This window comes from Mycolicibacter engbaekii (assembly GCF_002101585.1).
GTDB lineage: Bacteria > Actinomycetota > Actinomycetes > Mycobacteriales > Mycobacteriaceae > Mycobacterium > Mycobacterium engbaekii.
In genome coordinates, this window is sequence record NZ_LQOT01000008.1 from 1 (window position 1) to 95,844 (window position 95,844).

At 70.5% G+C, this 95,844-nt stretch carries 41 protein-coding genes, 1 tRNA gene and 1 pseudogene; 29 read left to right on the forward strand and 14 right to left on the reverse strand.

Features of this window, described 5'->3' with window-relative positions:
- Window positions 1-77: 77 nt before the first annotated feature.
- Window positions 78-167: transfer RNA gene (locus AWC02_RS01050), tRNA-Ser, on the reverse strand.
- 24 nt (window positions 168-191) lie between these two features.
- Between AWC02_RS01050 and AWC02_RS01055 the strand changes: the two genes are divergently transcribed.
- Both AWC02_RS01055 and AWC02_RS01060 read left to right on the forward strand, forming a co-directional pair.
- Complete coding sequence (locus AWC02_RS01055; protein ID WP_085126437.1) at window positions 192-1,160, forward strand: NAD(P)H-quinone oxidoreductase; 969 nt, start codon at window positions 192-194, stop codon at window positions 1,158-1,160.
- A gap of 159 nt (window positions 1,161-1,319) precedes the next feature.
- Window positions 1,320-1,937: a GNAT family N-acetyltransferase gene (locus AWC02_RS01060; protein ID WP_237160274.1), complete on the forward strand. Its 618-nt coding sequence runs from the start codon at window positions 1,320-1,322 to the stop codon at window positions 1,935-1,937.
- Window positions 1,938-2,101: 164 nt separating this feature from the next.
- On the opposite strand, the gene AWC02_RS21745 is transcribed toward AWC02_RS01060, so the two are convergent.
- Window positions 2,102-3,775, reverse strand: a complete 1,674-nt coding sequence (locus AWC02_RS21745; RefSeq protein WP_165757813.1) for a hypothetical protein — start codon at window positions 3,773-3,775, stop codon at window positions 2,102-2,104.
- Here AWC02_RS21745 and AWC02_RS22770 point away from each other — a divergent pair.
- Window positions 3,710-10,684 (forward strand): beta strand repeat-containing protein, encoded by a 6,975-nt coding sequence (locus AWC02_RS22770; protein WP_165757814.1) that lies wholly within the window; start codon window positions 3,710-3,712, stop codon window positions 10,682-10,684. The genes AWC02_RS21745 and AWC02_RS22770 overlap by 66 nt on opposite strands.
- 724 nt (window positions 10,685-11,408) lie before the next feature.
- On the opposite strand, the gene AWC02_RS22775 is transcribed toward AWC02_RS22770, so the two are convergent.
- Entirely contained in the window at window positions 11,409-13,049 is a 1,641-nt protein-coding gene (locus AWC02_RS22775; RefSeq protein ID WP_165757815.1) for a hypothetical protein, read from the reverse strand.
- Here AWC02_RS22775 and AWC02_RS22780 point away from each other — a divergent pair.
- Window positions 12,930-20,303, forward strand: coding sequence for a beta strand repeat-containing protein (locus tag AWC02_RS22780; RefSeq protein WP_165757816.1), 7,374 nt, complete (start codon window positions 12,930-12,932; stop codon window positions 20,301-20,303). The genes AWC02_RS22775 and AWC02_RS22780 overlap by 120 nt on opposite strands.
- Before the next feature lie 561 nt (window positions 20,304-20,864).
- Here the strand turns inward: AWC02_RS22780 and AWC02_RS01130 are convergent.
- The 4 genes from AWC02_RS01130 to AWC02_RS01145 form a co-directional block, all read right to left on the reverse strand.
- Window positions 20,865-23,270 carry a hypothetical protein gene (locus tag AWC02_RS01130; RefSeq protein ID WP_085126441.1) on the reverse strand — a complete coding sequence of 802 codons (2,406 nt, stop codon included), beginning with the start codon at window positions 23,268-23,270 and terminating at the stop codon, window positions 20,865-20,867.
- 55 nt (window positions 23,271-23,325) lie between these two features.
- A complete protein-coding gene (locus AWC02_RS01135) occupies window positions 23,326-25,500 on the reverse strand; it encodes an autotransporter outer membrane beta-barrel domain-containing protein (protein WP_237160275.1) in 2,175 nt (724 codons plus the stop codon).
- A 575-nt stretch (window positions 25,501-26,075) separates the two neighbouring features.
- Window positions 26,076-27,929 carry a fatty acyl-AMP ligase gene (locus tag AWC02_RS01140; protein ID WP_237160276.1) on the reverse strand — a complete coding sequence of 618 codons (1,854 nt, stop codon included), beginning with the start codon at window positions 27,927-27,929 and terminating at the stop codon, window positions 26,076-26,078.
- A gap of 144 nt (window positions 27,930-28,073) precedes the next feature.
- Window positions 28,074-29,270 carry a cysteine desulfurase-like protein gene (locus tag AWC02_RS01145; RefSeq protein WP_085126443.1) on the reverse strand — a complete coding sequence of 399 codons (1,197 nt, stop codon included), beginning with the start codon at window positions 29,268-29,270 and terminating at the stop codon, window positions 28,074-28,076.
- A 127-nt stretch (window positions 29,271-29,397) separates the two neighbouring features.
- Here AWC02_RS01145 and AWC02_RS01150 point away from each other — a divergent pair, with 127 nt between their 5' ends.
- The 5 genes from AWC02_RS01150 to wzm are packed head-to-tail and all read left to right on the forward strand — an operon-like array spanning window position 29,398 to window position 34,443.
- Entirely contained in the window at window positions 29,398-31,344 is a 1,947-nt protein-coding gene (locus AWC02_RS01150) for a DUF6541 family protein (RefSeq protein ID WP_419179189.1), read from the forward strand.
- On the forward strand, window positions 31,325-31,870 hold the full coding sequence (locus tag AWC02_RS01155) for a bacterial proteasome activator family protein (protein WP_085126447.1): 546 nt from the start codon (window positions 31,325-31,327) through the stop codon (window positions 31,868-31,870). The genes AWC02_RS01150 and AWC02_RS01155 overlap by 20 nt, the downstream gene beginning before the upstream one ends.
- A gap of 19 nt (window positions 31,871-31,889) precedes the next feature.
- Window positions 31,890-32,699: a galactan export ABC transporter ATP-binding subunit Wzt/RfbE gene (gene wzt / locus AWC02_RS01160; RefSeq protein ID WP_085126449.1), complete on the forward strand. Its 810-nt coding sequence runs from the start codon at window positions 31,890-31,892 to the stop codon at window positions 32,697-32,699.
- The gene (gene glfT1, locus AWC02_RS01165; protein WP_085126451.1) at window positions 32,696-33,616 is read left to right on the forward strand and encodes a galactofuranosyltransferase GlfT1; all 921 of its coding nucleotides are present in this window, start codon (window positions 32,696-32,698) and stop codon (window positions 33,614-33,616) included. Before wzt ends, glfT1 begins: the two co-directional genes overlap by 4 nt.
- Window positions 33,613-34,443: a galactan export ABC transporter permease subunit Wzm/RfbD gene (gene wzm / locus AWC02_RS01170; protein ID WP_085126453.1), complete on the forward strand. Its 831-nt coding sequence runs from the start codon at window positions 33,613-33,615 to the stop codon at window positions 34,441-34,443. Before glfT1 ends, wzm begins: the two co-directional genes overlap by 4 nt.
- A 75-nt stretch (window positions 34,444-34,518) precedes the next feature.
- Here the strand turns inward: wzm and AWC02_RS01175 are convergent, their stop codons facing one another.
- Together AWC02_RS01175 and AWC02_RS21765 are read right to left on the reverse strand one after the other, a co-directional pair.
- Window positions 34,519-35,124, reverse strand: coding sequence for a hypothetical protein (locus tag AWC02_RS01175; RefSeq protein WP_085126455.1), 606 nt, complete (start codon window positions 35,122-35,124; stop codon window positions 34,519-34,521).
- Window positions 35,125-35,433: 309 nt separating this feature from the next.
- On the reverse strand, window positions 35,434-37,806 hold the full coding sequence (locus tag AWC02_RS21765; protein WP_165757817.1) for a PE family protein: 2,373 nt from the start codon (window positions 37,804-37,806) through the stop codon (window positions 35,434-35,436).
- 411 nt (window positions 37,807-38,217) lie between these two features.
- Between AWC02_RS21765 and AWC02_RS01185 the strand changes: the two genes are divergently transcribed.
- Window positions 38,218-38,628, forward strand: coding sequence for a GtrA family protein (locus tag AWC02_RS01185; protein ID WP_085126457.1), 411 nt, complete (start codon window positions 38,218-38,220; stop codon window positions 38,626-38,628).
- 90 nt (window positions 38,629-38,718) lie between these two features.
- On the opposite strand, the gene AWC02_RS22785 is transcribed toward AWC02_RS01185, so the two are convergent.
- Window positions 38,719-42,381, reverse strand: a complete 3,663-nt coding sequence (locus AWC02_RS22785; RefSeq protein WP_165757818.1) for a beta strand repeat-containing protein — start codon at window positions 42,379-42,381, stop codon at window positions 38,719-38,721.
- 53 nt (window positions 42,382-42,434) lie between these two features.
- On the opposite strand from AWC02_RS22785, the gene AWC02_RS22790 reads away from it, so the two are divergent.
- Complete coding sequence (locus AWC02_RS22790) at window positions 42,435-46,046, forward strand: hypothetical protein (RefSeq protein ID WP_165757819.1); 3,612 nt, start codon at window positions 42,435-42,437, stop codon at window positions 46,044-46,046.
- A gap of 719 nt (window positions 46,047-46,765) precedes the next feature.
- On the opposite strand, the gene AWC02_RS22795 is transcribed toward AWC02_RS22790, so the two are convergent.
- Window positions 46,766-59,854 carry a beta strand repeat-containing protein gene (locus AWC02_RS22795; protein WP_165757811.1) on the reverse strand — a complete coding sequence of 4,363 codons (13,089 nt, stop codon included), beginning with the start codon at window positions 59,852-59,854 and terminating at the stop codon, window positions 46,766-46,768.
- Here AWC02_RS22795 and AWC02_RS22800 point away from each other — a divergent pair.
- A complete protein-coding gene (locus tag AWC02_RS22800) occupies window positions 59,741-64,510 on the forward strand; it encodes a beta strand repeat-containing protein (RefSeq protein ID WP_165757812.1) in 4,770 nt (1,589 codons plus the stop codon). The two genes, AWC02_RS22795 and AWC02_RS22800, sit on opposite strands and share 114 nt — an antisense overlap.
- A 751-nt stretch (window positions 64,511-65,261) precedes the next feature.
- On the opposite strand, the gene AWC02_RS01250 is transcribed toward AWC02_RS22800, so the two are convergent.
- Window positions 65,262-65,810, reverse strand: coding sequence for a hypothetical protein (locus AWC02_RS01250; protein WP_237160277.1), 549 nt, complete (start codon window positions 65,808-65,810; stop codon window positions 65,262-65,264).
- 77 nt (window positions 65,811-65,887) lie between these two features.
- Here AWC02_RS01250 and AWC02_RS01255 point away from each other — a divergent pair, with 77 nt between their 5' ends.
- The 7 genes from AWC02_RS01255 to AWC02_RS01285 all read left to right on the forward strand — a co-directional run bounded on the left by AWC02_RS01255 (window position 65,888) and on the right by AWC02_RS01285 (window position 80,313).
- The gene (locus tag AWC02_RS01255; protein WP_085126465.1) at window positions 65,888-67,279 is read left to right on the forward strand and encodes a decaprenylphosphoryl-beta-D-ribose oxidase; all 1,392 of its coding nucleotides are present in this window, start codon (window positions 65,888-65,890) and stop codon (window positions 67,277-67,279) included.
- On the forward strand, window positions 67,280-68,044 hold the full coding sequence (locus tag AWC02_RS01260) for a decaprenylphospho-beta-D-erythro-pentofuranosid-2-ulose 2-reductase (protein WP_085126467.1): 765 nt from the start codon (window positions 67,280-67,282) through the stop codon (window positions 68,042-68,044).
- Window positions 68,044-69,909: a galactan 5-O-arabinofuranosyltransferase gene (locus AWC02_RS01265; RefSeq protein ID WP_085126469.1), complete on the forward strand. Its 1,866-nt coding sequence runs from the start codon at window positions 68,044-68,046 to the stop codon at window positions 69,907-69,909. The genes AWC02_RS01260 and AWC02_RS01265 overlap by 1 nt, the downstream gene beginning before the upstream one ends.
- Complete coding sequence (locus AWC02_RS01270) at window positions 69,906-73,142, forward strand: arabinosyltransferase domain-containing protein (RefSeq protein ID WP_237160278.1); 3,237 nt, start codon at window positions 69,906-69,908, stop codon at window positions 73,140-73,142. Before AWC02_RS01265 ends, AWC02_RS01270 begins: the two co-directional genes overlap by 4 nt.
- 201 nt (window positions 73,143-73,343) lie before the next feature.
- Entirely contained in the window at window positions 73,344-73,664 is a 321-nt protein-coding gene (locus AWC02_RS01275; protein ID WP_085126473.1) for a hypothetical protein, read from the forward strand.
- 185 nt (window positions 73,665-73,849) lie between these two features.
- Window positions 73,850-77,137, forward strand: a complete 3,288-nt coding sequence (locus AWC02_RS01280; protein ID WP_085126476.1) for an arabinosyltransferase domain-containing protein — start codon at window positions 73,850-73,852, stop codon at window positions 77,135-77,137.
- On the forward strand, window positions 77,134-80,313 hold the full coding sequence (locus AWC02_RS01285) for an arabinosyltransferase domain-containing protein (RefSeq protein ID WP_085126478.1): 3,180 nt from the start codon (window positions 77,134-77,136) through the stop codon (window positions 80,311-80,313). The genes AWC02_RS01280 and AWC02_RS01285 overlap by 4 nt, the downstream gene beginning before the upstream one ends.
- 35 nt (window positions 80,314-80,348) lie before the next feature.
- On the opposite strand, the gene AWC02_RS01290 is transcribed toward AWC02_RS01285, so the two are convergent.
- Together AWC02_RS01290 and AWC02_RS01295 are read right to left on the reverse strand one after the other, a co-directional pair.
- Window positions 80,349-81,719 (reverse strand): MFS transporter, encoded by a 1,371-nt coding sequence (locus tag AWC02_RS01290; protein ID WP_085126480.1) that lies wholly within the window; start codon window positions 81,717-81,719, stop codon window positions 80,349-80,351.
- Window positions 81,720-81,980: 261 nt separating this feature from the next.
- Window positions 81,981-83,264: a PE-PPE domain-containing protein gene (locus AWC02_RS01295; RefSeq protein ID WP_085126482.1), complete on the reverse strand. Its 1,284-nt coding sequence runs from the start codon at window positions 83,262-83,264 to the stop codon at window positions 81,981-81,983.
- A 380-nt stretch (window positions 83,265-83,644) separates the two neighbouring features.
- Here AWC02_RS01295 and eccB point away from each other — a divergent pair, with 380 nt between their 5' ends.
- The 10 genes and pseudogenes from eccB to AWC02_RS01345 all read left to right on the forward strand — a co-directional run.
- The gene (eccB, locus tag AWC02_RS01300; RefSeq protein WP_085126484.1) at window positions 83,645-85,144 is read left to right on the forward strand and encodes a type VII secretion protein EccB; all 1,500 of its coding nucleotides are present in this window, start codon (window positions 83,645-83,647) and stop codon (window positions 85,142-85,144) included.
- Window positions 85,145-85,147: 3 nt separating this feature from the next.
- Complete coding sequence (gene eccCa / locus AWC02_RS01305) at window positions 85,148-89,359, forward strand: type VII secretion protein EccCa (protein ID WP_085126486.1); 4,212 nt, start codon at window positions 85,148-85,150, stop codon at window positions 89,357-89,359.
- Window positions 89,360-89,461: 102 nt separating this feature from the next.
- Complete coding sequence (locus tag AWC02_RS01310; RefSeq protein WP_085126488.1) at window positions 89,462-89,764, forward strand: PE domain-containing protein; 303 nt, start codon at window positions 89,462-89,464, stop codon at window positions 89,762-89,764.
- A 3-nt stretch (window positions 89,765-89,767) separates the two neighbouring features.
- The gene (locus tag AWC02_RS01315; protein WP_085126490.1) at window positions 89,768-90,949 is read left to right on the forward strand and encodes a PPE domain-containing protein; all 1,182 of its coding nucleotides are present in this window, start codon (window positions 89,768-89,770) and stop codon (window positions 90,947-90,949) included.
- Between the two features lie 116 nt (window positions 90,950-91,065).
- The gene (locus AWC02_RS01320; protein WP_085126492.1) at window positions 91,066-91,383 is read left to right on the forward strand and encodes a WXG100 family type VII secretion target; all 318 of its coding nucleotides are present in this window, start codon (window positions 91,066-91,068) and stop codon (window positions 91,381-91,383) included.
- Window positions 91,384-91,422: 39 nt separating this feature from the next.
- Window positions 91,423-91,716 (forward strand): WXG100 family type VII secretion target, encoded by a 294-nt coding sequence (locus AWC02_RS01325; RefSeq protein ID WP_085126494.1) that lies wholly within the window; start codon window positions 91,423-91,425, stop codon window positions 91,714-91,716.
- A 94-nt stretch (window positions 91,717-91,810) separates the two neighbouring features.
- Window positions 91,811-92,659: an ESX secretion-associated protein EspG gene (locus AWC02_RS01330; RefSeq protein ID WP_085126496.1), complete on the forward strand. Its 849-nt coding sequence runs from the start codon at window positions 91,811-91,813 to the stop codon at window positions 92,657-92,659.
- A gap of 88 nt (window positions 92,660-92,747) precedes the next feature.
- Window positions 92,748-93,764 carry a MinD/ParA family ATP-binding protein gene (locus tag AWC02_RS01335; protein WP_109560813.1) on the forward strand — a complete coding sequence of 339 codons (1,017 nt, stop codon included), beginning with the start codon at window positions 92,748-92,750 and terminating at the stop codon, window positions 93,762-93,764.
- Window positions 93,765-93,769: 5 nt separating this feature from the next.
- Complete coding sequence (gene eccD, locus AWC02_RS01340; protein WP_085126500.1) at window positions 93,770-95,368, forward strand: type VII secretion integral membrane protein EccD; 1,599 nt, start codon at window positions 93,770-93,772, stop codon at window positions 95,366-95,368.
- Between the two features lie 38 nt (window positions 95,369-95,406).
- Window positions 95,407-95,844: pseudogene (locus tag AWC02_RS01345) on the forward strand (type VII secretion-associated serine protease); the annotation flags it as partial.

The following is a 95,844-nucleotide window of genomic DNA, read 5'->3' on the forward strand; positions in this document are numbered from 1 at the left end:
AAAACCCCGGCAAAAGCCGGGGCAATCCGTAACCGATGACGCGACTCATGTGTAACCCATGACCCGACTCACCACAATGGCGGTGGCGGAGGGATTTGAACCCCCGGACGGTGTTAGCCGTCTCTCGCTTTCAAGGCGAGTGCATTAGGCCGCTCTGCCACGCCACCGTGGGAGATCGTACCCTGGCCATCATGCGTGCGATCATCGCCGAATCACCCACGGAACTGGACTGGCGAGAAGTGCCCGACGTCGCGGCCGCACCGGGCGAGGTTCTGATCCGGGTCGCGGCCGCCGGGGTGAACCGGGCCGACCTGTTACAGGCCGCCGGCCGGTATCCCCCGCCGCCGGGGGCCAGCGACATCATCGGCCTGGAGGTGTCGGGGGTCGTCGCCGCGGTGGGTGACGGTGTGACGGAATGGGTGGCCGGCCAAGGTGTTTGCGCACTGCTGGCCGGCGGAGGCTACGCCGAATACGTCGCGGTACCGGCGCAACAGGTACTGCCGGTCCCCACCGGTGTGGATTTGGTGGATGCCGCCGCACTACCCGAGGTGGCCTGCACGGTGTGGTCGAATCTCGTGCTGACCGCCGGGTTGTCCGAGGGACAGTTGCTGCTGGTGCACGGGGGCGCCAGCGGCGTGGGCAGCCACGCCATCCAGATCGCTCGGCAGCTCGGCGCCTGGGTGGCCGTGACGGCCGGATCGGCGGCAAAGTTGGAGTTCTGCCGGGAGCTGGGCGCCGAGATCACCATCAACTACCGCGACGAGGACTTCGTCGCGCGGGTCCGCGAGGCCGGCGGTGCCGACGTGATCCTGGACATCATGGGCGCGGCCTATCTGGACCGCAACGTCGACGCGCTGGCCGACGACGGTCAGCTGGTGGTGATCGGGATGCAGGGCGGGGTCAAGGGCGAACTCAACCTGGGCAAGTTGATATCCAAGCGGGCCCGGGTCATCGGCACCGCCCTGCGGGGGCGCCCGGTCGATGGCCCGCACGGCAAAGGCGCGGTGGTGGCCGCGGTCACCGACAAGGTGTGGCCCATGCTCGGCGACGGGAGGGTCCGGCCGGTGATCGGCGCCCGAATGCCGATCACACAGGCCGGTGCGGCGCACCACCTGCTGTCCTCCGGTGAGGTCACCGGCAAAGTGGTGCTGACCCTGTAGGGGTTCGGCATATCAACGCTGACACCGGCGGTGTCCACGTAGCATTATCGATGCACCGATCGGCGACGGCGTTGCCGTCCACGGATTTCCAGGAGGACTTCACATGGTTACCGAAACCGGATTGGCAACAACGGATTCGGGTGCAGTATGAGTTCACGCATGCCACGGCAGCGGTGGGACTTGAGCGACGAGCTGCTCGCCGTCCCGCCACCTCCGCTGCCGAAGTTCCCCGATCCCTACACCGTTCGTTTCGCGGACCAGCCCGGTGACGCCGAGTTGATCTCCGAGTGGATGAACCGGCCGCACCTGGCCGAGACGTGGGGCTACGCCTATCCGGCCGACCAATGGCGCCGCCACCTGGAGATCCAGTTCGAGGGCAACTACTCACGGCCGTACGTGTTCAACATGCACGGAACACCTATGGGCTACATGGAACTGTTCCGGGTCGCACAAGACGATCTGGCCACCATCTATGACGCCCACCCCTACGACGTGGGCCTGCACGCCGCCATCGCCGAGATCAACATGGTGGAGCGCGGGCACGGCGCGATCATGTTCCGCGGCTTCGTGGAGAGCGTTTTCGAGATCGAACCGGAGTGCCGGCGCATCATCGGGGACACCAATGCGGGTGACGGCTCGTATGGCCGCCGGTTCTGGGAACGCCGTGGCGGGGTCTTCCTCGGCGAGCACTACATGGCCAAGTGGGATCAGAACATCGCACTGTTTGCCTGGCCGCGGACCCCCGAAGACATGCCGGGAGATCGCAATCCAGCCTAGCTGCAGCGAAAAGGGCGGTGACAGAACCTCTGTCACCGCCTTTTTGCTGCCTGGCCCGCGCCGCTGAACAACGCCGTCGCCCTACGTACGAATCCCCGGACCCGACAGTTGTCGGACCGGGGATTCGTACGTGCGTTGCCGGTATTACCCGGACTGGCAGCTCACTACGGGGCGCCGACACCGCCGACGCCGCCGGCGCCGCCCTTGCCCACGGTGCTGCTGCCGCTGGTGGCCTTAGTGCCGGCCACACCGGCAGTACCGTCGGTCCCGGTGACCCCGTCGCCGTTCGTGCCGCCGGTACCACCCCTGCCGCCGTTACCGCCGCTGCCCGCCCAGTTGGACTTGCTGGGCTTGGAGGCACCGTTGACACCGTTGCCACCGTTGCCGCCCATGCCACCGGAACCGCCCGGCCCCCGGGTGCCGTCGGCGTTGAGGCCACCCTGGCCACCGGTGCCGCCCTGGCCGCCGACGCCACCGTCGCCGCCCGTACCGCCACCGCCGGTGCCCTGACCTGCCAGGCCGTTGTACCCGGCGCCACCGGCGCCACCGGTACCACCGTTGCCGGCCAGACCGCCCGTTCCGCCCTTACCGCCGACGCCTGCCGCGCCCTGGCCACCGGACTGACCGTCACCCAAGGCGACGCCGCCGGCGCCACCCAGGCCGGCCGCGCCGCCTTCGCCGCCGTCGCCACCCTGGCCACCGGTACCACCGGTACCACCGGTACGACCGGGCAGACCGAGGGCACCGGCGCCACCGGCGCCACCCGTGCCACCGTTGCCGCCCTTGCCGCCACCGCCGCCGATCCCGCCGTTGCCGCCGAGGCCACCCTGACCACCGTCACCGGAGACGGTGCCACCGGCACCACCGACACCGCCGACACCGCCGGCTCCGCCGGAAAATCCGGTAGCGCCCTTGGCTCCGGTGCCACCGATGCCACCGGGCATCGAGTTGCCGTTGATGTCCTTGCTGACGGCACCGGTCGCGCCGTTCGCCCCGACCGAGGTGTTGTTCCCGGCGTTGCCACCGTTGCCGGCGGTACCGCCGTTGCCGCCGGTGCCGTGCTGGGCAGCCGCGCCGCCGTTGCCGCCGTTACCGCCGGCAGCGCCGGCACCGTTGACGGCGTTGGTACCGGAGGTGCCGTTGGCGCCATTACCGCCGTTACCGCCAACACCGCCGTTGCCGTACTCGCCGTATGCGTTACCGCCCGTGCCGCCGTTGCCGCCGGCCTGGGCCAGGCCGCTGCCCAGCACCACGCCGTTGCCGCCCTTACCGCCGGTACCACCGGTGGCGACGTTGCCGCTGTTGCCCGCGGCACCGTTGTCGGCCTGGGTCACGCCGTCGCCGCCAAGGCCACCGGCACCGGCCGCGCCGCCGGCACCCGCGGTGCTGCTGCTGTTACCGCCGTTGCCGCCGGTACCGGCCACCAGGCCGGAGCCGCCGCCCGCACCGTCGCCGCCGCGGCCGCCAACACCGGCGTTACCGCCGGCGCCACCGTCGCCACCGACACCACCGAGGCCATCCGCTCCGGCGTTGCCGAGCGTCGCCGCACCACCGGTACCGCCGTTGCCGCCCGCGCCACCGGCGCCACCGTGACCTGCGGTTCCGGTCGCGTCCCCACCGACACCACCGTTGGCGCCGGTGCCCGCAGTGGCGTGCGCACCATCCGCGCCGTTGGCCGCGTGGCCACCTGCGCCACCGTGTCCGCCGACGCCGCCGTTACCACCGAGACCGCCGTCGCCGGCGATGGCGCCACCGGCGCCACCCTGGCCGCCGTGACCGCCCGCGGTGCCGTCCGTACCGTGCGTGCCGTTGCCGTCGATGTCGGTGCTGCCGGCCACTCCGTCGGCTCCGGCACCGCCGTCACCGCCGGCGCCACCCCGACCGATCGTGGTGGCCGCGCCGCCGTTACCGCCGTTGCCGCCGATCTGACCGGCCGCGGCGTTACCGCCGGTGCCGCCGTTACCGCCGTTGCCGCCGAGGATCGCGCCGTCCAGGCCGTTGCTGGCCGCGAGGCCGTCGCCGCCCAGACCACCGGCCCCACCGAGACCGGCTGTGCCCGCGTTGCCACCGGCGCCACCGTTACCGCCAGCCCCGGCGATCGCCTCGATGCCGCCGCCGGCACCGTGACCGCCGTTGCCACCGTTGGCCCCGTTGCCGGTGTTACCGCCGGCACCACCGGCGCCACCGAGACCAGCCAGGCCGGTGTCGCCGTTGGTCGCGGTACCGCCGGCGCCGCCGGCACCACCGTTACCGCCCGCGCCACCGTTGCCGTTGGTGCTGGTGGCGTCGGCACCGTCGCCGCCGTTGCCGCCGCTACCGGCTGTCGCGTCGGCACCGTGCGCCGCGTTCGCACCGGCACCACCGTGGCCGCCGGATCCACCGGCACCACCGAGACCACCGGCGCCACCGTTGCCCGCGGTGGTGCCACCGGCGCCACCCTGGCCGCCGCTGCCGCCGTTGCCGCCCGCGGTACCCGCGGTGCCGTCGCCGTTTCCGTCGGTGATCCCGTCGACGCCGGCCGTACCGGCACCACCGTTGCCGCCTGCGCCACCGGTGCCGATCGCTCCGGCCGCGCCACCGTTACCGCCGATGCCACCGTCCTGGGCGATGTCGCCCGGCTGCAGAACACCGTTACCGCCGTTACCGCCGGCGCCACCGTCGCCGCCGGCACCGTTGGTGCCCTCCAGGCCGCTGGCCGCCTGCCCGCTGAGGCCGAGACCACCGGCACCACCGGCACCACCGACGCTGCGGTCGCCACCGGTGCCACCGTTACCACCGTTACCGGCGGTCAGGCCGCTGCCACCGTCGGCACCTGCGCCACCGGCACCACCGTTACCGGCGTTCCCGGCGTTACCACCGGCGCCACCGACACCGCCGGCACCATTGGTGGCGTCACCGCCGATGCCACCGGCGCCACCGGCGGCTGCGTTACCGCCCTGACCGCCGTGGGTCCCGTTGCCGTCCAGGTCGACGACGCCGTTGCCACCGTTGCCGCCGCTACCGCCCGTGCCGCCGGCGCCACCGACGCCACCGTCACCGAAGGTGGTGCCGCCCGCGCCGCCGTGACCGCCGGCACCGCCGACGCCACCGTTACCGCCGGTTCCGCCGTCCAGCGGTCCCTTACCGTCGCCGGGGCCACCGAGTGCGCCGCTGCCGCCGTTACCGCCGGCGCCACCAGCGCCACCGGTTCCGATCGCGCCCGCCGCGCCACCGTTGCCGCCGAGGCCACCGGCCTGGCCGGTCACGCCGTCGGCGAGCAGCCCGCCGTGGCCGCCGGCGCCGCCGTTGCCGCCGTTGCCGCCGCCGCCGTCGGCGCCCAGCGAACCGTCGGCGCGGTAGGTGACGCCGTCGCCGCTCAGGCCGCCCTTGCCGGCCGCACCACCGACACCGCGGTCACCACCGGCACCACCGTGGCCGCCGTTTCCGGCGGCGTCGCCGGCACCGCCGCCGGCACCCGCACCGCCGTGGCCGCCGTTGCCCGCCTGGCCGGACGCACCGCCGTTGCCGCCCAGGCCGCCGCTGCCGTCGAGGCCCGCGGCGCCGTTGGTCGCGGTGCCACCCTTGCCGCCGTTACCGCCCGAGCCACCGGCACCACCGTTACCGCCGTTACCGCCGTCGGTCCCGTCGCCACCGTTGCCGCCGCTGCCGGCGATTGCGTCGTCACCCGCGATGCCCTGGATACCGGCACCACCGGCACCACCGGTACCGCCGGCGCCACCGACACCACCGAGCCCGCCGTTGCCGGAGATGGTGCCGCCCTTACCGCCGTTGCCGGCATGACCACCGGCCGCACCGTTGCCGCCGTTGCCGCCGTGCGCGGTCGCGACCGATCCGACCGCACCGTTGGCTCCGGCACCGCCGTTGCCGCCCGCACCACCGGTACCGATGGTTCCCGCATCGCCGCCATGGCCGCCGTGGCCACCGAGCTGTGCGGTCCCGTCGCCCAGGAGCAGGCCGTTGCCGCCCTTACCGCCGGCGCCGCCGTTGCCGCCCGTGGCAGCCGTGCCGGCGCTTCCGGCAGCCGCCTGGGCGGTGTGCGAGGCGTTCCAGCCGCCGACACCCGCCGTGCCGGCCGCACCGCGATCACCGCCGTTACCGCCGTTACCACCGTTACCCGCAGCAGCGCCCAGGCCACCGCCGGTGCCGTCGGCACCACGCCCGCCGTTGCCCGCGTTGCCCGCGTTACCGGCGTTGCCACCCGCGCCACCGGCACCTTCGGCGCCAGCCGCGCCGTTGGCCGCGGTTCCACCGGCGCCACCGGTACCACCGGCGCCACCGTTACCGCCGATGCCGCCGTTACCGCCGTCGGTGCCGTCGCCGCCGGACGCACCGCTGCCGATCGTGACCACCGCCGCGCTGGTGCCCTCGGCGCCGTGACCTGCGTTTCCACCGGCTCCACCGACGCCACCGACACCGCCGGCACCACCGTTGCCGGAGGCCGAACCGCCCTGGCCGCCGATACCACCGGTGCCACCGACGCCACCGTGGGTGCCGTTGGTGCCGTGGCCGTCGTTGCCGGTGACACCGGCCGCGCCCGCCGCGCCAGCACCGCCGGCGCCGCCCGCACCACCGTTACCGTTCGTTGCCGCGTTGCCGCCCAGACCACCGGTACCGCCGCCCTGGCCGATGTCGCTGAGGCCGATCACGCCGAGGCCGGCACCACCGTTACCGCCCGCGCCACCGTCGGAGCCCAGGCCCGCCACACCGGCAGCGCCCGCGGCACCGTCGCCGTCCGAGCCGAGACCACCGAGGCCCGCGGTGCCCGCAGCGGCACCATCGGCACCGTTACCGCCCGCGCCACCGTTACCCGCGTTGGTGCCGCCGCCGCCACCGAGGCCGACACCACCGACGCCACCGGCACCGCCGGCACCACCGTCACCGGCGTTACCACCGACGCCACCGACACCGGCAGTCGCCGCGCCGCCCTGGCCGCCGCTACCGCCCGCGCCACCGGCCGCGGCGTTGCCACCGTTTCCGCCGTTGCCGTCCGCGATCGTCGCGTCCGCGCCCGCGCCACCGGCACCACCCTTGCCACCGGCGCCACCGTTACCGCCGGCGCCACCGTTGCCGGAGGTGGTGCCACCGAGACCACCGGTGCCACCGTTGCCGCCGACGCCACCGATGTAGCCATCGGTGCCGTGGCCGTCACCTGCGGTGATGCCATCCACAGTCGCACCGACACCACCGGCACCACCGGCGCCACCGTTGCCGACCGCAGCCGCGTTGCCACCGGTACCACCGTTGCCGCCGCCCTGGCCGACAGTGCCGAACAGACCGCTACCGTCGCCACCCTGGCCACCGGCACCGCCGTCGCTGGCGACACCGTCTTCGCGAGCAGATCCATTGGCCCCGTTGGTGGTGCCGGTACCGCCGACACCCGCCTGGCCGGCGACGCCGCCGAGGGCACCGTCACCGCCGTTACCGCCGTTGCCCGCGGTCGCGGCACCGCCGCCACCGAGGCCCTTGCCACCGTTGCCGGCGACGCCGCCATTGCCGCCGACGCCGGCGTTACCGCCGTCGCCGCCGGCGCCGTTGGTGGCGGTACCACCTTGACCGCCGTTACCGCCGGCACCACCGACCCCGGCGTTACCGCCGTTGCCGCCGTGCCCGTCAGCCACCGTGGCGTCGGCACCGGTGCCGCCGGCACCGCCCTGGCCGCCCATGCCGCCGAAGCCACCCGCACCGCCGTTGCCCGAAGTGCTACCACCGGCACCACCGACACCGCCGTCACCACCGATACCGCCCACCGCACCGTCGGTGCCGTGGCCGTCGTTCCCGGTGATGCCGTCGACAGTCGCACCGGTTCCACCGGTGCCGCCCGCGCCGCCGTTGCCGACCGCTCCGGCGTTACCGCCGTTACCGCCGGCGCCACCGCCCTGACCGATGTTGGAAGCGCCGATCAGGCCGAGGCCGTCGCCACCACGCCCGCCGTCGGCACCGTCGCTGTTGGTGCCGTCGGTGCCGGCCTCACCCGCGGCGCCACCGGTCACACCAATGCCACCGACGCCCGCCTTGCCGGCTGCGCCACCGACGGCGCCGTCGCCACCATCGCCACCAGCACCGGCGTTGGCGCCACCGCCGCCGCCACCGCCCTGGCCACCGACCGCCGCCGTACCGGCGTTACCGCCGGAGCCCGCTGCACCACCCGCACCACCGGTCCCGGTGGCCGAGACACCGCCGGCACCACCGTTACCACCCGCGCCGCCGGCGCCGGCATGCCCGCCGTTGCCGCCCGCGCCGTCCAAGAGGTAGGCGTCATCGGCGGCACCACCGTTGCCACCGTGACCACCGGCACCACCGGCACCACCGGCACCACCGTTGCCGGAGTTGGCGCCACCGGCACCACCGACACCACCGTTGCCGCCGATCGCACCGACACCACCAGCGGTGCCGTCGATGATGACCGTCGTCCCGTGCGCACCCGATGCGCCAATACCGCCGGCACCACCGGCACCACCGTCGCCGTCGTTTCCGGCGGCGCCACCGGCACCACCGTTGCCGCCGTTCTGGGCCACGATGCCGCCGAGCAGCTCGCCGTCACCGCCCTTACCGCCCACGCCGCCGTTGCCGCCGGTGCCGGCTGCGCCGAGCTCACCGGTGGCAGCCTGAGCGGTGTTGTCCGCGTTCCAGCCGCCGGCGCCACCGGCACCCGCGGTGCCGCGGTTACCGCCCTGGCCACCCGCGCCACCGGATCCGGCGGTCGCGTTGTTGCCGCCGCCGGCGCCCGCACCACCGTTACCACCGTTACCGGCGTTGCCGGCGGCGCCACCGGTGCCGCCCGCGCCACCGTCGCCCTGGAGGCCGGCCGCACCCGCGGCCGCGGTGCCACCGGCACCACCCTGGCCACCGACACCACCGACGCCACCGTTGCCGCCGTGTCCGCCGTCCACGCCGTCGGTACCGTTGCCGCCGCTGCCGGGCGCCGCGTCGGTGCCGTTCTCGCCGTCGAAGCCCTGACCGCCGACGCCGCCGCTGCCGCCTACGCCGCCAACACCACCGTTGCCGCCGTTGCCGGAGAGGGCGCCACCGGCGCCACCGGTACCACCGGCGCCACCAGCGGCACCGGTGCCACCGGTGGTGCCATTGCCGTACATGTCCGTAGTGCCACTGAGCCCGGTCGCGCCCTGGCCGCCCGCACCACCGTTACCGCCGTTGCCGTGGTCGCCGGCGTTACCGCCGTTGCCGCCGTTACCGCCGGCCTGCACCGTGTTGTCGCCCAAGATCTGGCCGAAGCCACCCGCGCCGCCGTCGCCACCGTTACCCGCAGCACCGTCGAGGCCCTGCACGCCGGATGCGGCCTGGCCCGACCCGCTGGAGCCACCGGCACCGGCGGCGCCACCGACACCGGCCGTCGAGCTGGAGTTACCGCCCTGGCCGCCGGAACCGGCAACCGCGGCCGATCCGCCGCCGGCACCGGCACCACCGGCGCCACCGTTTCCGGCCGCGCCACCGACGCCACCGTCGCCACCGACACCACCGGCACCGTGCGCACCGGCCAGACCCTTCGCCGATGTACCACCAGCGCCACCGTCGCCACCAAGACCACCGGCACCACCGTTGCCCGCGGTACCGGTCGCGTCGCCACCGTTGCCGCCGTCGGCGCCACTGCCCGCCACCGCGTCAGCACCCGCGGCACCGTCGGCCGCCGCACCACCGGCACCACCCGCGGCGCCGGCACCACCGACGCCACCAGCGCCACCGTTACCGCCCATCCAACCGGCTGCACCACCGGCCCCACCGGCGCCACCGTTACCACCGGCCTGACCATCGGTGCCGTCCTCGCCGACGGTCACACCGGCTGCACCGGCGGCACCCGCTCCACCGTTACCACCGGCGCCACCATCGCCGAGGTTGCCCGCGTCACCACCGCGACCACCGGCACCACCGTTACCACCGGCCACCACCGCGTCGGCACCGTCGCCACCGCGGCCACCGTTACCACCGGTCGCTGCCGCGCCCGCGACACCACCGGCGCCGCCCGCGTTGCCGGCCACACCGGCGTCGCCACCACGGCCACCGGCACCACCGTCGAGGTTGGCGCCGTCACCGTCCGCACCATTGCCGCCGTTACCACCGATGCCGGCAGCACCACCATTGCCGCCGATACCCGCGGAACCGGCCAGACCGTTGGAACCGATCCAACCGCCGGCACCACCGGCGCCCGCGGCACCCGCGGCACCACCGTTACCGCCGTTGCCACCGTCACCGGCGTCGCCACCGTCTTCACCGGCGAGCACACCGTCAATACCGGCACCGCCGTTACCACCGGCACCACCGTTACCACCGGCGCCTCCAGAACCGCCCTTGCCACCGGAACCGATCAGCCACGAACCCCGACCACCGGCACCACCGTTACCACCGGCACCACCGTTGTCACCGGCCAACCCATCCAGCCCGGCCAAACCAGCCACACCGGCCGCACCCAGCGCGCCGTCACCACCGACACCACCATTGCCACCGACGCCGTAGAACAGGCCGATACCGGCACCACCGGCACCACCCTCGCCACCGGCACCACCGTTGATGCCGGCGCCACCGGCACCACCGTCACCGCCGATACCCATCAACCAACCGCCGGCACCACCAGCACCGCCGTCGCCGCCGTCAAAACCGTCACCACCGGCACCACCATTGCCGAACATGCCCGCCGAACCACCGACACCACCAATGCCGTCAGCCGACGTGCCGGCGGCACCACCGTCACCGAACCACAGACCACCGGAACCACCAGCGGCGTCGGCCAATGAGCCGCCGTCGATGCCGTCTTCACCGTTACCGATCAGCATCTGACCGAAACCGAACAGGTTGATAAACGAGTTGACCTGCTCACCGATCGGGCTCAGGATCCACGCCTGCCCCAACTCATACAGCGGCGTGTAGAACAGCGAACCGAACCAGTCGTCAGCAGCCGCACCACCGGGCAGGTCCGCCACCGACGCATCAAACGACAGCCCCAGGTTCGACAGCAGCGGCTCCCACGAGTCCGCGTCGAACAACGTCTCCCACGCCGACGCCTGACTCAGATCGCCAAGCGCGAGCGCCAGGTCATCACCGAGCAGATCCACCACCCAGTCAAACTCATCGGCCTGCGCCGCAGGAGCGGCAGCCAACGGCGCCATCCCGAACGTCAGAAACGCCCCAACCGCACTACCGGCCGCCGCTGCCGTCCGGCTGTGCCGTCGGCCCTCTGCGCCAGTGAAACCACGACGCCCTGTGCGGTGCTGCTTACCAGTCATGCGGGACTCCCTATTCTGCGACGAACCCATGTCGGTGATGCTTTCTCGGATCAAGTTTTTGGTGTTGTCGGTACCGAGGCTTCAGCACCGGGGGGACTAAGTCGGTGGTCGGTCACAACCTCACGCGGCGCACCGCAGCCGGTAGGCAGGGGGCCAGGCAGCACCGTCGGCGAACGCATCGCCGACGGGGCTGCACTCCACGGGCGCCCGGAGGCCGGTGGGCAGGATCGGATCATCATCCGACGCCGCCCGCAGTGCCGGCACCGCCCGCTCCACCCGTACCGCCGGTGCGGTTGCCGCTGCCGCCCGGGGGGTTGCCGGGAGTGCCGACTGCGCCCGGGGCGGGGACCACGCCGCCACCGCTGGTTCCGCCCTGGCCGCCGGTACCGCCTTGGCCGCCGGTGCCGCCCGGGAAGGCGGTGCTGGAGCCGGTGGCGTTACCGCCGGTACCACCGGTGCCGCCCTTACCTCCCGCGCCACCGTTGCCGTTGTTGCCGTTGGTGCCGGCGGTACCCGCCGTGCCGTTGCCGTTGTTGAGGGCACCCGCGGCGCCGCCTTGACCACCGGAACCGCCGTGACCGCCGTTACCGCCGTTACCGCCGACACCGCCGTCGCCACCGACGACCGAGGTGGAGTTACCCGTCGCGCCGGTACCGCCCTTACCGCCGTTACCACCGTTGGAGCCGTTGGCGCCGTTACCGCCGTTACCGCCGGAGCCGGCGTTACCCGAGTTGCTGCCGCTGGCGCCACCGGCACCACCCGCACCGCCGGATCCGCCGTCCTTACCGTCGCCGCCGTTACCGCCGGCGGTCCCAGGCAGACCCGAGCCGCTTGCCGGCCGGGTTCCGGTGGAACCGGCGGAGCCGTTGGTGTTACCGGCGCCGCCGTTACCGCCGTTACCGCCCTTTCCGCCGTTGCCGTCGAGCAGGGCGCTGCCGCCGTTACCACCCGCGCCACCGGACTGGCCGTGGTTCGAGGCGTTGCCGTTGGCACCGTTGGCGCCGTTGCCGCCGTTACCGCCGTGGCCCGCGGCACCGGCCGAACCGGCCGTGCCGTTGGCCGCCTGCACGGTGTTGCCACCGTTCCAGCCGCCGGTACCGCCGGTACCGGCCGTGCCGGCGTTGCTGTAGCTGTTGCCGCCGTTACCGCCGGCGCCCGCGACAGTGCCGGCACCCACGGTGAGCGTGGCACCGTTACCGCCGTTGCCACCGCTACCGGCGTTGCCGGCGTTACCGCCCCTGGCGCCGGCGCCGCCGACACCGTTGGCGCCCGCGGAGCCGTTGCCCGCGGTGCCACCGATACCGCCGTTACCGCCGTTACCGCCGATACCGCCGTTGCCGCCGTGGCCGGTCGCATCGCCACCGTCGCCGCCGGCCGCGCCGGTGCCCGCCGTCGCATTCGCGCCGTTGGCACCGTTGGCTGCGTGCCCGCCGTTACCGCCGATGCCACCGGCGCCACCGGAACCGCCCGCACCGCCGTTGCCGGAGGTCAGACCGCCCTTGCCACCGGCGCCACCCGAGCCGCCGTGGCCGCCGCTGACACCGTTGGTGCCGGCACCGGACCCGTCGGTGGTTCCGTTGCTGCCAGCCGCGCCCGCACCACCGTTACCACCGGCGCCACCGGTGCCCACCGCGCCGGCGCCACCGCCGGCACCGCCGTCACCGCCGGACTGGGCGATACCGCTGCCGAGCATGACGCCCGCACCACCGTGGCCACCGTTACCACCGTTGCCGGTGGCGACATTGCCCGCCGCGCCGTGCGCACCGCCGGCTGCGATCTGTCCGTTGGCGCCCGCGCCACCGGCACCGCCGGCCGCACCGACACCGGCGAAACCACCGCGACCACCGGCACCACCGTCGCCGGCGACGTTGTTCACGCCGCCGCCGGCACCGTTGCCACCGTTACCGCCGCGACCGGCGTCACCACCGGCACCGCCGTCGCCGCCCCTGCCGCCGACACCAGCCGCGCCCTGGGCACCGTTGGTGGCGGTGCCGCCGAGCGCTCCGGCTCCACCCTGGCCGCCGACGCCACCGTTGCCGCTGACGCCCGCGTCGGTGCCGTCGGCGCCGTTGAGGCCGCTGCCCGCCGCTGCGTGCGCGCCGTCGATGCCGTTGGCCACACCACCGGTACCACCGGCACCGCCGTTACCGCCGCGCCCACCGGCGCCACCGTTACCGAGCTGAGTACCACCGGCGCCGCCGACGCCACCGTTACCGCCGGTACCGCCACCGATGCCGTTGGTGCCGTTGCCGTTGCCGTCGACGATCCCGTTGGCACCGATCGCTCCGGCGCCACCGTTACCGCCGGCGCCACCGTTGCCGATGATGCCGGCCGCGCCACCCTTACCGCCGTGGCCACCGGCCTGCGAAGAACCGTCGCCGAGGACCTGGCCGGCCCCACCGTTGCCGCCGGCCCCGCCGTCGCCGCCACTGCCCGCGGCGCCGCTGTTGCCGTTGGCGGCCTGACCGGCCTGACCGACGCCGCCCGCGCCGCCGGTACCGGCGACACCGAGTCGGTTGCCACCCGTGCCACCGTTACCGCCGTTGCCGGCCACGGCGTTGTTGCCGCCGCCGCCGCCGACACCACCGGCGCCACCGTTGCCCGCGTTCCCCGCGTTGCCACCGTTGCCGCCGACACCCGCGGTACCGGCGACAGCGTTGCCGCCCAGACCGCCGGCCGCACCGTCGGCCGAGTGGCCACCGTTGCCACCGTTACCGCCGTTACCGCCGCGGCCACCGCTACCGCCCGCGCCACCGTCACCGGCCAGCGAGCCGCCGGCGCCACCGTTGCCGCCCTGGCCGCCCACCGCGCCCGAACCGCCGTTGGTCCCGTTGCCGTCGCCGCCGGTGACTCCGGCCGCGCCGTCCGCGCCGCTACCGCCGTTACCGCCCGCGCCGCCGTTACCGACATTGCCGCCGTTACCGCCGTTACCGGCCTTGCCGCCGGCCTGGCCGGTGCCGAGCGCCCCGTTGCCGCCGTTACCGCCGGCGCCGCCGTTGCCGCCATGGGCCGCGGCCGCGCCGTCGGCGCCGTCCGCACGCTGTGTGCCGTCGGCGTTGAAGCCGCCCGTGCCGCCCGTCCCGGCAAGGCCGATGTCGCCGCCGTTACCGCCGTTGCCGCCGGTCCCGGCGATCGGGTTCACGCCACCACCGGCACCGTGACCACCGCGGCCGCCGTCGGCACCCGTGCCGGCGTTGCCGCCGCTGCCGCCCACCGATCCCAGGCCGTTGGCACCGGCCACACCGTTGGTCGCGGCGCCGCCGAGACCACCGTTACCGCCGTTACCGCCGTCGCCGCCGTGGCCGCCGTTGCCGCCGTTGCCACCGTTGCTGCCGACACCCCCGCTACCGGATGGGGCGTCGAGGCCGGCCTTGCCGACGAAGCCGTTGCCGCCGTTACCACCGGTGCCCGCCACGCCGGCGCCACCGCCGGCACCGCCGTTACCCGAGATCGAGCCACCGGCACCACCGGCACCGCCGTCACCGGCGTTTCCGCCGGACTGACCGTTGGCGCCGTGGATCACGCCGAGCGCCGTACCGTTCGCACCGTTGCCGCCGATGCTGCCCGAACCACCCGCGCCACCGGCGCCACCGTTTCCGATGGTTCCGGCGTTACCGCCGGCGCCGCCGGCACCGCCGTGCTGCGGGTTGCCACTGGGCAGGACCGCTCCGTTGCCGCCGCGACCACCGGCGCCGCCGTTGCCGCCCGAACCGATGCCACCGTTACCGCCGTTGACGGCCTGCTGGCCGGCGCCGCTCAGCCCGCCCTTGCCACCGAAGCCGAACTGGCCGCGGTCGCCGCCGTCGCCGCCGTCACCGCCCTTGCCGGCGATGGCGTTCAGGCCGCCACCGGCACCGTTGGCACCGGTACCGCCGTTACCGGCGTTACCCGCGGCGCCACCCTGGCCGCCGACACCGCCGGCGCCGACCAAGCCCTGAGCACCGTCGACCGCGATGCCTCCGATACCACCGACGCCACCGTCGCCGCCCAGGCCACCGTTGCCGCCGCTGCCGCCGTGGCCACCGTTTCCGCCGTCGAGGCCGCTGCCGAACGCCACCGCAGCGGCATTCGCGCCGTCGGCGCCGTAGCCGCCGCGACCACCGGCACCGCCGGCGCCACCGGCGCCACCGTTGCCCGCGTCGCCGGAGATGCTGCCGCCGGCACCACCGTTACCACCGTTACCGCCGAGGCCACCGACACCGCCGTGGGTGCCGTCGCCGCCGTTGCCCAAGCCGTCCACGGTGCCGTCGGTTCCGGCCTTGCCGGTCGAACCGGTTCCACCCGCACCGCCGGCGCCACCGTTGCCCACCGGGCCGGCCGCGCCACCGTGGCCACCGTCGCCACCCTCTTGCGGCGTGCCGTCGCCGTGGACCAGGCCCACACCGCCGGCCCCACCGTTACCGCCGTTGCCGCCGATCGCCGCGGCGCCCGCCGAACCACCGGCGGCCTGCTCGGTCCCGGTGCCGTTGAAGCCGCCCGCACCCGCGTTCGCACCGGCCTCACCGCGGATACCGCCCTGGCCACCGTCACCACCGTTACCGGCCTTGACGCCTGCCCCGCCGCCGGCGCCGGCACCACCGGCACCACCGTTACCGGCGTTGCCCGCGTCACCGGCGTTACCGCCGACACCACCGAGGCCGGCAGCACCAACGATGCCGTTGGTGACGGCGCCGCCGAGGCCGCCGTTGCCGCCGGTACCACCGTTACCGCCCTTGCCGCCGTTACCGCCGTCGCCACCGTCGGTGCCGTTACCGCCGGTGCCCGCGCCGGCGTCGGTCCCGGCGGTTCCGTCGGCGCCGTGACCACCGTGGCCGCCGTGACCGGCCGCGCCACCGTTACCACCGGCGCCACCGTTACCGGAGATCAAGCCGCCCACGCCGCCGGCACCACCGACACCGCCGGCACCGCCGTCGGCGCCATCGGTGCCGTTGCCGTCGCCTGCGGTGATGCCGTCGACCGTCGCGCCGGCGCCACCGTGTCCACCGGCACCGCCGTCGCCGACCAGGCCGCCGCCGCCACCGGTACCACCGGCGCCACCGCCCTGCCCGGTGTTGGTAACGCCGATCAGACCGACACCGGCGCCACCGTTACCACCGGCACCGCCGTCGCTGTCGAGACCGACACTGCCGGCAGCACCATGGGCACCGTTGAGGATCCCGGCGCCACCGATTCCGATGTCGCCCGCGGCAGCGCCTTCAGCGCCCTCGCCGCCGTTGCCGCCCGCACCAGCGTTGGCGGCACCGCCGCCACCGAGGCCGGAACCACCGGCGCCCGCGAGGCCCGCGTCGCCACCGTCGCCGGCGTCGCCGCCGTTACCGCCGGTTCCGGCGACGGCGACGCCACCGTAGCCACCGGCACCGCCCTGGCCGCCCGAGCCGGCGTTGCCACCGTTGCCGCCGGCCGCGTCGGCGACCGTCGCGTCCGCACCCGCGCCACCGGCGCCGCCCTTGCCACCGGCGCCACCGGCGCCGCCGGCGCCACCGTTACCCGCGTCAGATCCACCAGCGCCGCCGGTACCACCCGCGCCGCCCTTGCCGCCCAGCGCACCGTTCGTGCCGTGGCCGTCGCCGCCCGTGATGCCGTCCACCGTGGCGCCCGCGCCACCGTTACCACCGACACCGCCGTTGCCGACAAGACCGCCGCTACCGCCGTTGCCGCCGGCGCCACCGCCCTGGGCGGTGTTGGTCACGCCGATCAAGCCGACACCGGCACCACCCTGGCCACCGGCTCCACCGTCACTGGCCGCACCGGCGCTGCCCGCGGCGCCCTGGTCGCCGGCCTCATCACCGGAGCCACCGGCACCCGCAACACCTGCGTGGCCACCCGACGCGCCCGCGCCACCGTTACCGCCGGCACCGGCGTTCGTGGCACCGCCACCGCCCAGACCGGCACCACCGGCGCCCGCGATTCCCGCGTTACCACCGTTACCGGCGTCACCGCCGGCGCCGCCCACGCCGTTGACGGCCAAACCGCCGAGGCCGCCGTTACCGCCCTTACCTCCCGCACCGGCGTCGCCACCGTTGCCGCCCGCGGTGTCGGCAACGGTCGCGTCCGCTCCGGCACCACCGGCACCGCCGTCGCCACCATGACCGCCAGCACCGCCGGCGCCACCGTTACCCGAGGTCGAACCACCCAGGCCGCCGGCGCCACCCTTGCCGCCGGTACCGCCGAGGAAGCCGGCCGTGCCGTTGCCGTCGCCGTCGGTGATACCGGCAACCGTCGCGCCGATACCACCGGCACCGCCGGTACCGCCGTTACCGACCGCTGCCGCGTTTCCACCGGCACCGCCGACACCACCGGCCTGACCGGTCAGACCGTCGCTGGCCAGACCGACACCGGCGCCACCGGCGCCACCGTTGCCACCGTCGCTGCTCAGACCGGCCAAGCCGGCGCCACCGTTGGCACCGGTCTCGATCCCGATGCCGCCGGCACCGGCCTTACCGCCGGCACCGCCGTCGGCGCCGTTACCACCGACACCACCGGCTCCGGCTGCGTCCTGGCCGTTGCCGCCCAGGCCCGCGCCACCGGCAGCGGCCAGACCGGCCGCACCACCGTTACCGGCGTCGCCGCCCACGCCACCGGTGCCATTCGTCGCGGTACCACCGGTACCACCCGCGCCACCGGCGCCACCGGCACCGGCGCTGCCGCCGTTGCCACCGTCGGCCCCGGCCGCCGTCGCGTCGGCCGCCGCACCACCGTCGCCGCCGATACCACCCTGGCCACCGACACCACCGGTGCCACCGTCACCGGAGTTGGTGCCACCGGCACCACCGGCACCACCCTTGCCGCCGGCACCGGCGTTGCCGCCGGTGGTGCCGTGACCGCTGAGGTCGGTGAATCCGTCCGTTCCGTCCGCACCGCGTCCGCCGGCACCACCGGTACCGCCGTTGCCGTCGATGGCCGCGTCGCCACCGGCGCCACCGGCGCCACCGGCCTGACCGGTCAGGCCGTCGCTGGCCAGTCCAGCGCCGTCACCACCGGCGCCACCGGCGCCACCGTCGCTGCTCGCACCGGCGTTACCGGCGCTGCCGTCCGCGGCACCGTCGGTGCCCAGACCCGCGGCGCCGGCTGCACCGCCGACACCACCGCCGCCGCCCTTACCACCGGCGCCCGCGGCATCGAGGCCGCCGCCGCCCAAGCCCTTACCACCGGCCCCGGCCGCACCGGCCGCACCGCCGTCGCCGGCAGCGCCACCATCGCCGCCGACACCACCGGTGGCACTGACGCCACCGGCCCCACCGTCACCGCCGACACCACCGGCACCGGCGTCGCCACCGGTACCGCCTGTTCCGCCGGCGACCGTCGCGTCCGCGCCCGCGCCACCGTTACCGCCCGTACCACCGACACCGCCGGCGCCGCCTACGCCGCCAATGCCGGCAAGCGTTCCGCCGGTCCCGCCGGTGCCGCCATTGCCGCCGGCCCCACCGGTGCCACCGGTGGTGCCGTTGCCGCTGAGATCGGTCTCACCGTTGGCGCCGGTCGCGCCCTTACCGCCGGCGCCACCCGCGCCGCCGTCGCCGTAGAGGTCGGCGTTGCCGCCGTTGCCGCCGCTACCGCCGGCCTGGACGGTGCCATCGCCCAAGAGCTCACCGTCACCACCGACACCACCGGCGCCGCCGTTACCGGCGGCCCCTTCGGCGCCTGCTGCACCGGAAGCGGCCAGCAGCCCGCCACTGGAGCCACCAGCACCACCAACGCCACCAAGGCCGGCCACCGAGGTCGAGTTCCCGCCGTTACCGCCGGAACCCGCCACCGCGGAAAGTCCGCCGCCGGCACCGGCACCACCGGTGCCACCGACACCAGCGGCGCCACCGGCGCCTCCATCGCCACCGACACCACCGGCACCGTGCGCACCGGCCAGACCCTTCGCCGACGCACCACCAGCGCCGCCATCGCCACCAACACCACCGGCACCACCGTTGCCCGCGGTACCGGTCGCGTCGCCACCGTCACCACCGTTGTCGCCGCTGCCCGCCACCGCGTTCTGACCCGCGGTACCGTCGGCCGCCGCACCGCCGACACCGCCAGTTCCGCCGGCACCACCAATACCACCGGCGCCACCGTTACCGGCGTCGGAACCGCCCGCACCACCGGCACCACCGGCGCCACCGTTACCACCGGCCTGACCATCGGTGCCATCAACACCCACCGTCGCGCCCGCCACACCGACTGCACCCGCGCCACCGTTACCGCCGGCGCCACCGTTGCCGAGGTTGCCCGCGTCACCGCCGCGACCTCCCACACCACCGTTGCCGCCAGCAATCAACGCGTCAGCACCGTCGCCACCGCGGCCACCGTTACCACCCGCGGTCGCCGCCGCGCCCGCAGCACCCGCGGTACCACCACCGGCGCCACCAGCACCGGCCGCACCCGCGGCACCGGCGTCGCCACCACGGCCACCGGCACCACCGTCGAGGTTCGCTGCGTCGCCGTCAGCACCGGCACCACCGTTACCACCGATACCGGCAGCACCACCATTGCCGCCGTTACCACCGATACCGGCCAGACCGTTGGAACCGATCCAACCGCCGGCACCACCGGCGCCCGCGGCGCCACCAGCGCCACCGGCGCCACCAGCGCCACCGTTGCCGGCGTCGCCACCGTCTTCACCGGCGAGCACACCGTCAATACCGGCACCACCGTTACCACCGGCACCACCGTTACCACCGACACCACCGGCGCCGCCCTTACCGCCGGAACCGATCAGCCACGAACCCCGACCACCGGCACCACCGTTACCACCGGCACCACCGTTGTCACCGGCCAACCCATCCAGCCCGGCCAAACCAGCGACACCGGCCGCACCCAGCGCGCCGTCACCACCGACACCACCGTTACCACCGACGCCGTAGAACAGGCCCAGGCCCGCACCACCGGCGCCACCAAGGCCACCATCACCACCAGCAATGCCGGCGCCACCGGCACCACCGTCACCGCCGATACCCATCAACCAACCGCCGGCACCACCAGCACCGCCGTCGCCGCCGTCAAAACCGTCACCACCGGCACCACCATTGCCGAACATGCCCGCCGAACCACCGACACCACCAATGCCGTCAGCCGACGTGCCGGCGGCACCACCGTCACCGAACCACAGACCACCGGAACCACCAGCGGCGTCGGCCAATGAGCCGCCGTCGATGCCGTCTTCACCGTTACCGATCAGCATCTGACCGAAACCGAACAGGTTGATAAACGAGTTGACCTGCTCACCGATCGGGCTCAGGATCCACGCCTGCCCCAACTCATACAGCGGCGTGTAGAACAGCGAACCGAACCAGTCGTCAGCAGCCGCACCACCGGGCAGGTCCGCCACCGAGGCATCAAACGACAGTCCCAGGTTCGACAGCAACGGCTCCCACGAGTCCGCGTCGAACAAGGTCTCCCACGACGAGGCCTGACTCAGGTCCGCGAACGCGAGCGCCAGGTCATCACCGAGCAGGTCCACCACCCAGTCCAGCTCATCGGCCTGCGCCGCAGGAGCCGCAGCCAACGGCGCCATCCCGAAGGTCAAAAACGCCCCAACCGCACTACCGGCTCCCAGCAACCGGCGGCCACGCCGACCCTGCTGACCGTTGCCCGAAGTGTTACGCCCTACCGCCATTTGGGATTTCCTATCTGTGTGGCCCACAGTTGTGCTCGTTCTGTCTGTCATTTAGTTCTGGTGCAGCAGCTCGCCCGCTGAGCAGAGTCAGCCGGTGAAGCCCAACGCCGCGGCGATCTGCTGCGGGATGTCGTTGAGCCACTCAGCGGCCACTCCGAAGAAGGTGCCGTTGATGCTCAGCAGGCCTAGGTCTGCGAGGCCCAAGCCCTCGACCAGCCCGTTGATGTCCAGGCTGCCGAGGCCGAGGTCGGTGAGCAGCGAGTTGATCGTGGCGTCACCGAGTCCGAGGTTGGCCACGATGGTGTCCAGGTCATAGGTGTCCAGGCCGAGCCAGCCCAGCAGGGTGCCCAGGGTCGGGTCGCCGAGCACACTGGTCATCAGGTCGGTGATGAAGTCGTCGAGGTAAACCTCGTCGAGGCCCAGGCCGCCCAGGATGCTGCCGATCGACACTCCGCCCAGCAGGCTCTCGATGACCTCGTCGAGGGTCCGGGTGTCGAACCCGAGGTCGGCGAGCAACCCGGCGATCGAGATGCTGCTCAACCCGAAGCGGTCGATGAACATGTCGATGCTGATGTTGTTCAGGCCCAGGTTGTTCAGCGTCGCCTGGAGGTAGATGTTGTCCAACCCGAGGCTGTCGATCAGGTTGTACAGGCCGAGGCTGCCCATGCCCCAGTCCTCGAACAGCTGCAGAACCGTGGTGTCGGTCAGTCCCAGGCCGGCGACAGCGCTCTCCATGAGCTCGGTGAGCGTCGGGTCGAAGCCCCACGCGGTGAAGAAGTCCTCGAGGGTCACGTTGCCGGTCATGTCGCCCAGCTGCTCGAACAGGTACTCCACCGAGAAGTTGCCGATGCCCATGGCGTTCATCATCTGGACAACGGTGACGTCGTACATGTTCATGTTCTGCACGGTCTCGCCGACGGTGTTGGGACCCAACACCGCGCCCAGGGTCGGGTTGCCGGCCTTTTCGAGCAGCGATGCCATGTCGGGGGCGAGCACACCCAGCGGGGTGTCGTACAAGGTCGCCGCCCCGCCCTGGCCCGGCAGGGTCTTCAACAAGTCCCCGATGATGACATCGGTGATCGGGGTGTCGGGGTCGTAACCGATGGTGTTCTCACCGATCGGCATGGCCTCCATCAAGTCACCGAGAGTCTGGTCGCCGAAGTCGCCCAACAGGCTGTCCAAGGTGGAGCCGGGCGGCATCATGCCGGCCATCAGTTCCATCAGCGGGGTGGAGCCGGTGATGTCCGGCCCGAGGAATCCGTCGTTGATCAGGTCGACCAGCGTCTGGTCGCCGTACTCGCCCAACATTCCGGCGAGCGCGCCGATGGTGATGTTGCCGAGGCCCATCTGCTCGAAGAAGTCGGTCAGCGGGACATCGGGCATCGAGTCCTTGATCAGTCCGCCGACAGTCCAGCTCGGGTCGACCAGGCTGGCCAGCGACTCGTTGCCCTGAGCGCCGAGCAGATCCTTGATGAGCCCGCCCACGGTCTGGTTGTCGCCACCGACCAGGTCCAGGATCATCTCGGACAGCGTGGGGTTGCCGATCCCCACTTCCGGGGAGTTCAGCAGGGCGATCAGCAGGCTCGCGACCGAGTCGTCCGCAGTGAAGCCGCCCAGGTCTTCGAGCAGCTGAGCGATCGTCGGGTTGCCGATGCCGGCCTCGTTGAACACCCCGATCAGCAGTTCGGACAGCGACTGCGTGCCGATCCCGAACTCGTTGAGCACATCCACCGGCGTCATGTGGCCGAAGCCCGACTGGTCGAGCAGGTCGATGATCAGGGTCTCGATCGGGACGTCGCCGATTCCGGCGTCGGAGAGCATCTGGGTGATGGTCAGGTCACCGAAGCCCGAGGCTTCCACCACGCTGCCGATGGTGAAGTTGGCGTCGATCGGCTGTCCCGGAGTCAGGATGCCGTTGAACAGCGGGACGCTGGCGTCGCCGAAGGTCAGACCGGAGCTGCCGTTGAGGAAGGCGTCCAGCAGGGTCGCCGGCGCACCGATCAGCGCGGACAGCGCAGCCATCGGGTCGCTCCAGTCGAAGACCTGGCGGAGCACGTCCCCCATGGCTTCGAAAAGTGTGACCCACGGACCGATGCCCGCCAGCAGCGAGTTCATCCAGATCGGCAACCCGACACTGACGTCGAAGGGGAACGGCAACGCCTGCACGTTGATGGACGGCATCTGGTTGGTGAAGATGTTGATGACATCCGGGATGCCGGAGATCGCCTGGTCGGGGTGGGTGAAGATGTGCTGCAGCAGACCCCACATGTCGACGGAGTTCTGATTCAGCGCCTGCAGGTTGGCGATGGTGTTCTCGAACAGGTCGGTGTAGGGCGAGAAGAAGCCCGACGTCAGCGCCACGCTCTGCTGCTGGGCGATCGCGATCTGGTGCTGCAGCTGCGGCAGGGTCGCGGCCACCGAAGGCACCGCGACCAGCCCCACCCCGGCAACAGCCATACCGCTGGTGACGTACGGACGAAGTGTTTGCTGCATGACGCCCTCCCGGACTGAAGTTCCGAAGCTTCTCTGTCGATCAACCAGCTGCCGATTAACCACTGAGCACCGCCGTGATCTGGTCACCCAGGCCGTCGAGCCAGTAGGAGATCGAACCGAAGAATTCGCCGATCTGGGCGTTGATGACGGTGATGTCGCCCAGCCCCAGGGATGCCAGGAGTTCGTCGACGGTCTGAAGACCGAAGTCGCCGAGCAGCGCACTGACCGTGGCCGGCCCGAACAGCGAGTCGATCAGCTCGTTGAGGGTTTGGTCGCCCAGGCCCAGGTCGATCATCCAGTCGCTGATCGTCGAGGTGCCGAAGAACTGGTCGAACAGGTCGCTGAGCGACTGGCCGCCGATACCGAACTCGTCGAGCATCTCGTTGACGGTCTGCGGGCCCAGCGCCTGGCGGATGATGTCGTCGAGCTGCATGCTGCCCAGGCCGGCGTCGTCGAGCGCGTTGGCCACGGTCTGGTCGCCGAAGGTCTGGTCGAGCAGCTGGCTCAGGGTCTGGTCACCGATACCGGCTTCGCTCAGCATGTCGGCGATCGTCTGGTCGGCAGGCACCATCTGGTTGACCAGCTCGGCGAAGGTGGTGGTGCCCAACGGCCCCAGCAGGTTCGCGAGCGGCTCGTCGGGCAAACCGCCCAGCACCAGGTCCGCCAGGGTCAGGTCGGCCATGCCCGCGTCGGTGAGCATCTGACCCAGCGTCATCGCGAAGTTCGTCTGGATCATGTCGGCGATCGTCATCTCGCCGGTGTCGCCCAGCATCGAGATCAGCGGGTCGTTCAGCTGGTCACCCAGGACGCTGGCGACGGTGGTACTGGCCAAGGCGTTGGCCAGCAGGTCGTCACCACCCTTGTCCAGCGGGGTCATGCCGGTGGCAACCAGCATGTCGTTGATCGTGAGGTTGCCGACGATGGGGGCCAGGTTGCCCATGATCGTGCCCACCGACAGGTTGGTGATGCCCAACAGGTCGGTGACGTCCTGGACGGTGACCGCGCCGAACCCTGCGTAGCCCATGAGGTCGGCCACGGTGGCGTTCCCGGACGAGCCGAGGATGCTGATGATCAGCTGCGACATGTCGGCGTCGGCGAGGCCGGCCTGACTGAGCAGGTCCATCATCGTCTGGTTGCCCAGACCAAGGCCGCTGAGCAGGTTGTTGACGAACTCGTGGGTGGTCGTGTCACCCATGCCCATCGCGTCGAGCATGGTGGCCGGGGTCGAGCCGGAAAGGCCCAGCGCCTCGAGGGCGGTCTGCAGCAGGCCGTTGAGCGTCAGATCGTCGGCACCGAGCGTGCCGAGCAGCTCGTTGACGGTCGGGTCCCCGATGCCCAGCGCCTCGAGCACGTCCAAGCCGAGGTCCGCCAGCTTGAGGTCGGCCAGACCGATGTCACCGGCGAGATCGACAACGGTCGGGTTGTCGAAGCCCAGTGCCTTGGTGAAGTCGATCGCGATGTCGGCGATCTGCACGTCGCCGATGCCGATCTGGTCCATGATGTCGGCGATGGTGGGGTTGCCGATTCCCACCGCGTCGAAGACGGTGCTCAGCACGTTGGCGACCTGGAGGTCGCCGAGCCCGAGGGCGTCGATCACGTCGACCGGGGTCTGGTCACCCAGGCCGACGCTGTCGAGCAGCCCGGTCAGCATGTCCGACACGACCAGCGTGCCGATGCCGGTCTGGTCAAGCAGGCTGGCGATGGTCTGGTCGCCGATGCCGAGGTTGTCGGCCAGTTCCTCGCCGGTCAGGTCGATGATCAGGTTCTGGCCGGGAACCAGGATGCCGTTGAACGCCGGAATGCCGATGCCGATCACGTCGATCGTGCTGGTGCCGTTGAGCCACGCGTCGAGCAGGCGGGGGACGGCGGTGAAGATGGCCGCGAACGGGTCGAGCAGGTCATTGGGGTTGAAGATCTGGTTGAGGATGTCCTGCAGCGCGTCGTTGACCGTGACCAGCGGGCCGATGAGGCCCATGCCGATGGTCAGGAACGGCGAGAGCAGCACCTCGAGCGGGTCGGAACCGCTGATCGAGGGCATGATCGACGTCAGGAACTCGAATACCTCGGGCAACCGCGTCAGCGAGCTGGGGTCACTGAAGATCTGCTGGAGCAGGTTGACCCAGCCGTTGTCCGCGCCCATCGCCACCAGGTTGGTGGCGGTGTTGTTGAACAGGTCGACCCATGGCCCGAAGAAGTCTGCCGTGAGCTTCACCGGGAGTTGTTCAACCACTTGAAGAGCCTGCCGAGGCTCAGCTTGGGGCCGCAGCACCGCCGCGGGAACGGCCCCGTTTACCGCGATCAACGCGGCACCCGCGATGGCGACACCGGGGGTGACGTACGGGCGAAGCGCCAGCTGCATCATGCTCTCCTACGGACACTGACTACGGACGTTGCTTAAACTTACATGAGTTTTCCCGTTTGTCGAACGGGAATTTTAGTAAGGAAAAACGTCATGAAAACTCCGCAAACCCCACGTATGGCGATAGAAAACGGGGGGTTCGGGGGCCTATAAGTGCAGTTCACGTAGGTGTGGGCAGCAGCCAGGCTCGGTTTCGCGGGCTGACTTAACACCCTGTAATGGGTCTGGCCGATCGCTAAGGTAGGGCGCCGCCGGGACTCAAATGCGGCCGATGACGTTCCCTCACCTGGCCGGCGAGGCGGCAAGGCGGCCTTTGAGCTACTGGCCCGGTGTCGTCAGCGGGGCACATCGGCCATACATGCGGCGCCGCCCAACCTAGTCGTTCACCGCGGTGATGACGGAGCGGCCCGGCCCCTCAAGACTGCGCATTCGCCGTCCGCGCCCGGTTAATCCTGCTTGCCCAGGTGGTTTGCGACCAACCGCCCCAGGGTGGCGACCAGGGCCTTCTGGATCGCCGGGGTCTGGCTCTTGGGCAGCGGCGTCTGCCAGTGCGCCATCGCCGCCAGTTCCCCGGCGACGTACTGGTCACGACACGCGCTGCGCTGGATCTTGCCGCTGGTGGTGGTCGGAATCCGCATCGGCTTGAGCAGCATCACGGCCTGCGCCTGCACACCATGGTGGGTGCTGATCGCGGTCCGGATCGCGCCGATCAGCTCATTGAGGTCCACCCCTTCGGCGTGGTGGTGCTGCATCTCCTGGACCACCACCATGTATTCCGGGGCGTAACGCTCGGTGGGCAACAGGAACACCGCGCCGCGACTGGGCAGCAGCGCCGGGTGGCAGGCCTGCACGGTCAACTCGATGTCGTTCGGGTAGTGGCTGTAGCCGCCGATGGTCATCAGGTCCTTGCAGCGGCCGGTGACGAACAGTTCACCGTCCCGGAAAAACCCCAAGTCGCCGCTGCGCAGATACGGGCCCTTGCCGGTGTCGGCCAGCCGCGCCTGGAAGGCGTGCTCGGTCTCCTCCGGCCGCGCCCAGTAGCCCACGCCGACGCTCGGTCCCGCCACCCAGATCTCGCCCACCTCTTCAGGACCGCGGACCAGCCGCGTCTCAGGATCGACGATCAGGGTTTCCTGCGTCTCCGCCTTGGCGCCGCAGCCCACCAGCGGTACGGCCCCGGTCGCGTCGTCACCGACCTCGACGACCCGTTCCTCACCCAGCGCGGACCGGTCGAAGTGCCGCACCACCGGTAGCGCCGAGTCCGACATGCCCGTCACGCCCAGGGTTGCTTCGGCCAGTCCGTAGGCGGGAATGAAGGCCTCGGGCCGGAAGCCGGCCGGTGCGAACGCCTCGGTGAAGGACCGAAGTGTCTCCGCGCTGATGGGCCCGGCGCCGACGACCGCGATGGACAGGCTGGACAGGTCGAGGGCGGCGCGCTGCTGGGGGGTACTGCGTTTGACGCAGGCTTCGTAGGCGAAGTTGGGCCCGGCGGTGATCGTCGCCTGGTAGCGCGATATGGCCTGCATCCAGCGGATCGGGCGCATCAGGAAGGCGCTCGGCGACATCAGCACGGTGGTGCGGCCACCATAGATGGTGCCCAGGATGCCGCCGACGAATCCCATGTCGTGGTACTGCGGGAGCCAGGACACCCCGCTGATCGGGCTGTTCATCACGGGCGCATCGTCGGCGGGGTTGAGGGCCCAGCGCATGATTTCGAGGTTGCTCAGGTAGTTGCGGTGGGTCAGCACGCAACCCTTGGGCACTCCGGTGGACCCCGACGTGTACTGGATCATGGCGAGACTGTCCGAAGCGACGTCATGGCGCTCCCAGGCCGAGCCGTCGTCGGTGACTTCATCCATGGCCAGCCAGCTCAGTTTCGGGCCGGCGCTGAGACCGTCCACGGCCGACTTCATCTTGTCCTGAGTCTTGGCCGTTGCCAGCGCGAAGCGCGCATCCGCTTCGGGGACGACGGTCTCGATCCGCCGGATCGGCCAATGCTCGTCAACCGGAACCGCGACGGCACCGGCGTAAAAGCAGCCGAACAGCCCGACGATGCTGTCCACACCGGGCCGACAGAGTACGAGCACGCGCTCACCGGTGGCGCCTTGGCGCTGCAGGGTGGCCGCTACCGAGCGCGCACGGCTGTCCAGTTCGCGGTAGGTGATCCGGTTCTCTTCGGTGTCGCCTTCCGGGCAGAAGATGAACGCCGGGGTGTCCCCAAAACGGGCAGCCTGCTGCTGCAACAAGTCGATCAGGGTGTCCAGGGCCAGCGGGGCCAGGGAGCTCGTCGGTTCTGCCATCGTCGCGTCTACCTTCGAAAGTGCTGGGGTAACGGCCCACAGCGTAGCGGGATCGCAAGCGCGGCGGAGCCGGGCGCAGCGGATCCCGCCACAAACCCAGCGGGATCGCAAGCGCGGCGGAGCCGGGCGCAGCGGATCCCGCCGTCAGCCCAGCGACGCCAGCGCCCGGACCAGTTGGTCCACCTCGGCCGTCGTCGAGTAGGGACTCAGCCCGATGGTGACCGCGCCGCCGATGTCGTTGACCCCGATCGCATCGAGCACGCGGGACCCGGCGTCGGCGATGGCCAGCACTCCGTTGTCGGCCAGACGCTGCACCACCCGCTCGGCCGGCACCTTCTGGACGGCGAAGCTGACCACCGGGATGCGCGTCTCCGGCTGGCCGATCAGCATCACCAGCGGCAGCGACCGCAGCGAGCTCAGCAGATAGTCGAACAACCGGTTCAGGTACTGCCCGGCCGAGCGCATCGAGATCGCCAGCCGCTCGGGCCGGCTCCCCCGGGCCGACTCGTCGAGCGAAGCCAGGTACTCGACACTGGCGACCAGCCCGGCCAGCAGGCCGAACTGGTGCAGGCCCACCTCCAGCCGTGCCGGGCCCACCGCGTGCGGGTTCAGCGACACCGAGCCGAAGGTGTCGATCAGTGCGGGGTCCCGGAAGACCAGGGCGCCCACCGGCGGCCCGCCCCATGAGGCTGCGTTGAGCGCCACCACATCTGCTTCGACATCATTGATGTCCAGCAGTTGGTACGGCGCGGCGGCCGAGTGGTCGACGACGGCCACGCCACCGACGTCGTGGATCAACTTGGTGACGGGCCGCAGATCGGTGACGGTGCCGAGCACACCCGAAGCCGAGGCGAGGGCCACCAGGCGGGTGGCTGGGGTGATCAGGTTCTCCCACTGCCAGCTCGGCAGCTCGCCGGTCTCGATGTCCACCTCGGCCCATTTGAGCTTGGCGCCGTAGCGGTTGGCCGCCCGCATCCACGGGGCGATGTTGGCCTCGTCGTCGAGGCGGGTGACCACGGTCTCGTACCCCAGGCTCACGCGCGACGACGAGGCGTCGGCCAGGGCACTCAACAACACCGCCCGGTCGGGACCGAGCACCACCGCGGACGGATCGGCACCCACCAGGTCGGCCACCGCCTGGCGCGCCGCGACCAGCACCGCGGCACTGCGGCGCGCCGCCGGGTGCGGGCCCGCGGCCTTCGCCAGCGATCCGCGGAACGCCGTGGACACCGTGGTCGCGACTGAGTCCGGGATCAGCATTCCCGCCGGCGAATCGAAATGGACCCATCCGTCACCGAGTGTCGGGTGCAGTCCACGCACTCGAGCGACGTCATAGGCCATCTCAGCCACCCTCAAACTTCTCGCGATCGGCGATCGGCGGAACTCTCGCATAACGAGATAGCTCGCCCGCATTGCGCAGCTATGCCACCTTGGCAGACATACTAGTGCAGTGGTTCTGGCGTGCGGAATGGTCACAGCGCTTTTGCTGCTGGTGCTGCCCGGCACCCTGGTCGCGATCAGCGCGCGGCTGTCCTGGCCATTAGCCATCGCCGTCGGACCGGTACTGACCTACGGCGTGGTGGGCCTGGCCATCGTCCCTTTCGGCGCGCTCGGAATCCCTTGGAACGCAGGCACAGCAGCGGTAGCACTGGTGGTGATCGGCGCCCTGACGGGCGCCCTGGCGAAGGCCACGAGAATGTTGCTGCAACGCCGCCCCGGCATTCATGTGGCGGCGCCCTCGCCGGCCGGGTGGCCGGTCCTGACGGTGGCCGCCGGGACGCTGCTCGGGGTATTGCTGATCGGCTGGGCCGCGGTGCGGGGACTGCCCTACTGGCAGAGCATTCCCAGTACCTGGGACGCGGTGTGGCACGCCAACACCGTTCGCTTCATTCTCGACACCGGCCAGGCCTCGCCCACCCACATGGGCGAGCTGCGCAACGTCGAAACGCACGCCGCGCTGTACTACCCGTCGGCGTTTCACGCGCTGACCGCGGTGCTGTGCCAGCTGTCCGGTGCCGCGCCCACCACCGGCTACACCCTGGCAGGCCTGGCCGCCTCGGTATGGCTGTTCCCGGTGAGCGCCGCACTGCTCACCTGGAATCTGGTGCAGCGGGTGATGAGCACCGCGGTGACCGCGGTTTCAGCGGCCGCCGCCGCTGCGCTGTCGGCGTCGTTCACCGCGCTGCCCTATGTGGAGTTCGGCACCGCGGCGATGCCCAACCTGGTGGCCTACGGTCTGGTGGCGCCGGCCTTCGCGCTGATCACCTCGGTGCGCACCATGCGAGACCGCATCCCGGTGGCGGCGCTGGCGTTGGTGGGGGTGTTCTCGGTGCACCCGACCGGTGCGGTGGTGACGGGCCTGCTGCTGGCTGCCTGGTGGCTGAGCCCCGACGGGGCGCTGTGGAATCCGCTGCGCGGAAAGCGGCGAGACACCCTGGCGCTGGCCGGGGCGCTGATCCCGGCCGGCCTGCTGCTGGTGCCGCAGCTGTTGAGCGTGCGCAAGCAGGCCGAGATCATCGCCGGCCACGCGTTCGTGACCCATGAGGGCCGCAAGGCCGGGCTGCGGGACGCCCTGCTGATGCACACCCGCCACCTCAACGACTTTCCGATCCAATACGCGCTGGTGGCACTGGCCGCCACCGGAGCGGTGGTGCTCCTAGCCCGCCGGGTGTGGTGGCCGTTGGGTCTGTGGGCGGTGCTGGTGGTGGCGGTGGTGCAGTCTTCGGCTCCGGTCGGCGGCCCCGCCGGCTCGCCGCTGGGCGCCTTCACCGGCCTGTTCTACAACGATCCGCGCCGGATCATGGCGGCCATGACGCTGCTGTTGGTGCCGATGGCCGGGATAGGCCTGGCGGCGCTGGCAGAGCTGGCCGGCAAGCCGCTGGGAGCGCGGGCGCGGCCGGCGGCGACCGGACTGTTGGTGGTCGCCGCCGCGGTCGGGCTGGCCTGGCATTACCTGCCACGGCACGCGTTTTTGTTCGGCGACAAGTACGACTCGGTCATGGTCGACACCCGCGACCTGCAGGCATACGCCTACCTGGCCACTCTGCCGGGCGCGCGCGAGACGGTGATCGGCAACGCCAACGTCGACGGCAGTGCCTGGATGTACGCGGTCGCCGGCCTGCACCCGCTGTGGACGCACTACGACTTTCCGCAGCAGCAGGGCCCCGGCCCGCAGCGGTACATCTTCTGGGCCTACGCCGACGACGCCGACAACGATCCGCGGGTGGCGGCGGCCGTGCAGGACCTCAATATCCGTTACGTGCTGATCAGCAGCCCGACGGTGCGCGGGTTCTCACTTCCCGACGGACTAGTGTCACTGGGGAAATCACGGTCGTGGGCCAAGATCTACGACAACGGCGAGGCCAGCATCTATCAATGGCAGGGAGGCGGGCGCGGTGAGCACCGGCAGGAATGACGCGGACGACTCAGACGGCGTCGAGATCATCAGCGGTGCCGACCCGCGACTGCTGGCGGCCGGATCCGCCGGCGCCGGTGCCGCCGACGAGGACGAGCCGTCGCTGACCGACCTGATCGAACAACCCGCCAAGGTGATGCGGATCGGCACCATGATCAAGCAGTTGCTCGAAGAGGTGCGGGCCGCACCGCTCGACGACGCCAGCCGTGCCCGGCTGCGCGAGATCCATTCGGCGAGCATCCGCGAACTCGAGGACGGGCTGGCCCCGGAGCTGCGCGAGGAGCTGGACCGGCTGACACTGCCGCTGCGCGAGGACGCCACCCCCTCAGACGCCGAGCTGCGCATCGCCCAGGCCCAGCTGGTCGGCTGGCTCGAGGGTCTGTTCCACGGGATCCAGACCGCGCTGTTCGCTCAGCAGATGGCTGCCCGGGCACAGCTGGAGCAGATGCGCCACGGCGCGCTGCCGCCCGGCGCCACGGGCGGGGGGCACACCCAGGGCCACACCGGCTCCGGCCAGTACCTGTAAGCCGGCAGGCGATATCACCTTGTCTGCCAACGATCCCCGTATCGAAACCCGCGACGCCTGGGTGGAGTTTCCGATCTTCGACGCCAAGTCGCGCTCGTTGAAGAAGGCGTTCCTCGGCAAGGCCGGCGGGGCGATCGGACGCAACAGCTCCAACGTGGTGGTGGTCGAGGCGCTGCGCGACATCACCATGTCCCTGTCGCTGGGCGACCGGGTGGGCCTGGTGGGCCACAACGGCGCCGGCAAATCGACACTGCTGCGACTGCTTTCGGGAATCTATGAGCCCACGCGCGGGTCGGCCAAGGTGGTGGGCCGGGTGGCACCGGTGTTCGACCTGGGCGTGGGGATGGACCCGGAGATCTCCGGCTACGAGAACATCATCATCCGGGGGCTGTTCCTGGGCCAGACCCGAAAGCAGATGGCGGCCAAGGTCGATGAGATCGCGGAGTTCACCGAGCTGGGCGACTATCTGGCGATGCCGCTGCGCACCTACTCCACCGGGATGCGGGTTCGTTTGGCGATGGGCGTCGTCACCAGCATCGACCCGGAGATTCTGCTGCTCGACGAGGGTATCGGGGCGGTGGACGCGGAGTTTCTGAAGAAGGCCCAGACCCGGCTGCAGAAGCTGGTCGAACGGTCCGGAATCCTGGTGTTCGCCAGTCACTCCAACGAATTCCTGGCCCGGTTGTGCAAGACCGCGATGTGGATCGACCACGGCACTGTGCGGATGACCGGCGGAATCGAGGAAGTGGTCGGCGCCTACGAAGGCCCCGAGGCGGCCCGGCACGTGCGCGAGGTGCTGGCCGAGACCCGGGCCGGTGAGCAGGCGTGACCCAGACCGTCTACGCCGTCGTCGTCACGCATCGGCGGCCGCTGCAGCTGGCCGAGTCCCTCAAGGCGCTGGCAACCCAGACCCGGGCGCCCGACCATGTGATCGTCGTCGACAATGACTTCGCCTCCGGCGACGCCACGGTGGCCGATCTGGTGGCCGCGCAACCGGTGCCCTGCACCTACCTCGGGTCGCGCCGAAACCTCGGGGGCGCAGGCGGTTTCGCGCTCGGTATGCTGCACGCCCTGGCGGCCGGCGCGGACTGGCTCTGGCTGGCCGACGACGACGGACGCCCCGCGGACGCCGGGGTGCTGGCGGCGCTGCTGCACTGCGCGACCCGCCATCAGCTGGCCGAGGTCTCGCCGATGGTGTGCAACATCGAAGACCCGTCCCGATTGGCGTTCCCGCTGCGACGCGGGCTGGTGTGGCGGCGCAAGGTGGAGGAACTGCGCAGTGGTGCACCGGATCAGGATCTGCTGCCCGGAATCGCCTCGCTGTTCAACGGGGCACTGTTTCGCGCCGACGCGCTGGACGTGATCGGCGTACCGGACCTGCGACTGTTCATGCGCGGCGACGAGGTGGAGATGCACCGGCGCCTGGCGCGGTCCGGACTGGCGTTCGGGACGTGCCTGTCCGCGGCATACCTGCACCCGTGCGGGTCCGAGGAGTTCAAGCCGATTCTGGCCGGCCGCATGCACGCCCAGTATCCCGACAGCGCCGCCAAGCGGTTCTACACGTATCGCAACCGCGGCTACCTGATGGCGCAGCCCGGGATGCGCCGGCTGCTGATCCAGGAGTGGCTGCGGTTCGGCTGGTACTTCCTGGTGACGCGCCGCGACCCGGCCGGCCTGTTCGAGTGGGCCCGGCTGCGCCGACAGGGACGACGGGAAAAGTTCACCAAACCAGAAGGGCAGCAATGAGCTTCGACGACATTGCCGCGCAGTCCAACACCTTCGCACGCGCGCGGGCTGACCTGGTGGACGGGTTCCGCCGGCACGAGTTGTGGCTGCACCTGGGCTGGCAGGACATCAAGCAGCGTTACCGCCGCAGTGTGCTCGGCCCGTTCTGGATCACCATCGGCACCGCCACCACCGCGGTGGCGATGGGCGGGCTGTACTCCAAGCTGTTCCACCTGGACCTGGCGGTACACCTGCCCTATGTGACGCTGGGGCTGATCGTGTGGAACCTGCTCAACGCCGCCATCTTGGAGGGCGCCGATGTGTTCGTGGCCAACGAAGGCCTGATCAAACAACTCCCCACGCCGTTGAGCGTGCACGTCTACCGGCTGGTGTGGCGCCAGATGATCCTGTTCGCGCACAACATCGTCATCTACCTGCCCATTGCGCTGATCTTCCCGAAACCCTGGTCGTGGGCTGATCTTTCGGTGATCCCCGCATTGCTCCTGATCGCGCTGAACTGCGTCTGGGTATCGCTGTGCTTCGGGATTTTGGCCACCCGCTACCGCGATATCGCGCCCCTGCTGTTCTCGGTGGTGCAGTTGCTGTTCTTGATGACCCCGATCATCTGGAACTACGACACCCTGCGCGCGCAGGGGGCGTCACGCTGGACGGCGGTGGTGGAGTTCAACCCGCTGATGCACTACCTGGACATCGTGCGCGCACCACTACTGGGAGCGCACCAGGAACTGCGGCACTGGGCGGTGGTGGTGGCCCTGACCGTGCTCGGCTGGGGTGTGGCAGCACTGGTGCTGCGCAAGTACCGGTCGAGAGTCGCCTACTGGGTGTAGCCCGGCGCCGTTCTGCAGGACCACACCCGAGAACGCGCATGGCTCTTTCGTGATGGGTCGGCCCGGGCGGGGGCCTCAGCCGATCAGGTCGGCGAGACCGAAATCGGCGAGTACGGCCTCGAAGCCGTCCACGACGGCCCCGGAATCGACACCCTCGGCGGGAAACACCGCGTCGAGATCCGTCGGCGGGACGAGATCCTGCGCACCGGCGCCGAGGAACACATCGGCCCAGCCCGCCAGGTCGAGCGCTGCACTGGAACCGGGGTCGAGCAATTCGCCGGTGAACCAGTTACGCGTCGCGTACCAGTCCATGATGCTGTCGAAGGCGTCCTGCACCGCCCCGAATATTGCGCCCAACTCGACGAACAGGTCCTGGACGCCCTCGAATCCTTCGGTGAGCAGCAGTAACGGGGCGCCGATTGCCACGGTCACGGGAATGACGAAGAAAGCCTGGCCCAGGGTCTCGAACGCGGTGACGAACGGAAACAGCGGAGTATCGGGACTGTTCAGAAACGGAATGATGAAATTCAACCCGGTCAGGGAACCGATTAGGTCCATCAAGCTCGAATCGGCCGACAACGCCGTGAGGTCGACTGGGGCGAAGACCGTCGCGGGCGGGGCGGGAACTGCAGGAATCGTGTCGGGCATGGCCGCGACGCCGCTGGCCGCCAGCGCGACCATGCCTGCCGTCGCAACACTGAGAAAGACGCGAGGATACCCGCTCGACACTGTCCACATAGCGACAAATTGTATTGCAGTGCAAGCTGATATTCGAGCGCGGAAGCCAGCCTGATGCGAATTTGTTGCGGTGGCCGGCGAGACCTGCAGGAACGTTTCAGTTCAAACGATCACCTGGGTATTGCGGTGTCGACATTTTTTGGGCCTGGAGATTTCGCACTGCAAGGCCACGACCCGCCGCGCAGTGACTCCATCGTAAAAGAAACACCCCGCACAAATGTGCGGGGTGTTTCTTTTACATTGTCCGAACTACTACGGCTGACCACCCTGACCGTTGGCGCCGTTCTGGCCGTTGACACCGTTCGCACCCGGCGTACCAGTTCCGCCACCAGCAGCGCCGCCGCTAGCACCAGTGCCGCCAGTGCCTCCGACACCGCCCGGCGCTCCAATGCCGTCAGCTCCATTGCCGCCGTTGCCGCCGTTGCCGCCGGCACCGCCGTCGCCGTCGACACCGTCAGTTCCGCCGGTACCGGCAGTGCCGCCGGCACCACCGGCGCCACCTCCGGCACCGTTACCGCCGTTGCCGCCGTCTCCGCCGGGCTCGCCTTCCTCCGCCGGCGCTCCGGCCGCGCCGTTGCCGCCGTTGCCGCCGTTGCCGCCGAGACCGCCGGCGCCACCGTCGCCACCGAGACCGGTCGCACCGCCGCCCTCGCCACCGGCGCCACCGTTGCCACCGTTGCCACCGGCAACGCCAGCCCCACCTGCGGCACCGCCTTCCTCACCGTCGTTGCCGTTCGTCCCGGCACCGCCAGCGCCACCAGCACCGCCAGCGCCACCGTTGCCGTCAGCACCGACGTTGCCGGCGTTACCGTCAGCGGCGCCGGCACCGGCCGCACCGCCGACACCACCCTGGCCACCGGCCGCACCGTTGCCACCGTTACCGCCCGGGTTCTCAACCCCGGCCGCGCCAGCACCGCCGGCACCACCGGCACCACCGACGCCACCGGCGCCGCCGTTGCCGCCGTTGCCGGCCTGGCCGCCGCCCTGACCACCGGCGCCACCGTTGCCCGCGTCGCCACCGGCAACACCGTCGTTACCGTCAGCGCCATCTTGCGTGCCGGGCGTGCCGGCCGTGCCGGCCCAGCCGTCTCCACCGGCGCCGCCGTCGCCACCATTGCCGTCGATACCTGCGGCTCCGGCGCTGCCGGTTGCACCACCAGCCGCACCACCGGCCGCACCAGCACCACCGTTGCCGCCGAGGCCTCCGTTACCGCCAACTGCACCGAACAAACCGGCAGCGCCGATGCCTCCAGCTCCACCGTCGCCACCGGCACCACCGGCGCCGCCGTTACCGTCGACACCCGCCACTCCGGGAACAGAGCCGACACCGGCCGCGCCACCGACGCCGCCCGCACCGCCGACTGCGCCGTTGCCGCCGTAACCGCCGTTACCGCCGTTACCGTCGCCCTCGTCGGCGAAGGTACCGGCCAGGCCCGCCACTCCGGCGCCACCGGCACCACCGGCACCACCGACGCCGCCCGCACCGCCGTTGCCCGCGGCACCCACGGTGTGAACACCGAAGAAGCCACCCGCGCCGCCGTTACCGCCGACACCACCGTTACCGGCCGCGCCACCGACGCCGGCATCGCCGCCGTCGGGCTCGTTCTCGTCACCGGCAGCACCCGCACCGCCGGCGCCACCGGTACCCCCGACACCACCGGTGCCACCAGCACCGGAGTTACCGAACAGTCCGGCCACCCCGCCGTTGCCGCCCGCACCACCGTTACCGGCGGCGCCACCGGCCTGGCCGATACCACCGGCGGCACCCGTGCCACCGGTACCACCGGTACCACCGGCACCGCCGTTGCCGATCAGGAAGCCACCGTCACCACCGGTGCCACCGGCGAAACCGATCAGGCCGATGTCACCGATGCCGCCCTGACCACCGGCGCCACCGTGGCCCATCAAGTAGCCACCGGCGCCACCATCACCACCGAGACCGAAGAAGCTGCCGCCGTCGCCGCCGTTGCCGATCAGGCCGGCGGCGCCACCATTGAGGTTGAAGTCCGCGCTGCCGAAGGAATACGTGCCGTCCTCGATGCCGGCCAGGGTCACCACGTTGTCGTTGGCGTCGACCAGCACCAGGCCATCGGCGCCAAGCACCTCACCGTCGGCGTTGAGGAATGTACCGTCACCGCCGTCACCGAACAGGAAGCCACCGGCAGAGGCGGCGTTGTAGACCAAGTCGCCGTTGCCGTCGATGCTGACGAAGGCATCGTCGCCGTTGCCGAAGACCCCGTCGATCTGCAGGCCGAGGCCGGTGACCAGGAACTGGCCGATGCCGTAAATCGGCTGGTAGATGACTGCGTTGAGGGTGTTGGCCACCAACTCGTTGAGGCTGTCGATCGGGCTGACGGCAGCCGAGCCCGGCAGACCGGCGTCAAACAGCGAGTCGAAACTGCTCCAGTCAAACGGCGACGAGTCCGCCGACGTCGGCACAATCCAGCTGAACAGGTCGCCGAAGTCGAAGTCCTCCAGATCGGCGTTGGCCGGCGCCGCCGTGATGGGCGTCAGACCAAAAGCCAGGAACGCGCCCGCAGCACTGGTAGCACCTACAGCACGGCTGAGTCGACTGGCCTTTGCCTTAGCAGCAGACTTTGCCTTAGCAGCAGATCGATGCGACATGGTACCCCTTCGGATGTGAGGTTAGCTGGTGGCGGCTTACGGAGCGGTCAATTACTTAGCTTGCGTTAAGCTATCACGGGAGTCAATATCGGGGCAACCACATCGTGGCAACGATGCCTCGTGGCGCTCAACAAGCCGAACTACCTGCTATTGCTTGGGAGCATCTGACTTGCCTGTGGAAGATTGTCCACATATCTCGCAAGGGATACCGCGGCGGGTTTTCGCGCGCAGTGCGCGGAATGCTGTGAGTCTGCCTAGGTTGCTGGGGTATCTCTCGGGGACGCTTCGGAGGATTCACAGCCGCGCCTGACCACCGCAGATGCGCAGTGGTTGGCGGGTACCCCCACTCGCGCCGCGCGGTAGCCAGGTATAACGACGGCTGGCACTTGATCCGCTGTTTAAGCTTCCCGGGTGACCGAGACGACGCCCCGCTCCCTACAGCTTTCGACCCAGGTCTGGCGCTTTCTCATCACCGGCGCGCTGTCGGCAGTGGTCGACTTCGGGCTGTACCTGCTGCTCTACCTGGGGGCAGGGACACCGGTCGATGTGGCCAAGGCGGTCAGTTTCGTCGCCGGCACCACCACCGCGTATCTGATCAACCGGCGCTGGACGTTCCAGTCCGACGCCCATGCCGGCCGCTTCATCGCGGTGATGGCGCTCTACGCACTGACGTTCGGGGTGCAGGTGGGGATCAATCACCTGTGCCTGCACCTGCTGGACTATCAGCGGTGGGCACTGCCAGTGGCTTTCGTGGCCGCGCAGGGGACCGCCACCGTCATCAATTTCGTGGTGCAGCGAGCGGTGATCTTCCGGGCCCGCTGACCCGGTCCCGGCACGTCTTTCGGCTACGCCCAGAACGCCCGCCACCGGGACCTGACAGATCAGGCCGCGGTGGCGGGCGCCAAGCGGTTGTTACGGGTTGTTCGCGCCGTTGGTGCCCGTGCGGACGTCGCCGTCGACGTCCTGCCCGGGGGCGGCGAACCGTTCCAGCGACTGCCCCGCACCGCCGGTGTTACCCGTGCCGGTGCCGGTGCCGCCGCTGCCGGCGGTCGCCTGCCCGTTGGTGTAGGACGAGGCCTCGGCGGGGGCCTTGACATTGTGGACGCCGATGTTGGCGTAGCCACCGGCACCGCCGACACCGCCGTCCACGCCGTTGCCGGCGTTGCCGCCCTGGACGGTGTTGCCGGTCGCCAGGGCACCGTCGCCCAGGCCGATGATCTGGGTCACCAGCGTGCTGCCGTTGCCGCCGACTCCCCCGTCGATGCCGTTGCCGCCGTTGCCGCCGACGACGCTGCCGCTCGCCACCGCACCCAGGCCACTGGCCTGGATGGCGGCCCGGTTCCCGTTGCCGCCCACGGAGTTCGCGCCGACGGCGTCCCCACCATGGCCACCCTGCACCGTCCCGTGCGCCAGTCCGCCACCGGTTGCGCCGGGACCAAACTCGTCGCGTCCGGCGGAGAAGTATCCGATGGCCCCGGTGCCACCAACGCTGTTGGCACCGTCGGCGTTCCCACCGCTGCCACCGGTCGCCGAACCCTCCACCGTGCCTTCGTTGAGACTCCACAGGTAACCCCGGCCAGCGTTGCCACCGGTGCCGCCGTCCGATCCGGCACCGCCGTCACCGCCGAAGCTGAAGCTGTTCTGCACGGTGCCTCCGCCGGTGGCCTCGACATCAGCGTTGCCGCCCTTGCCGCCGACGCCTCCGACGCCGTCGCCGCCCGCTCCTGCGGTCGCGACCGTTGTGGTGACGGTGCCGCCGGTCGAGGCGGTGATGGTGGCGGCGCCGCCGGCACCGCCGTCAGAGCCCGCACCGCCCTGGCCGCCGATTGCGTGGCTATCGGTGATGGTGGTGCCTGCACCAGAGGCGATCAGGCTCGCCACGCCACCAGATGCGGCGTCAGTGGCAGCGCCACCGGTGGCCGTGCTGTCGGTGATCACGGCGCCTGCGGACGCGTCGATGATGGCCGTACCACCGGCACCACCGTAGCCGCCGACGGAGAACAGCGAGAACCCACTGAAGCCGCTGCCGCCGTCGCCGTCGCCGTCGCCACCCTGAACATGACTGTCGATGACCGCGGCGTCGACGGCCTGGATCGACGCGTACCCGCCGGGGCCAGTGGCCGAGGCGTTGCCGCCGGTCGCCGAACTTGATTCGACCTGGCCATTGCTGGCAACCACCGACGCGCCACCGCCGGAACCACCGTTGCTGCCGTTACCGCCGGCGGCCTGGGTGTCGGTGACGGTGCCGCCCGAGTCGACCGCCACAGTCGCAAAGCCGCCGCTGCCGCCACTTCCGGCGTCGCCACCGGTGACCACCACGGAGGTGGCCGAGCTGCCGGTCCCGTCCACGCTGAGGCTGGCCGAACCGCCCTGCGAAGTGTCGCTGCCGTTGCCGCCGGTGACCGAACTGCCGGTGATCACACCGCCATCGACCGCCGACATGGCAGCATCACCACCCTTGCCGCCGACACCGGCGGTGCCACCGGTGATGCTGCTGTCGGTGATGGTGCTGGACGCGTCGACGGTCAGGGTGGCGCTGCCGCCCGCGAACTCCGCCGTGCCGCTGCCGGCCTGGACGATCACGTCCTGCGCCAGGCCGTCGACGATGATCTGGGCGACACCGCCGGCCTGACCGGTAGCGCCGGGTCCGGCGGCGGTGCCGTCCTCACCGTTGGCGCCGGCGCCGCCGGTCACGGTTACGCCGCTAGTGGATCCGCTGCCGCCGACGTGGGCGCCGCCGCCGCCACCGCCGCCGCCGCCGCCGTAGGCGATTCCGCCGTCGTACCAGCCGACACCGCCCACGCCACCGGTACCGCCGGTTGCGCCGACGCCTACCGAGGCGCCGTCACCGCCGGCGCCACCCGTGCCACCTACGGCACCGGCTCCGCCGGTACCACCGGTGCCCCCGGCGCCACCGGATTGGGGAACCGACCCGCCCATGCCGTCGCCGGCACCGCCGTCACCGCCTGCACCGCCATGGCTGGCGACGCCCGCGGTGCCGCTGCTGGCACCGGCACCCACGCCGGCCGCACCGCCGGCGCCGCCGTCGGCGCCGTTACCGCCATTGCCACCGTTGCCGGCTGTCGCGTTGGCGCCGCCGCCGAGGCCGTCGCCACCGTGTCCGGCGGTTCCGGCCGCGCCGCCGTTGCCGCCGTTGCCGGCCATCGCGTCGGGGTTGCCGACGTTGTGGAGCCCGCCCCAGCCACCGGCGCCACCGGCACCACCGGCTCCGGCGTTGCCGCCGTTGCCGCCGTTGGTGTCGGCGGTGATGGCGTCGAAGCCCGCACCACCGTTGCCGCCGACGCCTCCGTCACCACCGGCGCCGCCGACGCCACCGAATGCGCCGGTCCCGCCGTGGCCGCCGTCACCGCCGGCACCACCGGCACTGCCGTGACCGCCGTCGGCGCTGCCATCCACGCCGGCCGCGCCGTCGAAGCCCGCACCACCGTTGCCGCCCTGACCGCCGTTGCCGCCGGTGTTACCCAATCCGCCACTGGTGTCGAAGCCAGCCTGGCCACCGTTGCCACCCCGACCGCCGGCACCACCGGCCACGCCGGCCGTGGTGCTGGCCGCGCCGTCCTTGCCGTCGCCACCGTTGCCACCGACCCCGGCAGTGCCGTCGGCAGCCCGGCCGCCGCCGACGAGCAGACCACCCTGGCCGGCGTTACCACCATTGCCGCCATCGCCACCGGCGGTTCCGGCCGCCGCCCCGGCATCCGAAGCGGCGTCGTAGCCGTCGCCGCCGGCGCCGCCGTTGCCGCCCTTACCCGCGGTGCCGTTGGTGCCGTTGGCGGCCTGTACCCCGCCACCGGAGAGGCCACCGGCCCCACCGGCACCGGCGTTACCACCATTGCCGCCGTCGCCGCCGTTACCACCCTCGGGGTTGACTGCCGTACCCGCGGCGCCGACCGCGCCGTGCGCACCATCGGTACCCGAGCCGCCGTTGCCGCCGACCCCACCAGCACCATGCACACCGGTGACCGATCCGGTTCCGGCCACACCACCCTTGCCACCGGTACCGCCGGCACCACCGGACGTGCCGGCCGCTGCGCCGGCAGCCACCGCGTCATAGCCGGCGCCGCCCTTGCCGCCGGCGCCACCATCGCCACCGGTACCCGACGTGGCCCGGGTGACACCGTCGGCCTGCAGACCACCAAGACCACCGTTACCGCCGTTACCACCAGCGGTGCCGGCGGTGCCGTTGACGTTGACCGCGTCACCGGCCGTGCCCGCAACCCCGTCCTTACCGTCGCCGCCGTTGCCGCCGACCCCGGCCGCACCACCGGCAGCCCGGCCGCCGCCGACCAGCAGGCCACCCAGACCCGCGTCGCCACCGGCACCACCATTGCCACCAGCGGTTCCGGCCGCCGCCCCAGCATCAGAAGCGGCGTCGTAGCCGGCACCACCGGCACCACCGTTGCCGCCGACACCCGCGGTGCCGTTGGCACCGAAAGCGGCCTGCACCCCACCACCGGAGAGGCCGCCAGCACCACCGGCACCGGCGTTACCACCAGTGCCACCATTGCCACCGGCACCACCATCGGGGTTGCCGGCCGTGCCCGCCGTGCCGGCCACACCGACCGCCCCGGCCGTACCCGAGCCGCCCTTACCGCCGACACCGCCGGACCGTGGGTGCCCGCGGTCGATCCGGTTCCGGCCACACCACCATTGCCACCGACACCGCCGGCACCACCATGGGTGCCGGCCGCCGCACCCGCGGCTACCGCGTCATACCCGATACCACCGGCACCGCCGGCACCACCGTTGCCGCCCTTGCCCGCCGCAGCCCGGGTGACACCGTCGGCCTGCAGACCACCCTGGCCGCCGTTACCGCCGTTACCACCATTGGTGCCGTTACCACCGTTGATGGCCCCCGCGGTGCCCGCCGCACCCGCGGTGCCGGCCTTACCCGAACCACCGGCACCACCGACCCCGGCCGTGCCATCAGTGGCCCGGCCACCGCCGACCAGCTGTCCACCCAGACCCGCGTTACCACCGGCACCACCGTTACCACCGGAGGTTCCGGCCGCCGCCCCAGCATCCGAAGCCGCGTCGTAGCCGGCGCCGCCGACACCACCGTTGCCACCGACACCGGCCACACCGTTGGCACCGAAAGCGGCCTGCACCCCACCACCGGAGAGGCCACCCGCGCCACCGGCACCGGCGTTACCACCATTGCCACCATTGCCACCGGCACCACCGTCAGGGTTGCCGGCCGTGCCCGCGATGCCGGCCACACCGACCGCACCGGCCGTACCCGAGCCGCCCTTACCGCCGACACCACCGGCACCGTGCGTGCCCGCGGTCGAACCGGTCCCGGCCACACCACCATTGCCACCGACACCGCCGGCACCACCATGAGTGCCCGCCGCCGCACCAGCGGCTACCGCGTCATACCCGGCGCCACCGGCACCACCGGCACCACCGTTGCCGCCCTTGCCCGCCGCAGCCCGGGTGACACCGTCGGCCTGCAGACCACCCTGGCCGCCGTTACCGCCGTTACCACCATTGGTGCCGTTACCACCGTTGATGGCCCCCGCGGTGCCCGCCGCACCCGCGGTGCCGGCCTTACCCGAACCACCGGCACCACCGACCCCGGCCGTGCCATCAGTGGCCCGGCCACCGCCGACCAGCTGTCCACCCAGACCCGCGTTACCACCGGCACCACCGTTACCACCAGAAGTCCCGGCCGCCGCCCCAGCGTCGGCGGCCGCGTCATACCCGGCGCCGCCGACACCACCGTTGCCACCGACACCGGCCACACCGTTGGCACCGAAAGCGGCCTGCACCCCACCACCGGAGAAACCACCCGCGCCACCGGCACCGGCGTTACCACCATTGCCACCATTGCCACCGGCACCACCGTCAGGGTTGCCGGCCGTGCCCGCGATGCCGGCCACACCGACCGCACCCGCCGTACCCGAGCCGCCCTTACCGCCGACACCACCAGCACCGTGCACACCGGCGATCGAACCGGTCCCGGCCACACCACCATTGCCACCGACACCACCAGCACCACCATGAGTGCCCGCCGCCGCGCCCGCAGCCACCGCGTCATAGCCGGCGCCACCCTTGCCGCCGGCGCCGCCGTCGCCGCCCCGGCCGGCCGCAGCCTGGGTGACACCGTCGGCCTGCACCCCACCGGCGCCGCCGTTACCGCCGCGGCCACCGGCCTGACCGGCCGTGCCGTCGACATTGTTCGCATCGCCATCGGCCCCGGCTGCACCGTCCTTGCCGTCGCCACCGTCACCACCGACACCGGCGTTGCCCGCCGCCGCCCTCGACCCGTCGGCCTGCAGACCACCCAGACCGGCATTGCCACCGACACCACCATTGCCGCCGGCCGTGCCCGACAACGCACCCGGATCGGCCGCCGCGTCGTAACCATGACCACCGACGCCACCATCGCCGCCCTTACCGGCCCACCCCGACGCACCCGAGGCCGCATAGTTCCCACCACCGGAACTACCACCAGCACCACCGATACCCGCATTACCACCGGTGCCACCGTCACCGCCGGCACCACCGTGCATCGTCGAGGCCGTGCCAGCCACGCCGACCGCACCGGCCGCGCCGTGCGCACCCGAACCACCCTTACCGCCGACGCCACCCACACCGTGAGCGCCCGCCGTGGCGCCAGAACCACCGACACCACCATTGCCGCCGGCACCACCATTACCGCCCGAGGTGCCCGCCGCCGCGCCCTGCCCCAGCGCGTCAAACCCGGCGCCACCCCGAGCGCCGTCACCACCGTCACCACCATCACCGGTTACCGCACGGGTGGCGCCGTCGGCCTGCAGGCCACCCAGACCACCCGCACCGCCGGCACCACCATTGCCACCCCGACCACCATCGAGGGATGCCGCGGTGCCATCGGCCCCCGCGAAGCCGGCACCACCATCGCCGCCACGGCCACCACTACCGGCCACACCCGCCACACCGCTGGCGGCCTGACCCGAAGCGCCCGAACCACCCACACCACCGAGACCCGCGTTACCCCCCGCACCACCGGCCTGACCGGCGAACCCATCCACATGCGAGGAATCGCCATCGGCCCCGTCGGCACCATCAGCACCATCGCCACCCGAACCACCATTGCCACCCACAGCGCCGTCGCCCTGTTCACCGACCGCACCCGCAGCACCCGCCCCGGCGAACCAGCCACCAGCACCGCCGGCACCCGCAGCACCCGCAGCACCACCATTGCCACCCGCACCACCATTGCCACCACTGATCGCATCGACCAGCTCAGCCGTGCCATCGGCACCATCGGCGCCATCACCACCGGCGCCACCGGCAGCACCGGACCCACCGGAGCCACCCCGGCCACCCGAGCCGAACAGCAACGACCCCCGGCCGCCGGCACCACCATTACCGCCGGCACCACCGTTTTGGCCCGCACCACCGTCAGCACCCGCAAACGCCGCCGCCACACCGGCGGCACCGGCGACGCCATCACCACCATTACCGCCGGCACCGGCCGTGCTGAACAACCCCCACAACGCCGCATCACCACCGACACCGCCGGCACCACCACCGCCACCAGCGGTTACCGCGTCCCCGCCATCACCACCATCGCCACCGCGGCTGAACCACGCAAACAGGCCGGCGGCACCACCATCGCCACCATCGCCCTCACCCCAACCATCACCGCCGGCACCACCATTACCGCCGAACAAACCACCCTGACCACCCGCACCACCATCATCGCTGGCACCCAAGCCATCAGCATCCCAACCCGCACCACCATTACCGAAGATCCAACCCCCAGCACCACCATCGGGGTTGGCCGCCGTGCCGTCGGCACCATCACCAAACGGCATCCACCAATTGACCTCACCCCAATTGAACGACGCCGCCGACGAGCCCGGCAGATCCAACGCCTCCGCCCCCACACCAGCCAGGCTCAGATCAGCCAGCACCACATCCCAGACCCCATCCCAGGTGCCGGCATCCCCCCACGCCTCAAAAACCCCATCCCAACTGGCCGAATCAAACACCACCCCCCACGCAGCCTGATCCCCCCAGTTGGCCCCCAAATCCGCAACCGCCGCACCCAGCTGCTCACCGAGCAACTCCACCAACACATCGTCAAAGTCCGCCCCCGCCGCCGGCGCCACCGTCACTGGCGCCACCCCAAACGCCAAGAACGCCCCCACCGCCGATCCCGCACCCAGCACCCGATTCCCGCGACGACGGACACCACTGCGACCGACACCTACCACGACGAGACCCCTTAAGTTTGCTTAAGCATTGGCATAGCCTTCTTTGACTAGGGAGGGTAGCCACACTCGGCGGCCAGTCAACCTTTTTTGCAAAAATGCTCGATAATTCCGTAAAAGTGGACTAATTTGCGTCGTGAGCTGCGGGTTTAGTTCTGACAGGGGTGGTAAGAAATTTGTTAATAGAACATCGATGATCTCAGCAAGAATGGCGAGTTTGCTGTGTCCACTAGGCCCGACGGCGCGGTTTCGCTATTCGTGAGTTTGCCCACTAGCGAATTCGCCGGCGCGTCGACGCACGCAGTCGCAGCCGGCTCCCGGCGCCCTGGTGGCGACATCTTTCGCGGCCGTCAGTTAATGGCAGCGCCGGCTATTGTTGCCGGTGGTCTACCCTCCGCGTGGATTGTGGCTAATGACTGGACGGCCATCTGCCCGTGGCGCCTTGCCGCCGGCGGGGGCGACTTTGGCGGCGCCCGCCTGCTGGTGGAGACGGCGTTGCTGGCCGACGGCTGCCCAGTGGCTGTCCAAGTGCTGTCAAATGACTTTACAAAGTTGCCGTGGGGTCGCTGACGTCGTGGGCCGGCCTGCGCCGTTGTTGCCGTTGGGCTTGACCAGGGCCGCCCAGGCAGCTCACGTTGGCCCTATGCGGCCTAGACGCCGGCGCAGTGAGCCCGGCCGCCGCAACCAGAGTCAACTGGTCGCGGCGGCCGGTTTCGAGGTGAAGCGTGGCCCTGCAGCTACGGCTTCGGGCTGCCGGGGGGAAGGTTGATGATCTGCCCATCGGTGTGCTGGTTGGCACCGTTGATGAATTCAGCGGATCCACCGGCGCCGGGCGACTCGGGCCCACTGTTGTTGACACCGGTGCCGGTGCCGCCGCTACCAGCCGTCACACTGCCGTTGGTCCACGAGCTGCCACCGGGGTGCCCGGCAGCATTGTTCGCACCGACATTGACGTATCCGCCGTCGCCGCCGACACCGCCGACACCAATACCGTCCCCGCCAGTACCGCCCACGACGGTGATATTGGTGGCCTTGGCGTTGGTGCCCAACGCGGTGATCTGCGAGATCCCGTTGTAACTGATACCGCCGCCCTTGCCGCCGTCGACGCCGTTGCCGCCGCTACCACCGGTGGCAGACCCACTGGCCTCCGCACCGGCACCGACAGCCCCGATGCTGCCGCTGGTGCCGTTCCCACCGATCGAGCCGGCACCGACCGCGGCGCCGCCGTTACCACCGGTCACGGTGCCGTGAGCCAAACCGCCGGAAGCGGGGTCGGCGTAGTTACGCCCGGCCCACAGGTTCCCGCCACCAGCGTTACCGCCCACTGCGCCGATCCCATTAGCCGACCCGCCAGTACCACCGGCCGTCTGACCATAGGCAGTGCCGTCACGCTGCGCCTCGATAAACGTGGCGCCGCCGTTGCCGCCGGTACCGCCGTTTACGGCGTCACCACCAGCACCACCGGTCGCCGAACTATCCACACCACCGTCAGCGGTCACCTTGCCACCGCTGAATGCAGTGACCAGGGCACTGCCCCCCAACCCGCCGGCGCTACCGCTGCCGGCGCCGGCACCGCCGTTGCCGCCGGTTGCCACCGCATCAATGATGGTGCCGCCGCTCGCGGCGGCAATGGTGGCCGCACCGCCACCACCGCCGGCACCGCCGTCGGTGCCCTCACCGGCGTGGCCACCGATCGCGGAACTGTTGGTGATCTTGCTGCCTGTCCCGGTCGCGATCAGGCTCGCCGCACCGCCGGCCGCGGTGTCGCTGGCGTCGCCGCCAGTGACCGTGCTGCCGGTAATCACGCCCCCGTCGCTGACGGTGGCCGTGGCCGCGCCGCCGGCGAAATCGGCCGTGTTCTGCCCGCTGGTGACGGTGGTGTTAGTGACGCTGCTGCCGGCGCCATTGACGATCAGCGAGTTGTTTGCACCATTGGCACCGTTAGCACCGTTGGGTCCGCCGTTGAGGCCGTCGCCGCCCTCGACCTCACCGTGGTTGATAGCGCCGCCGTTGAGCGCGGACATGGTCGCCGTGCCGCCTGCACCGCCGTTGCCGCCGCTGCCGGTGGCCGAGCCGGCCCCGCCGTCGCCGCCGGTACCGCCGGTGGCCGTGCTGTCTGAACTGATCGTGCCACCGGTGCTGGTGGAGACGCTGGCGATACCACCGGCACCGCCCTTACCACCGTTGTGGGCATCGCCACCGACCCCACCGGCACCGCCATTGCCGCCGATCGCCCGGCCACTGCCGGCCCCAGCCGCAACATTGGCTCCCGCACCACCGGCACCACCGTTGCCGCCGTTGGTGCCACCGGCACCACCGTTGCCACCGTCACCGCCGACGGTCACTAGATCGGCCCCACTAACGCGGTTGCCCACATTGATGTTCGCCTGGCCACCGGCACCACCGACCGCACCGGCACTACCATCGATGCCGGCGTTACCGCCGTTACCTCCGTTGCCACCGGTAGCAGAGATCTCAGCACCACTGCTGTTGTCACTGTGCGTCCAGTAGATGTAGCCCTGCGCACCGACACCGCCATCGCCCGCATTCACGCCGGTACCACTGTCACCGCCGTTACCGCCGATTGCCGTGGCGCCCTCGAGGATGGAGCCCTCGTCCGAGAAGACCTGACCCTGACCACCGGCACCACCGGTAGCCCCATCGCGGCCGGCGCCACCGTTACCGCCGGTGCCCGCACTGTCTTCGAGCAGACCACCACCGTCGTAGGAGTGGAAGGCCCGCGTCGTACCCATGCCACCGGCACCGCCAATACCACCGGTCGACGCGTCACCACCATCACCACCAGTGGTGATCGAATCCACGATCCGGCCGTTGTAGAACGCCTGGGCCTTGCCCATACCGCCGTCACCACCGGTACCACCAGACGTCGCATCCCCGCCGTCACCACCGATGCCCGTGCTGCCGGTGATCGAACCCTGCGGCGCCCCCGAAGACCGGTCACCACCAGACTGCGAAGCAGTCAGGTAACCATCGCCACCCTTGCCGCCGGTACTACCGATGCCATCAGCGGAACCACCCTTACCACCGAACGCCTCCGTGTCGGAAATGGTGCCACCACTCTTCGCATTGACACTGTCAATGCCGGCATCGATACGCGCACCACCACCCGCACCACCAACACCCGCATTGGTGCCAGCACCGCCATCCCCGGCGGTCGCATGTGAATCAGTCACGCTGGCCGCACCAGTGAAACCGTTCGCACGAACAGCCAACACACGAGCATCGCCACCCGCACCACCAGTGCCACCGTTGGCGCCACCAGCACCACCGTCACCACCAGTCGCCGAGCTCTTAGTAACCGTGCTGCCAGCACCCTCAGCGGTCAAGGTGCCCGTGCCACCAACACCACCGGCGCCACCGGCGGCGGTGCCTGAGCCGGCACCACCGTTACCACCGTTACCACCAGTGGCGGTGGAGTCGGAGCTCACCGTGCCACCGCTGCTGGCGGAGGCGCTGGCTACGCCACCGGCGCCACCCTTGCCGCCGGCGAAGCCCTCACCACCGGCACCACCGGCACCACCGTTGCCGCCGGTGACGGTCCCAACACCCGGCGTAGCCGTGACAGTGGCCCCGGCGCCACCGGCACCACCACTGCCGCCGTCGGTGCCACCCTTACCGCCCGCACCACCACTGCCGCCGTGGGCGCCGTTAGTGCCGCCACCACCGACCCCGCCGGCCCCGCCGTTGGCGGCGTCACCGCCCGCCCCGCCGTTGCCGCCGGCACCGCCGGTGCTCTCCACATCGGACCCGGCAGTGTATTTACCCAGGGAGATGTAGCCCTGCCCTCCGGCGCCGCCGACGCCGCCGGCACCGCCGTTGGTTCCGCCGTTGCCGCCGTTGCCGCCGTTTGCACCGGTGGCCGTGATGACGGCTCCGCTGGTGCTGTTGTCGCTGTGCAAGGTCCAGTAGATGTAGCCCTGCGCACCAGCACCGCCATCGCCCGCATTCACGCCGGTACCACTGTCACCGCCGTTACCGCCGATTGCCGTGGCACCCTCGAGGATGGAGCCCTCATCGGACCAGACATGACCCTGAGCACCATCACCGCCGGAAGCCCCGCCAGAACCGACGCCACCATTACCGCCGATGCCGTCACTGTTGCTGAGCAGACCTCCACCGACCACACCCCCACCGTCATAGGAGTGGAAGGCCCGCGTCACACCCTGACCACCGTCACCACCGAAACCACCGGTGTTGGCATTCCCACCATTACCGCCGGTGGTCACTGAGTCCTCGATCCGGCCGTTGTAGAACGCCTGGGCCTTGCCCATCCCGCCGTCACCACCGGTACCCCCGGTGAGGGCGTTACCACCATCACCGCCCGTCCCGATGCTGCCGGTGATCGAACCCTGTGGTGCCCCCGACGACCGGTCGCCACCAGACTGCGAAGCAGTCAGGTAACCATCGCCACCCTTGCCGCCGGTGCTACCGATGCCATCAGCGGAACCACCCTTACCACCGAAGGCCTCTGTGTCGGAAATGGTGCCACCACTCTTCGCATTGGCACTGTCGATGCCTGCATCGATACGCGCACCACCACCAGCGCCACCGACACCCGCATTGGTGCCGGCACCGCCATCCCCGGCGGCGGCATGTGAATCAGTCACGCTGGCCGCACCAGTGAAACCGTTCGCACGAACAGCCACCACACGAGCATCGCCACCCGCACCACCAGTGCCACCGTTGGCGCCACCAGCACCACCGTCACCACCGGTTGCCGAGCTCTCAGTAACCGTGCCGCCGGCTGCAGCGCTGAGGCTGGCATTGCCACCGGCACCGCCAGTGCCGCCGAGGGCGCCACCCGCGCCAGCCAGACCCCCGACCGCCAAACCCTTGGTCACCGCCGAACCACTTCCGTCGGAGGTGATGGTGGCACTGCCGCCGGCCGCGGTGTCGGACGCGTCGCCGCCTGTCGCGGTGCTGCCGGTGATGGTGGCGCCGTTGGTGGCCTGCACCACGCCGCCGCCGCCTGCATGCCCGGCTCCACCGTCGCCGCCTGTCGCGGTGCTGCCGGTGATGGTGATGCCGGCGTCGGCCGGGTCGGGGCCATTGCTGGTATGGCCGATGCGGCCCTCACCGCCGGCCCCACCGTTGAGGCCGTTGGCGCTGTTCCCACCGTCGCCGCCGCTTGCCGTCCCGCCGGTGATGACGCTGCCGTAGCCGCCGGCGCTGATCCGGCCGGTGCCGCCGGCACCGCCGGTGTAGCCGGTACCGCCGACCGTGGTACCGACACCGCCGTCGCCGCCGCGGGCGTCACCGGTGACCGTGCCGCCGCCGCCATTCTGCATGTCCGCGCGGATCTGGGCGTCGCCGCCGATGCCGCCGGTGCTGCCGAACCCGACGCCGTCGCCACCGTTGCCGCTGATCGCAGTTCCGCCGGCGTGGGCGTTCGCACCGAAAGCGGCAACCTGGGCGTAGAAGGTGTACCCGCCACCCTTACCGCCGTCGAGACCGTCACCACCATCGCCGCCGGTGACCACACTGGTGGCGTCAACCGTGGCACCGCTGCCCGCGGCGTAGATCCGCGCACCGGCACCGGCACCACCGGTCCCACCGTGGCCGCCGTTATCGGCGGTGGCGTCACCGCCGTTACCACCGGTCACGGTGCCTCCGGCCGATCCACCGTCCTGGTAGTAGGAGCCCGTGGCGATACGTGCCGAGCCGCCGAGGCCGCCGACACTGCCGAAGCCTGCGCCATTCCCGCCATCGCCACCGGTCGCAACACCGGTAACCGAGCCGCCGGCGTGAGCGGTGTGAGCGTTCTCCTGGTAGATCGTCCACAGCTCCGAGTAACCCCCGGCGCCGCCCTTGCCGCCGTCCGTGCCGGCACCGCCGTCGCCACCGATTGCCTGCGCGTTGCTGACGCTGCCGTCCAACTGGGCCACCACCTGCGCGTAACCGCCCGCACCGCCGACGCCACCATTGCCGTCCCCTGCGCCGGCGTCGCCACCGGTCACGATGACGTTGGTGACATCGCCGCCCAACCGGCCCACACCCGAAGCAGGCGTCGCCAACGAGGGCAGCGTCCCGCCGGCCATGATGCCGGCCGCACCACCGGCAGCACTGTTCGAACCGTCGCCGCCGGTCACCTTGCTGCCGGTCACGTTGCTGGCGTCGGTGGCCAGGACAGACGCCGCACCACCCGCACCACCACTGCCGGCGTTGCCGCCCGTGACGGTGGTGTCGGTGATGCTGCTGCCCACACCGCTGACCGTCATCGAGCCGTTCGCGCCGTTGACACCGTTGACGCCGTTGGGCCCACCGGCAGACGCGTTGCCACCACTGACCGTGCCGTGGGTGATGATTCCGCCATCAGCAGTCATCGTCGCACTGCCGCCGTCACCACCGTCACCACCGGCGTTGCCCGCCGGGTCGCCGGCACCACCGCCGCCACCGGCACCACCGGTCGCGGTGCCCGAAGCAGTGCCACCGTTGGTCGCGCTGGCCAGACCGGCGCCACCGTCACCTCCATCACCGCCTTGGCCGTCGTGGCTGTTGTCAACGTAGGTGCCACCCGTGCCGCCGGCGCCACCGCTGCCGCCAATGCCTTCCGCACCGCCGTAGCGCGTGCCGGTACCGGCTCCACCGTTGCCGCCGTCACCACCGTTGCCACCGGCTCCACCGGCTCCACCGGCGCCACCAGTGCCACCGGTGCCCGCGGTGCCGTTGCCGCCGTTGCCACCGGATCCGCCGTGACCGCCGTCCACGCTGGCGCCCAGCGAGCCGCCAGCACCACCGGACCCGCCGGCGCCACCGACGCCGTCGCTGGTCCCGCTGGCGGTGCCGAGACCGCCGTTACCGCCGTCGCCGCCGTCGGCACCCGCGCCGCCGTTGCCACCGTGACCGCCGGCACCACCGGTGCCGTTCGCCTGAACATGCGCATCGGCTGGCGAGGTCGCCTGCACATTGCCGCGACCGCCATCGCCGCCGTCGCCGCCGACGGAGCCGTCCGTGCCGTTCTGGCCGCCGTCGCCGCCCTGGCCACCTAGGGCCTTCCCACTGACGCTGTTGCCCGCCCCGGCGCCCGAGGTGCCCTGAATCGAACCGATGCCGCCGTTGCCACCGTCACCGCCGAGGCCCGAGCCGCCGTTACCGCCGGTAGCGCTACCGGTGGCTGTCCCGCTGTTCCAGGACACGACCTGAGCCAGACCACCGTTGCCGCCGGTCGCGCCGGCCACACTGCCCGCTCCGCCATCACCACCGGTCGCGTGGCCTTGGTCGACCGTGCCCTGGCTCAAGGTGATGATCTGTCCGATGCCACCGTCACCGCCGGCACCGCCGGCGGTGCCCACGCCGCCGCTGCCACCGGTCGCGACGCTGTCGGTGACCGAAAGGCCGTTGCCGCCCTGGATTACAGCGCCGCCACCGTTGCCGCCGCTGCTGCCCAGGCCCGTGCCGCTACCACCGGCACCGCCGAAGGCGTGGCCGTTTAGGACGGTGTTGTTGGGCAAGTGATCGTTGTTCTGGTCGATCCCGGCCGTGACCTGCGCCCAGAGACCGTCACCGCCCTGCCCTTGGTCAGCTCCGTTTCCGCCATTACCGGCGGTGGCGCTGCTGTTGGTCACCGAAGAGTTCGCCCCGGCCGCGGCGACGTAGGCCACGCCCCCGTCTCCGCCGGCACCGCCACCGCTCCCGTTGCCACCGCTACCGCCGAGGGCGTCACTGCCGACCACCGCGCCGCCGTAGCTGGCCGCGATCTCCGCATCGCCGCCGGCACCACCGGTGCCACCATTGGTGTCCCCGAACCCGGCGTCACCACCGGTCGCGTCACTGCCGGTCACGGAACTGTTCGCGCCGTTGGCGGTGACCGACGCAGCCCCACCTGCTGCGGTGTCGCTGCCCTTGCCGCCGGTGGCAGAGCTGGTGGCGATGGCACCGCCGTTGGTGGCCGCCACGCTGGCGGTGCCGCCGGCGCCGCCAGTACCGCCGTTGTTGCTGGCACCAGCAACACCGGCGGCTGCGGAGCTGTCAGTCACCACACTGCCCAGGCCATCAGCGGTGATGGACGCAGAGCCGCCGGCGACGTTGTCACTGCCAGCGGTAGCGGTGGCGGAACTGTCGGAGATCGATCCGCGGTTGGTGGCCGCCACTGTCGCACTCGCGCCGGCCGCACCCGACCCAGCGCTGCTGCCGTTACCGCCGTTGCCGCCGTTGGCGCTGCTGTCGTCGACCGAACCATTGTTTTGGCCGTAGACAGCAGCCGCACCACCGACACCGCCATCGGCGCCGTTCTGGCCACCCGCACCACCGTTACCGCCGCGCGCGAAGCTGTCAGTGACGGTGCCGTTGGAACGACCGGAACCACCGATCTCGCCCCGACCACCGGCACCGCCGTCACCCGCGTTGGCCCCGGTCCCACTGGCACCGCCATTGCCGCCGATCCCGGTGCCATTGGTGATGCTGCCCACCGAGAACGAATAGACCGAACCAGTGCCGCCCTTACCGCCGCTGGCACCGTCATAGCCAGCGCCACCGTCACCACCGGTAGCCACACCACCGAAGGTGTCGCCCCCATAAGGAACAAGCTGACCCTGGCCACCGTTGCCGCCGAGGCTGCCCGCACCATCACCAGACCCGCCATTACCACCGGTCGCAACACCACCGGTGGCATTGCCGTCGTAATAGGAGAAGATCGCGCCGGCGCCGCCATTACCGCCCTGGCCGCCATTGGTGGCATCACCACCGCCACCACCTACGGCTTTGCCGTCGGTGACGCTTCCACCAGGCCCACCCTTGGCGTCCCCGCCGGACTGGATCGCCTGCACCCCTCCCCAACCACCGTTACCGCCGACGCTGCCGGTGCCGGTACCGGTCCCACCGTCACCACCCGTGGCCGAGCTGTTGGTCACCACACCCGCAGTCTGGACACCAGCGTTGTCGAGACCACCGTTGACCTGGGCATCACCACCACGACCACCGCTGCCACCAGCGAGCCCGCCGCCACCGTTACCGCCATGAGCCACACCGCTGGCACTAGCCGCACCGTTGGGCTGACCATTGGTCGCGAAATTACCGCGGTACGCGATCACCTCGCCCTTGCCACCGTCGCCACCGACGCCAGCACCGGTCGCCTGGCCACCGTCACCACCGGTAGCACCCGCGCCGGTAGCCGTCGCTGTGCCACCGTTGACACCGCGGATCGACCCGAGGCCACCATCGCCACCGACACTGCCCGCGCCCTCCGCGGCGCCGCCATTACCGCCAGTCGCCGTACCACCAGCACCGCTGGCCGCCTGATCAGCGCCATTGACACCACTGGCAATGATCTCCGCGCCGCCACCCGCACCGGCCACCCCACCGTTGCTACCAGCACCACCATTACCACCGAGAGCATCACCATCAGTGATCTTGCCGCCGCCCGTAGCGCTCACGCTGGCCGCGCCAGCCGAACCGCCGGTGCCACCGGCAGAGCCGACGCCGGCCTGACCGGCCGTCGCCGAACTGCCGGTCACCGTGGTGCCGGCACCGTCAGCGGTCACCGAGGCCGAACCACCAGCGACGGTGGCATTGCCGTTGGTCGCCGTCGCGGTGCTACCCGAGATGGCACCACCATTGGTGGCCATCACATTGGACTCACCACCGTTAGCAGCGTGCTCACCAACACCGGCGTTACCGCCGGAGCCACCCGTGCTGCCCGAACCGGTCGTGCTGCTGCCCGCCAACGCCGTGACATAACCCAGACCACCATCACCACCAACAGCACCAGCGCCAGTGCCCGAACCGCCACTGCCACCCTGCGACGTGCCATTGGCCGTGGCACCAGCACCCAACGCGTTCACCTGACCATTAGCGGCGTTACCACCGGTACCACCGTCGAGGCCTGCACCACCGGCACCACCGGTCGCGCTACCCGACGACTCCGCCCCGACACCGCCGGACAAGATGCTGCCCCGAGCACCGTCACCACCGGTGCCACCACCGGTGGCCTCACCACCGGCACCACCCTGAGCGGTGCCATGCGAGGTACCACCACCAGTGGAGCCGAAGTCCAGCCGGCCGCTCTGGATCACACCATTGCCACCGTCACCGCCGGTGCTACCGCCATCTGCAGTATCACCACCGGCACCACCGGTCGCCGACCCATACGACAAACCACCCGTGCCACTGTCATTGGCGTAGTGACCGGCCTCCAACTCACCGAAGCCACCCTTGCCCGCGTGACCACCATTGGTGGCATCACCACCAACACCACCGGTGGCCACCGCAGAGTTACCGCCGCCGATCACACCACCGGCATGGTCCACCACCAGGAACCCGGCACCACCGTCACCACCGACGCTGCCCGCACCATCACCAGAACCACCAGCAGCACCCGACGCCGAACCCGTGATCGCGCTACCCGCACCAACCGCCGACGCCGCACCCACACCACCAGCACCACCCGTGCCCTGGTTAGTACCAGCACCACCGGCACCACCGGTCACCGTGGTGCCCGTAATCGCCGCACCCTCACTGGCCGCAATAACCGCCGCACCCGCAGCACCACCGACACCACCATCAGAACCCACACCTGCCTGACCGGCCGTCGCCGAACTGCCGGTCACCGTGCTGCCGGCACCGTCAGCGGTCACCGAGGCCGAACCACCAGCGACGGTGGCATTGCCGTTGGTCGCCGTCGCGGTGCTACCCGAGATGGCACCACCATTGGTGGCCATCACATTGGACTCACCACCGTTAGCAGCGTGCTCACCAACACCGGCGTTACCGCCGGAGCCACCCGTGCTGCCCGAACCGGTCGTGCTGCTGCCCGCCAACGCCGTGACATAACCCAGACCACCATCACCACCAACAGCACCAGCGCCAGTGCCCGAACCGCCACTGCCACCCTGCGACGTGCCATTGGCCGTGGCACCAGCACCCAACGCGTTCACCTGACCATTAGCGGCGTTACCACCGGTACCACCGTCGAGGCCTGCACCACCGGCACCACCGGTCGCGCTACCCGACGACTCCGCCCCGACACCGCCGGACAAGATGCTGCCCCGAGCACCGTCACCACCGGTGCCACCACCGGTGGCCTCACCACCGGCACCACCCTGAGCGGTGCCATGCGAGGTACCACCACCAGTGGAGCCGAAGTCCAGCCGGCCGCTCTGGATCACACCATTGCCACCGTCACCGCCGGTGCTACCGCCATCTGCAGCATCACCACCGGCACCACCGGTCGCCGACCCATACGACAAACCACCCGTGCCACTGTCATTGGCGTAGTGACCGGCCTCCAACTCACCGAAGCCACCCTTGCCCGCGTGACCACCATTGGTGGCATCACCACCAACACCACCGGTGGCCACCGCAGAGTTACCGCCGCCGATCACACCACCGGCATGGTCCACCACCAGGAACCCGGCACCACCGTCACCACCGACGCTGCCCGCACCATCACCAGAACCACCAGCAGCACCCGACGCCGAACCCGTGATCGCGCTACCCGCACCAACCGCCGACGCCGCACCCACACCACCAGCACCACCCGTGCCCTGGTTAGTACCAGCACCACCGGCACCACCGGTCACCGTGGTGCCCGTAATCGCCGCACCCTCAGCGGCCGCAATGAACGCCGCACCACCGGCACCACCGACACCACCATCAGAGCCGACGCCGGCATTACCGCCGATCGCGGTGCCGTTGGCACTGCTGGTGCCGTCGGCGGCGATAGAGGCGCCACCGCCCTGGCTGCCGTTGCTACCGGCCGCCGTGGTGGTTCCGTCGTCACCCGCGCTGCCGTTACCGCCGGTGGCACCTCCACTGGCCGTGCCGCCCGGGGCGGCCTGGATCAGTGCACCGCCGCCACCACCGCCGCCACCACCGCCGTGGCCGGCTTCGGTCGCGGTACCGAGAGCCCCCGCACCACCGTCACCACCGAGGCCGGCGGTGACGGTGCCACTGGCTCCTGCGCCGTCGAGGATGGCCGCACCCTTGCCGCCGGCACCGCCAGCGCCACCGCTGCCCGCTGAGCCGGTGGCGGAGCCCAAGCCACCGGTACCACCGGTGCCACCGGTGCCACCACCCTGGGCCAACGCATTGCCGAAGCTGTCGTAGACGATGCCGTCGCCCTGGCCGCCCTGACCGCCCTCACCACCCTGACCGCCGGAGCCGGCCGCACCGGCGTTACCGCCCGCACCACCATTACCGCCAGAGCCGGCCACCAGTGCGGTGCCACCGCCGGCACCCGCGCCACCAGCACCGCCCGCACCGCCGTCGCCGAGGCTGCCACCTGTACCGCCGGTGCCGCCGTCACCACCGCGGTCACCGGGGTTGGCACCGGCGTGGCCGGCACCGCCGGCGCCTCCGTTACCGGCCGGGCCGGTGATCTCGGCGCCGTCGTGGCCGGCCTTGCCGCCGATGGTGCCGCTTCCTGCGGTACCGGCGTGGCCGGCCGAGCCGACCTCGCCGCCCTGGCCACCGTTGCCGCCGTCAACGTGGTTCACGGTGCCGTCGGCGCCCTTACCGCCGTCACCGGCCGTGCCTGCGTCGCCGCCGTTGCCGGCATCGCCGCCGTTGCCCGTCGCGCCGTTCGCACCGCCACCGGTGGACGTGCCGCCGACGCCGCCATTACCGCCGGTGCCACCGTTACCACCGTTGCCGCCGGTGCCACCCGCGCCGCCGTCGCCGTTGCCGCTGTTGTCGAACGTGCCGTCGGCGCCGGTGGCACCCGCGCCACCGCTGCCGCCGGAACCGGCGTTCCCGCCCGCACCCCCGGAACCACCGACGAAGCCGGTGCCACCGGCACCACCGAGGCCACCCGCGCCACCGTTGCTTCCACTCTCGCCGCTGTCGCCGGGGTTGACGCCCGCCTGGCCGGTGTAGCCGGCGCCGCCCGCACCGCCCTTGCCGCCGTCGCCACCGTCACCTTGCGCTGCCCGCGAATTGTCGACCTCTAGACCACCCTGGCCGCCGTTACCACCGGCGCCACCCGTGCCACCGGCCTCGCCGTCGACGCCAGCCGCCGTCGAGTGCGCCCCGGCGTGACCCGCACCGCCGTTGCCGCCGTTGCCACCCGCACCCGCGGTGCCGTCCTGACCGCCGTCGGCCTGGCCACCACGGCCGATGCCACCGACACCGGCCTTTCCGGCGTCGCCACCGGCACCGCCACCGCCACCGGCGTAGCCATCCACGTGTGAGGCGTCGCCATCGGCGCCCTGGGCGCCCGCGCCACCCTTACCGCCGGAGCCGCCGTCGCCACCGTTACCGCCGAGCCCGTCCAGACCCGCCGTGGAGCCCGTGCCGCCGACGCCACCGGCACCACCGGCACCACCATCGGTGCCCGACTCACCGGCACCACCATCGGCACCGGCGACCGTCGCGTTCTCGCCCGCCTGACCGGTATAGCCCTTACCGCCGGCGCCACCGTTACCACCGGCACCACCGGCACCGTCGGCGGCACGCGTGCCATCGGCTTCCTCGCCGCCCAGGCCGCCGTTCCCACCGGCGCCACCGGCCTGACCGGTGCCACCAGCCACACCCGCAGTGTGCGAGTCAGCACCATCGGCGCCGTCCTTACCGGAGCCACCATTACCGCCTACACCGGCAGTGCCGTCGGTGGCACGCCCGCCACCGACCTCTAGGCCGCCACGGCCGGCGTCACCACCCGCACCACCATTGCCACCGGCAGTGCCCGCCGCCAAGCTCGGGTCCCCGGCCGCGTCATACCCGGCGCCACCCGCACCACCGGAGCCACCCTTACCGGCATGCCCGTCCGAACCCGAGGCCGCCTGGGTGGAGCCCGAACTGCCGCCGGCACCACCGGCACCGGCGTTACCCCCATCGCCACCATGGCCACCATTGCCACCGGTGCGGTCCACGGCGGTACCGGCCGTACCGGCGGCACCATCAGCGCCATCCGTGCCCGAACCACCGGCACCACCGACACCACCAGCGCCATGCTCGCCCGCTACGGCACCGCTACCACCGGCGCCACCATCGCCACCGCGGCCACCATCGGTACCCGACACGCCCGGGCCGGCATTCTCGGCCACCGCATCAAATCCGGCACCACCCTTGCCGCCGGCACCACCGCCGCCACCGTCGCCGTCGGCGACACGGTTGACGCCGTCGGCCTTCAGACCACCCTGACCACCGTTACCGCCAGCGCCGCCAGCACCACCGTTGCCGCCGGATTGACCCGCGGTGTGCGAGTCAGCCCCGGCGAAGCCCGCACCGCCGCCACCACCAGCACCACCGACACCCGCCGCACCGTCGGCGCCGTTGGCCGCCGCACCGGTGCGGCCCACGCCGCCGGCACCACCGGCACCGGCGTTACCACCGGCACCACCGACGCCACCGTCACGACCATCGACATGCCCGGCGTCACCGGCCGCACCCGCCGCACCCTTGCCACCGGCACCACCGGAGCCGCCGGCACCACCGGCACCACCAAGACCCTGCAGGCCCGCGGTCGAACCCGTACCCCCAGCACCACCGGCGCCACCGGCGCCACCGTTGGTGCCCGACTCCCCGGCACCACCATCGGCACCGGCCAATACCGCGTCGGCACCGGTCTTACCGGTGTAGCCGGCACCACCCTTGCCGCCGTCACCACCGGCACCACCCACGCCGTCGGTAGCCCGCACGCCACCCACGTTGAGACCACCCAGGCCACCGTTACCACCGGCGCCACCAGCACCACCATTGCCACCGGAAACACCCGCACCGGTCGAGGCAGCACCGGCGAAGCCCGCACCGCCGCCACCACCGGCGCCACCGACACCGGCCACACCATTGGCGCCGTTGGCCGCCGCACCGGTGCGGCCCACGCCCCCGGCACCACCGGCACCGGCGTTACCACCGGCACCACCGACGCCACCGTCACGACCATCGACATGCCCGGCGTCACCGGCCGCACCCGCCGCACCCTTGCCACCGGCACCACCGGAGCCGCCGGCACCACCGGCACCACCAAGACCCTGCAGGCCCGCGGTCGAACCCGTACCCCCAGCACCACCGGCGCCACCGGCGCCACCGTTGGTGCCCGACTCCCCGGCACCACCATCGGCACCGGCCAATACCGCGTCGGCACCGGTCTTACCGGTGTAGCCGGCACCACCCTTGCCGCCGTCACCACCGGCACCACCCGCACCGTCGGTGGCCCGCACGCCACCCACGTTGAGACCACCCAGGCCACCGTTACCACCGGCGCCACCAGCACCACCATTGCCACCGGAAACACCCGCACCGGTCGCGGCCGCACCGGCGAAGCCCGCACCACCCTTACCACCGGCGCCGCCGACACCCGCGGTGCCGTTCACCCCGTTGGCCGCCTGGACACCGGCGCCGCTGAGGCCACCCACACCGGCCTTGCCCGCGTCGCCGCCCGCACCACCGTTACCGCCCGCGGTGCCATCCACATGGCTGGCCGTGCCGTCGACACCGGCCGCGCCCGCCGCGCCGGCACCACCGTTACCGCCGTTGCCGCCGACCCCGCCCGCGCCGGCCGCACCATTGTTGGCGCCCTGCCCACCGACACCACCGACACCACCGTTGCCGCCCGCACCGCCGTTGGTGCCGCTGGCCCCCGGCGTCGCTCCGGCTACGCCGGCAAGACCGTTGCCGCCCTTACCGCCGGCGCCACCGGCACCACCATCACCCCGCGTGGCCCGACTGCCGTCGGTCTCCAAACCACCCAGGCCGCCGTTGCCCCCGGCGCCACCGGCGCCGCCGTTGGTGCCGTCGATGCGCCCGGTCGATCCGTTGACACCGTCGAAGCCCTTGCCGCCGGCGCCGCCCTTGGCGCCGACTCCGGCCGAGCCATCCGAGCCGCTCGCGGCGCTGGTTCCGTTGCCGCTGTCACCACCGGCGCCGCCCTTGCCGGCGTTGCCACCGGCACCACCGGCCTGGCCTGCCGTGCCGTCGACGTGGTTGGCGGTACCCGCGGCGCCGTCGGCGCCCTGCGCCCCGTCACCACCGGACCCGCCGTTACCACCGACGCCACCCACGCCGTGTTGGCCCGCGACGGTTCCGGTGCCGCCGACACCTCCGGCGCCACCCGCGCCACCGTTGCCGCCGTGCTCGCCGGCCGCCCCGGCGACACCGCCGTTCAAGCCCTCGTATCCGGCACCACCTGCACCACCGGCGCCGCCGTCACCACCATGACCGGAGGCCGCACGGGAGTTGTCGGTGTTGAAACCGCCCAGACCACCATTGCCGCCGGCCCCACCGGCCTGGCCCGTGCCGCCGTGGGGATCGGCCTGCGTTCCGGCGTTGCCGTCTTGCCCATCGGAGCCGTCGCCGCCGTTGCCGCCGACGCCGGCCGCTCCCGACGCCGCCCGGAAACCGTTGGCCTGCATACCGCCCACGCCGGCGTTTCCACCGGCGCCGCCGTTGCCGCCCGCAGTGCCCGAGGCCGCGCCGTTGTCCGAAGCGGCGTCGTACCCGGCGCCTCCGGCGCCACCGTTTCCGCCCTTACCGGCGAGGCCGTTGGCGCCGTTGGCGGCGTAGTTGCCATTGCCGGAAGACCCGCCGGCGCCACCGGCGCCCGCGTCACCACCGTTGCCGCCGTTGCCGCCGGCACCGCCGTCGGGGTTGGCCGCGGTGCCCGCCGCACCGACACCACCGTGCGCGCCGTCGGTACCGCTACCACCCGCACCGCCGACACCACCCGTGCCGTGCACACCCGCAATGGCGCCGGTGCCACCGACACCGCCGTCACCGCCGGCACCACCCTTGCCACCCGAAGTGCCGGCTGCCGCGCCGGCGGTCACCGCGTTGTACCCGGCGCCACCCTTACCGCCGGCACCACCGTCGCCGCCAAGACCCTGCACGGCGCGGGAGAGGCCATCGGCCTCGAGGCCACCCTGACCGCCATTTCCGCCGGCCCCACCGTTGCCACCGGCCTTGCCGGCCGTGATCAGCGCATTGCCCGCCGCCCCGGCAGCGCCGTCCTTACCGTCACCGCCGTCGCCGCCGGCACCGGCCGCGCCGGAGGCCGCGCGGGTGCCATCGGCCTCCATGCCGCCACGGCCCGCATCGCCACCAGCACCACCGTTGCCACCCGCCGTACCCGCCGCGGCGGTGCCGTCCGACGCCGCGTCGTAACCGGCGCCACCGGCGCCACCGTTGCCGCCCTTACCGGCGCTGCCCGCCGTGCCACCGGCAGCCTGCTGGCCACCGGCGCCGACGCCCCCGGCACCGGCAAGACCGGCGTCACCACCAGAGCCACCGGCCTGACCGGCCGAGCCGTCCGGATTATCCGCAGTGCCCGCCGCACCACTGGCGCCGTCGACACCGACCCCACCGTCGCCACCGTTGCCGCCGAGACCACCGGCGCCCTGCGTACCGGCCGCACCGGCAGCGCCGGTGCCCATGAACCAGCCACCGGCGCCACCCTTGCCGACAGTTCCGGCCGTACCGCCGTCGCCACCGACACCGCCGTTACCGCCACCCTCGCCGTCCGCGCCCGCTACAGCACCGTCGGCACCGACAGCGCCGTGACCACCGGCGCCACCATTGCCGCCGTCACCGGCAGCGCCACCGCGACCGCCGGAGCCGAACAGGTAGGCACCCTTGCCGCCGTCGCCGCCGTTACCGCCGTTTCCGCCGTCGCCGCCGTTGCCGCCGTTGCCATCGCCCCCATTGGCGAAGCTGCCGGCCAGGCCCGCGGCACCGGTGAAGCCGTCGCCACCGCCACCGCCGGCACCGGCGGTGCTGAACACGCCCCACAAAGCGGCATCGCCGCCGGCGCCGCCATTGCCCCCGGGCGTGCCCAGGGTGGTCGCCGTCCCGCCCTCACCACCGTTTCCACCGCTGCTGAACCAGGAGTACAGGCCCGCGGATCCGCCATTGCCACCGTTGCCGCCGCCGATGCCGTCACCGCCGTCGCCACCGTTGCTCCACCAGCCGAAGAGGCTGCCGGTGCCACCGTTGCCGCCGGCAAATCCGTCGCCGCCATCACCGGCGTTGCTGCCCAACGAGAACCAGCCGACGTTGCCGCCCTTACCGCCGTTACCGCCATTGCCGCCGACAACGCTCACACCGCCCAGACCGCCGTCGCCGGCGTCGCTGAACCAGGCGAGGAGTGCGCCGTCGCCGCCGGCGCCGCCGAAGCCGCCATCGCCACCGCCGGCACCGCCGGCGCCGGCCTGGCTGAACGCCGCAAACCAGCCGGCAGCCCCACCATCGCCCCCGGAGCCGCCGAAGATGCCGTCACCACCGGCACCGCCATCACCACCGAACAGGCCGCCCTGACCACCGGCACCACCGTCGAACAGGCCGTCCGTGCCGTCGGCGTCCCATCCGTCACCGCCGGAACCCCAGATCCAGCCGCCGGCCGCACCGTTGGGGTTGAGGGCCGTGCCGTCGGCGCCGTCACCGAACGGGCGCAGCCAGTCGATGTCGCCCCAGTTGAAGGTGGCGCCTGCGGAGCCCGGCAGGTCGAGCGGATCCGCTCCGATGCCGGCCACGGTCAGATCCGCCAAGATCGTGTCCCACACGGCTTGGTCGCCGAGGTTGTCGAAGAACGGTGACCAGCTGGCCTGGTCGAAGACCACGGTCCAGGCCTCCTGGTCGACCCAGTTGGCGCTCAGACCCGCAACCGCGGTCGCCAGTTCCTCCCCGAGCAGGTCGAACCAGACGTCTTCGATGTCGGCGTGTGCCGTCGGGGCCGGCGACCAGGGCCCTAATCCGAAGGTCAGGAACGCACTGATGGCGCTTCCTGCCCCGAAAATCCGGCTGCGACGACCCTGAGAGCGACCCTGACGATGGCGAGCCATATGGCTGATCCCCTTAACTGAAACACAACTACGGCACAGACGAAGGGGACGTTAACACAAATTCTCGTTCGGTCAACCGGAGTGCACCTTCGCAGACGGGCCGCCATAACTAGATCTAGTGACCCACAATTTGAGCCTGCAAATCTGCACACGTGCACATTTATCTGGACTGGCAACCGGGATTTAAGCGCTCCACGGCGCGCACCAGGGACATCAGAAATCCTCAGCAAACGCTTGCTGCGGTTAGCGGAGTTTGCTGGCTACCGTCGACGGCGCGGCGGCGCGCTCCACGGCACGAAGGGCGGCGGCGCCGACTCGGGACGCGCCGAAGACGGGCACACAGGCCGCTCGCAGGAAACCGGCTGACGGGCCGCCGCGGCGACCACGGCCCGGACCTCATCGGGCTGGTCGCGGCGGCGGGTCGGCGTCAACCGGGGGTCAAAACGAAGCAGCACCGGCTGCGCCAATGGCGCAGCCGGTGCTGAACTGGATGACTAACGGGTTACTACTGCTCCTGGCAGAGGTCGTCCAAGACGTCGATCTGGCCACGCAGCTGGTCGCGCAGCGGCTGCTGCACCTCGTCGTCGGGGGCGTGCCCAGCCAGGTAGTTGATGCTCAGCGCCTCCAGGGTGTCGGCCATGTCGCCCACGGCCTTGGCCAGGTCTGCCGGAGTGGCGGGGCTGGACTGCAGGTTCTGGTGCAGGAAGGCGCCGCCGGCGAACAGCGAGAGGCGCGCGTTGGTGCCCACCGCGAGGTCACCGGCCAGGTCGCCCGGAACCGGGTTCTGCAGGTTGGTGTTGAACTGGGTGCCCTGACGCACGACTGCCTGCGAGTTGCAGATCTTGGCCTTGGCTTCGGCACGCTGGTCGTCGGAGAACTTCTGGCCCGTCGACGGGTGGAACCACCCGAGGATGGCCAGAACGATGCCGATCACAGCCAGCGCAAGCGCGGCGATCGTGGGCACCGACAGCGCCGAGGCGGAAGTGGAAGATTGCGGAAAACCCGCGCTCTTGGGCTTGGCGGAGGACGTTTCGCTAGGAGAGGTCTCAGGCATTGCGCGATAGTAACGGGGCAGGTCCGTTTAGTCACGCCGAATGGGGATCTGGCGCGTTGCCGGTACCCTCATGTGCGATGTTGAGCACCGAGCTGCAGACCACACCGCGCCGCCTCACCGGTTGGGGCCGCACCGCGCCAAGCGTGGCGCAGGTGTTGTCGACCCCGGATGTAGAGGTCATCGCGAGCGCCGTCGCCCGCGCGGCCGAGCAGACAGGCCGTGGCGTGATCGCCCGCGGGCTGGGCCGCTCGTACGGCGACAACGCGCAGAACGGCGGCGGCCTGGTGGTCGACATGACCGCGGTCAACCGGATCCATTCGATCTCGGCGGATCGCGGCATCGTCGACGTCGACGGCGGCGTGAGCCTGGACCAGTTGATGAAGGCCGCCCTGCCCTTCGGGTTGTGGGTTCCGGTGTTGCCGGGCACCCGGCAGGTCACCATCGGCGGGGCGATCGCCTGTGACATCCACGGCAAGAACCACCACAGCGAAGGCAGCTTCGGTAACCACGTGCGGTCCATCGACCTGCTGACCGCCGACGGTTCGGTGCGCCACCTCGAACCGGACAGCCCCGACAAGGACACGGCCGCGCTGTTCTGGGCCACCGTCGGCGGCAACGGCCTGACCGGCATCATCCTGCGCGCCACCATCGCCATGACGCCCACCGAGACGGCGTACTTCATCAACGACGGCGACAACACCAGCACGCTGGACGAGACCATCGCCTTCCACAGTGACGGCAGCGAGGCCAACTACACCTATTCCAGTGCCTGGTTCGACGCGATCAGCCCGCCGCCGAAGCTGGGTCGCGCCACCATCACCCGCGGGCGCCTGGCCCGGCGCGACGAGCTGCCCAAGAAGCTGGCGCGCAACCCGCTGAAGTTCGACGCACCGCAGTTGATGACGGTGCCCGACATCTTCCCCAACGGGCTGATGAACAAGTTGAGCCTGAGCACCATCGGCGAGCTGTACTACCGCCGCGGCGGCCACTACCGCGGCAAGGTGCAGAACCTGACGCAGTTCTATCACCCGCTGGACCTGCTGGGTGAGTGGAACCGCGGCTACGGTTCGGCCGGCTTCGCGCAGTACCAGTTCCTGGTGCCCACCGAGGCCGTCGAGGAATTCAAGAGCATCATCGTCGATATCCAGGCCAGCGGGCACTACTCGGCCCTGAACGTGTTCAAGCTGTTCGGGCCGGCCAACGACGCGCCGCTGAGCTTCCCGATGCCCGGCTGGAACGTGTGCCTGGACTTCCCGATGAAACCCGGCCTCAACGAGCTGCTCAACGAGCTCGACCGGCGGGTGCTGGAATTCGGCGGGCGGCTCTACACCGCCAAGGACTCGCGCACCACCGCGGAGAACTTCCACGCCATGTACCCCCGCATCGATGAGTGGATCGCGGTGCGCCGCAAGGTGGATCCCGACGGGGTCTTCGCCTCCGATATGGCCCGACGTTTGGAGCTTGTGTAGATGGTGTTCGACGCGACCGGTAATCCCCAGTCGATTCTGCTGCTGGGCGGTACCTCCGAGATCGGCCTGGCGATCTGTGCGCGCTACCTGCGCAACGCCTCGGCGAGCGTGGTGCTGGCCTGCCTGCCCGGCGACCCGGGCCGGGACGGGGCGAAGGCACAGATGGAGGCCGCCGGCGCGAAGTCGGTGCGGATCATCGACTTCGACGCGCTGGACACCGCGAGCCATCCGGCGATGATCGACGCCGCCTTCAGCGACGGCGACATCGACGTGGCGGTGGTTGCCTTCGGCATGGACGCCGACGCCGAGGAGCTGTGGCACAACCAGGCCAAGGCAGTGCAGGTCGCTGAGATCAACTACACCGCAGCGGTTTCGGTCGGTGTGCTGCTCGCGGGCAAGATGAGCGCCCAGGGCTTCGGTCAGATCATCGCGATGAGCTCGGTGGCCGGCGAGCGGGTCCGCCGGACCAACTTCGTCTACGGGTCCACCAAAGCCGGCCTGGACGGTTTCTACCTGGGCCTGGGCGAGGCGCTTCGCGAGGACGGGGTGCGGGTGCTGGTGATCCGGCCCGGGCAGGTGCGCACCCGGTTCTCCGCGCACGTCAAGGAAGCCCCGTTGACCGTCGACAAAGAAGACGTCGCCGAACTTGCGGTGACCGCGGCGGCCAAGGGTAAGGAAATCGTCTGGGCGCCAGGGGCGTTCCGCTACGTCATGATGGTGCTGCGGCACGTTCCGCGGGCGATCTTCCGCCGGCTGCCCATCTGATGCGCACCGCGCTGACCACCGTCGGTCAGATGATGCTGGCCGCCGCGGTGGCCGTCGTCGTCGCGGTGGTCGCGCTGACGGCGATCGCGCGGGTGCAATGGCCGGCGTACCCGTCGTCGAATCAACTGCACGCCCTGACCACGGTGGGGCAGGTCGGCTGCCTGGCCGGGCTGGCCGGGGCGGCGTTGTTGTGGCGGCGTGGCCGCCAGGTGTTGGCCTGGCTCGCCGCGGTGGTGTTCGTCTCGGCGTTCTCCGTGGTCACCCTGGCGATGCCGCTGGGTGCCACCAAGCTCTACCTGTTCGGGATCTCGGTAGACCAGCAGTTCCGCACCGAATACCTGACCCGGCTGGCCGACAGCCCGCGGCTTCACGACATGACCTACCTGGGGCTGCCGCCCTACTACCCGCCGGGCTGGTTCTGGCTCGGGGGGCGGGCCGCGGCCTTGACCGGTACGCCGGCCTGGGAGATGTACAAGCCGTGGGCCATCACCTCGATGGCGATCGCCGCCGCCGTGGCCCTGGTGCTGTGGAACAAGATGGTGCGCTTCGAGTACGCGGTGTTGGCCACCATCGCCGCAACCGCGGTGACATTGGCCTACAGCTCCCCGGAGCCCTACGCGGCCATGATCACCCTGCTGGCGCCCCCGGTGCTGATCCTGGCCTGGTCGGGACTGCGGGCAGCCGGCCGGGGCTGGGCGGCGCTCGTCGGTACCGGTGTCTTCCTGGGTTTCGCCGCCACCTTCTACACCCTGCTGGTGGCCTACAGCGCCTTCACGGTGATCTTGATGGCTGTGCTGGTGGCGGGCTCGCGCGCGCTCCGGCGTGCCGGCCTTCGGGCCACCCTGGAACCGCTGGCACGGCTGGCGGTGATCGGCGTGATCGCCGCGGCCATCGCCTCGATCACCTGGACGCCCTACCTGCTGGCGGCGCTGCACCATCCGGTCGGCGAGACCCGCGGCGCCCTGCATTACCTGCCCCGCGACGGCGCCGAGCTGAGCTTCCCGATGCTGCAGTTCACCCTGTTGGGGGCGCTGTGCCTGCTGGGCACCCTGTGGTTGGTGGTCCGCGCCACCGAGTCGACCCGGGCCGGTGCGCTGGCGATCGGCGTCGTCGGCGTCTACCTGTGGTCGTTGCTGTCGATGCTGTCCACCCTGGCGCGCACCACACTGCTGAGCTTCCGGCTGCAGCCGACGCTGACGGTGCTGCTGGCCACCGCCGGGGTCTTCGGCTTCATCGAGGGGGCCCGCGCGCTCGGCGGGGCCGCCCGCGGCTGGCACCGCATCGTCTACCCGGCGGCGACGGCGGTGGGGGTGGCCGGGGCGATCGCCTTCAGCCAGGACATCCCCGAGGTGCTGCGGCCCGACATCACCGTCGCCTACACCGACACCGACGGGCACGGCGAGCGCGGTGACCGCAGACCGCCGGGCGCGGCGAAGTACTACGAGGCCGTCGACGCCGCCATCACCGCGGCCACCGGGAGGCCGCGGGACCAGACGGTGGTGCTCACCGCCGACTACAGCTTTTTGTCCTACTACCCCTATTGGGGGTTCCAGGGCCTGACCCCGCACTACGCCAACCCGCTGGCCCAGTTCTCCGCGCGCGCCGCCGCGATCGAGGCTTGGTCCAAGCTGGAGACGGCCCACCAGTTCACCCGCGCGCTCGACGCCTTGCCGTGGCCGGGGCCCACGGTGTTCCTGATGCGGCCCGGTGCCGGTGACACCTACACGCTGCGGCTGGCCAAGGACGTCTACCCCAACCATCCCAACGTGCGGCGCTACACCGTGGAACTCGACGCGGCGCTGTTCGACGGCCCGCAGTTCCGCGTCCAGGAGATCGGTCCGTTTGTGCTTGCCATCCGCACCTGACAGACGCCGCCGAACGCCCCGATAGCATCTGCTCCGTGACCGAAACGTGCGCCGACTACCGGATCGCTCGGGCCGTCGCCGTCGTCGCCGGCGTGCTGGGCAGCCTTCTGGCAATCCTGACCCCGTTGTTACCGGTCAAACAGACCACCGCAGAACTCAATTGGCCGCAGAACGGCGTGCTGAGCAGCGTGCAGGCTCCGCTGATCAGCTACGTGGCGACCGACCTGGACATCAGCGTGCCGTGCCAGGCGGCGGCCGGGCTCACCCCGAGCAAGTCGGTGCTGCTGTCCACGGTGCCCAAGCAGGCGCCCAAGGCTGTCGACCGGGGCCTGCTAATCCAGCGCGTCAACGACGACCTGGTTCTGGTGGTGCGCAACGTGCCGGTGGTGGTGGCGCCGCTGTCGGCGGTGCTCGGCCCGGACTGCCAGAAGCTCACCTTCACCGCGCACGCCGACCGGGTCACCGCCGAGTTCGTCGGCCTCAAGTACGGCCCCAACGCCGAGCATCCCGGCTCGCCGCTGACCGGGACCCGCAGCGGCTATGACTTCCGGCCGCAGATCGTCGGCGTCTACACCGATCTGAGCGGGCCGGCGCCGGCCGGGCTGGAGTTCTCCGCCACCGTCGACACCCGCTACTCGAGTGCACCGACCGCCCTCAAGCTGGCGGCGATGATCCTGGGCGTGGCGCTGACCATCGCCGCCCTGATCGCCCTGCATGTGCTCGACACCGCCGACGGCATGCGGCACCGGCGATTCCTGCCGGCCCGCTGGTGGTCGGCCTCGCCGCTGGATGTGCTGGTCACGGCGGTGCTGGTGTGGTGGCACTTCGTCGGCGCCAATACCAGCGACGACGGCTACATCCTGACCATGGCGCGGGTGTCGGAGAACGCCGGCTACATGGCCAACTTCTATCGTTGGTTCGGCACCCCTGAAGCGCCGTTCGGCTGGTACTACGACCTGCTGGCGCTGTGGGCACACGTCTCGACCAGCAGCATCTGGATGCGGCTGCCCACCCTGATCATGGCGCTGGCCTGTTGGTGGCTGATCAGCCGCGAAGTCATCCCCCGGCTGGGCCACGCCGTCAAGCACAGTCAGGCTGCGGCCTGGACCGCGGCCGGCATGTTCCTGGCGTTCTGGCTGCCGCTGAACAACGGCCTGCGCCCCGAGCCGATCATCGCGCTGGGCATCCTGGCGACCTGGTGCTCGGTGGAGCGTGCGGTGGCCACCAGCAGGCTGTTGCCGCTGGCGATCGCCTGCATCATCGGCGCGATGACGCTGTTCTCCGGTCCCACCGGGATCGCGTCGATCGGCGCGCTGCTGGTGGCGATCGGGCCGCTGCGCACGATCTTGCACCGCCGCTCCAAGCAGTTCGGGCTGGCGCCGCTGCTGGCGCCGATCGCCGCGGCGGTCAGCATCACCGCGATCGTGATCTTCCGCGACCAGACCCTGGCCGGGGAGATCGAGGCCAGCACGCTGAAGTCTGCGGTAGGCCCGAGCCTGGCCTGGTTCGAGGAGCACGTCCGCTACGAGCGGCTCTTCCTGGCCACCCCCGACGGTTCGGTGGCGCGCCGCTTCCCGGTGCTGGCCCTGGCGCTCGCCTTGGCGGTGTCGGTGGCCGTGGCGCTGCGCAAGGGCCGGATTCCCGGCACCGCGGCCGGCCCGAGCCGGCGCATCATCGGGATCACCATCATCTCGTTCATCGCGATGATGTTCACCCCCACCAAGTGGACGCACCACTTCGGCGTGTTCGCCGGCCTCGCCGGGTCGCTGGGCGCGCTGGCCGCCGTCGCGGTGAGCGCCGCGGCGATGCGCTCCCGGCGCAACCGGACGCTGTTCACCTCGGTGGTGCTGTTCATCACCGCCCTGTCGTTCGCCAGCGTCAACGGCTGGTGGTACGTCTCCAACTTCGGGGTGCCGTGGTCCAACGCCTTCCCCAAGTGGCATCTGGCCTTCGCCACCATCGGGGTGGGGCTGACGGTGGCCGCCGCACTGGTGGCCGCGTGGTTCCACTTCCGCAACGGCGCCGAGCGCACGCCGCGCTGGACGGCGCTGTCCGGCTATCCGCTGGCCATCGCGTCCTGGCTGCTGATCGTGTTCGAGGTGGTCTCGCTGACCGCCGCGATGATCGGGCAGTACCCCGCCTGGACCGTGGGCCGCTCCAATCTGTCCGCCATCCCGGTCCTGGGATCCGGCCGGACCTGCGGGCTGGCCGACGACGTGCTGGTGGAGCAGGACCCCACCGCCGGAATGCTCAGCCCGATCGACAGCCCGGTCTCAGAGGCCCTGAGTGCGGGGTACGCCGCCGGGTTCATGCCCAACGGGATCCCCGACGACGTCTCGGCCGACCAGGTGATCGGCCCGCCCGGCCTGGGCCGGCTGGCCGACGACGACGCGCAGGTAGCCGGCGGCGAGGCCGGTACCGAAGGCGGCACCACCGCGGCCGAGGGGGTCAACGGCTCCCGGGCCCGGCTGCCCTACAAGCTCGACCCCGCCCGGGTGCCGGTGCTCGGCAGCTGGCGTCCCGGCCTTCAGGTGCCCGCGTTGCTGCGGTCTGCCTGGTACCGGTTGCCCGCCGACCGGGCCAACGCGGGACCGCTGCTGGTGGTGGCGGCCGCCGGACGCTTCGACCGCGGCGAGGTCACCGCGCAGTGGGCCACCGAGGCCGGCGCCGCCAACGACAAGCCGGGCGGCACCGTGCAGTTCGGGGACATCGGTGCGGTCCCGGCATGGCGCAACCTGCGCGCGCCCATGTCGTCGATCCCCGCCGAGGCCACCCGTATCCGGCTGGTGGTCCGCGACGACGACCTGGCTCCGCAGCACTGGATCGCGGTGACGCCGCCGCGTGTCCCGCAGCTGAGCACTCTGCAGGAAGTGGTGGGTTCCTCGGACCCGGTGCTACTGGACTGGCTGGTCGGCCTGGCGTTCCCCTGCCAGCGCCCGTTCGGTCACCAGAACGGGGTGACCGAGGTGCCCAAGTGGCGGATTCTGCCGGACCGGTTCGGCGCCGAGGCGAACTCGCCGGTGATGGACAACAACGGCGGCGGCCCGCTGGGTATCACCGAGCTGCTGGTGCGTGCGACCACCGTGCCCAGCTACCTCAACCACGACTGGTTCCGCGACTGGGGCGCTCTGCAACAGTTGACGCCGTACTATCCGGCGGCCACACCGGCGCAACTGGAACTGGGTACCGCCGTGCGGTCGGGGTTGTGGAGCCCGGCTCCGCTGCGGCACTGAGTTCCGTCACGCTTTTCACACGGCTGTCGGGTGTCCCAGTGGCCGCATCCGTCACCGGGGTCGGTGGGTGTGAGGGTTGCCCACCTCTGAGCGACTAACGCCGGTGGCCGCATCTGTCACCGGGGTCGGTGGGTGTGGGAGTTGCCCACCTCTGAGCGACTAACGCCGGTCGTGTCGGACCACGGTGTCAGGGTGCGGCACATGACGAACCTGAGGTCCTTGCGCGGCATCGAGCTGCGCTACGTACTGACGCACCATCTGCTGCACCACGGGACGTGCAGCATCGCCGAACTGGCCGCGGAGCTGGACTCGCGTGGCTTCTGTGTCCAGGGGCGGCCGTCCAAAGCGATCTCGGATGCCCTGCGGTGGGAACGGGAACACGGTCGGGTGTTTCGGCGGGGCCGGGGCCGCTACGGGCCCGCGCGGGTTCCGCGCAGCACCGAGTACCGCATTCACCAACGGGTGATGGCGCTGCGGGAGCAGGCAGCCGGTGACGACTCTGCGGACCAAGGCAGCCCGTGACGGTGCAGCTCCGGCGCCGCGGACCTCCCTCCGCAACCCGACATAACGTGGGTTGTCGCGCAGAGGCGGGCAACAATCACATATATCCCGGCCGCGCACGAGAGCGCCGGACGGCCCGGATTCCCCGCCAGCCGGGCGGACGGGGTGCCCCGCATGGCGGGCGGCGTCGCATAGCATCAGGCCTCGTGTCCTCCACCCACGATCAGCCCCAGCGGCGCTATCGGATTGCACGGCTGATCGCAGTGCTCGCCGGCGTCAGCGGCGTGCTGCTGTGCGGCATCACACCGCTGCTCCCGGTCAAACAGACCACCGCCACCATCGCCTGGCCGCAGGGCGTCGACGCCGACGGCTACGTCTCCGACGTCACCGCTCCCCTGGTCTCCGGAGCGCCGCGCAGCCTGGACATCACCATCCCGTGCTCGGCGATCGCCACCCTGGGCGCCAACGGCGGCCTGGTGCTGTCCACAGTGCCGGCCGGCGGGGTGGACGCCACCGCCCACGGCCTGTTCGTGCGGGCCAACAAGACGACCGTGACCGCGGCCTACCGCGACCACGTGGCCGCGGCCACCGCCCGCGACAAGCTCGGCGACTGCAGCGAACTGCACCTGTGGGCCGACGCCGGCGGGGTGGGCGCGGACTTCGTCGGTATCCCCGGCGCCTCCGGGCGCCTGCCCGGGGAGAACAAGCCGCAGATCGGCGGCATCTTCACCGAGCTCGAGGTGGGCCCGCAGCCCGGCTTGAGCGCGCGCGTCGACATCGACACCCGCTTCATCACCTCGCCCACCGTTCTGAAGGCCGGCGTGATGACGCTGGGACTGCTGGCGGTGCTGGCATCGATCATCGCGCTGGGTGTGCTGGACCGCCGCGTGGGGCATCGCACGCCACGCAGCTGGCGACGCTGGTTCAAGGCCAGTCCCATCACCTGGCTGGCCGATGCGGGGGTGCTGGCGGCGTTGGCCCTCTGGCACGTCATCGGTGCCATCTCCAGCGACGACGGCTACAACCTGACGATGGCGCGCAACGTCGCGCATGCCGGATACGTCGCCAACTACTACCGCTTCTTCGGCGCCAGCGAGGCCCCGTTCGACTGGTATCCGGCGCTGCTGGGCCAGCTGAGCACGGTGAGCACCGCCGGGGTGTGGATGCGGCTGCCCGCCACCGCCGCTGCGATGGCCTGCTGGCTGATCATCAGCCGGCTGATCCTGCCCCGGCTGGGCCGCCTGTCGGGTAACCGGGTGGCGGTGCTCACCGCCGCGATGATGTTCCTGGCGGCCTGGATGCCGTTCAACAACGGCCTGCGCCCCGAGCCGCTGATCGCCCTGGGCACCTTGGTGGTCTGGGTTCTGGTGGAGCGCACCATCGCCACCCGGCGGCTGGTTCCCGCGGCGTGGGCCATCGTGGTGGCGGTCTTCACCGTCACGCTGGCCCCGCACGGCTTGATCGCCCTGGCCCCGCTGCTGACCGGTTCCCGCGCGATCGAAGCGGTGATCCGCCGCCGGCGCGCCGACGACGGCCTGGTCGCGCCGCTGGCGGTGCTGGCCGCGGCGGCTTCGGTGATCGCCGTGGTGGTCTGCCGGTCGCAGACCCTGGCCGCGGTCGCGGAGTCGGCCCGGATCAAATACGTCGTCGGCCCGACCATCGCCTGGTACCAGGAGTTCCTGCGCTACTACTTCCTGACCGTCGAGGAGAACGTCGACGCCTCGATGACGCGCCGGTTCGCCGTGCTGGTGCTGCTGTTCTGCATGCTCGCCATGCTGGTGATCCTGCTGCGCCGCGGGCGAATCAGCGGCGTCGCCAGCGGTCCGGCCTGGCGGTTGATCGGCTCGACCGCGGTGGGCCTGCTGCTGCTGACCTTCACCCCGACCAAGTGGGCGGTGCAGTTCGGCGCGTTCGCCGGTCTGGCGGGGGCCCTGGCGGCGTTGACCGCGTTCACCTACGCCCGGGTCGGTCTGCACAGCCGACGCAACATGACCCTGTACGTGACGGCGCTGCTGTTCCTGGTGGCCATCGCGACATCGGGGGTCAACGGCTGGTTCTACGTCGGCGGCTACGGCGTGCCCTGGTTCGACATTCCGCCGGTGATCGCCAGCCGGCCGGTCACCTCGATGTTCCTGGCGGCGTCCATCGCCACCGGTCTGCTGGCCGGCTGGCAGCACTTCCGGTTGGACTACGCCGGCCACACCGAGGTCAGCGCCAACCGGCGCAACCGGATTCTGGCCTCCACCCCGCTGCTGGTGGTCGCCAGCCTGATGGTGCTGCTGATGGTCGGCTCGATGGCCAAGGCCGCTGCCGGGCGCTACCCGGCCTACACCACCGCCAAGGCCAACGCCGAGGCCGTGCTGGCCGGCGTCCGCGGCCAAACCAGCTGCGGCATGGCCGACGACGTGCTGGCCGAACCGGACACCAATGCCGGGCTGCTGCAACCCGTGGCCGGCCAGGACTACGGCGAGCTCGGCCCGCTCGGCGGCACCGACCCCTACGGGTTCGACCCCAACGCCGTCGACGAGGACCTCACCTCCCTGGCCGTGATCGCCAAGCCCGGCGTGCCCAACGCCGACGCCTCGCCCAACAAGCCCAGCGCCAACCAGAGCGATGCGGCGGGCACCGCCGGAGGCAAGCTCCCCGACGACGCCCCGGACGGGGTGAACGGGTCCCGGGTGGCGCTGCCGTTCGGCCTGGACCCGGCGGTGACGCCGGTGCTGGGCTCCTACGGCGAGCAGGTCGCCGCGCACGCCACCTCGGTCTGGTACCGCCTGCCCGAGCCCGACCCGGCAACCAGCCGGGCGCCCATCGTCGTCGTCACCGCCGCCGGCGCCATCTGGTCGCACGGCGAGGACGGCAAGCTCGACTACGGCCAGCCGCTCAAGCTGGAGTGGGGCGCCAGTGGGCCCGACGGCACCTTCAAGGCGCTGGGGCAGGTGGAGCCCATCGACATCGGGCCGCAGAACTCCTGGCGCAACCTGCGTTTCCCGTTGGCCTGGGCGCCGCCGGGCACCGATGTGGTGCGCATCGTGGCCAACGACCCGAACCTGTCCACCGAGCAGTGGATCGCCTTCACGCCCCCGCGGGTGCCGGTGGTGCAGACCATCACCGAGTTGATGGGCTCGCAGACCCCGGTGCTGATGGACATCGCCGTCGCGGCGAACTTCCCGTGCCAGCGGCCGTTCACCGAACACCTGGGGATCGCCGAACTGCCCGAGTACCGGATCATGCCGGATCACAAGCAGACCGCGGCGTCGTCCAATCTGTGGCAGTCGGCCGAGGACGGCGGACCGTTCCTGATCACCCAGGCCATGCTGTGGACCACCACCGTCCCGACCTACCTGCGCAATGACTGGTATCGCGACTGGGGTGCCGTGGAGGCCTACCACCGCCTGATCCCCGCCAAGACCGCGCCCGACGCCGTCATCGAGCAGGGCACCGTCACCGTTACCGGCTGGAGCCGGCCCGGACCGATTCGAGCACTGCCATGACCGCGCCCGCGACCGACCGTGACCTCACACTGACCCGCTGGGTGGCCGTCGTCGCCGGCCTCGTGGGCTTCCTGCTGTCGGTGGCCACACCGCTGCTGCCGGTGGTGCAGACCACCGCGACGCTGAACTGGCCGCAGCACGGCGAGCTGAGCAGCGTCACCGCGCCGCTGATCTCCCAGACGCCGCTGTCGCTGACGGTGAAGGCGCCGTGTGCGCTGGTGCGCCAGTTGCCCGCCGAGGGCGGCACGCTGGTATCGACCGCGCCGGCCAAGGGCAAGGACGCCGCGCTCAACGGGCTGTTCATCACCGTCACCGAGAAGCGGGTGGACGTCACCGACCGCAACGTGGTGCTGGCGACCGCGCCCCGCGCCAAGGTGGAGGGCCCCGACTGCACCGATATCGAGGTCACCTCGTCGCACGACGGGACGTTCGCCACCATCGGGGGCATCACGCAGCGGTACGGCTGGTCGGATCCGAACCTGCGCCCGCAGATCGTCGGGGTGTTCACCGACCTGACCGGCCCGGCGCCGGACGGGCTGTCGCTGACCGCCGACATCGACACCCGGTTCTCCACCAAGCCCACCGCGCTCAAGCGGGCAGCGATCTTCGCGGCGATCCTCGCCACGGTGATCGCGGTGCTGGCGCTGTGGCGGCTGGACCGGCTCGACGGGCACCGGATGCACCGGCTGATCCCGAGCCGGTGGCGGTTCTTCTCACTGGCCGATGTGGCGGTCGTGTTCGGGTTCCTGCTGTGGTACGTGATCGGCGCGAACTCCTCCGACGACGGCTACATCCTGGGAATGGCCCGGGTGGCCGATCACGCCGGCTACATGAGCAACTACTTCCGCTGGTTCGGCAGCCCGGAAGACCCGTTCGGCTGGTACTACAACCTGCTGGCGCTGATGACGCACGTGTCCGACGCCAGCATCTGGATCCGGCTGCCGGACCTGGTGGCCGGGCTGGTGTGCTGGCTGCTGCTCAGCCGCGAGGTGCTGCCCCGGTTCGGTCCGGCGGTGGCGGCCAGCAAGCCCGCCCTGTGGGCCGCCGGCATGGTGCTGCTGGCGGCATGGATGCCGTTCAACAACGGTCTGCGTCCCGAGGGGATCATCGCCGTCGGCTCGCTGATCACCTATGTGCTGGTGGAGCGGGCGATCATCTCGAGCAGGCTGACGCCGGCGGCGCTGGCGATCATCTGCGCGGCGTTCACCCTGGGGATTCAGCCCACCGGTCTGATCGCGGTGGCCGCGCTGCTGGCCGGCGGCCGGCCGCTGCTGCGAATCCTGGTGCGCCGGCACCGGCTGGTGGGCACCTGGCCGCTGGTGGCGCCGCTGCTGGCCGCCGGTGCGGTGATCTTGACCGTGGTCTTCGCCGACCAGACGGTGCGGGCGGTCCTGGAGGCCACCCGCGTGCGCACCGCCATCGGTCCCAGCCAGGCCTGGTACACCGAGAACCTGCGCTACTACTACCTGATCCTGCCGACGGTCGACGGCTCGCTGTCGCGGCGGTTCGGGTTCTTGATCTGTGCGCTGTGCCTGTTCACCGCCATGTTCATCATGTTGCGACGCAAGCGGATCGCCGGGGTGGCCAGCGGCCCGGTGTGGCGGTTGATGGGCGTGATCCTGGCGACCATGTTCTCGCTGATGTTCGCCCCCACCAAGTGGGTGCACCACTTCGGGCTGTTCGCCGCGGTGGCCGGGGCGATGGCGGCGCTGACCACCGTGCTGGTCTCCCGACAAGTGGTGCGCTGGTCGCGAAATCGCATGGCGTTCGCCGCGGCGGTGCTGTTCATCATGGCGTTGTGTTTCGCCACCACCAACGGCTGGTGGTATGTCTCCAGCTACGGCGTTCCGTTCAACGCCGACATGCCGCGAATCGGCGGAATCACAGTCAGCACCATCTTTTTCGCGATGTTTGCGGTGGTCGCCGGTTGGGCGGCCTGGCTGCACTTCGCCCCGCGTGATCGCGGCGAGGGCCGGCTGGCCCGGGCGCTGACCACCGCCCCGGTACCGGTGGCAGCCGGTTTCATGGTGTGCGTCTTCATCGCCTCGATGGTGGCCGGGATCATCCGCGAATACCCGACCTACTCCAACGGCTTGGCCAACGTGCGCGCGTTCGTGGGCGGCTGCGGGCTGGCCGACAACGTGCTGGTCGAGCCGGACCCCAACGACGGCGCACTGACGCCGCTGCCGGGACAGTACGGCGAGCTGGGACCGTTGGGTGGAGTGGACCCGGTCGGTTTCACCGCCAGCGGGGTGCCGGAGAAGGTGGTGGCCGAGGCGCTGCGCATGCCGATCACCCAGCCCGGCACCGACTACGACTGGGATGCTCCCAAGAAGCTGAAGAAGCCGGGCATCAACGGCTCGACGGTGCCACTGCCCTACGGCCTGGACCCGGCACGGGTTCCGCTGGCCGGCAGTTACAGCACCGACGCGCAGCAGGTGTCCACGCTGACATCGGCCTGGTACACGCTTCCCCAGGCCGACGACGCCCACCCGCTGATCGCGGTGACCGCCGCGGGCACCATCGCCGGCAACAGCGTGCTGAAGGGCTACACCACCGGTCAGGACGTGGAGCTGGAGTACGGGGTTCCCGGCCCCGACGGCACGCCGGTGGCGGCCGGCCGGCTGGTGCCCTACGACCTGTTCGGGGAGTGGCCCCGGATGTGGCGCAACCTGCGTTACCCGCGCACGCAGATTCCGTCGGACGCCACGGCGGTACGCATTGTGGCCGTGGACAAGTCGCTGAATCCGCGGGATTGGATCGCCTTCACCCCACCGCGACTGCCCGAGGTGAAGACCATTCAGGAGTACATCGGCTCCGACAAGCCGGTGCTGCTGGACTGGGCGGTGGGCCTGGCGTTCCCGTGCCAGCACCCGATGCTGCACGCCAACGGCGTCACCGAGGTGCCGGAGTACCGGATCACCCCGGACTACAACGCCAAGAAGCAGGACACCGACACCTGGCAGGACGGGGTCAACGGCGGGTTGCTCGGGATCTCCGACATGCTGCTGCGCGCCCATGTGATGGCCACCTACCTCAACCATGACTGGGGCCGGGACTGGGGTTCGTTGCGTCAGTTCGATGTCATCACGCCGGCCACCCCGGCGGAGCTGGACTTGGGCAGCGCCACGCGTTCGGGCTGGTGGTCACCCGGCGAGATCCGCATCAAGCCGTAGCCCGTTCGCCGGCGAAGGCCGACGGGCGCGGCGGATCACGCGGCCAGGTTGCGGGCGAAGTCGGCCCGCACGGCAGGCATCTCGGTGCCGCGCAGCGAATAGCCGGCTGTCTCGGGCAGGAACCGCAAGGCGATCAACCCGATGGCCGCGGCCACCATCAGGTAGGCCGCCGGGAACAACTGCCAGCCGGTGTGGGTGATCACCGAGTCGGCCAGCACCGGCGCGGTGCCGCCGAACAGTGCCACGGCCGCGTTGTCGGCGACGGCGAAGCCGGCGAAGCGGACCTGGGTGGGAAACAGCGCCGGGAAGGTGGCTGCCACGGTGGCCATGGGCGCCGCGAACAGCACGCTGAGCACGGTGAACCCGAGCACCGCGAAGCCGAAACCCTGGCCCATGAGCCAGTACATCGGCAGTGCCAGCACCGCGAACCCCAGCATCGAGCCGCGCCACAGCGGTTTTCGCCCGATCCGGTCCGACCAGGCACCGGCCAGCGGGATGCAGGCCATCATCGCCAACTCCCCCACCAGCACCACCGCGGTCCTGCTGCGCGGGTCAAGGCCGACGGTGGCGTACAGGTAGGTCGGCTGATAGGTCACCAGGGTGTAGTCGATGATGTTGAGCGCCACCAACAGGGCGAAGGTGACCAGCAGGGGCCGGGTGTAGTTGGTCAGGAGGTCTACCAGCCGGTCGCGCGCCGAGCCGGTGATCGTGCATTCGGCGAACACGGGTGTCTCCGGCATCCGGCTGCGCAGCACCAGTCCCAGCACGCCCAGCGGCAGTGCGAGCAGGAAGGGAATGCGCCAGCCCCAGGCCGCCATCTGCTCGTGGGTGAGCATCGCCTCCAGTGCCAGTACCACGGCGGTGCCGAGCACGAAGCCGCCCACGGCACCGAACTCCAGCAGGCTGCCGTAGGCCCCGCGCTTGTTGTCGGGTGCACATTCGGCCATAAATGTTGCGGCGCCGCCGTATTCGCCGCCGGTCGAGAATCCCTGCACCACCCGCAGGGCGATCAACAGCACCGGGGCCCACCAGCCCGCGCTGGCGTAGGTGGGCAACAGACCGATGAGCGTGGTGGCTATCGCGATCAGCACGATGGTCGCGACCAGAGCGGACTTGCGGCCGAACCGATCTCCGATGGGTCCCCAGACCAGGCCGCCCAACGGCCGGAGCACAAAGGAGACCGCGAAGCCCAGCATGGTGCCGAGGCTGCCGAGCGCGTTGGGAAAGAACGCTTCGGTCAGGTAGGTCGCCACCACGGCGTAGACGCCGTAGTCATACCATTCGGTCGCGTTGCCGATGGCCGATGCAGCGATGGCTTTGCGCATCAGGCGCTGGTTTTCATCAGGCGCGCAGGCCGGATTCGGTGCGGCCGGTTCCGGGGTGCGTGGCGGCAGCAGCAGACTCACCGCGCCTCGCCGCCAAGAAACACGCCGTCCCCCTGTCCAGGCCTCCGACGATTCGCACGGCGATCCGCTGGCCGGGAATCGCCCTGCGGCCCGGCAGAGTTGGAACCTCGGCGGCTAGCCCTGCATTGGGATCACCTGGGAGGAACGATAATTGGTTTCACCGCGAAGTAGCCGTCTGTTGGGCGAAGCGTTACACAACGCTTACGTCAGCGATACCGTCCGCGGCCGGCGGCCCAGTCAATCCCGCTGACCCACAGCGTCCTAGCCCTGAGCTTCCCAGTAGGCCGGGTCCAGGTACTGGCCCACCAACGATTCCCACAACATGTTGGTCAGGCCCTGGAGCATGGCCTGCGGGTCAGCGCCGTCGGCCAGCCCCACACCGTCGCCGGCCGCCAGCAGCGGCGCCAACGCCGGGTTGTCGATCATCTCGGTCAGCTGGTAGGTGGCCGGGTCCAAGATGGCGTCGACGAAGTTGTTCCAGCCGGTCTGGGCTGCCACCGCCAGCGCGGCGTTGACCTCGGTCCAGTTGATGTCCTGCGGTTCCATGGTCACTTCGGTGGGCACGTCGGCAGGCCCGTCGTTCCAGCCGTGCTCGATGTTGCCGTAGCCGAGGTTCACCAGGATCCGCATGGTCGGCTCCATCAGCTCATACAGCGGCTTTCCGGTGATGGGCACGAACAGCAGGGGCCACAGCAGCGGCAGGTACTCGCTCTCGATCATGTAGGAGCTGACCAGGCTGTCGGGGCTGGACTCCAGCAGGGTCGCATTCGCGATCTGCTCGGGAGTCAGGCCCAGGTAGGCGACGTGCTGGATGCCCATGCCCATCATGGCGTTGAGCGTGGAGAAGATGTTGCTGGCGTACTTCGGGAAGTCGGCGTAGCCGTCGTACTCCAGGGTGTAGATGCTGGTGGGGTAGAGATCGCTGGGCGTCGGGTTGCCCAGGGTGACGTCGCTTTGCCCCATCAGCCGGGCAATCTCCGGCACGTTCTCGAAGCCGACCAGCATGCCCCCAATGGGGTTGGCCGAGTTGCCGATCAACACGAAGTTCACCGCGGAGCTGGGCACGTCGGCCTCTTGGAGCTGCTCCATGGCCAGGGTGGTCAACGCGGCACTCTGCGAGTACCCGAACACCGTGACCGGGTTGTCGGCATCGACTTGGCCGCTCTCGATCAAAGCCAGCACCTTGTCGACGAGAATCTCTGCCCCGGCGGCCAAGGAGGTGTCCAACATGTAGGGCTCCTGCGGCGTGGTCAGCACCTGGAGCTGCCCGGCGAAGCCCTGCGGCTCCAAGAACAGTTCGTTGACCGTTTCAGCGAACTGCAGGCTGGGCGTGGGCATCATGCTGGGGCCCATGATCAGCGCGATACCGGAGTTGGCCAGCGGTCCGCCATCGGCGGTGAGCACCACCCCGAGGGGTCCGGGCATCGCCGCCAGCGGGGCGAGTTGGGGCGCGCCGCACACGCCTGCGACCACGATGGCAGCGGCCAGGGCGGCCCGCACACCGGACTGACGGTGGCTGGACCGTGCCGTTACTGCTTCAAACATCCAGACTTCCTCGCCGGTTCTCCGGGCCGCACATGATCGTGCCGTTGCCGAACTTGGATGATTTCAATCACACTGAGGTCTGTCAAACTCAGCTTAGATTTACCCCGGAACACCCTTCTGATCTGCGCAGGAGCTGGTAGCGGCCGAGAACCGGCATTCACCCAGGCCCAGACCCTGAGGTAAGACTGAGCGGGGTGAGTGGTACGGCTGCACCGGTCGCGGGGCGCCTATCGGCGTTAAAGGCGCGGGTCCCGATGCCGTGAAGTGCACGCAAGTGACTGGTTCGCGCTGGCCAACGCCAGTAATGTCGTCGCGGTGCGCTTGTCGCCGCAGGGGGAAGCGCAGCATCGCCGAGCGTGCGTCGTAAGGGGTGGCCGGGCATGCCGCTGAGTCTGTCGAACCGGGACCAGAACTCCGGTCACCTGTTCTACAACCGCCGACTGCGCGCAGCCACCACCAGATTCTCCGTGCGCATGAAGCACGACGACCGCAAACAGACCGCCGCGATCGTGCTGTCCATCGTCTTGATCCTGATCGGCATGGGCTGGATGCTGCTGCTCAACGTGCTGCGCCCAGCCGGCATTGTTCGGACGTCATCGATTGTCGGCGACCGTGATTCGGGTGCGATCTACGCGCGTATCGACGGGCGGCTGTATCCGGCGTTGAACATCACCTCGGCGCGACTTGCCGTAGGCCATGCTGAGCCACCCACCTGGGTCAAACCCGCTGAGATCGCCAAATACCCGACCGGCCCCATGATCGGCATTCCGGGCGCCCCGCCGTCCTTGATCGCCAACACCGGCGCCCCTTCGGCGTGGGCGGTCTGTGACACCGCCGGCTCACCGCGGCGCGCCGAACCGCCCGTGGTGACAGCGATTGCGGGACTGCTGAATCCCCTCGGACGCGCCGCACCGCTGGCACCGGACGCGGCCATCCTGACTCGCTTCCAGGGCGCGACGTACGTCATCTGGGGCGGCAAGCGGTCCCAAGTGGATCCCGCCGATCGAGCCACCACGCTCAGTCTCGGTCTCGATCCGGGGACCACCGCACCTGTCGAGATATCGCGGGCGCTGTTCGACGCCCTCCCGAGCACCGAACCCCTCCGCGTTCCGGTGATCCCGCTGGCGGGCTCCCCGTCGCAATGGGTGCCCGGCTCCCAGGTGGGGACGGTGCTGGAGACCCGGACGTCCAGCGGCGGTTCGCAGTTCTACGTTCTGGTTCCCGAGGGAGTCCAGAAGATCAGCAGCTTCGTCGCCGACCTGATCCGCAGCGCGAACTCGTTCGGCTCGGTGGCGCCGCTTATCGTCAGCCCCGACAAGCTGCTCAAGATCCCGGAAGTGACCACCCTGCCCGTCGAGTACTACCCCCACGGCAGGCTCGCATTCATCGATATCGCGGCCGACCCGACTACCTGCGTGGCCTGGGAGAAGGCCTCCGGTGATCCACAGGCGCGGATCACCCTGTACAGCGGACGCGGCCTGCCGGTGTCGCCGGAGATGGACAGCCGGATCGTCCGATTGGTGCGCGACGACCGCAGCCCCAACTCGGTGGTCGCCAACCAGGTGCTGGTGCTGCCGGGAGCAACCAACTTCGTCGCCTCCACCAGCGGACTGCCCGAATCCGACACCCGCGAGTCGCTGTTCTGGGTGTCGCCCAACGGTGTCCGATTCGGCATCGCCGCCGAAACCGACACCCTCCAGGGCCTCGCTCTGGACCCGGGCTCCGCGCAGCAAGCACCGTGGCCGCTACTGCGCACATTCGCCAGCGGTCCAGAACTGTCGCGGCGCGCGGCACTGCTGGCCCGCGACACCCTGGTGGCGCCCGGGGCCGTACAGCCGGTGGTCCCCAGCAACCAGCCGGGCGTCTCGGGAGGGCACTGACCGATGTCCAAGCGCGCGTTCGTTCCCGTCCGCCTTCAGGTCCCTGAACCCAAGCCCGTGCGGGTCGCACCCCGGGCGCCAGACGCACTTCCCGAACGCGAGCCGCGCAACCTCTGGGTGATGATCGGCATACCCGCCCTGATCGTGGCACTGATCGGCACGATCGTCATGCTCTATGTCTCCGGTGTGCGCAACCTGGGATCGGGCATGTTCCCCATGGTGGGCATGGCCGGGCTGGCCATGCTGATGTTCTCCGGGCGCTTCGGCCGGGCCCGCAAGATCAGCTGGGGCGAGCAGGAGAAGAACCGGCGCAGCTACCTGCGCTCCCTCGACAGCGAGCGTGACGAGATTCAGAAGGCGGTCTGCGCCCAGCGCAACGCCCAGGAGTTGGTGCACTCCACTCCGCTGGAGCTGGGCGCGGTCATCGGGGGCCAACGCATGTGGGAACGCCGCCGCTCCGACGCGGATTTCCTGGACGTTCGGCTAGGCGTCGGGGTGCAGCATGCCCCGGACTCGGTGTTGTCGGTGCAGTGGCCGGAGATTCCTGTCGACGAGGAGTTGGAGCCCGTCACCGGCCAGGCGTTGCGCGACTTCATCCTGGAACAGCGCAAGATCCGCGACATCGCCAAGGTGGTGAACCTGCGCTCCCGCCCCGGTTTCAGCTTTATCGGAGAAGACCTCGACGGGATTCGCTCACTGCTGCGTTCGATGCTCAGCGGGCTGGCGGTTTTTCACAATCCCCTCGACGTCAAGCTGGTGGTGGTGACCCGGCACCCGGAGCTGTGGTCGTGGATGATCTGGCTGCCGCACAACCAACACGACGACATGTTCGACGCCTGCGGGTGGCGACGCCTGGTGTTCACCAGTCCTACCGAACTTGAGGCGACGCTGGGCGCCGACCTTCACATGAAGGGCAAGCGCGGCGCCTGGCGGCCGCTCTCCGCGCCGAGCCCCACCACCATGGCCTCACCGCTGGAGACCGGTGGCGCCGGGCCCGATCTGGGTCCGCACCTGGTGATCGTCGACGACAACACGGGCAGCCCCGAGGCATGGGAGAGCGTGGTCGGTCGTGTCGGCAAGGAAGGCATCACGGTGCTGCGCGTGGCGTCGCGTCTGGGCACCGGTGTGGGCTTCGGCCGCGACGAGGTCTTTGAGTTGTCCAAGCAGCCGGCCCCGCGGAATGGCGCTGACCAAGCCGGCGCCCCGGACCGCAGGAACCGGCGCGGCCCCGACCTGCCCGAACGGCCGACGCTGCGCGCCGGCGGAAAGTTCTTCGCGCACGCCGACCAATTGTCGGTGCCGCGCGCTTACCGCTACGCGAGGGCAATGGCTCGCTGGTCACCTACGGCCAGCGTCGATGTCGCCGACGCGGGTAGCGGCGCCCTGGAACTGTTGCGTGCGCTGGGCATCGACGACGCCCGGGAACTCAACGTCGACCGGTTATGGGCGGAAAGACGCAGCCGGGGCGATGAACGGTGGGCGGAGATCCCCGTCGGAGCCAAGCCCAGCGGTGAACTGCAGAACGTCATTCTGCGCGCTAAAGACTTCGGCGGCTACGGTTTTCACTCAGTGGTCATCGGGACCAGCGGCTCGGGGAAATCCGAGTTCTTCCTTTCCCTGGTCTACGGCATTGCGCTGACCCACTCGCCGGAGACCTTCAACGTCATCTTCGTCGATATGAAGTTCGAGTCCGCGGCCCAAGACATCCTCGGCATCCCGCACGTATCGGCCGCATTGTCCAACCTCGGAAAGGACGAGCGGCACCTCGCCGAAAGAATGCGGCGCGCCATCGACGGTGAGATAGCCCGGCGCTATCGCCTGTTCAATTCGGTCGGTGCACGCGACGCAAACGATTACGAAGAGATACGCCTGGCCGGGCGGGATCTGGAACCGGTACCCGTACTGCTCGTAGTCATCGACGAATACCTGGAGCTGTTCCAGAACCACCCCAAGTGGATCGACTTGATCATCCACATCGGGCAGGAGGGCCGCGGCGCCAACGTCTTCTTCATGCTCGGCGGACAACGCCTGGATCTGTCCTCCTTGCAGAAAGTGAAGTCCAACATCGCCTTCCGGGTCGCCCTGCGGGCCGAGTCCGGCGACGACAGCCGCGAAGTGATCGGCTCGGATGCCGCCTACCACCTGCCGTCGAAGGAGAACGGCTTCGGACTGCTCAAGGTCGGCCCGCGCGACCTGGAGCCATTCCGCTGCTTCTACCTCTCGGCGCCGTTCGTGGTCCCCAAACGCAAGCTGCCGACCGGCCAGACCCTCGACATGACGCTCACCAAGCCCCGGCTGTACACCTGGCAGTACCAGCCGCTGGACGCGGCGGACGCCCAAGCGCTGCGAGACATGTCGGCCACCGACGCCGAGCCCGATGAGTTTCTGCTGCACGCCGACGGCTTCAAGAAGAAGAAGATCGTCGATGTGCTGCGCGAGTCACTCATCGCCGCCGACCGCAAGGCGCCCCATCTGCCGTGGTTGCCTCCGCTGGAGATCTCCGAGCCGGTCGACGCCCTGGTCGCGCGCTACCGGGGCAAACCGTGGCACGTCGACTACGGCCGCAACCCCGGCCTGGTGTGGCCGCTGGCCGTCAAGGACATCCCCGAGGACGCCCAGCAACTGGTGCACTGCGTGGACGTGTTGCGCAGCAACATCATGGTGGTCGGGGCTAAGAGCCGCGGCAAGACGACCACGCTGATGACGCTGATGTGTTCGGCCGCGCTGATGTACACCCCGGCGCGGGTGACGTTCTTCTGCGTCGGCGGCGCAACGCTGGGCTACGCCGAAACCCTGCCGCACGTGGCCGACATCGTCTCGCCGGCCGACCGCGAGGGCGTGGAGCGCACGGTTGCGACCATGGCCGCGCTCATCAGCGCCCGCCAAGACACCTTCCGCCGCGACAAGATCGACATCAACGAGTTCCGGGAGCGCCGCTTCGGCTCAGGCGGTGGCGAGAGCATGGCCGGCACCGACGCCGGCGATCCCTACGGCGACGTCTTCCTGGTGATCGACGACTTCTCCGACCTCTACGCCGCCGACACCATGCTCGGTGACCGGATCATCGCCCTGAGCGGTGTCGGTCCGGAGTACGGCGTGCACTTGATGACCAGCGCCTCCGGCTGGATTCACGGTCAACGCCAGACATTGCTGCAGAACTCGGACGTACGCATCCAGCTGCGGCTGCAGAACCCCGGCGAGAATGAGATGGGCACCGCGTCGCTGGACGCCCGCGATGCCGCCAAACGCACCGTCAACCGGCCGGGCTTCGGTCTGACGGAGTCGCTGCACGAGATGCTCATCGGGGTTCCGGAACTTGCCGCCGAGGACGGCACCCGGATCGGGACCCGGGAACTCGGGAGCCGGGTTGCGCAGGTCGCGGGTGTCACCAAGCACGCCACACTCAAGCGACTTCCACCGGCTGTCGCGCTCGCGGAGGTCCTGGCCTACGACGTCGCGCAGCGGCCGCCCGCCCAGGCCGCGCCGTCCATCGCGTTCATGATCGGCGAACAGCACGATCTGCTCCCGGTCCCGCTGATGCTGGCCGAGAACCCCGGGATGATGATCCTGGGGCGGGCCCTGTGCGGCAAAAGCGCCACTTTGGCCGCAATCGGCGAAGCAGTGATGGCGCGTTTCGGCCCCGGGGAAGCCCAGATCACGATCATCGACCCCAAGACGGGCCCGCTGCGAGACCTGCAGGGCCCCGGGTACATCCATGCCTACGCCTATGACCAGGACGAGATCGACGAGACACTGACCACGCTTGCCCAGCAGATACTGCTCCCCCGGCTGCCCGCCAGGGGGCTCAGCCAGGAGGAGCTACGGGCGCTCAAGCCCTGGGAGGGGCCGCGGCATTTCGTGTTGATCGATGACGTGCAGGATCTGCGCCCCGCACAAATTCATCCGGCGAAGCCACCGGTAGGTGCGGCATTGTGGAAGCTGATGGAACGGGGCCGTCAGATCGGACTGCACGTTTTCACCACCCGTAACTCGTCCAACTTCGGCCAATTGGAGATGGACCCCTGGGTGAAGGCGCAACGCGCCGCCAAGGTGCCCACGTTGTTCATGGACAACGACCCCCAGAACAAGGTCAACCGCACGGTGCGGGCCCAGGCGTTGCCCGCCGGCCGCGGACTGTTGGTCAATGACTTAGAAGTCGAGGGCGTTCTGGTAGGAGTCCCGTCGTCGATGATCCACGATTTCGAACGGCAATAACCGGTATTTACATCTTGAAGTGACGAGCGCCCCAATTCGGTTTACGATCAAGTCCGGTTCGCCGCCGTCGACATATCGGTGATGAGGCATCGGGGAGGAAATATGTTTTCTGTAGAACCGGAAGCGGTCCTGGCTTCATCGGGAGTCGAAGCCGCAATCACCGCCGAAACACAGGCGGCCGCCTCGGCCGCCAGCCCGGCATTGCTGGGGGTTCTGCCCATGGGTAACGACCCCGATTCCCTCGCATTCCATGCGGCCCTACTGGCCTCCGGCGGCGAATACCTGGGCATCGTCGCCGAGCATTCGGTGCAGCGCGGCTTGTACTCCGGCGCGCAAGCCACCGCCGCAGGTGTGTACGGCGCCACCGAGGCACTACGGGCCGCCACCGTCGCGCTCGGCGGCTAGCCCATGGCCGACCCGGGGTGGGCCGCCCGCACACCGGAGACCAACGACATGTTGATCAAATCCGGCGCGGGCATTCCGACCATGCTGGCCAACGGCGCCGCATGGTCGGCGCTGGGTGTGGCCCATCATGCGTCGGGAATCGCCTCGGCGGTCAACACGGCATTGACCTCACTGCGGTGGATCGGAGCCGGATCCGAGGGATCGGTCCTCAACGCAACCCTGCTGAACGTCGCCCTGCACGGCTTGGCGGGATGGGTAGACGTCAAGGCCCCCATCGTCGCGGCGGCCGTCGAGGCCTACCGGCTCGCCTATGCCAGCATGCGCACCACCGCCGAGTGCGAAGAGAACCGGATCGAGACCGCAACCGACTACGCGATCAACCCGTCGGTGCTCGGGGCCCTGACGCCGCGGATCGCTTCGCTCGAATACGAGTACTACGGCCTGTTCTGGCCGAACAACGCCGCGGTGGGAGCGTCCTACGGGGCGACGCTGACGGCGCTCACCGCCAGCCTGACGGTTCCCGCTCCGGTGGCGCCTATGGGCGCTTCCCCGGCAGCTCCCGCTGCGGCGGCCGGCGCTGTCGGCGAGGCGGCCTCCCAGGCCGCTGCCGGAGGCGCGATGCGCGCCGCCCACGCCGGCACGTCTACCGCCACCAACGCTGCCGGCCAGAGCGCCGGTGCCGCCCAGAGCATGGGCGACCCGATGAGCTCCCTGCTGGGCCCGGTTCAGCAGATCGGCTCGACGCTGACCCAGGCGCCGCAGTCGCTGGCGCAGCTCCCGCAGTCGATGCTGAGCCCGATGCAGTCCCTGATGGGCATGTTCATGAACCCGAACGCGCTGGGCGGGGCGCTCAACTCCCCAGGGGCCACCGGGCTTCCCGCCACGGCGACGCTGGCGAACGCCACCACCTCCTCCGGTGGCGTCGCGACAGGCGGGCCGGGCGCGCCGGTCTCCGCGTTCACCCGGCCCGTCAGCGCCTTCGACTCCGGTGGCGGGCGTCCGATGGGATTGCGGCCCAGCGGCGCGCTGGGTTCGGTCGAGACGAACCGGCTGACGACCACCGGCGCCACGGGCATGGGGGGCATGCCCATCGCGCCCGGCGCCGCGGCGGGAGCCGGCGGCAAGACCAACAACGGCCACTCGGACCGGACCACCACCGTGCGCGTTATCGACGATCGGGTTTGACCTGGGCTTTTGTGGGCCACAGGGTGAATCGACACAGCTAAAAGGAGCAAATAGACTACCGCCAGCCAGATCCCGCCGAATCCGGGGGGGTTGTTTCTACAACCGAGGAGGAATCGATGGCAGCCATTGTCGTCACGCCCGAACTGATGCGGAACACCGCGTCAAAACTGTCGCAGCACATCGAACATGCGCAGGCGATCGCCAACCAGTACCTGGCCGACCACGAGAACATTCTGGGGGCGTCGACGTGGGACGGCGCGGGGTCGCGGGCCTCGTTCACCACCGCCGCGCAGATTCACGACGACATGCAGAAGGTCCTCATCGGCGGCAGCCGGCTGACCGAAGGTCTCAACCAGGCCGCTGCGCTCATGGAATCGCACGAGTCCCACTCCGAGCACGCTTTCCACTCGCTGTTCGGCGGACAGTCCGCCTAACACCCCACCACCCCTGTACTCGAAAGGACACCGATTCCTATGTCCACCAGTGACGGAATTACCTACCACCCCGGCGCCGTAAGCGACCACGCCCACGGCGTCATCGGCAACGCGAGCGCCCTGGATCAGATCCACGCCGATGCTCACCAGCTGACCCAGATGCTGACCGAGTACTTCGCCGGTCATGGTGCCACCGGATTCTTCGAAGCCCAGGCGCAGATGCTCTCCGGTCTGCAGGGCCTGATCGAGACCATCGGTCACCACGGTTCCACCATCGGCTCCGTGCTGGATGGGGCGGTGCAGACCGACCAGACGATCAACCACATCTTTTGACCCGCTCGAAGTGGGGTGTCTGCGATACGACGCAGATGCCCCACTTCGCATGTCGGCGCGGCTGCCGCAAACCACCGATTGAGGAGAGGGCCCCGTGCTGACGACCACTGTTGACGGACTGTGGGTGCTGCAGGCCGTCACCGGCATCGAATCGTTGTGCCCGGAGTTGGGCCTGCGGCCACTACTACCCCGTCTGGACACTCCCGAGCGCGCGCTTGCGCATCCGATGGCGCAGGAGCTGCGCACCATCGGCGCTCTCGATGAACAGGGCCAAGCCGACCCGATGCTGCGGGAATGGCTGACGGTGATCATGCGACGCGACATCGCGCTGATGCTCAACCTCAGTTTCCCCGGTCAGCCCCACGGCGACCCCCAGCACCTGACCCGTGTCTCGATCAGCCGATTCGCTTCCTGGTGGGTGGTGCTGGAACGCCATGGTCTCGAGGTGCGGCTCTATCCCGCCGGAATTGCCGCCGACCAGGAGGCTGCCGGCGAGCTCCTCGTCGGGCAGATCGAGCGGCTGTGCGGTGTCACCGACCCAGCACCGCTGCGGCCAGTCACCCTGGACACCAGCGAACTGCTCGAACGAGTTCGCAGCCCGGAGAGTCTTCGTCAGCACCTGGCCGCTCTCCGGCTCGATATCGATCAGCAGCAGATCGTGGCGATGGCCGCGGACCCGGAGCTGGCGGGCCAGGCCAACATCGTCGCGATCCAGCCGGGCGCAGGCGCCGAGGAACTCGCCCGCGTAGCCGTGGGGGACACCACGGTGCTGATTTCGGACACCCCGGCCGGCCGCGTCTGTGTAGAGAATGTCGACAATGGCGGTCGCCGGTACCAAATCGTCTCCCCCGGCACTCGTAGCGATGTCGCCGGTGCGATCCTGCGGCTCATAGCCCGGCTGCCCGCGGGCGCGGACTGGCATTCCCACCGGCGGGTTGTATGACAGTGAATTCACGGCCTTGCCTTTACCGTGCATTCCGGTCCAGAAACGTAGCAATCGCAGTTTCAGCAATCGTGTTAACATCACGCTCGTGACGAGCCCGTGGAATAGCCCGAATATGCCGGACGAAGGCTCATCTGTGCGGTGGGATCCGGCATCGGGCCCCAGCTACCGCGATTCGATATCGGACTCGATGCGTATTTCCGACCTGGCGACGCCGCGCAAGATTCCACCGGGCTCGGGCTGGCGCAGACTGGTCTATGTCCTGTCGGCTAAAACCGTTAATCCTGGCGAATCTCCGAGCGAACGCCATTATCGCGACTTGCGTAATAGAATTCGTCGGCACATCCGGCGGCAGTACGTGATCACGTTGGTGTCCGGGAAGGGCGGCACCGGCGTGACGACGATGACCGCGGCCATCGGCAGCGTCTTCCGGGAATGTCGGCCCGAGAATGTCATCGCGATTGACGCCGTCCCGGGCTTCGGGACCCTGTCTGACCGCATTGACGAGCACCCTCCGGGTGATTACTCGGCCGTCCTGAGCGACACCGACGTACAGGGGTATTCCGATATCCGGGAACACCTCGGCCAGAATGCCGTTGGCCTAGATGTTCTGGCAGGCAATCGCACCTCGGACCAGTTGAGGCCGCTTGTCCCGGCAATGTTCAGCGGGGTGTTGTCGCGGTTGCGACGCACGCACAATGTGATCGTCGTCGACACGGCGGCGGACCTCGAACACCCGGTCATGAAACCGGTGCTGGAGAACACCGACACCCTCGTCTTCGTGTCGGGGGTCACCGCCGACCAGTCCCGTCCTGTGTTGCGGGCGGTGGACTACCTGGCTTCGCAGGGCTATCACGAGCTGGTTTCGCGTTCCACGGTGATCCTCAACCACTCCGCCCCGAGAGCCGACAGTGCTGCGGTGGCATATCTGACCGAGCGGTTCAGCAAGACCGGCGCCACCGTGGAGGTCATGCCCTATGACGCTCATCTGGCAAAGGGCGGAATCATCGATGTCCCGAATGAGGTGAAGAAGAAGACCCGACTGCGGCTATTTGAAATAACCGCTGGTCTGGCCGACAAGTTCGTGCCCGACACCGAAAGGTAAACGCGGTGACCTCCCCGACACCAGCAAAAGTCGCATTTCCGGCACGCTGTGCGGTGAGCCTCGCCTACGATAAACACCTCGTTTCTCAGGTCTTCCCGGCCGGGATTCCCGTCGAAGAATTCTTCGAGGGAATGGTCGAGCTGCTCGACGAGGATCTGCGGCACCACGGTTTTGACGGGGTTGCGCTGCCGCCGGGAAGTTACGAACTGCACAAGGTCAATGGCGTCCGGCTGGACATCGCACGCAGCCTCGACGACCTGGGCGTACAAGACGGCGACACCCTGGTCCTGGTTCCGGTGGTGGGCGGCGACTCCTTCGAGCCGCAGTACGAGTCCCTGTCGAGCGCCCTGGCCGCAACGGCACGCCGGCTGGGAGCCCAGCCGGAGATTCAGTGCCCAGAGTGCGGCCACAAGGCCGACGAGCAGACGGTGACCCGCCTGCTCAAGGTGAAGGTGGACCGGATGTTCGCCCCGGTCACCGCATTGACCGCCGCACACACTGCGATCGGGCTGACGGCCTTGTCGGTGGTGGTGCTTGCGGCGCTGGCGGTCCGGGCCCGAACCTTCAGCGACAGTTGGCCTCCTGCCGCCGTCCTGGTGGGCCTCGGGGGGTTGCTGGCGCTGGGGGCCACGGTGATCCGGCGCAACTGGCCCGCACGCGGCGACCTGTTCAGCGGGTTCGGTTGGCTGGCGGTGCTCGCGTTGTCCTGCGCAGCGTTCTGCGCGGCGCCCGGCTCCCTGGGGGCGCCCCACGTGATGATCGGGCTGACAGTGCTGGCGCTCGGCGCGATCGGCCTCAGCGTGCTGCTTCGTTCGCAGAGCACGGTTGCCACTGCGGTCGTCGCCGCCGCGGGAATCGGCGGCGCGGTGGCGGCAACCCGGATGTGGCAGCCGGTGTCGCCGCAGGTGATCGGCATCTGCCTTCTGCTGGGCCTGCTGATCCTGTTGCGGATGGCCCCCACCATCGCGCTGTGGGTTGCACGGGTGCGGCCGCCCTACTTCGGTTCGATCACCGGGCGAGACTTGTTCGCCCGTCGTGCCAACATGCCGATCGACACGGTCTCCCCCGTCACGCCCGAGGATGCAGAGGACGACGAGGACGACTTGGTCGACATCTCGGCCCGCGGCGCGGCGATCGCGGCCTCCGCGCGTTTGATCAACTCCGTGCAGGTCGGGATTTGTGTCGCGGCCGGCATCGCATTGCCGATCGCGGTCTGGATGGTGCTCACCCCGGGCGGCCCACGGCAGCGTGGCGCGGTGGCGCTATGCGGTCTGGTGGCTGGCCTGTTCATCACTCAGGGCCGCGGTTTCGCCGCACGCGTCCAAGCGATTGCACTGGTGGGGGGAGCCAGCGCGGCCGTACTCGCCGGAATCGTCAAATACGCCCTGGCGAGCCCTGGCGATTCCGCCGCCGGCTTCCTGTGGCCGGCCGCTGCCATCGCCGTCTTCGCCGGGTTGGGGCTGGCCGCCGGCCTGCTGGTACCCGAAACCAAGTTTGTGCCCTGGATCCGGCTGGCCGTCGAATGGCTGGAAGTCCTGGCATTCATCGTGGTGGGCGTACTGGGCGCGTGGCTGGGAGGACTGTTCGTGTGGGTCCGCAACTGAGGCACCTGCCGGCTCGCGGGGCCATCGTCGCCGCGGTGATGGCGCTGGTCTTTGCGTCGAGCGGCCCACCTCCAGCCCGGGCGATCGAGCCTCCTTCGGTCGATCCTGCGCTGGTCCCTGCCGATGGCACGCCGGGACCGGACCAGCCGATGCGGCGCTCGAATTCCTGCAGTGTCCCGATCACGGTCGGCAATCCCGACGTGGCGCAGCTGGCACCCGGATTCGACATGCTGGGTATCGCCGCGGCATGGCAGTACTCCACCGGCAACGGCGTCCCGGTTGCCGTCATCGACACCGGTGTCACACCGAATCCCCGCTTGCCGGCGATCGCCGGGGGCGACTACATCATGGGCGGGGCGGAGGGTCTCGGCGGCCTGCAGGACTGCGACGCGCACGGCACGATCGCCGCGTCGATCATCGCCGCGGCTCCGCTGGGGGCGCTGCCGATGCCCCGCCCCATGCCGGCGGTCCCCGCC

What these genes read in the sequence shown, in the direction of transcription:
- eccCa (WP_085126486.1), top strand. Translation starts at nt 85,148, where the DNA reads ATGTCCAAGCGCGCGTTCGTTCCCGTCCGCCTTCAGGTCCCTGAACCC.
- AWC02_RS01175 (WP_085126455.1), bottom strand. Translation starts at nt 35,124, where the DNA reads ATGGTCGCGCTGGCGGCCAGCGGCGTCGCGGCCATGCCCGACACGATT.
- AWC02_RS01060 (WP_237160274.1), top strand. Translation starts at nt 1,320, where the DNA reads ATGCCACGGCAGCGGTGGGACTTGAGCGACGAGCTGCTCGCCGTCCCG.
- AWC02_RS01315 (WP_085126490.1), top strand. Translation starts at nt 89,768, where the DNA reads ATGGCCGACCCGGGGTGGGCCGCCCGCACACCGGAGACCAACGACATG.
- AWC02_RS01295 (WP_085126482.1), bottom strand. Translation starts at nt 83,264, where the DNA reads ATGTTTGAAGCAGTAACGGCACGGTCCAGCCACCGTCAGTCCGGTGTG.
- wzm (WP_085126453.1), top strand. Translation starts at nt 33,613, where the DNA reads ATGAGCTTCGACGACATTGCCGCGCAGTCCAACACCTTCGCACGCGCG.
- AWC02_RS01255 (WP_085126465.1), top strand. Translation starts at nt 65,888, where the DNA reads ATGTTGAGCACCGAGCTGCAGACCACACCGCGCCGCCTCACCGGTTGG.
- AWC02_RS01145 (WP_085126443.1), bottom strand. Translation starts at nt 29,270, where the DNA reads ATGGCCTATGACGTCGCTCGAGTGCGTGGACTGCACCCGACACTCGGT.
- AWC02_RS22800 (WP_165757812.1), top strand. Translation starts at nt 59,741, where the DNA reads ATGCCCGTCCGAACCCGAGGCCGCCTGGGTGGAGCCCGAACTGCCGCC.
- AWC02_RS01150 (WP_419179189.1), top strand. Translation starts at nt 29,398, where the DNA reads ATGGTCACAGCGCTTTTGCTGCTGGTGCTGCCCGGCACCCTGGTCGCG.
- AWC02_RS21765 (WP_165757817.1), bottom strand. Translation starts at nt 37,806, where the DNA reads ATGTCGCATCGATCTGCTGCTAAGGCAAAGTCTGCTGCTAAGGCAAAG.
- AWC02_RS01250 (WP_237160277.1), bottom strand. Translation starts at nt 65,810, where the DNA reads ATGCCTGAGACCTCTCCTAGCGAAACGTCCTCCGCCAAGCCCAAGAGC.
- AWC02_RS01320 (WP_085126492.1), top strand. Translation starts at nt 91,066, where the DNA reads ATGGCAGCCATTGTCGTCACGCCCGAACTGATGCGGAACACCGCGTCA.
- AWC02_RS01130 (WP_085126441.1), bottom strand. Translation starts at nt 23,270, where the DNA reads ATGCAGCAAACACTTCGTCCGTACGTCACCAGCGGTATGGCTGTTGCC.
- AWC02_RS01055 (WP_085126437.1), top strand. Translation starts at nt 192, where the DNA reads ATGCGTGCGATCATCGCCGAATCACCCACGGAACTGGACTGGCGAGAA.
- AWC02_RS01325 (WP_085126494.1), top strand. Translation starts at nt 91,423, where the DNA reads ATGTCCACCAGTGACGGAATTACCTACCACCCCGGCGCCGTAAGCGAC.
- AWC02_RS01310 (WP_085126488.1), top strand. Translation starts at nt 89,462, where the DNA reads ATGTTTTCTGTAGAACCGGAAGCGGTCCTGGCTTCATCGGGAGTCGAA.
- AWC02_RS01265 (WP_085126469.1), top strand. Translation starts at nt 68,044, where the DNA reads ATGCGCACCGCGCTGACCACCGTCGGTCAGATGATGCTGGCCGCCGCG.
- AWC02_RS01285 (WP_085126478.1), top strand. Translation starts at nt 77,134, where the DNA reads ATGACCGCGCCCGCGACCGACCGTGACCTCACACTGACCCGCTGGGTG.
- AWC02_RS01260 (WP_085126467.1), top strand. Translation starts at nt 67,280, where the DNA reads ATGGTGTTCGACGCGACCGGTAATCCCCAGTCGATTCTGCTGCTGGGC.
- AWC02_RS01275 (WP_085126473.1), top strand. Translation starts at nt 73,344, where the DNA reads ATGACGAACCTGAGGTCCTTGCGCGGCATCGAGCTGCGCTACGTACTG.
- eccB (WP_085126484.1), top strand. Translation starts at nt 83,645, where the DNA reads ATGCCGCTGAGTCTGTCGAACCGGGACCAGAACTCCGGTCACCTGTTC.
- AWC02_RS01140 (WP_237160276.1), bottom strand. Translation starts at nt 27,929, where the DNA reads ATGGCAGAACCGACGAGCTCCCTGGCCCCGCTGGCCCTGGACACCCTG.